We start from the raw sequence: 97,189 nt of genomic DNA, 5'->3' as shown, positions 1-97,189 counted from the left end.
GTCGCACCGCAGTTGTATGTCGCGGTCGGCATCTCGGGTGCGATCCAGCATCTGGCCGGGATGAAGGACTCGAAGGTGATCGTCGCGATCAACAAGGACGAAGAAGCGCCGATTTTCAGCGTCGCGGATTACGGCCTCGTCGGTGATCTGTTCACCGTCGTGCCGGAACTCGTGAAGGAACTCGGCTAAGCGCCGCGGCGCCGGCAAACCCGGGTAACCGGGCGGCGGCCGCTGACAGCAGCAAGCGAAGGGCGCGGGACCGAGCAGGTTCGGCGCCCTTTTTTCATCGGAAGGGAGGAGTACAAAATGAGCTATACGGCGCCCATCAAGGACATGTTGTTCGTGATGAAAGAACTGGCCGGACTCGAAGAGATTGCGAAGCTGCCCGGATTTGAAGACGCGAATCTCGACACCGCGCAAGCGGTGCTCGACGAATCGGCGAAGCTGTGCGGCGAGGTGCTCGCACCGCTGAACGTCGAAGGCGATCGCAATCCGAGCAGTTGGAAAGACGGCGTGGTTACCGCGACGCCGGGTTTTAGCAACGCGTTCCGCCAGTTCGCCGAGGGCGGCTGGCAAGGCGTGCAGCATCCGCTCGACTACGAAGGGCAAGGTCTGCCGAAGCTGATCGGCACGCCGTGTGTCGAGATGCTGAACGCGTCGAACCTGTCGTTCGCGCTGTGTCCGCTGTTGACCGACGGCGCGATCGAAGCGCTGCTGACCGCCGGCAGCGAAGCGCAGAAGCAGACCTTCGTGCCGAAGCTGATCTCCGGCGAGTGGACCGGCACGATGAACCTGACCGAGCCGCAGGCCGGCTCCGATCTCGCGCTCGTGCGCACGCGCGCGGAGCCGCAGGCCGATGGCACGTACCGGATCTTCGGCACGAAGATTTTCATCACGTGGGGCGAGCACGATATGGCGAAAAATATCGTGCACCTCGTGCTCGGCCGTACGCCGAACGCGCCCGAAGGCGTGAAGGGCATTTCGCTGTTTCTGGTGCCGAAGTTTCTCGTCAATGAAGACGGCTCGCTCGGCGAGCGCAACGACGTGCATTGCGTGTCGATCGAACACAAGCTCGGCATCAAGGCGAGCCCGACCGCGGTGCTGCAATTCGGCGACCACGGCGGCGCGCTCGGCCAGCTGATCGGTGAAGAAAATCGCGGCCTCGAATACATGTTCATCATGATGAACGCCGCGCGTTTCGCGGTGGGCATGCAGGGCGTCGCAATCTCGGATCGCGCGTATCAGAAGGCGGTCGCGTATGCGAAGGAGCGCGTGCAGAGCCGGCCGGTCGATGGCTCGGCGAAGCAGTCGGTCGCGATCATCCAGCATCCGGACGTGCGCCGCATGCTGTCGACGATGCGCGCGCTGACCGAAGCTTCGCGTGCGCTCGCATATGTCGCGGCTGCGCATTGCGACCTCGCGCATCGTCATCCGGACGACGCGACCCGCGCGCAACATCAGGCGATCTACGAATACCTGGTGCCGATCGTGAAGGGCTGGAGCACCGAGCTGTCGATCGATGTGACGAGCCTCGGCGTGCAGGTGCACGGCGGGATGGGCTTCATCGAGGAAACCGGCGCCGCGCAGTTCTATCGCGACGCGCGGATTCTGCCGATCTACGAAGGCACGACCGCGATTCAGGCGAACGATCTGATTGGCCGCAAGACGCTGCGCGACGGCGGCAAGGTCGCGCAGGCGCTGCTCGCCGGTATCGCACAGACGCTCGACGCACTCGGCGCGCAGCAGGGCGCGGCGTTCGCTTCGATGAAGGCGCAGCTCGCCGACGGTCAGCGCGCGCTCGGCGCCGCGGTCGAATTCGTGCTCGCGAATGCGAAGGGCGATCCGAATGCGGTGTTCGCCGGCAGCGTGCCGTATCTGAAGCTCGCGGGCATCGTGCTCGGCGGCTGGCAGATGGCGCGTGCACTGCTCGCCGCGAGCGCGAAGCGCGATGAAGATCCTGCGTTCTACGGCGCGAAGATCGCGACCGCGCAGTTCTACGCGGAGCACGTGCTGCCGCAGGCGCGTGCGCTCGAAGTGGCGATCGTCAGCGCGAAGGGCGGTGAGGGCGTGCTGGCTTTGTCGGCGGAGCAGTTCTGACCGCGCGTTTTTCGCGGTTCGGTTGAGCCTGAAATGCAAACGGCGCCTCGTGAGGCGCCGTTTGTTTTTGCTGCTGTGATTTTAGTGCTTGCGCGCGCGGCGCCGCCGCATGGCTTGCTGCCACCCGCGCGCTGATTCAAGCTCGCTAATCAAGCATAAGCCGGCCGATGCTCGCCCGCGGTCTCGCCGAGATAGCGATGCACCGACAGATCGTCCGCGCGGATCGCCGGCTGCTTGCCCGACATCAGATCGGCCAGCAGTTGCCCCGAGCCGCACGACATCGTCCAGCCGAGCGTGCCGTGGCCGGTGTTCAGGAACAGGTTCGGCACCGGAGTGCGGCCGACGATCGGCGTGCCGTCCGGCGTCATCGGCCGCAGACCGGTCCAGAAGGTCGCCTGCGAGGTGTCGCCGCCGCCCGGGAACAGATCGTTCACGCACAGCTCGAGCGTTTCGCGGCGCGCGCGGCGCAGCGATTTGTCGAAGCCGACGATCTCGGCCATCCCGCCGACGCGAATCCGGTCGTCGAAACGCGTGATCGCGATCTTGTAGGTCTCGTCGAGCACGGTCGACACCGGTGCGGCCGCCGCATCGACGATCGGTGCGGTGATCGAGTAGCCCTTCAGCGGATAGACCGGAATCCTGACGATGCCGTCGAGCAAACGCGTCGAGTACGAACCGAGCGCGACCACGAACGAATCCGCGCGTACCAGTTCGCCGCCGCACTGCACGCCGGCGATGCGGTCGCCGGCCATCGCGAGCGCGTCGATCGGCGTGTTGTAGCGGAATTTCACGCCGAGCTCAGCGGCGAGCGCGGCGAGACGCGTGGTGAACATCTGGCAGTCGCCGGTTTCGTCGCCGGGCAGGCGCAGGCCGCCGGTCAGCTTGTGCGACACCGCGGCGAGCGCCGGTTCGGCCTTCGCGAGTTCGGCCGCCGACAGCAGTTCGTACGGCACGTTGGCATCTCGCAGCACCGCGATGTCTTTCGCGGCGCCGTCGAACTGCTGCTGCGTGCGAAACACCTGCAGCGTGCCGCCGGTGCGGCCTTCGTAGCGGATGCCGGTGTCGGCGCGCAGCGCCTGCAGACAATCGCGGCTGTATTCGGCGAGGCGGACCATGCGGCCTTTGTTGACCGCATAACGCGACTCGGTGCAGTTCTGCAGCATCTGCCACATCCATTGCAGCTGGAATGTCGTGCCGTCCAGACGGATCGCGAGCGGCGCGTGCTTCTGGAACATCCACTTGAGCGCCTTCAGCGGCACGCCCGGCGCGGCCCACGGCGATGCGTAGCCCGGCGAGATCTGGCCCGCGTTGGCGAAACTGGTTTCGAGCGCCGGGCCGGCTTCGCGATCGATCACGGTGACTTCGTGACCGGCGCGGGCGAGGTAATACGCGCTCGTCACGCCTACGACGCCACTGCCCAAAACGACGACTCGCATAGCTGCTCCAGGGATTCAAAAGTAGAGTGAGGGCAATGCGCGTATCGCGGGACGCGGCGCCTGTCGACCCAGTTCGGTCTCGACAGGCGATAACGCAAGGTGAAATACGGTATGCCCAGTGTTAACCGCTATACTATTGAGAGTCAGGCAGTTTTTGTTATCGTATTTTTTCAGAATTCAGAAAAAAGACCATGCGTACACAACGCCAGCCCGTGCGGGCTCTCGACAAGCTGGATCACAAGATTCTCAGGCTGTTGCAGCAGGACGGCCGGATGGCGATGAAGGACCTCGCGGAACAGGTCGGGCTGTCGGTGACGCCGTGCATCGAGCGCGTGAAGCGGATGGAGCGCGACGGCGTGATCACCGGCTACTACGCGCGCGTGAACCCGGCCGAGTTGGGCGCGGCGCTGCTGGTGTTCGTCGAGATCACGCTCGATCATAAAAGCGGCAACATGTTCGACCAGTTCCGCCGCGAGGTGCAGAAGATTCCCGAGGTGCTCGAATGCCACCTGGTGTCGGGCGATTTCGACTATCTGATCAAGGCGCGCATCGGCGAGATGGCCGACTACCGCAAGCTGCTCGGCGATATCCTGTTGCAGCTGCCCGGCGCGGTGCAGTCGAAGAGCTATGTGGTGATGGAGGAAATCAAGGAGACGCTGACGATCGCGGTCGGCGAGTGAGTGGGGACTAACTGACTGATTGACGGGAATCGGCGGCGGCGCGGCAAAGCCCGCGCGAGCTAATTCGACACTCGACAAACGGCGTAAACACTGTATATTTATACAGGTGTTTGCGCCGTTTTCCTTTGTCGTTTCCTGTTTCGCATGGCCTCGCCGTGGACGATCCCGATACCCCTGATATTCCCGAATTCCCGATAGCGCCGCCCGCGCCGCGTAAAGGGCGCGGCGCGGTCACGAACCTGCAGGGCCGCTACGAAGTCGACCAGCGTGAAACCGTCGACGACGGCTGGCAGGCAGCGGACGAAGACGGCGAGCCGAAGGCGCTGCGCACGCAGGTGTTCGAAGAGCGCGCGAAGACGATCCTCACGCGCAACGCGTCGCCGGACATCCCTTTTAGCGTGTCGCTGAACCCGTATCGCGGCTGCGAGCATGGCTGCATCTATTGCTTCGCACGGCCTACGCATAGTTATCTCGGCTTGTCGCCGGGGCTCGATTTCGAGAGCCGTATCTACGCGAAGATCAATGCGCCGGAGCTGCTCGAGCGCGAGCTGTCGAAGAAGTCGTACGTACCGGAGCCGATCGCGCTCGGCGTTGCGACCGATGCGTGGCAGCCCGCCGAACGCGATCTGCGCCTCACGCGCCGCGTGATCGAGGTGCTCAGCGAGCGCAACCAGCCGTTCGCGGCGATCACCAAGTCGTCGCTGATCGAGCGCGACATCGACCTGCTCGCGCCGATGGCCGCGCGCGGGCAATTCATGGCGGCGATCACGATCACCACGTTGGATGCGGATATCGCGCGCACCCTCGAACCGCGCGCGGCCACGCCGTCGCGCCGGCTGCGCGCGATCCGTACGCTCAGCGAAGCGGGCATTCCGGTCGGCGTCAGCATCGCGCCGGTGATTCCGTTCGTCACCGAGCCCGATCTGGAGCGCGTGCTCGAAGCCTGCGCGGAAGCGGGCGCCAGCAACGCGAGCTATATCGTGCTGCGCTTGCCGTGGGAGGTCGCGCCGCTATTCAAGGATTGGCTCACCGCGCATTTCCCGGACCGGGCGGATAGGGTGATGAGCCGCGTGCGGGATATGCGCGGCGGCAAGGACTATGACGCGTCGTTCGCGGCGCGTATGAAGGGGGAGGGGCTGTGGGCGGACCTGCTCAGGCAGCGCTTTTACAACGCCGTGCGCCGGTTGGGATTGAACCGGCGCGACCACGGCATTCTCGATATGTCGCACTTTCGCCGGGTCGAGCCGGCGCGTACGGCGGAGACGGCAGCGGCGCCGGCACGCGACAATCCGCAACTGCGGCTGTTCTAAGCTCGGCAGCGGCCACCCGCGTCGCGTGGCGTGTGACGTCCGGTTACTGCGAAATCTCCTTGGCCGCTTCCACCTGACTTTCGAAGTAGGTCTGAAACCCGAGCGCGAGCCCGGTCATCAGCAGGAACGCGCCGATCAGCAGCGAAAAGATCACGACGAAAATGACGGTCCAGCCAGAGCGGCTTTTGCGCTGCGTGTGCGCGTTGAACTGGGCGTCCCACTTCTGATCGGGCCGCAGTCCATAAACGAGCGCGGCCAGAAATGCGGCGAACAGTGAAATCGCGCCGATGGTCGCCAGCACCCAGCCGAGTATCGACGCGCGCTCGGTGGCCACCAGCAGCATCACGCCCGGAATGCCGATCAGCGTGCCGAGCAGATGCGCCCAGCCGTAGATATCCCGCGTGCCGTACAGATAGAAGCGATGGGCGCCGAGGCTGCCGAACAGAAAGGCGAGCGCGGCGGTCAGTGTCTTGGATCTGAAACGCGGGGAAGTCGAGGCAACGGTGGACATAAACGCGGTGGGCAGAGTGACGGACGGTCGAAAGGAGCGGCGCGCGGCGGGGCGCGGAACGACGCGCATTCTACGCCCGCCGCGTGGCGATGGCCACGTGGCGGGGCAGCGGCGCGTGTGGGGTGAGCGCGTGGTGTCGGCTTACGGCGCCGAATACGTCACGCGATAAATCGCGCCCGCGTGATCGTCGCTGATCAGCAGCGAGCCGTCGGGCAGCGGCAGCACGTCGGCGGGACGGCCCCAGACCGCTTCGCCGGGCTGCAGCCAGCCTTCCGCGAACACCTGCTGGCGCGCGTGGCTGCCGTCCGGATCGGTAATCACGCGCACCACCCGGTAGCCGACCTTCCTGCTGCGATTCCACGAGCCGTGCTCGGCGATAAAAATATTGTTGCGGTAGTCGGCCGGAAACATCGGGCCGTCGTAAAAGCGCATGCCGAGCGCCGCGACGTGAGCGCCGAGCTTCACCACCGGCGGCGTGAACTGGTTGCACGGACGGTCCTTGCCGAATTCCGGGTCCGCGATGTCGCCGGCGTGGCAGTACGGAAAGCCGAAGTGCATCCCGGCGCGCGGCGCGCGATTGAGCTCGTCGCTGGGGATGTCGTCGCCGAGCAGGTCGCGGCCGTTGTCGGTGAACCACAGTTCGTGCGTGACCGGGTGCCACGCGAAGCCGACCGAATTGCGGATACCGCGCGCGAACGCTTCGTAGTGGCTGCCGTCGGGATCCATCCGGCCGATCAGTGCGTAGCGGTCCGGGTCTTTGTCGCAGATGTTGCACGGCGCGCCCTGCGGCACGTACAGCTTGCCGTCGGGGCCGAACGCGATGAATTTCAGGCCGTGATGGGTTTCGGCGGGCAGTTTGTCGGTAACGACGACGGGTTTCGGCGGATCGCTCAGATGGGTGTCGATCGCATCGAAACGGACGATCTTCGACACCGCGGACACGTACAGCGCGCCGTCGCGCCATGCGACGCCCGCCGGAATCTGCAGGCCGGACGCGATCACGTGGCGGGCGGTCGCGCGACCGTCGCGCAGTTCGAGCGCGTAGACGTGGCCGTCCAGGCTGCCTATATAGAGAATGCCTTTCGGCGATAGCGCCATCGCGCGCGCGCTGGGTACTTCGTCGGACAGCACTTCAATATGAAAGCCCGGCGGCAGCTTGATTTTTTCGACCGGCAAAGAGGCGGCGGCCGTCAATGCCTGAGCGGCGAGCCAACTCGCGGCCGCCACGCGTAGAATCCGGCTTCGCGTCCCACGGACAACGCGCGCGAAAAAGACAAAAAACGCTGGCAGAAACGAGGCGATCGACGGGCGTTGCACGGGCGCTCCCTCAGGAAATTCGGGCGTTTGAGCGGGTTCGCGGGCCTTTTGTGGATGGCCCGCGCGGTCCGGTCGCTCAGTTTATCCCGGTAAGTGTTTGTTATGGCGTCGGTTTCCCGCTATAATCGCGTGTTTCAGTCGTTCCGAACCCCGGTTTTCAAGGATTCTAGTATGGTCATCATCCGCTTGGCTCGTGGCGGCTCCAAGAAGCGCCCGTTCTACAACATCGTCGCCACCGATTCGCGTAGCCGTCGTGACGGCCGCTTCATCGAGCGCGTCGGCTTCTACAACCCGGTCGCTACGAAGGGCGAATCGCTCCGTATCGCTCAGGACCGCCTGACGTACTGGCAAGGCGTTGGCGCACAACTGTCGCCGACCGTCGAGCGTCTCGTGAAGGAAGCGCAAAAGGCGCAGCCGGCTGCTTAATATGGCGGCCCGCACGCGTATCGTCGTCGGCGTGGCCGGCGGCTCGCGCAACTCGCACGAGCAGTCCGATGCGCACATTGTTTTACTGAGGCAGACGCCGCAGCAGGCAGCGAAGTTGTCGTCGAGGGTATCTCATGTCCGAGCGTGATTCCGGCAGTTCTGATCGCGCCAAGGCAACTTCGCGCGCGAAAGCGTCTGGTCAGGCGTCGTTCGGCGCATTCGTCCGCAAGCCGGTCGAGCGTGCCGAAGGCGCGGCGAAAGCCACTGCCGCAAGCGCCGCTTCCGAAGCAGCAGAAATGCGCGCGGAAACGGCGGCAAGCTGGCCGGCCGATGCGGTCGAGGTCGGCGCAATCGTCGACGCGTATGGTCTCAAAGGCTGGGTCAAGGTGGCCGCGCATGCGGACGCCGGGCATGGCGGCGACGCCTTGCTGAGCGCGAAGCGCTGGTGGCTGCTCAGAGGCCAGGAGCGCAGATCGACGCCTTCCTTGCAGGCCAAAACGCATAGCGACAGCGTGGTTGCCCATCTGGGCGGCGTCGCTGACCGCGATGCGGCGCTGGCCTTGCGCGGTTCCCGCGTGTATATCAGCCGCAGCGAATTTCCGGCTCTCGAAGCCGACGAATTCTACTGGGTCGATCTGATCGGCCTGGATGTGGTGAACCTCGCCGGGGTCAATCTCGGCAAGGTCGCAGGCATGATCGACAACGGTGCGCAGTCGGTGCTGCGTATCGAATATCCGGCTACCGACAAAACCGGCAAGCCGGTCGCAGGCGAGCGCATGATCCCGTTCGTCGGCGTCTTTGTCAAAACGGTTGACCAGGCGGCAAAGCAGATCGTCGTCGATTGGGAAGCCGACTATTGAAATCTTTCGTTGAATGGAGAGAGCGATGCAGTTCGATGTCGTAACGCTCTTTCCGGAAATGTTCCGCGCGTTGACCGACTGGGGTATCACCAGCCGGGCCGCGAAGCAGCAGCGCTATGGGTTGCGTACGTGGAATCCGCGCGATTTCACCACCGACAACTACCGCACGATCGACGATCGCCCATACGGTGGCGGCCCCGGCATGGTGATGCTGGGCCGGCCGCTCGAAGACGCGATCAACGCCGCGAAAGCGGCGCAGACGGAGCAGGGCATCGGCGCGTCGCGCGTCGTGATGATGTCGCCGCAAGGCGCCACGTTGAATCACGAGCGCGTGATGAAGTTCGCGACCGAACCCGGCCTGATCCTGTTGTGCGGGCGTTACGAAGCGATCGACCAGCGTCTGCTCGACCGCGTCGTCGACGAGGAAGTCAGTCTCGGCGACTTCGTGCTGTCCGGCGGCGAGTTGCCCGCGATGGCGTTGATGGATGCGGTGGTGCGGCAGTTGCCCGGCGTGCTCAACGATTCGCAGTCGGCGGTGCAGGACAGCTTCGTCGACGTGCTGCTCGATTGTCCGCATTACACGCGCCCCGAGGAATACGAGGGTGTGCGCGTGCCCGATGTGCTGCTCGGCGGCCATCATGCGGAAATCGAAGCGTGGCGCCGTCGTGAGGCATTGCGCAACACGCTGAACAAACGGCCCGATCTGATCGTGAAGGCCAGGAAGAACAAGATGTTGAGCCGTGCCGACGAGGCATGGCTCGCAAGTCTCGCGAAGGAAGAGCCGAAGGCCTGAGGCCCCGGTCTTTCGAGCGGACACAAGGCGGTGCCGTACATGCGTGTGCGGCGCCAGATGTGAACCCATCCTCTATCGGGGCCGTAGCCGAACGCAGCGGGGCAACTCGCGCAATATCGCGTGACGCAGGTACGAACGCCGACAAGATGGATCTAGGAGTCAGAAATGAACCTGATTGCAAAACTCGAGCAGGAAGAAATCGCGCGCGTTCTCGGCGAAAAGACCATCCCCGACTTCGGTCCGGGCGACACGGTCATCGTCAGCGTGAACGTGGTTGAAGGCACGCGTAAGCGTGTGCAGGCTTACGAAGGCGTCGTGATCGCCAAGCGTAACCGTGGTCTGAATTCGTCGTTCATCGTCCGCAAGATTTCGTCGGGCGAAGGCGTCGAGCGTACGTTCCAGACGTATTCGCCGCTGCTGGCAAGCATCGTCGTCAAGCGTCGTGGCGATGTGCGTCGCGCAAAGCTGTACTACCTGCGCGAGCGTTCGGGCAAGTCGGCTCGAATCAAGGAAAAGCTGGTCTCGAAGGACCGCGCTGCTTCCCAGGCGTAAATGCTGTAAGAAAAAGCACCCCCAGCGGGTGCTTTTTTATTTGCCAGGTCAAAATAGCGAGATGTCCCCGCTCAGTAGAGAGACCCGTTGATCCGCCCCGTCTTTGAGCCCGAAACCCTGCCGGTCATCGCAACCGGCGCCGATCTGCCCCCGGTCGCCGGCGAACGTCTGACGCCCGACGCGCTGCGGGCCCGCTTCGAGCGACAGCTTGCCTGGACGCCCGAAAAAATCGCCGATGCGCCGTGGCGCAATTCCGAACTCGATCCCCGTGTGGCCGCGGTGCTGGTGCCGCTGGTGGTGCGCGACCACGGCCTGACCGTGTTGCTCACGCAGCGCGCGGATCATCTGAGCGATCACGCCGGCCAGGTGAGTTTTCCCGGCGGCCGCCAGGAACCGTTCGATGCCGACGCGATCGCGACCGCGCTGCGCGAGGCGCGCGAAGAAGTCGGCCTCGACGAGTCGCGGGTTGAAGTGCTCGGCGCGTTGCCCGACTATCTGACCGGCACCGGCTTTTGCGTGTCGCCGGTGATCGGTCTCGTGCATCCGCCGTTTTCGCTGCAGATCGATACGCTCGAAGTGGCCGAGGTATTCGAAGTGCCGCTCGCGTTCCTGATGAACCCGGCCAATCATGAAGAGCGTCTGTTCCGCTATGAAGGCGGCGAGCGCCGCTTCTTTGCGATGCCTTATCCGCGCGGTGAGATGACCGTGGCGCCCGAGCTCGCGCAGCAGCAACGCGCACCCCGCGCGCGCGCTGAGCGCACTGTTGAAACCGCCACCCCTGCAGCCGTGCAAAGCGGCCAGCATTTCATCTGGGGCGCGACGGCCGCGATGCTGCGCAACTTCTATCGCTTCCTCGCCGCATGAAGCGGGCGGACCCATACGACCAACCGAACGGTTAGAGTTGCGCGGACGACGCACTTGTCGGCCCTTTGTCAGCGTGCCTGCTCAGACTCATCCGACCCTGTGCTATCGTTATAAAACAATCGTAAAACTCGAAAAGCACGGCGCATCGCATGACTTTTTTCTCCGTATTGCTGGCTCTGATCATTGAACAGTTACGCGCGTTGTCGCCGAATAATCCGGTGTCCGCGTTGCTTCAATACCATGGGGAGTCGGCGGCGCACGGATTCGATGCCGGCAAGCCGCGCCACGGTCTGCTCGCGTGGCTCGTGGTGGTGGTGCCCTGGACGCTCGCGGTCGCGCTCGTCTACTACGTGCTGTATCACCTTCACTTCATGCTCGCGTTCCTGTGGAACGTGGTGGTGCTGTACTTCACGCTCGGCTTCCGGCAGTTCAGCCATTACTTCACCGACATCCACCTCGCGTTGAATAACGACGACGTGCCGCGTGCGCGCGAAATTCTCAGCGAATGGACCGGGCTCGACACCGTCGACATGCCGGTCAGCGAGATCGTCCGGCATACACTGATTCACGCGGTGGTCGCGTCGCATCGCCATGTGTTCGGCGTGTTCTTCTGGTTTCTGATTCCTGTGGGGCCGGCGGGAGCGGTGCTGTACCGCTGCGCGGAGTACCTGGCGCGCGCATGGGCACAGCCGGGGGACGAGCGGACCGCCGCATTCTCGAGTTTCGCGCAGCGCGCGTTCTTCGTGATCGACTGGGTGCCGGCGCGGCTGACGTCGCTGGGTTTTGCGATCGTCGGCAATTTCGAGGATGCGATTTACTCGTGGCGCAATCACGCGCGGCAGTGGCCCGACGCGAACGACGGCGTGCTGCTCGCCGCGGGCAGTGGGGCGCTGGGCGCGCGTCTGGCCGGCCCGCTCGCCGAGCCGTCGAGTCTCGATGCGCTCGCAACCGGCGACGGCGGCCCGTTGCAGGTCGGCGACGACTGCACGCCGCGCACGCTGCAATCGGCGGTGGGCCTCGTGTGGCGCGCGGTCGTGCTGTGGATGATTCTGTTGCTGATGCTGACGATCGCGGTGTGGCTCGCGTGACGCAATTCACCGCGTAACGCAGCAGCAGCAAACAAAAAAGCCGGGCAATCAATGCCCGGCTTTTTCAATTGCGCTCCAGAACGTCGCGACCCTTCAGTCACCATGATCGCAACGGACCGACCTCACTCCTGCAACGGATCGCGCGCGGTCCCGCATTGCCAGCACACGGTGAACTGCGCCTCGAGCAGCTCGCCGCATTGCCGGCACCGCCAGCCTGGCGCGTCCGGCGCCGGCCCTTGCGATGCCGCTTCGATCAGGCGTCGCGCGAGCGCCGCGTCGCGTTCGTCGACGAGCCACAGTTCCGGCGCGCACTGATCGGCCGGAATTTCGCCGAGCGCGCCGTTCAGATAGCGGTTGTGCAATTCGCACGCGATCCCCGCGCTCTGCAGCACGTTGACCCAATGCTGTCCGATGATCAGATTCGGCGCGCGCATCAGCTTCATGTCAGCGGACGATCTGACTTGCCTCATGCACGAGCTGCGCATACAGCGCATGCCGTTCGCGGCGGATCCGGCCATCGGCGACCGCTTCGAGAATCGCGCAGCCGGGCTCGTGCAGATGGTGGCAGTTGTAGAACCGGCAGTTCGGCAGCAGCGGCCGGAATTCCGGAAACGCGCGTTCGAGCCGGCCTTCGGTCAGATGGTGCAGGCCGAATTCCTGGAAGCCCGGCGAATCGATCAGTGCGCCGGCTGAGCCGATCACATGATTCACGCCGGTCGAGCCATCCGCGTCGCCCGCACTGTTCGTGTTCACCGGCAGCGGATAAAGCCGTGTAAACGTCGTGGTATGGCGGCCGCTATTCAGCGCGGTCGAAATCTCGCGCGTCGCGACTTCGGCGTCCGGAATCAGCAGGTTCACCAGCGTCGACTTGCCCATCCCGGACTGGCCGAGCAGCAGCGTCGCATGATCGCGCAGATGCTCGCTCAGCACCGCGCGCGCCTCCTCGGGCTGCATGCGGATTGACACTTCCAGCACCGGATAGCCAAGCGCGCGATACGGCTCGAGCCGGCGGCGCGCGCCGTCGAGCGCGGCGGTGACGTCGATCTTGTTCAGCACGATCAGCGGCTTCAGCTCGTTCGCTTCGGCGGCGACCAGCGCGCGGCCGAGCAGGTCTTCGCTGAAATGCGGCTCGGTCGCGAGCACGATCAGCAGTTGATCGAGATTCGCGGCGAACAGCTTCGACTTGTACTGATCCGAGCGATACAGCAGATTGCGCCGCTCGCCGATCTCGACGATCACGCCCTGATCCGCTGACGTCGGCTCGTAGATCACCCGGTCGCCGACCGCGACCTCGCTGCGCTTGCCGCGCGGGAAGCATTGCAGCATTGCGCCGCCATCCTCGGGCGCGACCAGATAGTGACGGCCATGCGCGGCCACCACCAGCCCGCCGACACGCGTGCCGTGCGCGCCGGCTTGCGCGCGCGGCGCTTTTTTCGGGGCGCGGGCGCTCATGCGTGACGCAGCAGTCGGTCGATCCGCTGCGATGCCGGCGGATGCGAGTAGTAGAACGCGGTGTAGAGCGGATCGGGCGTCAGCGTCGACGCGTTGTCCTCGTACAGCTTGACCAGCGCGTTGACGAGATCCTGCGCGTCGGTCTGGGTCGCCGCGAACGCGTCGGCTTCGAACTCGTGCTTGCGCGAGCTGAGGCTGCCGAGCGGCGTGACGAAGAACATGAACACCGGCAGCGCGAGGAAGAACAGCACCAGCGCGAGCCCGCTATTGCCGCCGATCAGCGACGGCCGCACGCCGAGCCCTTCGTAGAACCACACGCATTGCGACAGCCAGCCGAGCAGCGCGAGCATCACGAGGCTGATCGCGAAAGTGACGAGCATCCGTTTCATCACGTGACGGCGCTTGAAGTGGCCGAGCTCGTGCGCGAGCACCGCTTCGATCTCGCGGCCCGACAGGCGCGCAAGCAGCGTGTCGAAAAACACGATGCGCTTGCTGGCGCCGAAGCCGGTGAAATACGCGTTGCCGTGCGCGGAGCGGCGGCTGCCGTCCATCACGAACAGGCCCTTCGCGGCAAAGCCGCAGCGCTTCATCAGCGCCTCGATGCGATTGACCAGCGCCTCGTCCTTCAGCGGTTCGAACTTGTTGAACAGCGGTGCGATGAAGGTCGGGAAAATCAGCAGGCCGAACATCTGGAACGCGACCCACACGACCCACGCCCACAGCCACCACAGGTTGCCGGCGCGGCTCATCAGCCACAGCACCACGAACAGCAGCGGCAGGCCGAACGCGGCGCCGAGCAGCGTGCCTTTCAGACGGTCGAAGAAGAACAGCCCTTTACTCATCCGGTTGAAGCCGAAACGCTGTTCGACGACGAACTGCCGGTAGTAGTCGAACGGCAGGTCGATCGCGCTGGTGATCGCGATCACCGCCGCGACCAGCGCGATCTGCCCGAGGTAGCCGCGGCCGAGCCAGTCGGAGATCGCCAGATCGAGCATCTGCACGCCGCCGAGCAGCGTGAGCCAGATCAGCACGGCCGCGCCGACGACGATTTCGATCATCGCGAGCCGGGTGCGCTCGACCGTGTAGTCGGCTGCGCGCTGGTGCGCCGACAGGGCGATCGTGGTCGCGAACTGGCTGGGCACCTGCTCGCGATGGCCCGCGACGAAGCGGATCTGCCGCGACGCGAGCCAGAGTTTGGTGCCGACCATCGCGACGACCGCGATGACGAACAGAGTGGTGAAGTACAGGGTAGGCATCCGGGGATTCCGTGGTATCTATGCGAGAATTATATGTTTCTTCCCGCCTCGCGGCGGGGCGCTACGGTTTAGCGGCGATACGGGCGGTCATCGGGCGATGCTTCGGCGCAGTGCAGCGCCGTCGCCGGGCCGCCGCCAGCCGCGCGAAGCCATTTCAAACGAACACGCGCCGCGGCGCGCGGCTTCTGTGCGAAGCCCGCCACGCGGCCCTCAGGGTTGCCTTCATGACTGACATCCTCGCTTCCACCGACCCGCTGCCGCTCGTGCGCAGCGACATGAATCTGATCTGGCTGGACATGGAAATGACCGGGCTCGAGCCCGACACCGACCGCATCATCGAAATCGCGGTGGTGGTGACCAATTCGACGCTCGACCGGATGGTCGAAGGTCCGGTGCTGGCGATTCATCAGAGCGACGAAACGCTCGCGAAGATGGACGAGTGGAACCAGAACACCCATGGCCGTTCGGGGCTGATCGATCGCGTGAAGGCGTCGACGGTCAGCGAGGCCGACGCGGTCGAGCAGATTCGCGAGTTTCTCGGTGCTTACGTGCCGCCCGGCAAGTCGCCGATGTGCGGCAACTCGATCTGCCAGGACCGCCGCTTCATGGCGCGCTGGATGCCGGAGCTGGAAAAGTTTTTCCACTACCGCAACCTCGACGTCAGCACGTTGAAGGAACTGTGCCGCCGCTGGCAGCCGGCGATCTACAAGGGTTTCCAGAAGCGCGCGATGCACACCGCGCTGGCCGATATCCACGAGTCGATCGACGAACTGAAGTACTACCGCGAGCATTTCCTCGTGCCGTCGGCACCGGCGGCGGAAGCGGACGCGAGCGCTAAATAAAGCGCAAATCCCCAGCCCTGACTAAGCCTGCCGCGGAGCGCGCACCGCGTTCTTCGGCCGGAACGCCTTCACCACGTCGGCGTTGGTCTCCACATACGGCCCGCCGATCAGGTCGATGCAATAGGGCACCGCCGCGAAAATCCCCGGCACCTTCACCGCATTGCCCGCGTCCGCGTCGCGCAGACCTTCGAGCGTTTCCCTGATCGACTTCGGCTGACCCGGCAGGTTGATGATCAGCGCCGCGTGATCGGCGGTTTCGCGGATCACCGCGACCTGACGCGACAGGATCGCGGTCGGCACGAAATTCAGGCTGATCTGCCGCATCTGCTCGCCGAAACCCGGCATCTCTTTAGTGGCGACGGCGAGCGTCGCCTCGGGCGTCACGTCGCGGCGCGACGGGCCGGTGCCGCCGGTGGTCAACACCAGATCGCAGCCCACTTCATCGACCAGCTCGGTCAGCGTCGCCGAGATGGTCGGCGCGTCGTCGGCGATCAGGCGGGTGACCACCTGCCACGGCGACGTGAGCGCCGCGCCGAGCCATTCCTGCAGCGCCGGAATGCCCTTGTCCTCGTAGACGCCGGTCGATGCGCGGTCGCTGATCGACACGAGGCCGATCACGATTTCGTCGGGGTGGTTGCGCGGCTGGCGCCGCTCAGGCGTCGCGGTCGTCATCGTCGTGGTCTGCAGTGAGATCGGCGTCTTGCGCGTCGTCGGCTTCTTCGTCCGCGCCGGCCGCGTTCTTGATCCACTGGAACAGCTCGCGGAAGTAGCGCGGCGGCTTGCTCTGCTCGGCTTCCTTGCGCGCGTTGCGGATCAGCGTGCGGCCCTGCTGCGGATCGGCGGCAGGGTACTTGCGGATGAAGTCGGTCAGCGCGGCGTCGTCGGCGAGCAGCTTTTCGCGGGTGCGCTCGATCCAGTGCAGCTTCGCGGTTTCGCTCTTGTTGACGCCCTTGTAGGTGTCGAGCGCGGTGCGCAGCGCGGCGACTTCCGTGTCCAGCAGCGAGCGCATCACGCGGCCCACGTACTGGATCTGGCGGCGCTTGCCTTCGTGATCGGTGATGCGGCGTGCTTCGCGCACGGCTTCATCGAGCTTTTCGGTCATCGGCATGCGCTTGAGCGCGTCTTTCGGCAGCGCGACCAGCTCCGCGCCCAGATCCTGCAGCGCGGCCATGTCGCGCTTCATCTGGGACTTGCTCGGGCGGTCGTAGCCGTTTTCGTCGACTTCCGTGATGACGGATTCGATCGGTTGAATGCGGGTTTTGCGTGTCATGGCGATATTGTAGCGTGCCGCGCATGTCTGGCCGCCAGCCGGCGGGGCGGGACGCGAGCTGATTGCCCCGCGAATCACAGGTACGGCGCCGCGTAGCTTGCTATGATCGCGGGATGCATTTATCCCGCACCCGCGCGCCTGCGCCGCACACGGTGCGCACACTCCGGGCCGCGCGGCCCCAACAGGACGGCAATCACAATGGCAGCAGACATGGACGTCAAGCAGCGCTTTTTTCCGCATACCCAGGATGAACTGAAGGAAATCGCCTCGGACATCCTCCGTCACGCGAAGGCGCTCGGCGGCACCGACGCCGCGACCGAAATCTCCGAAGGCGACGGCCTGTCCGTCTCGGTGCGCCGCGGCGAGGTCGAGACGATCGAGCACAACCGCGACAAGATGGTCGGCGTGACGGTGTTCATCGGCAACAAGCGCGGCAATGCGAGCACCTCGGATTTCTCGTCGCAGGCGCTCAAGGACACGGTGGCGGCCGCGTACAACATCGCGCGCTTTACCGCCGAAGACGATTGCGCGGGCCTCGCCGAAGCCGAGCTGCTCGAAACCGCGCCGCGCGATCTCGATCTGTATCACCCGTGGAATCTGTCGGCCGATGAAGCGGTCGAAATCGCCCGCCGCGCCGAAGACGCCGCGTTCGCGACCGATCCGCAGATCAAGAATTCGGAAGGCGCGAGCGTGTCGGCGCAGCACTCGCAGTTCGTGCTGGCTACCTCGCGCGGTTTTCTGTCCGGCTATCCGTACTCGCGCCATTACATCGCGTGCGCGCCGATCGCTGGTAGCGGGCGCAACATGCAGCGCGACGACTGGTACACGTCGACCCGCAGCGCCGACCAGCTCGCCGATCCGGAAGCGGTCGGCCGCTATGCCGCGCAGCGCGCGCTCGCCCGCATCGGCGCGCGCGGGCTCGACACCCGCAAGGTGCCGGTGCTGTTCGAAGCGCCGCTCGCGGCGGGGCTGCTCGGCGCATTCGTGCAGGCGACCAGCGGCGGCGCGCTGTATCGCAAGACCTCGTTCCTCGTCGACAGCCTCGGCAAGCCGGTGTTCGCGCCGCACGTGCAAGTGGTCGAGGATCCGCACGTCGCGCGCGCAATGGGCAGCGCGCCGTTCGACGAAGAGGGCGTGCGCACCCGCCAGCGCTCGGTCGTGAAAGACGGCGTGGTCGAAGGCTATTTCCTGTCGACCTACTCGGCGCGCAAGCTCGGCATGCAGACCACCGGCAACGCGGGCGGCTCGCACAACCTGTCGCTGCTGAGCTCGAACACGCGCCCGGAAGACGACTTCGAGGCGATGCTGAAAAAGCTCGGCACCGGTCTGCTGCTGACCGAACTGATGGGCCAAGGCGTGAACTACGTGACCGGCGACTACTCGCGCGGCGCGTCGGGCTTCTGGGTCGAGAACGGCAAGATCCAGTATCCGGTCGAGGAGATCACGGTCGCGAGCACGCTGCAGGAGATGTTCCGCCATATCGTCGCGATCGGCGCGGACACGATCACGCGCGGCACCAAGCAGACCGGCTCGGTGCTGATCGAACGGATGACGATCGCCGGGCAGTGAGCGCCGCGTTAGCGGTGCGGTAAAAGAAAAACGCCACGCATTTGCGTGGCGTTTTTTATTGGGTGCGTGGCGCGGGCCCGGGCCTAAGCGCTGAGCCCCAGGCGCTTTGTTCAACCGTCCTTGCGCTGATAGGTAACGAACGCGTAGTCGAAGTCGTTCGGCGCGTTCGAGTGATGCGCTTCGCGCGCGACTTCTTCCCAGACGTCGCGATCGATCGCCGGAAAGGTCGCGTCGCCGTCGAAGTCGGCCGCGATCTCGGTGACGATCAGCTTGTCCGCGTGCAGCAGGCCCTCCTGATACAACTGCGCGCCGCCGATCAGAAACGCCTGCGGCGCCTGATCCTGGCCGGCCAGACGCAGCGCGTCGTCGAGATTGGTCGCGGTGTCGCAGCCCTGAAAGCGGCGTGCCCCGTCGCGCGTGACGACGATGTTGCGGCGCCCCGGCAGCGGCCGGCCGATCGATTCGTGCGTCTTGCGGCCCATGATGATGGGCGCGCCCATCGTGGTGCGCTTGAAGAACTTCAGGTCTTCGGGCAGTCGCCAGGGCAACTGGTTGTCGCGGCCGATCACGCCGTTGCTGGCGCGAGCGACGATCAGGGTGAGCGTCGTCATCGAGTGGAGAGAGGAGGGTAATCGAACGATTCTACCCGACGCGCCCGCGCGCGCCGGCGCGCGCGGTGCGTGCCGCTCACCGCTGCGCCGGCTCGTCCGCGCCGAATGGCCCTTTCTCGTCCACGCCAGCGAGTTCGCGCAGTCCATGCACGCCCATCAGCCGGTACAGCGTGACGCGCGAAATATTCAGGTCCGCGGCCGCCTCGGTCAGCCGGTGCCGGTGCCGCAGCAGCGCCGCCTCGATCGCGCGCTTCTCGGCCGCCTCGCGCGCCTGCGTGAGCGTGATGCTCTGCTGCTCGGTGTAGCCCGCGAGGTCGAGGTCCGCCGCGGAGATCATCTTGTTCTCGGCCATCACGATCGCGCGGCGCACCCGGTTGATCAGTTCGCGCACGTTGCCGGGCCAGCCGTAGTTGTAAAGCGCCTCGATCGCCGACGGCGTGAAGCCGCGAATCTTGCGCGCGTTGTCGGTCTTGAACTTGTGCAGGATGTGGTACGCGAGGATTTCGATGTCCTTGCCGCGTGTGCGCAGCGGCGGTTCGTCGACGCGCAGCACGCACAGCCGGTGAAACAGGTCCGCGCGGAACTGGCCGTCGCGCATCGCGCCTTCGAGATCGACGTGGGTCGCCGAGATGATCCGCACGTCGACCGGGATCGATTCGCGCCCGCCGAGCCGCTCGATCTTGCCCTCCTGCAAAAAGCGCAGCAGGCTCGCCTGGCTCTCCAGCGGCAGATCGCCGATTTCGTCGAGAAACAGCGTGCCGCCGTCGGCCGCTTCGACCCGGCCGATCTTGCGCTGGTTCGCGCCGGTGAACGCGCCGCGCTCGTAGCCGAACAGTTCGGATTGCAGAAGGTGATGCGGAATCGCGCCGCAGTTGATCGCCATGAACGGCGCCTTGCGGCGCGGCGAGCGTTCGTGAATCGCCAGCGCGGTGAGCTCCTTGCCGGTGCCCGACTCGCCGGAGATGAACACGCTCGCGTCGGTGTTGGCGACCTTGCGGATCGTGCGAAACAGCTGCTGCATCGCCTCGCAGGTGCCGACCATTTCTTCGTCGCCCGCTTCGCTCGCGGGCGGCGGCAGTTCCGGGTCGCACAGCGTGACCATGCCGAACGCGTGGCCGGCGAGGTAATCGATCGTCGCGTGCGCGGCCGGCAGCTTCACGAAGTCGAAGCAGAAGTGGCGCACCAGCCGGCGCACCAGCGGATCGTTCAGCCGCTCGTTGCTCGCCAGCGCGATCCAGCCGACCTGCTGTTGGCGCAGGCTCAGTTCGAGTCCGCCGATCTCGCGCGGCGCGAAACTCGCCAGATCGACGATGCCCGCGCACGCCTGATCGGGCTTCACGAGCCGCCCGAGCTCGTGCGCGGAGCGCGCGGCCGCGACCTGCCAGCCGCGGCTTTTCAGATGCGCGAGCAGGGTTTCGTCGGGCGTGCGCGCGACGTACAGCAGCAGACGTTCGACCCGGCGCTCCTGCGGCACCGCGAGCGACAGATGCGATCCCGCGGACGCCACCGCGGCCACACTGGTTAGATGAGGTGATTCACGCACGTTCGACCTCGCATCGTTGGCACGTCAGAAGGTGTACGGAAAGCGCACGCCGACCACGAAGTTCGGCGCGTCGGGGGTGAGCCCGATCGACACCGCGCCGTTGATCGTCAGGTGCTTGTTCACGACGTGGTTCAGGCCAAAATTCATCGCGGCGGCGGTGGTCTCGCTGCCCGGCACCTTCGTGTAGGAGCCGCCCGGCGCGCGCGTCTTCGACTCGGGTTCGAGCGCCATCGTGAACGAGATGCTGGCCGAATCCTTGTCGGAGAACGCCAGAGCGACGCCGCCGCCGAACTGTACGATGTCGCCGAGCTTGACCGTCGCCGGCTCGACTTGCCCCTGCACCGACGAGATATCGGCGAACGAGCGCGCGAGGTTGTAGGTGTACGAAACACTGCCGAACAGCACGACCGGGTCGTAGGTCTTCAGCACCGAGAGTCCCGCGGTGATGTTCCAGAAACCGGTGCCGGTCGGCAGCTTGGTCGGCGCGACGAGGTTGGTGTTGTCGGCGTCGACCTGCACGACCTTCTGGCCGAACGGCGAGGTGCCGGTCGGCGCCTTCACGCGCAGGCTGCCGACGATGTCCGGCATGCTGTTGGTCTCGCGCACGAACTGGTAGTACATGCCGAAGTTCACGTCGCCCAGATCGTGGCTCGATACCGTCGCGTCCGACAGCGAGCTCGCCGCGCCGCCCGCGCCGCCGACGATGAAATTGCTGCGCCGGTAGATGTACGGCACGTCGACGTCGACGCTGATGCGGTCGGTCAGGCCGTAGCGCGTGTCGAGGTCGGCCATCACCTGGTGCGACTTGGTCTGGCCGAGATTGATGTTGCCGAGAAAGATCGCGTCGAGCGCGAGGAAGCCGGACAGCTGCAACTGGCGACGGTCGTAATAGGTGTCGCTGATGCCGAAGTCCATCGTCAGCTTGTGGTCGAACAGCGGCGCGTGTTCGCGCTGCACGACCGCCTGCTCGGCCTGGGTGCGCACCGGCTCGGCCGCGCGCTGGGTCTGGCCGACCGCGCCGCTGCCGTCGGTGGCGGGCGGCAGGCCGCCGGCCGTGCTGCTGGTGTCGGGCGCGGGCGGATTGACCGGCACGCCGGTCGCGGTGCCGGTGCTGCCGGCCGGCGCGGGCGCCCCCGGGGTGATCTGCGCGAGCGGCGGCAGCGGCACCGGCAGCCCGTCGGCGCCGGGCTGCTCGGCGAGCGCGGCAGTCCCCGAGGCCCCCGCCGCCCCCGCGCCGGGCAGGCCGCGGCCGCGTTGCGACATCTCGAGTTGGGTAACCTGGCGTTCGAGCGAGTGAATCTGCCGCTGCTGCTCGTCCACCACGCGCATCAGCGTATTCAAACGGTCTTCCAGCGACTGGTTGGCGAGCGATTGCGCGCTCGCCGATTGCGAAAGGGCCCATAGCATCGCGGCGGCCGGAATGGCCGCCAACGCCAGCCTTGGCGCCTTTGTCAGTGACACGTTTTTCATCTTGTACTCCCCCGGTGTTCCGGCCGCGCGCTTCCCTCGCGCGGCCGTATCTTTACTGCTGGTGCTGCAGTACGCGGGTGGCGGCCCGCGGGGTTCACCTCCTGTTCTGCAATGCCTGTAGTACGCCGAGCTGACGGAGCATCGAAGCCGACATCTGCTGCGTTTGCAGATGCAGTTGCAGGGCGTTGGCGACTTGCTGGTTATTGCCTGCAATCTGCAGCAACTGGGCGATCTGCCCGTTGGCCGGCGCGATGGTCTGGGTGGCGAGCCCAGCCGGTGTTTGCAGCGTGACGTTCACGCCGTTGCTGCCGAACGAGATGCCGGCTTTCACCGAGCCGGTCGAATTGCTGGCCGCGGCCGCCGGCGCATTGGCCGAAGCCGCGAGCATTGCAGCGTTGTTGTTGAAATCGATCAGCGCCGAGTTGACGCCGCTGTTGCGGTCGCCCGCGACCTGGGTGACTTGCGATACGCCGTTCACGCTGATGCTCTGGCCGCCGTTCACGTACGCATTCGGATTGGCGCCCCAATCCGCCCCATAGCCGCCGCGGCCGTGCGTCTCGCCAGTCACGCTGGCGGACGTGCTGACCGAGCTGACGAGCTGCCCGCGCGCGTTCTGCGTCGCGCTGAGGGTGCCCTGCGCGAGCGCGCTCACGCCGTTGGGCAGGCGCCACTGCGAAATGACGTTCAGCACGAAGCCGGAGATCATCGTGGCGCCGGCGTACTTGCCGGTCTGGGCCGCGAGCACGTCGTCGCCGACGAGCTGCACGGTGAGCGGCGCGGCTCCGGCCGCGCGCGGTATCGACAGGTCGGGGGCCGCCGGCGCGGCGCCTCCTTCCGACGCCCGGGCGAGGCCGCCGGTGCCGCATGCAACGGCACAGAGCACCACCCCAAGCTGTTTCAGGTGTGACTTCATGACGGGATCAGAACATGTCTGCCTTGTTCAAGCCGTACTCGAAAAAGGGAGTCGCGGCGTTGCCGGCTGCCAGCGCAGCGGCGCGCAACTTCAGCGCGAGCGACTCGTTGTCCTGCAACAGCGGTGAATCCTCCCTGAACGGTTTGCCGAGGACCGCGAACACCAGACCGTTCCAGGTCTTCGCGAAGTCCTCCTCGAGCACGATGCGATTGCCGAGCGCCGGGTCCGCGATGAACACGCGGCCGTCCTGCGCATGCTTGACGATCACGAAATGCTCGTACCCGTCGATGTTCATCAGAACCATCACGGGAATCTGCAGGTGGTGGAGCGCGTCGAGGGTGACGCGAAAGCCGCGGCCGCGCAGGCCGATGGTCTCGACGAAGTTCTTCATGTCGAGCATCGAGAAGCCGTTTTTCTCGACTACTTCGGGCTTCGAGAACACCATCATCCGGCGAATCAGTTCGGTCTCCGGAATATCGATGCCATAGCCGTACTTGAGGAGGGTGGCGAGCGCCGCCGCGCCGCAGCTGTAGTCGAACTGCTGATTGACGATATGGCGGTAGCGCAGATCGCGCATCGAGCGGATCGGCTTGTGGAGCGGCACGCCGACGAGCGTGGACGTGTCGATGCTCGACTGTGCGGCGGCCTGGCCCGCGCACAGCATGCAGCCTGCCAGCGCTACGGCGAACGGTAGCGCCGGGAACCCCTTCAACCCGGTCATGCTGGTCTCCTGCCCGAAAACGCCGGCAGCTTCTGCGGCTGCCGGCGGGTCCTCCCGACTGCTTTTAAGGCTTCTTCTGCTGTGCTGCGGTTGTTGCTGCTCCGGCTTAGTGGCCGCTGTTCAGCGCGGCGATCGCCAGACCGTTGTGCTGCAGGTTGCCCGCGCCGCCGGCGATGTTCACGCCGATGTTGCCGGACGCGCCGTGCAGGCTGTCGGCGCCGAGCATCGCGGTGCCCTGGAATTGCCCGCGCACCGTCATGGTCGAGGTTTGCGAGTTGTCATCCGTGGCGACCATCGCGGTGGTCATCGCGCGGCCCGGCGAGGTCGTCGTCACCGCGCCGGCAAGGCTGTTGTTCTGCACGTTGCCGATACCGGCCGCGACGTTCACGCCGACGTTGCCCGTCACCCCCGACAGCGAGCCGTTGCCGACCGACGCGTTGAGGTTGAAGTTGTTGATGCGGGCATTGCCGCCGGACGACTGCACGTTGAAGTCCTGTGCATTGCCGAACACGTTGCCGATGTCGACCGACGCGAGCGACACGTCGTTGCTCTGCGCGTTGCTGATGCCTTCCGCGATGTTCACGCCGAGATTGCCCGACACGTTGTTGGCCGCGTTGGCGCCGGTGGTCGCGGTCAGTGTGGCGGCCTGCTGGGTATTGATGTGCTGGGTGACCGAGCCGCGAGTCGTCACGTCGGTGGTCGCCATGGTGGCGTCGACGCCCCACGCGGCGCCGTACGCATCGCTCGACGACGAGCGGCTGCGCGAATAGCTGGACGACTGCGCGCTGACCGCCGCGGAGCCCGAGCCTTCGCTTGCGGTGTAGCCCCACGCGCGGCCCCGGCCGGATGCTTCGCTGGCTTCGTAGCCGCCGGCGACGCCCGACGAGTTCGAGTAGCCCGACTCGCGATAGCCGGCCTGCAGGTTGCCGCTTTCGCGGAACGAGCCGTTGCCGTGCGAGTACGTGTTGTGGCCGTTGCTGTAGCTATAGCTGCCGCCGACCGAGCCGCCCGCCGAGATCTGCCCGCCCGAGTTCTGGCTGGTGTGCGAGAAGCCGCCTTCGATGCCGGCCGCCTGCTGGCTCGTCTGATAGCCGCCGCCCGTCACCGTGGCGCTCTGGCTGCCGTAGCGGTAGCTGCCCGACGCCTGCATGCCCTGCGAGTTCGAGCTCGAGCTCGAGTGGCTTTGCGTCGTGAACGCGTAGGCGGTGCCGCTGCCGCGCACCGAACTGCGGTTGTTGTTGATGGTGGTGGTCACGGTGCCGGTCGTGTAGGTCTGCGCCTGCGGATCGAGCGACGCGTTGACGTTGACCGACTGGGTGTTGTTGATCACCGCGCCGGCCGTGCTCGACACGTGCACGCAGCCATACAGCCCGACCAGTCCTTCCACGCCGACCATCTCACCGACCGCCGTGCCGTTGAACAGCCAGGCTTTCTGCGGTGCGGCAAACGCGCTGCCGGATGCGGCAACGAGAACGGCTGCTGCAATAAGAGTGCGCTTCATGATTCGCTCCGATACTTAAGTGTGATCAGTTAAAAAAAGTGCCCGCCGGGGGACGGAGCACAAAACTGTTTGCCGTGGCATTACCGGCGCCGGCTGCCTGGTTGATCTGCACGACTCCGCTCACGTTGCGAAAGGCCTCACTGGAAATGCTCGCCTCGCGCACGCCTTGAGAACCGTGGGACTGCCCCAGACTCCCGCTTCTCGCGGCCGTTGCGGATAGCTCCCCATCCGCGACGGTCTCGACTCCGAGCGCGGCAGTCCCGATGACGGTGCTGTTGCGCTGCAGATTTCCTGCTCCGGCCGACTGGTTCACGAGAACCGCGCCGGAGGTATTCGAAAACGCGTTGGCTTCGATCGAAACCTGGGCGCGCGGCACCTTCGCGGCGACCGGCGCGCTTTGCACGCTCGCGTTGGCGTTGCCGATCGGCGCGCCGTTGGTGATCGTGATCTGGTTGGCCTGGACGTTGTCGAGGCCGGCCGTTTCGTTGACCGTGAACGCGCCGGTCACGCCCGCGCCCGCGCCGGTGCCGATCGTCGCGGTCGCCGGGACGACGGGGAGCGACTGGGCGGCGACATCGCTCGCGGTGAGCGTCGCGGCGCCAAGGCAGAAGCCGATGCTTGCGCACAGGGCGGTGCGCAGCCAGCGGGCGGTGCGGACCTCGGCGGCGGGCCGCGGGCCGCCACGGAAACGAGCGGCGCGCGGCTTCATTTCAAACCTCCGAGCGTGCCGCCGAGCACGTTCGACAACGGCGCGAGCGCGCCCGTCACCGATGAGCTGATGGTGCCGCCGATACCCGTCGCCGGTCCGCCGATCGCGCCCGAGTTCAACGGCACCGTGCTGCCGGTCGCGCGGCCGCTGAGGATCTGCGCGACCGCCTGCATGCCGGTGCCGCCGAGCGCGCCGCCGCTCGCGACACCGCTGGACCCGTGCGCATTCGTCAGATCGGTGTCGCCCACGAGGGTGGCGATCGCCGGATTGAACGAGTTGGCCGGGAAAGTGGTGGCGCGTACCGCGACCGGGTCCTGGTCGCGCGGCACGGGGACGAAGGCATCGCGCGGCGTGATGCTGCGCTCGACGATGATGTCGCCCGGATTGACGACCTGTTCGGCGCGCGCATCGCTGGCGCAGCATGCGAGGAAGAGGGCGGTGACGAGCGCGGCGGCGGCGATGCTGCCCGCCGGGGCGATGGACGCGCGGGGCGGCGCGCCGCGAAGCGACGCCGTCGCGAGCCATGAGGCGAGCGGCGTCCGAAGGGTGGTAGTCATGTCCCGGTCCTTCCTCTTCTGTCTTGTATCCCGCCGGTCCGCGCGGGTTGCCTCTCCCGTGCGGCCGGTCCTGCATTGCCTGGTCTTGAATTACTTTTCGTGCTGCGGGTACTTGTCTGAAGCAGTTGCTGTGTTGCCGTGTTGCTTGCGCGCGACATGCGCATCGGCGATGAGCGGCCGGCTATTTGCGCTGGTAAGTCGCGACGTTGCCCTGGGCCGCGCGCGCGGCGTCGACCGGGACCGGCAGCGGCGACGGCGGCGCGATCTCGTCCCACAACGTCACCTGATTGCCGCCGACGTGCCGCAGCTGCGGCGTCGCGGCGACCATCAACATGCCGATCGCGCCGCCGCGTTGGCGCGACAGCACCTGGTCGTCGAGCGAAATATCGTTCACTGTTGCAGCATCGGCGGCCGGCGCCGGCGCCTGGGCGGCGAGCTGGCTCGTGTCGTCGGTGGCGGCGAGTGGAGTGGACTGTGAGTCGCTGGACGCGAGGCCGGCGCTCTCGCCGCTATCCGCCAGCGTGGCCGATTCGGCCTGTGGGGCCGTTGTGCTCTGCGCGCCGGCTGCGGCCGACCATGCGCTCGAGATGAGCGCCGCGCAGATCGCAACATATGAGGCTCGCCTGATCGTATCGATGCGGAATGCGAATCGCATGATGTGTCTCCCTTGTGCCGGGCATTTAGCGAAACATGTGCCATCGCTCGCAATCCTTTGATACGTCGAGAACGCGGATACATAACGCGACGTAATGGGTCGCAAATTGCGAAAAAACGTTTCAGCACTGAAACGGCGAGCAGAAAATACCTATAATCCGTTAATCGCCGAGGTACTAAGTACCTTCGCGGAAGGCGGTAAAAGCGCCTGATCTATTCTTTTATTTGTCGGCTGAATAAATGTAAATCGCCCGCTGCGCCTTGATGGGTAAGGGGTCCCCGATTAAATTCGCATAATTGTTTTCGAAGCGGCGCACGTATAGTAAGCTCTCGAAAACAGCATCAGATTTAAAAAAGCACCATAACAAGCCGTCTCAAACACACACGCCGCTTTCTGGGGATCAGCTGTCCGCACGGAATGGAATGGCCGTTCGGTTTGCGTGCATCGCGAAGCCGAATGGGTCAGCGTGTCTGAACCACAGTTTCAGGTGCATGCGTCGTCCTAAACGTTCGTTGACGAGAGGATCTGAATAATGGAACCCGCAACGCGGCAACTGATTTACGTTTCCCGCGATCCGAGCGCGGAGTTGAATACGCGTTTTTTGCAGCGCGGCTGGCATGTCGAAGTCGTCGGATCGGCGCGCGATGCACGCCGCGCGGTCCGTACCGGCATGGCGGCGGGCGGTCTGCTCGACCTTTCCAGCGATTTCCAGCCGCATGAAATCGCCGCTTTCGAATCCTGTCTGACCATGCCGAACGTCGGCTGGGTCGCGGCCACGGCACCCGGCCAGCTGCAGGACGCGGCGTTGCGCCGGCTGGTTCGCGACTACTGCTTCGATTACGTGACCGTGCCCTATGCGGGCGATCGCATCGTCGACTCCGTCGGCCACGCGTACGGGATGATCTCGCTCGGCGAGACCGCGTCGAACGACGGCTCGCAGGGTGCCGAGGGCGAGATGGTCGGCTCGTGCGACGCGATGCTCGCGCTGTTCCGCTCGATCCGCAAGGTCGCGATGACCGACGCGCCGGTGTTCATCTCCGGCGAATCGGGCACCGGCAAGGAGCTGACCGCGGTCGCGATTCATGAACGCTCGGCGCGTCGCAACGCGCCGTTCGTGCCGATCAACTGCGGCGCGATTCCGCCGCATCTTCTGCAATCCGAACTGTTCGGCTACGAGCGCGGCGCGTTCACCGGCGCGAATCAACGCAAGATCGGCCGGGTCGAAGCGGCCAACGGCGGCACGCTGTTTCTCGATGAAATCGGCGACCTGCCGCTCGAAAGCCAGGCGAGCCTGCTGCGCTTTTTGCAGGAGCGCAAGGTCGAGCGGCTCGGCGGCCATACGGCGATCGACGTCGACGTGCGGATCATTTCGGCAACTCACGTCGACATGACCGCGGCGATGATCGAAGGGCGTTTCCGTTCCGACCTGTATCACCGGCTGTGCGTGCTGCAGATCGACGAGCCGCCGCTGCGCGCGCGCGGCAAGGACATCGAGCTGCTCGCGCGGCACATGCTCGAACGCTTCAAGAAGGATGCGAGTCGCCGGCTGCGCGGCTTCGCGCCCGACGCGATCGCGGCACTGCATAACTACGGCTGGCCCGGCAACGTGCGCGAGCTGATCAACCGGGTGCGTCGCGCGATCGTGATGTCGGAGGGACGCGCGATCACCGCGCGCGATCTCGAACTCGCCGAATACGTCGAGATCGTGCCGGTGTCGCTCGCGCAGGCACGCGAGGCGGCCGAGCGGCAGGCGATCGAACTCGCGCTGCTGCGGCATCGCGGGCGTCTCGGCGACGCGGCGCAGGAACTCGGGATTTCGCGGGTCACGCTGTATCGGCTGCTGTGCTCGCATGGGATGCGGCATATGGAAGGCGAGCCGATGGCCGCGCCGCATGGCGATTTGCCGGCTTCGGTGCAGCATCTTTGATGCGCTTGTGATGCGCTTGTGATGCGCTCGACTTGCGGCGAGCCGCGGCGATGAGCGTCAGTGGGTGAGCGGGGCGGCTGACGGTGGTGGCTGGCCGTCGGGTCGTCGCCGGTGGTTGCTGTGCTCGTTTCGTCTGCCTGTTTCGCGCCGCTTCGTGCGGCGCTTGCCATCTCTCTCCCGATCTCGATTCCCCGCCTTTTCCAGCGCGCTACGCCATCCCCGGGCGTGCTCCGGTCGCGCTTGTTAGAATCCGGTTTTTGCCCAATCAGGCGGTGCATTTCGAATCCGGCTCGCGAGTCCGGTTTGCTAGCTGGATTCGCCAGCTCGATGCGCGCCGCGCCGAAGGAACCCCGCATGAAACAATACCTGGACCTCGTCCGCACGATTCTCGACACCGGCACGTGGCAGGAAAACCGTACCGGCATCCGCACCATCAGCATGCCCGGCGCGATGCTGCGCTTCGATCTGCAGCAGGGCTTTCCGGCGGTGACGACGAAGAAGCTCGCGTTCAAGTCGGCGATCGGCGAACTGGTCGGGTTTCTGCGCGCGTCGCGCAGCGCCGCGGATTTTCGGGCGCTCGGCTGCAAGGTGTGGGACGGCAACGCGAACCAGAACGAGAAGTGGCTCGCCAATCCGTATCGCGAAGGCCCCGACGATCTCGGCGATGTGTATGGCGTGCAATGGCGTCAATGGCCTGCGTACAAGGTGCTCGACGCCGGCGCGAGCGCGCAGCTCGCCGACGCGCAGGCGCGCGGTTTCCGCGTCATCACCCAATTCGACGAAGATGGCCGCTCGAAGGTGCTGCTTTACAAGGCGATCGATCAGCTGCGCCAGTGCCTCGACACCATCATGCAGAACCCGGCTGACCGACGGATTCTGTTTCACGCGTGGAATCCGGCGGTGCTCGATCAGATCGCGCTGCCGGCGTGTCATCTGCTGTATCAGTTCCTGCCGAACGTCGCGCGCCGCGAGATTTCGCTGTGCCTGTATATCCGCAGCAACGATGTCGGGCTGGGGACGCCGTTCAATCTGACCGAGGGCGCGGCGCTGCTGCATCTGGTTGGCCGGCTGACCGGCTATACGCCGCGCTGGTTCAGCTATTTCATCGGCGATGCGCATATCTACGAGAACCAGCTCGACATGTTGCAGCAGCAGCTCACGCGCGAGCCCTATGAGAGCCCGCAACTGGCGATTTCGGAGCGTGTGCCCGAGTACGCGAAGACCGGCGTGTACGAACCGGAGTGGCTGGAGAAGATCGAGCCGGCGGATTTCTCGCTGGTCGGCTACCGGCATCACGAGCCGTTGACGGCGCCGATGGCGATTTGATTGCGGTTGACGGTTGACCGCAGGCGCTTGTGCTTGCGTTGCTGAAGTGAAAACCCCCGTGAGGTTTGGGCCTCACGGGGGTTTTTTGTTGGTGGGGCGGGGTTGGGTTGGGGGGCGGCGGTCGCCGTTGCCGGTGCGCTACCGATGGCGATGGTCGCGGCGGCGTCGGCGTTAGCCGAGACGGGGTTGGACCGGCGACGGCGCCCAGCGCACTTACCCCCTGTGGCGTTCGTCGTGGTTACCGCCGCCTTGGTGCTGCTCGGCGCGTTGTGGTTGTTGCTGCGGTTGCGGGCGCGGCTGCTGGACCTGCTTAGGCCGCGGTTCGGGGCGTGGCTGCTGCATCTGCGGACGCGGTTCGGGGCGCGCCTGCTGTATCGGTTGCGGCCGCGGCTCGAAGCGCGGTTGCTGCGCTTGCTGGAACTGCGGCTGCGGCGCAGGTTGCGCATGGGGCACAAAGCGCGGCTGCTGAGCTTGCTGAACCTGTGGCTCCGGCCGAGGCTGCGGCGCCGGCTGCGCACGGGGCACAAAGCGCGGCTGCTGAGCTTGCTGAACCAGTGGCTCCGGCCGAGGTTGCGGCGCCGGCTGCGCACGCGGCTCGAAACGCGGCTGCTGAGCCTGCTGGTTTTGCGACTCCGACCGCAACTGCTGCGCCTGTTGCTGCGGCGGCTCCATGCGAGGCGGCTGTTGCGCAGACGGCATCGTCTGCGGGTGTCCATCCGGCTGTCGAGCCTGCTGCTGCGCGGCGGGATTTTGCGGCGGATGCGGGACGCCGGCCTGCTGCGCGAAGCCCGGTTGTCCCGCGCGCTGCGGACCGCCAGACTCCCCGCGCTGAGCCTGCTGTTCCATTGGCGCATGCGACTGCGTCCACGCCGGCTGCGAGCGGCCGACCGCGCCCCATACCTGTGGCGCACTATGCTGCTGCAGATACCCGCTTGCACCCGGATGCGCGCCGCTTGCCTGCGGCGGTCGCGGCACCCCGTTCGACGTGGGCGCGATCTGGCTGAACTGACCGGGTTGGCGGCCGGGCTGCCCGTTCGCACCCGCCATCCCCGGCGCACCCGCCGCCATCCCCGGCGGCCGTCCGGGCACATGCGACTGCACGACCCGCACGTTCGCAACCGGCAGCGCAGCACCACGCGCACCCGGCACACCCGGCATCCCCGGCGCACCGCCCATCTGCGCGGGCACCGCGGTCCTCACGACCGGCTGGCCGCCGCCCGGCACCCGTCCACCGCCTTGCGCGAAGCGCTGCGCGAGGTCGTCGTGATAGGCGGCCGGCAGCGCGGGATTGCGCGTCGCGACCACCGGTCGCGCGGCGAGGCTCGCCGGCGGCCGATAGTTCGCGCGTCGCAGATCCGCGCCGAAGCTTTCCCGCACCGGCGCGATCCCCGGCGCGCCCGGGTTGATCCGCGCGTTGTGCCACTGACGCGGATCGACCTTCTGCGCGAAGCGTCCGGCCGGCTGGCCGCGCACGAACGCGGTCGTCGGCATCGCGGTCAGGCCGCCCGGCGCCCGGTAGTTCACGTAAGTGTTGTTGTGGATGTGCACGTCGCGGCGATAGTCGTTGACGAGCGCCGGGCGGTTCACGCGATCGTAATAGCCGCGGCTCCAGCGCTCGCGTCCGCCGCCCCAGTGCGGGTGCCACGGCTCGCCGGGTCCGAGCGGGAACCACGCGACGCCGGCCGCGACCGCGCCGCCGAGCGCCAGATTCACGCCCCAGTCGACGCCGCCATCGTCCTCGCCGTCGCCGACGAACCCGACCAGCGCCGGCGCATAGACCGGCGGCGCGCCGGCCGCGAGCGGGCCCGGCACCCACGCCCAGCTTTCGTCGAACGACACCCAGCGGCCGTAGTGGTACGGCGCGAAGCCCCACGGCTGATCGTCGACCCAGGTCCAGCCCCACGGCGCCTGCCAGACCCAGTGGCCGTCGCGGTACGGCGCCCAGCCGGCCGGCGTCGCGCGCGGGGTCCATACCGCGCCGTACTGCGGGGTCTCGCGCCACGTGCCGTTGGCGTCGAGGTCCTGGTAGCCCGGGATCTCGCGCGACACGTAGCGGGCCGACACCGAGCGGTCTTCGCTCGCGTCGCGGGTGGCGGCCCACTGGTCGAGCTCGTCGGGGCCGGGCGCGCGGGCGTCGGACAGCTGTTGCAGGCCGGTGCCGGCGAAGCGGATCTGCTGACCCGCCGCGATCGGCGCCTGGCCGCCGTCGCCATAAGCGACCGCGCTGCCGCTGCGCACCGTCACGCTGGTGCTGCTGCCGTCGGGCGCGACGTCGACCCGGTAGTCGCCGGGGCCGTTCATGCCGAGCGCGAGGTTCGGCGTGTCGATTTCATACGACGAGCCCGGCGCGAGTTCGCGCACGCGGGTCGACAGCGTGCCTTGCGCGACCTTGAGCTGCGCGCTGGTGTCGTCGAGGTTCAGCACGTCGAGGCTGGTGTTTTCGCCCAGACGCACCGCGGTCGAGCCGATGTGCAGTTCGGAGCGCGCGTTCTGGTCGTTCCAGAGCTGGTCGCCGGTCGTCAGCGGCCGGTTGATCTGCGCGTACGACCAGTCGCTCGCGCCGGCCGGCTCGGTGGTCACGGTGCCGGCCATGTAGTTCAGGCGCGCGATCCGTCCCGGCGGATCGCCGTCCGGTGCGGCGGCGAGCGCGGCCGTGGACGACGGGGCGGGCGGTGCTTCCTGCGCGAAGCCGGGCTGCGCGGCGAGCGCGACGACGGCGGCGGCGATCAGCGAATAGCCGGCCACCTGGTGCGAAATTCGAGGCTTGTTGGGGGGCGGGGCGAGCGGTTTCATGGCGGGGGTCTCCGGCGGATGCGGCGAGCCGCCGAATCCTCGCTTCACTGTAGCCGCCGCCTATGTTTCAAGGGGTCCACTTTTGTAAGGTGGCTTCGCACGCGGTAACAAAAGGTCTCGGGCAGCGCAACGCTGTAGCCGGCCGTCATCCGCGCGAGCAGCGGGAGCGGTCGCGGCTCGACATTTGCGCATCCGATCATGGTCAGCGGGTCCGCGCGCCGGCACCCCTAGCCCGCCAGAAACGCATCGAATTGCTGCTGCCCCGCCGGCGTGACGCGCAGCACCCGCGGCCGCTGGGTCCGCTCGACCCAGCCATGCGCCGACCACGCCTCGAGCAGCGCGGCGCCGAGCGCGCCGCCCAGGTGCGGGCGACGCACGCTCCAATCGGGGCACGTGCACGCGAAGCGGCGCCGGCGGCTGTGCTGCGTGGACAGATCGATGCCCCACGCGGCGAAGCGTTCGGCGCCTTGCGCGGTCGCATCGAGCGATGCGCCGTGCAGCGTCAGCAGCCCTTGTTCGAGCATCCGCTCGTAGAGCCGCACCGACAGCTCGCCGGCCATATGGTCGTAGCAGGTGCGCGCGTAGCGCATTTCCAGCGGCACCGTGCGCGCGGGACGCGGCGCGGCCCGCTGCGGCGCGCTGACCTGCGCGACGTTGGCGAGCGCCTCGATCGACGCGGCGATCTCCGCCGACGCAATGCGGAAATAGCGATGCCGTCCGCGCACTTCGAGCGCGAGCAGGCCGCCGTCGGTGAGCCGCGCGAGGTGCGCGCTCGCCGCCGACGGCGACAGTCCCGCGATCATCGTCAGTTCGCCGGCGGGGCGGGCGCTGCCGTCCATCAGCGCCCACAGCATCGCGGCACGGCCGGGGTCGGCGAGCAGCGCGCCGATGCGGCTCAGGCCGGGGAAGTGGTTGTGGTCGTCCGCGAGTGGGGTGGTCATCGGGGTCTCCTGAAGCGGTGAGGGCGTGTTTCCACTGTACCCGCGCGGCGGATTCGACGTTTCAGGCTCGCATGAACAATCGAATCCGGCGGATTCGGGTCACCGCCCGCGTTCCGGCGTCGCCGCATCCCGCCAGGCTAGAATCGAAATCTGTCTTTGCAGGAATATGCCGTGATGAAAACGCTACTGATCGCCGCCGCGGCGGTTCTGCTGTTCAGCGCCTGCGCTCAGGGCGGGGCCGGTTCGGGCTCGGCCGGCAGCGGCCACATCGAGATGTACGGCACGATCGACCAGGGCATCAGCTTCCGCAACTAGCGCCGAAGCTCGAGGCCACGCAGCCGCCCGCAATATTGCGCTCGTATAATCGCCTCCTTTCAACGCATCCGCTTGACCGGAGCCAAGATGAGCACTCTTTCCACAGCACCGCTGGACCGTTCGGAAACCACCTTCCGCTTTCTCGCCGAGCCGACCTCGGTCAACTTCGGCGGCAAGGTGCACGGCGGCGCGCTGATGAAGTGGATCGACGAAACCGCCTACGCGTGCGCGGCGGTGTGGTCGGGGCGTTATTGCGTGACGGTCAGCGTCGGCAACATCCGCTTCCGCCGGCCGATCCTCGTCGGCAATCTGGTCGAATTGCGCGCGCGGGTCGTCGCGACCGGGCGCACCAGCATGCATATCCACGTGTCGGTGCAGGCGGGCGATCCGAAGGGCGGCGAGCTGCTGCAGACCACCGACTGCCTCGTCGTGATGGTCGCCGTCAATGAGAACGGCCATCCGGTTCCGGTGCCCGCGTTCGTGCCGCAAACCGATGAACAGAAGCGCCTTGCCAAGTACGCGATGGACGTGAAGGAAGCGCTCGACGCGATCGTCGAGCTGAAGCCGGAAGAAGTGGCGCAGGGGAAGATCTGAAGCGCGGTGGGCGGCGCGCTAACCGCCACGCCGCCCACCCGGCTAACCCACCGCTAGCTACAGCGCCAGCGCCGCTTCCTCACCCAGCGCCGCCTCCCACCATATCCTTCGGCCGCACCCACTCCTCGAACTGCTGCTCGGTCACGTAACCGAGCGCGAGCGCGGCCGCCTTCAGCGTCGTGCCTTCCTTGTGCGCCTTCTTCGCGATCTGCGCGGCCTTGTCGTAGCCGATGTGCGGATTGAGCGCGGTCACCAGCATCAGCGATTCGTTCAGCAGCGTATCGATGCGCTCGCGATTCGGCTCGATCCCGACCGCGCAGTTATCGTTGAAGCTCTGCGCGCCGTCGGCCAGCAGCCGCACCGACTGCAGTACGTTGTGCGCGATCATCGGACGAAACACGTTCAGCTCGAAGTTGCCGCTCGCGCCGCCGATGTTCACCGCGACGTCGTTGCCGAACACCTGCGCGCACAGCATCGTCAGCGCTTCGGACTGGGTCGGATTGACCTTGCCCGGCATGATCGAGCTGCCCGGTTCGTTCTCCGGAATCGACAGCTCGCCCAGCCCGCAGCGCGGCCCGCTGGCGAGCCAGCGCACGTCGTTGGCGATCTTGTTCAGGCTCGCGGCGACCGTCTTCAGCGCGCCGTGCGCGAACACCAGTGCATCGGCGGCCGCCATCACCTCGAACTTGTTCGGCGCCGACACGAACGGCAGGCCGGTCAGCTTGCCGATCGCGGCCGCCACCGCGTCGGCGAACTTCGGATGCGCGTTGAGCCCGGTGCCGACCGCGGTGCCGCCCTGCGCGAGTTCGTACAGATGCGGCAGCGCCGATTCGACGTGGCGGATCCCGTGCTCGAGCTGAGCGACGTAGCCGGAAAACTCCTGGCCGAGCGTCAGTGGGGTCGCGTCCTGCAGGTGCGTGCGGCCGATCTTGACGACCTCGGCGAACGCCCTGGCCTTGCCGTCGAGCGTATCGCGCAGCGTCTTCAGCGCGGGCAGCAGATGCTTGACGATCGCGTCGGCGGCGGCCACGTGCATCGCGGTCGGAAACACGTCGTTCGACGACTGGCCGCGGTTCACGTCGTCGTTCGGATGGACCTTGCGGGCCTCGCCGCGCTCGCCGCCGAGCAGCTCGCTCGCGCGGTTCGCGATCACCTCGTTCAGGTTCATGTTGGTCTGGGTGCCGGAGCCGGTCTGCCAGACCGCGAGCGGGAATTCGCCCGGATGCTTACCGGCGATGATCTCGTCGGCCGCCTGCATGATCGCGCGGGCCTTCTGCTCGTCGAGCACGCCGAGGCCCAGGTTGACCTCCGCGGCCGCGCGCTTGACCACGGCCAGCGCGGTGACCAGTTCGGGCGACTGCTTCTCGGTCGAAATCTTGAAGTTCTGCAGCGAGCGCTGGGTTTGCGCGCCCCACAGGCGGGCGTTCGGCACCGCGATTTCGCCGAACGTGTCGCGTTCCATCCGTACGTCTTCAGTCATGTTTCGCTCCGCTTCTCATAGTTCCGCTCATGGTTTTGCTCATAGTTCCGCTCATAGTTCTGAGTTGACAGGCAATAACGAGAATAGACCCGTTAGCGCGTTCCGGTAGAAACCCGCCTGCGGATCGAAGATATAGGTGCGCTTCTGGCCGTTTTCGACGTCCGTCCACACCAGCGGCGACAGCGGCGCGCCGATCGAGCGCAGATACGCGAGCTGGTTCGCATCGGCGAGCGTCACGCGATAGCTCTGCCCGGGCTCGATCGCGCGGCCGAAAATCTGCGCGACCTGTTGCGCGAGTTCGGGGCTATGGATCACCAGCGCGAGTTCGGTGTTCAGATTCGCCGAGCGCGGGTCGAGATTCATCGAGCCGATCACCAGAATCTGCTGGTCGATCACGTAGGTCTTCGCATGCAGGCTCGCGCGCGAGTGCGAGCCCATCACACCCGCGCGCGGCGACTCCTGGTTCGGTTTGAACTCGTACAGTTCGACGCCGGCTTTCAGCAGCGGCACCCGGAACGGGCTGTAGCCGGCCTGCACGGCGACCGCGTCGGTGGCGGCCAGCGAATTGGTCAGGACTGCGATCCGGACACCGCGTTGCGTGAGCTCGCTGGCCGCCTGCACGCCCGCGTCGTGCGGCACGAAGTACGGCGACACGATCAGGAAGTCGTGGCGCGCGTCGCGCAGCAGCTCGCGCAGCCGCTGCATCGGCGGACTCACGTAATCGGGCGACGGCTGTTCGATCTTCTCCGGCCGGTCCACCTTGAACTCGGCGCTCGCCCACGTGAGGCCGAGCTGTTCATTCGTGATCTGCGCGGCGAGCGGGGTCGCGTTCAACGGCTTCGCGTTGTACGGATCGGCATTGGTGCGCCAGTGCTGACGCAGATCGTCGCGGGTCTGATCGAGTTCGTGCGGATCGAACTTCTGCTTGTTCAGCACGCTCAGCGGATAGGCGAGGCCGCTGTTCCAGTAGTCGTCGAAACTGGCCGACACGTCGGCGACGATCGGGCCCGCCGCCAGCACGTCGAGATCGCGAAACTGCAGCGTTTCGCTCGCGCTGAAATATTCGTCGCCGAGATTACGGCCGCCGACGATCGCCAGCTGGTTGTCCGCGATCATCGCCTTGTTGTGCATGCGCCGCGTGAAGTGGCCGATCTGCGTGAACAGGTTGGTGGTGCGCTCGAACATCCCCTCCTGCGCGCTGCCGAACGGATTGAACACGCGGATTTCGATCTTGTCGTGCGTGTTCAGGCCGGCCATCAGGCGGTCGATGTCCTTGAAGTTCAGATCGTCGACCAGCATCCGCACCCGCACGCCGTGATCGGCCGCGTATAACGCCGCGCCGAGCAGCAGCTTGCCGGTGGTGTCCTCGTTGGCGATGTAGTACTGCATATCGAGGGTTCTAGTCGCCGCGCGGGCAAGCGCGATGCGCATCTGCAGCGCGTCGGTGCCGCTCGCCAGCACGCGAAAGCCCGACTGTTGCGGATGCTTCGCTTCGAGCGGCGCGAGCGCGGCGCGCAGCGGCGTGTCGGTGGTGGCGGGCAGCGCGTGGCTGACGGGGCGCTCGTATGCGGTGGCGGGCGGCCGCGTTGCGCAGGCGGTCAAAAATGCCGCCGTGCAGAGCAGCAGGAAAAACTGTCTCGTTGTGCTGATTATCGGCTGGCGGCGCAGCGCGCGCCGTTGCTGTTCGAATTGCCCCTGCACGCTGTTTTCCCCTTGTTTTGCAAGCTTTTCGTGGCGGCGCGACGGCTCGCTCACGCGGTCGAGAAAGCCATTCTAAGGGGAATTGGGGCGCGTGTTGGGCGTTGTTCGGTGGCGCGGGGAAGGGTGGGGAGCGCGGCTTGCCCGGCGGGTGGTCATGCTGTGTCGGATGTCGCGCGGAGTGCGGATTCAGACGCCGTCTCCCCCAAGTTATGCGGTGGAGGAGACGGCCTGTGTTGCCGGTTGCTGCTGGCCGGAGCGAACGTTGCTGCGTTCGTAGCCGAGGCCACGGATATTGCGGAGAGGCATGGCGTGGACCCGGGTGCGACAGGCGCCGTCAGATGCGGTCGCGTTCGTCACGCGTGTTCGAGAGCCGCCTGCATGAGCCGCGCTGGTGCGCCGCCTTCGCGAGTCCTGTCCGTCGGCCAGTTCGATCAGCCGCGTTCCGCGCCGAACAGACGCTTGCCGTCCGCGTGCGTCGAACCCTTCGCCGGACGACCCGCCCAGAAGCCCGCCAGCAGCGAGCCCGACAGGTTGTGCCAGACCGAGAACAGCGCGCCCGGCAGCGCCGCGAGCGGCGTGAAGTACAGCTTGCCGAGGGTCGCCGCGAGGCCGGAGTTCTGCATCCCGACTTCGATCGCGAGGGTGCGGCAGATCGCTTCGTCGAAGCCGAGCAGACGCCCGCCCCAGTAGCCGCCGAGCAGGCCGATGCCGTTGTGCAGCACCACCCCGAGCATCACCACGAGGCCGACCGACGCAATGCTCTTCTGCGTGCCGCCGACCACCGCGCCGATGATCAGGATGATCGCGACCATCGACACCAGCGGCAGGATCGGTTCGATCTTGCGCACCAGCTTGCCGAACAGATGATTGACGACGAGGCCGACCACGATCGGCAGCGCGACGATCTGCAGGATGCTCATCAGCATCCCGTGCACGTCGACGACGATCGACGCGTCGACATACAGACGCGTGAGCAGCGGCGTCGCGAACACGCCGACCAGCGTCGACAGCGCGCTGATCGTCACCGACAGCGCGACGTCGCCGCGCGCCAGATAGATCATCACGTTCGACGCGGTGCCGCTCGCGACGCTGCCGACCAGCACCATGCCGGCGGTCAGATCGGGCGGCATGCGCAGCGCCTTGGCGATCACCCACGCGGCGAGCGGCATCACGAGGTAGTGCAGCACGATGCCGGCGATCACCGGCGCCGGGCGCGTGAACACGCGCAGGAAGTCGGACGCGGACAGCGTGACGCCCATCGCCAGCATGATGATCGTCAGCAGCGTGGTGACGTGCGGCGCGATGCCGGAGAACGAGGCCGGCGAGAAATACGCGGCGACTGAAACGAGCACGGCCCAGAGCGGGAACAGGCGGGTGACGCGGGCAAGCATGGGGGGTGGTCCTTGGTTATGTTTTATTGCGAGAAAAAGGCATGACGGTGGCCCGACGCGGCATTTTGCCGGGCGCGGATCGGCGCCCGCATGCCGAGGCGGGATTTTACCTTTTGCAGGGAATGCTTCAGGAGTAGGGCTTTACCTGCCCACGTGCGTGCGTGCCTGCCTGCCGCTCAGGCGGAGTGAGCCGGCGGCGCATCGGCCGCGGGCGGTGTCTGGCGCAGGCTCAGCTTGTGAAAGCGCAGCGTCATCAACACCGCGACGCTCGCGAGGCCGGCCGCGAGACCCCACCACAAGCCGCGCGCGCCGAGCCCGAAGTGAAACGCGAGCGTATAGCCGGTCGGAAAGCCGATCACCCAGTAGCCGAACGCGGCGGCGATCATCGGCACCCGCACGTCCTTCAGTCCGCGCAGACAGCCCGAACCGACCGTCTGCATCCCGTCGACGATCTGGAAAATCGCCGCGACGCCGAGCAGCGAACTGGCGAGCGCGACCGTCGACGCGTTGGCCGGATCGTCCAGATGCAGATACAGCCCGACGATCCAGTGCGGCGCGGCGATCAGCACGATCCCCGACAGCGTCATGAAGCCGACCCCGAGCGCGAGCGCGACGAAGCCCGCGTGACGCGCGGCGAGCGGCTGGCCGGCGCCGGCCCAGTAGCCGACCCGCACGTTGGCGGCCTGGCCGATCGACAGCGGCACCATGAACGCGACCGACGCGACGTTCAGCGCGATCTGGTGCGCGGCCAGTTGCGACTCGCCGAGCAGGCCGACCATCAGACCGGTGGCGAGAAACAGCGTCGACTCGACGCCATAGGTGATCGCGACCGGCCAGCCGATGCCGAACAGCTCGCCCATCAGCGGCAGCTTCGGCCGCGTCGCGACGACGAAGTGCTTGAAGCGCGGCCGCAGATGCAGCAGCGCCATCAGCACCAGCGCGGTCAGCCACACGGTGATCGTGGTCGCCGCCGCCGAGCCGAGAAAGCCGAGCCGCGGCAGCCCCCACGCGCCGTGGATCAGCCCGTAGTTCAGGAAGCCGTTCACGCCGACGCTCGCGATCGACACCCACAGCAGCCGCCGCGCCGCGCCGATCGCCGGCAGGAACGAGCGCATCAGGCCGACCCCGATCAGGCTCGCGGGCGCGCCCCAGCGCAGCACCTCAGCGTATTTGCCGACGTTGTGCGAGAGCAGGCCCGGTTCGCCGAACGCGAGCATGATCTGCGACGCGAACGACAGCAGCGCGAACGCCGGCACCGACAGCAGCACCGACAGCACGAAGCCGGTCCAGTAGATATGCGGGACGCGGCCGTCGTCCTGCGCACCGCGCGCGTGCGCGACGGTCACGCTGACCGAGGTCAGCACGCCCTGCAACAGCGTGACGACGACGAAAAACAGGTTCGCGCCGAGGCCGCCGGCCGCGAGTGCGTCGGGGCCGAGCGAGCCGAGCAGGATCGTGTCGGTGACGCTCATCGCCATCTGCGACAGCTGCGCGATCGCAAGCGGACCGGCGAGCCGCGCGGTATCGGCGGCGTGGCGGGAAAGGGTCGGCGGCCGGGTGGCCACCCGGGCAAAGCCAGATTGGGTCATGAAACGCCTGGGCGCGGAAAGTGGCGACAGCGCGGGACGAATGCGGCGGGGAGGCGGCGCCGGGCGGTGAGCTAGCGCTCGCGTAGCTTTGGCTGCGGTGCGGCGTGCTCCGGCGAGCGTGGCGGGCGCGGCTCGCGCCGTAGGCGGCGCGGCATGCTTCGCGGCGTGGTGGCGCGCTGCCCGGTCAGGTCGCCGGTTTTGCGCGCCGCTGGCGTAATCCGTCGTTCGACTGTCGAAACCGACAGCTTATTGTGTCGCCCGGCCGCTGTCGATGGACAACGCACATTGCTGGTGCGTGCGCGTGGCTCGCCGCCCACGCGCCACCCCCGCGCCGCCCGCGCGCCGTTCAGCCCTCGTGTACCGCGATCCGCGTATCGCCTAGCAACACGACCTGGCCCGCGCGAATCTTGCAGGTTTTACGCGTCTCGACGCGGCCGTCGACCGTCACCGCGCCGTCCGCGACCATCATCTTCGCGGAGCCGCCGCTGTCCGCGAGGCCGGTGATCTTCAGCAGGTTGTGCAGCTCGACGTAGTCGCCGGTCAGCGTGAAATTGAGGTTGGGCATGGGGTTTGCACCTTCGGGCAGGGTCGCGGTCGGGGTTCGCATCATAAAGCAAGCGACGCGCAGGGTGACGGGCTCCGAGCTTGTCGCAAGCAATTGAAAGAAGATGTTATGCAGCTGTCGGAAAGTGAAACGTTCCGTAACGCTGGTCGCCTCGACGCGATTTCACTCCTAAAGTCAGTTCTGCAAGCAAAGCCCGCTGCATTTCCGGGATCGCCCCCCGGCAACCATCCAGCGATGCGTAGACCGGACGAGACGCGCGGGACAGCCCGTCATCGCGACGCCGGACAGTTCGTCCGTGTCAGCACAATTCTAGAGAGGATAAAGCCATGACCCAGATTCGTTCGCTCCTGATCGGTACCGCCCTGACTGCTTTTGCCGCGACCGCCGCCGTCGCGCAGACCGCGCAGCCTGCGGCAGGCCTCGGCGGCCAGGCGCAACTGCAGACGCAGGGCGCAGTGAGCGCCGCGCCGGCGGCGGCTCCGGGCAGCCAGGGGATGCCGGGCACGCCGCCGGCCGCCGCCCAGGGGATGCAGGCCGGCGCGCAAGCGGGGCTTCAGGCGCCCGCCGCGCAAGGCATCCAGCCGCCGCCGCCGCCGACCCGTCTGACCGCGTCGGGCTCGGCCGACCCGCTGGTGCAGAAGCGTGAGGCCGATGCGAAGGCCAACGCCGAGTATCGCGCGTCGAAGAAGGCGTCGAAGACCGAAATGAAGGCGCAGCAGAAGGCCGCGAAGGATCAGTACAAGGAGCAGGTGCGCGGCGCGAAGCTGAACCAGAAGGCGGACAAGCAGAGTGCCAACAACGAAATGAAGATGGACATGCAAGGGCAGGCGAATGCGCAGGCCGATGGTGTGGACGTCAAGCATTAAGTCGACGGGAGGTTGGCGGCGCGTGAGGTCCCGGTCCCCGGGCTCGCGCGCCGCGGATGGCGTCAGGTACTGTTTCAGGGAGGTTTCAAAATGAAGATCACTCGATCCACGAAGAATCGTGTTTATGCCGCGTTGATCGCGACCTGTCTGTCGTCGGCGGTGTTTGCGCAGACGTCCGAGCCGGCCGCGGCGCCTGCCACTCACGCGGACAAGAAGGCCGTGAAGGAGCAGTCGAAGGCCGACAAGAAGGCCGCCGTCGCGCAGGCCAAGGCCGACAAGACCAAGACCGATGCACAGGCCGATGCCGACAAGGCAAACGCCGAAGCCAATCTGAAGGACGCGAAGAAGCAGTAATGCGCGCGAGGCGAACCGGCGGCCGTAAGTTGACTGCCGCCGGTTTTGCGGCAGCAATCGCGTCGCTTTCTCGCCGCTAAATCAACCCGGAAAAAAGGGTCGCTTGTCGGCGAGAGTTGTATGGATATACAGTGTGCGCCACATCCTGAATTAATCCCGCGCATACCGATCCGTGTCCACCGTCGCCGAATCCGCCCCGTCGTTCGATACCGCCGCCTGGCTCGCCAAGCTCAACGACGCGCAACGCGAAGCCGTCGAACACGGCGCCGACACGCCGCACGCGCCGGCCGGCGCGCTGCTGGTGATCGCGGGCGCCGGCTCCGGCAAGACCAATACGCTCGCGCACCGCGTCGCCAATCTGGTGGTGAACGGCGTCGATCCGCAGCGGATCCTGCTGCTGACCTTTTCGCGCCGCGCGGCGCTCGAAATGATCCGTCGCGTGACCCGTATCACCGCGGCCGCGACGGCCACCGCCGGCGGCCCTGCCGCACGCGCGGCGCTCGCGCAGGGACTCACGTGGTCGGGCACCTTCCATAGCGTCGGCGCGCGCCTGTTGCGCGAATACGCGGACCTGATCGGCCTCGCGCCGACGTTCACGATCAACGACCGCGAAGACTCCGCCGACCTGATGAACCTCGTGCGCCACGAGCTCGGGTTGTCCGCGAAAGAGCGGCGCTTCCCGGCCAGGAGCACCTGTTTCGCGATCTACTCGCGGGTCGTCAACACCGGCGCGTCGCTCGGCCAGGTGCTCGATAGCGCGTTCCCGTGGTGTCGCGAGTGGGAGGACGATCTGCGCCGGCTGTTCGCCGCGTACGTCGACGCGAAGCAGAAGCAGAGCGTGCTCGATTACGACGATCTGCTGCTGTACTGGTCGCATATGGCCGCCGAGCCCGCGCTTGCGGCCGATCTGTCGGCGCGCTTCGATCACGTGCTGGTCGACGAGTATCAGGACACCAACCGGCTGCAGGCGTCGATCCTGCTCGCGCTGAAGCCCGATGGCCGCGGCCTGACCGTGGTCGGCGACGACGCGCAGTCGATCTACTCGTTTCGCGGCGCGACCGTGCGCAACATCCTCGATTTCCCTGCGCAGTTCGATCCGCCCGCGCGCCAGGTCACGCTGGAGCGCAACTACCGCTCGACCCAGCCGATTCTGGCGGCATCGAACGCGGTGATCGAACAGGCGAGCGAGCGCTACACGAAGAACCTGTGGACCGACAAGGCGTCCGCGCAGCGCCCGCGCCTCGTCACCGTCGCCGACGATGCCGCGCAGGCCCGCTACGTGGTCGAACAGGTGCTGGAGGCGCGCGAGCAGGGGATGAAGCTGAAGGCGCAGGCGGTGCTGTTTCGTGCCGCGCATCACAGCGCCGCGCTCGAGGTCGAGCTGACCCGCCGCAACATTCCGTTCGTCAAATTCGGCGGCCTGAAATTTCTCGATTCGGTGCACGTGAAGGACGTGCTCGCGGTGCTGCGCTGGGCCGAGAATCCGCGCGACCGGGTGGCCGGCTTCCGGGTCGTGCAGCTGCTGCCCGGCGTCGGGCCGGCGACCGCCGCGAAGCTGCTCGACGAGATCGTCGAGCGCGCGGGCGGGGCCGATCCGGTCGCGAGCGCCGGCGGCGTGCTGGCTGCGTTCGCCGCGCCGGCGCGCGCGCAGGAGGACTGGCATCCGTTCGTGAAGCTGATGTCGAGCGTGTACGGCCGGCAGAGCCCGTGGCCCGCCGAGTTCGAGATGGTGCGGCGCTGGTATGAGCCGCATCTGGAGCGCAATCATGAGGACGCCGTGGTGCGGCACGCGGACCTGCTGCAGATGGAAAGCATCGCGGGCACCTATGCGTCGCGCGAGCGCTTCCTGACCGAATTGACGCTCGATCCGCCCGACGCGACCAGCGACGAATCCGGCGTGCCGCTGATCGACGAGGACTACCTGATCCTGTCGACGATCCACTCCGCGAAGGGGCAGGAGTGGCGCAACGTATTCGTGTTAAACGGCGTCGACGGCTGCATTCCGTCAGATCTGGGCACCGGCAGCGACGAGGAAATCGACGAAGAGCGCCGCCTGCTGTATGTGGCGATGACGCGCGCGAAGGAGGACCTGCATATCGTCGTGCCGCAGCGTTTTTACGTGCACAACCAGACCCATCTCGGCGACCGGCACGTATGGGCGTCGCGTACGCGCTTTATCTCGACGCCGCTGCTGCCGTTGTTCGATGCGTATGCGTGGCCGCGCGTGCCGGTTGCGAGCGCGCCGAGCGCGACCGGGCTGGCCGCCGCCGCGCGGGCGAAGCTCGAGATCGGCGCGAAGCTCAGGAAGATGTGGGACTGAGGCGGTGACGGGCCGCCGCTATCACCGTGCCTGTTGCGAGGATTGCCGCTGCTGCGGCTGCGCGACCGGGCGCGGCGGCACGAAGAAATTGCGCAGCCACGCGGCGAGCCGCGAGAACACGTCGTAGGGTTCCTCGACGAAGATCTCCGGCTTCAGCAGCCGCAAATACTCCATGATCTGTTGCGCTTCCTGCTTCTGGAAAGTGCCGTGCGAAATGCCGAGGCGCAGCAGCCCGCGCAGTTCGCCGAGCTTTTCGCGCGCGGTGCTGCCGACGCTCGTCTCGCACGCGACCTTCGCCTCGTAGACGCGCTGGCGCAGCGATTCGACCAGCCGCCACGCGGGGGTCTGCATCAGTTCCTCGAGCGCCTGGATGTCCTGCACCGAACCCTTGATCTGCGACGCGAGCGGATCGACCAGCGTCGCGTCGCCTTCCGCTTCCTTGACGATCGCCGCGGCCCAGTCGTGACACTGTTTCGCGAGTTCTTCGGGGGTCCATTCCGAGCGCGCGGCGAAGCCGAAGCCGAATTCGCTCGCCTGACGCATCAGGATCGACACGACGTCCGGAAACTCCTTGTCGAGCGTGCGCTTGGCCCACGCGTACTGGCCGCCTTGCAGCATCCGCTGCACCGCGTGCTCGGTCAGCGGCACCATGTTGTCGAGCAGCTTCGCGCGCAGGAAGTCCTCAAACGACGGCGTCGCGAACTGCGGATCGAGCTTCAGCGAGACCCGCAGAAAAGCCTCGAAATCCTTGCGCAACGACGCGACGGTCTCGTCCTTGAGCTTGAGGGTGATTTGACCCATGTGTTATCCCGTTTAATGCTGCCGCGCCCGGCGCCGTCGCGATTGGCGGCCCCTGTCTGTGGACCGGGGCGGCGCGACGCCCGCTGCCGACGCGGTGTGTTCCAGCCTGTTGCCGCGTCACCAGCGGGACGAATCCCGATGAGCGGACCTCGACTGCATATCGGCGGAGGGACGGGAAACTTGAGGGTGGGGGTGTCGGCGTTCCGCGAGGAACGCCGCGGCGCGCGGCGCTGGGCGCTTACTTCAGCACCAGCCACTGCCAGCCGAAGAACACGATCAGGCCGACCGCGATGGTCAGCAGCGGCCGGCGCGTCACCGCGCTCACCACAACGGCGGCCAGCGCGCCGACCAGCTGCGGATTGCGCCACGTGAGTTCGGCATCGGCGCCGTGCGGCGATACGGCCATCGGCACGATGATCGCGGTTAGCACGGTGACCGGCACGAAGCCGAGCGCGGTGCGCACGAGCGGCGGGAACACCAGCCGGTCGCCGAGCACGAACACGGCCGCGCGGATCAACCAGGTTATCGCGGCCATGCCGACGATCAGAACGACGTAGTTCATCGCGTGGCCTCCACGGTGCGGCGCGCGCCGCGCAGATTCAGCCGCGACACCGACAGCAGCACGCCGACCGCGACGCCGACGAACACCGCGCCGAGCAGCCCGAGCTTGTACGGCCACGCCTGCCAGAAAAATGCCAGCGTGCCGGCGGTCGCGGCCGCCGCGATAAAGCGCAGCGCGACCAGTTGCGGGACGACGATCGCGATGAAGGTCGCGACCATCGCGAAGTCGAGCCCGAGCGATTGCAGGCCGGGGAAGGCCGCGCCGAACAGCAGGCCGGCGACGGTCCACAGCTGCCAGTTCAGATACATCGCGACGCCGGCGCCGAAGAAGTAGTGCGGGCCGACCGTGCCCGGCTCGCGATGCCGGTAGTGTTCCCACGCGACCGCGAACACTTCGTCGGTGAGCAGCGCGCCGAGCGCCCAGCGCCAGCGCGCCGGCAGATGCGCGACGTGCGGCGCGAGCGTCGCGCTGTACAGCACGTGACGCAGATTGACGACGAGGGTGGTCGCCCAGATCACCGCGAAGCTCGCGTGTCCGGCGATCAGGCCGAGCGCGATGAATTGCGCGGAGCCGGCGAACACGATTAGCGACATCAGCTGACCGTGCCACAGATGCAGCGGGCCGGACGCGACCAGCGTGCCGAAAATGACGCCGAACGGCGCCGCGCCGACCATCATCGGGATGATGTCGCGCGCGCCGGCGGTGAATTCCTTGAGATGGCCCGGGCGTGTGGCCTGGGCTTGGGTTGAATTGCTCAATCTTGCCTCCTTGATGGACGCAAGCTTAGCGGGCCGGGGGCGATTGGGCTTGTACGTTCTTGCGGCGGGAGGGAGCGATGGGAGGGCGCGGTGGGCGAGCGCCCTTTACGAACCCCGGTTATTGCCCTGCCATTGTCCGGGCGGCACGCCGAACATGCGGCGGAAATGCCGGGTGAAATGGCTCTGGTCGGTGAAGCCGCTGGCGGCGGCGACGTCTGTCACCGAAACACCCGCGCGCAGCGGTGCGAGCGCGCGCTGCAAGCGCACCTGATTGCGCCACGCGTGCGGCGGCAAACCGGTCGACTGGGTGAACAGCCGCGCCGCGTGAAACGGCGACAGACCAGCGGTGCGCGCGACCTCGGCCAGCGTGACCGGCTCGATCAGATCGCCGGCCAGACGCTCCTGCATCAATGCGATACGGCGGTCGTCGGCGGCGAGCCGCGCGTCCGCCGGGCGCGTCTGCGCGTAACGGACCAGCAGCGTCGACAGCGCATCGAGCATTGCGGCTTCGGCGGCGAGCGGGTCGGCGCCGGCTTCGAGCAGCTGATGCGCATGCGCGAGGCGCGTCGCCAGATCGGGGTCGCGGATCACGCCCGGCTCGAACCACGGCAACGCTTGCGGCTTGCCGGCAATTTCGTCGGCGAGTTCGCGAATGAAATCGACCGGCGCATACATCACGCGATACCGCCAGCCCGCGTCGACCGCCTTCGAGCCCGTGTGCAGTTCGCCCGGATGGATGATCGGGATGCCGCCCGCCTCGGCGACGTAGTTCTCGCCGCGATACCGGTAGCCCTCCGCGCCCGCGACGATCACCGGAATCGTGTACGCGTCGTGCCAATGCGGCGCGAACTCGTGGTCGTGATATTCGGCGGTGAGCAGATCCGCGCCGGGCAGCAGCGGCGTGCGCCAGTAGCGGGCGGAATCGCGGAAACGGGAAATGGCGGTCATGACGAAAGTCCGGCTGGACCGGTCAGTGTAGCGCGTCGCGGGGGCGGGCGGCGTGGCCCGCGAACCGCGTGACGCAGGCCGGGTTACTTGACGGGAATCGTCGTGCCGGCCGGCATCGGCACCGCACTGACGCTGTTTTTCGCGCTGCCGCTGACGACCCGGTCGCTGTAGGTCAGATAGACGAGCGTGTTGCGCTTCGCGTCGACCACGCGCACCACGTGCAGCGACTTGAAGATCAGCGACATGCTGACGGAGAACACGTCGTCCTTCTGTTTGACGGGGCCGGCGAAATGCAGCGGCCCGACCTGGCGGCACGCGATCGACGACTCGGTCGGATCTTCGGCGATGCCGAGCGTGCCTTTGACGCCGCCGGTCCGCGCGCGCGACACATAGCAGGTGACGCCTTGCACGAGCGGATCGTCATAGGCCTCGACGACCACCCGGTCCGAGCCGGTGATGCGGAAATTCGTGTTGACGCTGGCGACTTCTTCGCCGTGCGCGGTCGACAGCAGCAGGGCGCCGACGGCGGCGAACGCGAGGCGTAGCGAAGTGGATTTCATGGGTGTGCCGGGTGAACGTTGAGTGGGGCGGCGGGACGTTTTGCGAACGTGTCGCGCGTGTGCCGCGAAGCTGCCATCGTATAACGGCGCACGGGCAACGCGATGCGAACCGGCATGTTCGACGTTCGGCGCAGCGCACCGGCGCGCTGCCGCAAAACCGCCGCGCAAAACAAAAAGGCCCGCACGGATGCGGGCCTTTCAAAATTTTGGCTCCTCGACCTGGGCTCGAACCAGGGACCTACGGATTAACAGTCCGGCGCTCTACCGACTGAGCTATCGAGGAACAGCAGTACAACTTGATCTACATAAAAAAACCCGTCTTGGTTAACGGGCTTTTGAAATTCTTGGCTCCTCGACCTGGGCTCGAACCAGGGACCTACGGATTAACAGTCCGGCGCTCTACCGACTGAGCTATCGAGGAACAGCAGTACAACTTGATCTACATAAAAAAACCCGTCTTGGTTAACGGGCTTTTGAAATTCTTGGCTCCTCGACCTGGGCTCGAACCAGGGACCTACGGATTAACAGTCCGGCGCTCTACCGACTGAGCTATCGAGGAACAGAACAACAACAGCAGAGAAGCGAAATTGTAGAAGCAGCTTAAACGGCTGTCAATACCTCTCCGCTAAATCCGAACAAATTTCTGTCCGGCGCGACGACAGGCGAGTGCGCCGGCGAACCGCGCACTCGTAGCGCATCGCTTAGCGGGCGAGCAGCGCGAGCTTCTCTTTCACGTCCTTGAATTCGTCGGCTTCCGGCAGCGGCGCCTTGGTCTTCGTGATGCTCGGCCAGTTCTTCGCCAGGTCGGCGTTCAGCTCGATGAAGTTCTGCTGGTCGCCCGGCACGTCTTCTTCGGCATAGATGGCATTCACCGGGCACTCGGCCACGCACACGGCGCAGTCGATGCATTCATCGGGGTCGATCGCGAGGAAGTTGGGACCTTCGCGAAAGCAGTCCACCGGGCACACATCGACACAGTCGGTATAGCGGCACTTGATGCAGCTTTCGGTCACAACGTGAGTCATTCAGGCAGCTCCTGCATACGGAATCAGGGAAGGCGCGGACGCCAAAAGCGGTATTGTAACTTAACGTCAAGAGCCGCATGAAGCATCGGACAGCGGCTCTTATACGTTTTCGTGATTAGTTTATGGGGTGTTGCGGGCATGCGCTGACGTGCCCGGCGGCACGCTGAATACGGGCGCATTCGGGTAACATGCGTCACAGGTCGGCGCGCGGCTAACAATACGCGTGCCCGTTGCAAGGGCGATGTGAGCCCTTGTGTTTTCCGGCGGTCCTGTTCGTACCATCATGATTATTACTTCGCTGCTCGATACCGATCTGTACAAGTTCACGATGATGCAGGTGGTATTGCATCACTTCCCCGCCGCGAATGTGGAATATCGTTTCCGCTGCCGTACGCCGAACGTCGATCTGGTGCCCTACATCAACGAGATTCGTGACGAAGTGCGCAAGCTCTGTGACCTGCGCTTCACCGACGACGAACTCGACTACCTGCGCCGCATGCGCTTCATCAAGGGCGACTTCATCGAGTTTCTCGCGCTGTTCCATCTGAATGAGAAGTACATTTCGATCACGCCGTCGCCGAAGGGCAACGGCGAAATCGACATCGATATCAAGGGGCCGTGGCTGCACACGATCCTGTTCGAGATCCCGATGCTCGCGATCGTCAACGAAGTCTATTTCCGCAACACCCAGCAGACCCCCGCTTACAGCGAAGGGCGCGGCCGCCTGCTCGACAAGATCCAGCTGCTCGGCGCGCGGCCGGAATTCGGCGACTGCAAGATCGCCGATTACGGCACGCGCCGGCGCTTCTCGAAGCAATGGCACGAGGAAGTGATCCTCACGCTGAAAGACGGTCTGGGCGAACAGTTCGCTGGCACCAGCAACGTGTTCTACGCGATGAAGCACAACCTCACGCCGCTCGGCACGATGGCGCACGAGTATCTGCAGGCGTGTCAGGCGCTCGGGCCGCGGCTGCGCGACTCGCAGATCTTCGGCTTCGAGATGTGGGCGAAGGAGTATCGCGGCGACCTCGGCATCGCGCTGTCGGACGTGTATGGGATGCAGGCGTTTCTGCGCGACTTCGACATGTACTTCTGCAAGCTGTTCGACGGCGCGCGCCACGACTCCGGCGATCCGTTCGACTGGGGCGAGCGCCTGCTCGAGCACTACGAGGCGAACCGCTGCGATCCGCGCACCAAGGTGCTGGTGTTCTCCGACGCGCTCGATATCCCGAAGGTGCTGCAGCTGTACGAGCGCTTCCGCGGCCGCTGCAAACTCGCGTTCGGGGTCGGCACGAATCTGACCAACGATCTCGGCTACAACCCGCTGCAGATCGTGATCAAGATGGTTCGCTGCAACGGTCAGCCGGTCGCGAAGCTGTCGGATTCGCCGGGCAAGAACATGTGCGACGACAAGGCGTATCTCGCGTATCTGCGCCAGGTGTTCGGCATCGCGCAGCCGGAAGAAGAAGCGGCGAAGTAAGCGCGCCTCGCGTCGCTTGCTGCGCAATAGGCGGTCCGGCCAGGGTGTTTTGGGCCCTGGGCCGCCGGTATAATCCTCGCCATATCGCCGCCCGGCCGTCGACACGAGGATTTCGCCCATGGACACATCGATTGCCCGCCGCAACATTCTGGCGCGCATCCGCGCCGCGCAAGGGCGCGAGCCCGAGCCGAGCGCCGCCGAGCGCGACGCCGCGGCGGACTACCTCGCGCGCCATCCGGCCGGTCCGCGCCCGGAGCTTCCCACCGATCTGTGCGCGCGCTTCATCGACGAAGCGCGCAAGATGGCGACCACCGTCGACACCGTTCAAACCCTCGCCGATGTACCGGCCGCCGCGCATCGCTATCTGAGCGAACACGGCCTGCCGTTGCAGGCAATCGCGTGGCAGACGCTGCTCGATCTGCAATGGGCCGACGCGGGCCTTACCGTCGAATTTCGCAAACCCAAAGACAACGACGTGGTCGGTCTCACCGGCTGCTTTTGCGCGACCGCGGAGACCGGCACGCTGGTGTTGCTGTCCGGACCCGAGACCTATGCGTCGGCCGGACTGCTGCCGGAAACGCATATCGCGATCGTGCCGGCGTCGCGCATCGTCGCCGGTCATGAGGACGCATTCGCGCTGATCCGCCAGGAGCGCGGCGAGCTGCCGCGCGCGGTCAACTTCGTGTCGGGACCGTCGCGTACCGGCGATATCGAGCAGACCATCGTGCTGGGCGCGCACGGTCCTTACCGGGTGCATGCGATCGTCGTGCAGGGTGCCTGAGGGGCCGGGCGGGGTGTCCGGGCGGCTGGCGCGGCGGCGTCGTCATTACGCGGGCGAGCCTGGCTGTGTACCGGTCACACGCATTACGGCGGGTGACCCGCAGCAGCGCGGCGGCGGCGTGAATACACACGTCGGGCGAATCAGCCAATCGTTAGCCGTGGCAACGCTGCTGGCGCTGTGGTCGCAACCGACATGGGCCGCGATGCCCGACGGCGCGTTGCTGTCTGCGCTGTGGGGGCTGCCGTTCGCGGGCATGCTGCTGTCGATTGCAATCTTCCCGCTCGTCGCGCCACATTTCTGGCATCACCATTTCGGCAAGATCGCGGCCGCGTGGGCGCTCGCTTTTCTGTTGCCGTTCGCGTCGAGCTTCGGCGCCGGCGAGGCGTTCGCCGCGCTCGTGCACGCGATGTTCGACGAGTACATCCCGTTCATCATTCTGCTGACCGCGCTTTATACGGTCGCCGGCGGCATCTGCGTGCGCGGCGAGCTGCGCGGCACCCCGGCACGCAATACCGCGCTGCTTGCGCTCGGCACCGCGCTCGCGAGCGTGATGGGCACGACCGGCGCAGCGATGCTGCTGATCCGCCCGCTCTTGCGCGCGAACCAGCACCGTCGTCATGTCACGCATATGGTGGTGTTTTTTATCTTTCTGGTCGCGAACGTCGGCGGCTCGTTGTCGCCGCTCGGCGACCCGCCGTTGTTCCTCGGTTTTCTCGAAGGCGTGAGTTTCTTCTGGACCACTACGCATCTCGCCGCGCCGATGCTGTTCGTCAGCGGCGTGCTGCTCGCCGGCTTTTACGCACTCGATTCGTACTATTTTCACCGCCGCGAGGACGCGCTTTCGCGTCCGACTGAAGCGACGCCGCGCGGCGCGGCCGTCAGCCTCGAAGGCAAGCTCAACTTCGTGCTGCTCGCCGCGGTGGTCGCGTTAGTTTTGATGAGCGGCCTATGGCGCCCGCAGGTCACGCTCGAGTTGTTCGGCACGCACGTCGAGTTGCAGAACGTCGTGCGCGATCTCGCGTTGATCGGCGTCACGCTGGTCTCGCTCGCGGCGACCCCGCGCGCCGCTCGCGCGGGCAACGACTTCAACTGGGCGCCGATCGAGGAGGTCGCCAAGCTGTTCGCCGGCATCTTCGTGACGATCGTGCCGGTCATCGCGATGCTGCAGGCGGGCAAGGACGGCGCGTTCGCCGGTCTCGTCGAGCTGGTCCACGAGCCGGGCGGCGAGCCGCGCGACCTGATGTACTTCTGGGCGACCGGGTTGCTATCGTCGTTTCTGGACAACGCGCCGACCTATCTCGTGTTCTTCAACCTCGCCGGCGGCGACGCGCAGACCCTGATGACCACGGGCGCGTCCACGCTCGCCGCGATGTCGGCCGGCGCGGTGTTCATGGGCGCGAACACCTATATCGGCAATGCGCCGAACTTCATGGTGAAGTCGATCGCGCAGTCGCGCGGCGTGCGCATGCCGAGCTTTTTCGCTTATCTGGGCTGGTCCGGCGCAGTGCTCCTGCCGCTGTTCGCGCTGACCGGCTGGCTGTTTTTTCGACACTGATCGCGCCGCCGGGGCGGCTCCGCCCGGCGCGCGATACCGCCAATACGGAGACTTGCCATGCAGAAAATCCTCGTTGCCCGTTCAATCTTTCCCGACGTGATCGAGCGGCTCAAACAGCATTTCGAGGTCGACTGGAACGACGGCGACGTGCTGCCCGCCGACGAACTGAAGCGCCGCCTTGCCGACAAGGACGGCGCGCTGACCGCCGGCGACATGATCGGCGCCGACGTGCTCGCCGCGGCGCCGCGCCTGCGGGTGGTGGCGAACATGGCGGTCGGCTACAACAACTTCGACATGGCCGCGTTCAACGCGGCGAACGTGCTCGGCACCAATACGCCGGACGTGCTCAACGAATCGACCGCCGATTTCGGCTGGGCGCTGATGATGGCGGCGGCGCGCCGCATCGCCGAATCCGAGCACTGGCTGCGCGCCGGGCATTGGAACAAGTGGAGCTACGACGGCTTTCTCGGCGGCGACCTGTACGGCTCGACGCTCGGTGTGATCGGCATGGGCCGGATCGGTCAGGCACTCGCGCGGCGTGCGCGGGGCTTCGACATGCGGGTCGTCTATCACAACCGCTCGCGGGTCGCGCCGCAGATCGAGAGCGAACTGAATGCCGAGTACGTATCGAAAGAGGACCTGCTGCGGCGCGCCGATCACGTCGTGCTGGTCCTGCCGTACACGAAGGACAACCATCACACGATCGGCGCGGCCGAACTCGCGCTGATGAAGCCGACCGCCACGCTGACCAATATCGCGCGCGGCGGCATCGTCGACGATGCGGCGCTCGCCGAAGCGTTGCGCGACAAGCGCATCGCCGCGGCCGGTCTCGACGTGTTCGAAGGTGAGCCGAAGCTGAATCCGGCGCTGCTGACCGTGCCGAACGTCGTGCTGACGCCGCATATCGCGAGCGCGACCGAAACGACTCGCCGCGCGATGGCGAATCTCGCCGCCGACAATCTGATCGCCGGCCTCGGCGCGGGGCCGCGCGCCGGTCAGCCGCCGAATCCGATCAACCCCGATGTGATCGGCAAGGCGCGTACATGACGATGATTCTGGTAGCGGCCGTCGCGGTGCTGGCGGTCGCGTTGGTGATCGCGCTCGCGCTGCTGCTGCGCGCGCACGCTCGCGCGGGGCAGGACGAGCAGTTCGAACAGTTCGAGCTGCTCAATCAGCGTCTCGATGTAGTAACCGACACCCAGGTGCACGCGTACGAACGGCTCGAACGGCAGTTGCGTAACGACATCGCCGAGACCGCGCGCGCGTCGCGCGCCGAGCAAAGCGGCGGCTTCGCGCATTTCCAGCAGACGCTGGCCGCGCAGTTCGGCAGCATGACGACGGTGCAGGGCGGCAAGATCGACGGCTTCGCGCAGCAGCTCGACGCGGTGCGTCACAGCCTGCAGGTGCAGGCGCAACAGGCGCGCGACGAACAGGCCCGCTCGCTCAAGCAGTTCGGCGACACGCAGAGCCTGCAACTGGGCCAGTTGACCGAGGCGAACGACCGGCGCTTCGCCGAAGTGCGCGCGACGATCGAGCAACGCCTGAAGGACATCGAGGCGAACAACGCGACGCGGCTCGAGGAAATGCGCCGCACCGTCGACGAAAAACTGCACGCGACGCTCGAACAGCGTCTGGGCGAGTCGTTCAAGCTGGTGTCCGACCGGCTCGAACAGGTGCATCGCGGGCTCGGCGAAATGCAGACGCTGGCGGCCGGCGTCGGCGATCTGAAGCGCGTGCTGACCAATGTGAAGACGCGCGGCACGTGGGGCGAAGTGCAGCTCGAAGCGCTGCTCGAACAGTTGCTGACCGCCGACCAATACGCGAAGAACGTCGCGACGGTGCCGAAGAGCACGGAGCGCGTCGAGTTCGCGATCCGCCTGCCGGGGCGTCCGGAACCGGGTGGCGCGAATACGCCGGTATGGCTGCCGATCGACGCGAAATTCCCGCGCGAAGACTACGAGCGGCTGATCGAAGCGCAGGAGAGGGCCGATCCGGTGGCGGTGGAGGATGCGTCGCGCGCGCTCGAAGCGCGGATTCGCGCGGAGGCCCGCACGATCGCCGAAAAGTACGTGGCGCCGCCTCATACCACCGACTTCGCGCTGCTGTTCCTGCCGACCGAAGGCCTGTATGCGGAGGTGCTGCGCCGGCCGGGGCTCACGGACCTGCTGCAGCGCGACTATCGGGTGACGATCGCGGGGCCGACCACGCTGACCGCGCTGCTCAACAGTTTGCAGATGGGTTTTCGCACGCTCGCGATCGAACAGCGCTCGAGCGAGGTGTGGCAGGTGCTCGGCGCGGTGAAGACGGAGTTCGGCAAATTCGGCGACGTGCTGGCTAAAACCAAGGCGCAGCTCGAAACGGTCACGCGGTCGATCGAGGCCGCGGAAACGCGCACTCGCGTGATGAACCGCAAGCTGCGTGATGTCGAGGCGTTGCCGGGAGAGGCGGCGAGCGGGTTGCTCGGCGATGCGCTATCCGGGCTGGAGCCGGAGCTGGGGCCGGACGAGCAGTAAGCGGTGAAGCGTGGGAGCGGGTTACGTGGGGCGGGCCTGCCAAACCACGCACCGCGGCCCCGCGACGAGCGCGCCGCGATGCGCGGACGTTGCGCGGACGTTGTGCGGCGGCGCGGATCGTCGCTGGCGTTACGCTTCTTCCGGCGCGTCGGTCAGGTGGATTTCGATGCCGCCGAAGCGCGAGGCGACCCAGTTGTACGCGTGACACGCAATCCACAGCAGCACGAAACCGAGAATCGCGTTCAGCAGCAGCGCGCTGAACACCGTGCTCAGCTCGACCGAGCCGTAGCGCACGAACGCGACCAGCACGCCGAGCAGCACGATCGGCACCGAGAACGTCAGATACACGAGGATCAGCGCCTTGGCCGTCTGTCCTGGAGCGATGAACGAGATCTGTTTTTTCATGTAAAGCCCGTGAGTCGTATTAGTAGTAGTTGAAATGCCGCGTCGTGCCGATCCGGTGCCGGCCTCGCGCGTGGTCCGCTAGATCAGGCCGTCGAACAGCATGATCGACACACGTTCTCCGGCGTCGATGTTGCCTTCGTCGTGGCCGAGCGCGATGAAGCAGTTCGCTTCGCTCATCGAGCTCAGCACGCCCGAGCTTTGCGAGCCGGTCGGCGTGACGTGCCAGTGGCCATGCGCGTCCTGTTCGGCGATGCCGCGCTGGAATTCCGTGCGGCCCGCGCGCTTTTTCAGCGCAACGCGGCTCGCCGCGTGGATCACCGGCAGCGGCCGCGGCGTCGCGCCGGCCATCAGCAGCAGCGCTTCGCGCACGATCTGGTAGAAGGTCACCATCACCGCCACCGGATTGCCGGGCAGGCCGAAGAATAGCGCAGGTTTGCCCTGACCCGGCTGCGAGCCGGACCACAGGCGGCCGAACGCGAGCGGCCGGCCGGGGCGCATCGCGAGACTCCAGAACGCGACGTCGCCGAAGGTCTGCAGCAGCTGCTTGGTGAAATCGGCTTCGCCGACCGACACGCCGCCCGAGGTCAGCACCACGTCGGCATCGGCCGCGGCGCTGCGCAGCGCCGCTTCGAGCACGGCCGGCTCGTCGCGCACGACGCCGAGGTCGAGCACGTCGAGGTTCAGGCGGCGCAGCATCGCAAACAGCGTGTAGCGGTTGCTGTCGTAGACCGAGCCGGCGTCGAGCGGCTCGCCGAGCGAGCGCAGTTCGTCGCCGGTCGAAATGAACGCGACGCGCAATCGGCGTCGCACGCTGACTTCGCCGATCCCGAGCGACGCGAGCAGGCCCAGATCGGACGCGCGCACGATGCGCCCCGCGCGCAACGCGACATGGCCGCGCGCGAGATCTTCGCCGGCGCAGCGCCGGTTCGCGCCCGGCGCGACCGCATCGGCCCCGAAGCGGATCGAAGCCGCGGCGGCGCTCTCGCGCTCCACCAGTTCTTGCGGCACCACGGTGTCGCAGTCGGCCGGCATGCAGGCGCCGGTCATCACGCGCACGCACTGGTTCGTCGCGACGCGGCCCGCAAACGGATGGCCGGCCAGTGCCTTGCCGGCGACGCTCAGCTCGATGTGTCCGGTATCGTTCGCCACGAGTGCCGCGCGGTTGAACGCGTAGCCGTCCATCGCCGAGTTGTCGTGCGCGGGGACGTCGATCGGCGACACGATGTCGGCGGCGAGCACGCGGTCGAGCGCATCGCGTAATGCGACCCGCTCGACGGCCGCGAGCGGCGTCGCCCATTGGCGAACGATCGCCTGAGCGGCCGCAACAGGTAGCGCGTGAGGATCGTACTGCGCGACGCAGCGGGAAAAGTCGTTGAGCGTGGTCATGAAGGGCTGGGCGTCGCGCCCGGAGTGGGGCGCCGCGAATGCCGGGCGGACGGAGCGGATGTCAGCCGGGGCCTCGAGCACGTTCGAGGTCGGCGAGTTCTTGTAACGAGTTGGCATTGTAGAACGGTCGCTCGTCGCTAAAGACGACTTCGACCGTCGTGTGGCGCGCGTACCACGCACGGACCTTGCGTTCGCCGGCGGCCAGAAACGCGGCGAGGTCGTCCGCGAGCGCGGTGCGCAGCAGCGCGAACACCGGGTGCAGCGACGCGTTGCCGCGCGCGTCGAGCGTGGTGACGGTGGCGATGTCGGCGTGGTTCGCGTCGAGCGCTTGCGCGAGCCGGACGGCGAGGTCCGTGGGCAACCACGGGGAATCGCAGGGCGCGCTCAGCAGATATTCGCTGCCGGCCGCGCGCATGCCGGCCAGCAGACCGGCGAGCGGGCCGGGGAAGTCGGCGAGGGTATCGGCGACAACCGTCGCTCGATACGGCGCGCCGAGCGCGGCATAGATGTCGGAATGGCGATTCGCGCTGATCAGCAGCGCGCCGGTTTGCGGCGCGAGACGCCGCAGCACGTGCGCGGCGAGCGGTTCGCCGTGAAGCGGCTGCAGCCCCTTGTCGACGCCGCCCATGCGCGTGCCGCGGCCGCCCGCGAGCACGAGGCCGGTGATCTGTTCACGGGTGACTTGCATGGGCCGGCCGCTCAGCCGCCGATGTAGGACATTTCGACGCGACGCCGCGCCGGCTCGGTATCGGCCGGCTGGCTGCCGCGCAGCTGCGAATAGCGGTCGCTGCGGCCCTGCCAGATTTCGGCGATCGCGGTGGCGATTTCCGCATCGCTCGCGCCGCCGCGCAGCAACGCGCGCAGATCGTGCCCGGTCGAGGCGAACAGGCACAGGTACAGCTTGCCTTCGGTGGACAGACGCGCGCGCGTGCAACTGCCGCAAAACGCGCGCGTGACGCTCGAGATCACGCCGATTTCACCCGAGCCGTCGACGTAGCCCCAGCGCTGCGCGGTCTCGGCGGCGCTGTGCGCTTCGAGCGGCACCAGCGGGAAGTGTTCGGCGATGCGCGACACGACATCGGCCGACGGCAGCACTTCGGTCATGTTCCAGCCGTTCGACGTGCCGACGTCCATGTATTCGATAAAGCGCAGCACCGCGCCGGTGCCTTTGAAATGGCGCGCCATCGGCACGATTTCGCCGTCGTTGGTGCCGTGCTTGACGACCATGTTTACCTTCAGCGGCGCGAGCCCGACCGCGTGCGCGGCGGCGATGCCGTCGAGCACGTCGGCGACCGCGAAGTCGGCGTCGTTCATGCGGCGAAACAGGGTGTCGTCGAGCGCGTCGAGGCTGACCGTCACGCGGCTGAGGCCGGCGTCCTTCAGGCTGCGCGCCTTGCGCGCGAGCAGCGAGCCGTTGGTGGTCAGCGTGAGATCGAGCGGACGGCCCGCCGGCGTGGTGAGGCTCGCCAGACGTTCGATCAGGAATTCGAGGTTCTTGCGCAGCAGTGGCTCGCCGCCGGTCAGGCGAATCTTCTCGACGCCATGCGCGACGAACAGCTTCGCGAGCCGTTCGATCTCCTCGAAGCTCAAGAGCGCGCTGTGCGGCAGGAACGCGTAGTCCTTGTCGAACACCGCGCGCGGCATGCAGTAGACGCAGCGGAAGTTGCAGCGGTCCGTCACCGAGATGCGCAGATCGCGCAGCTCGCGCGCGAGCGTGTCGTGCAGCACGCCGCTAGGCGTTTGCGCCGGACCGGTGACGACCGGCGCCGCGCTGAGATCGGCAACGGGGATGATGCGTCGGGACATGGGGTGCTTCGTCGGATGTCTGCTTTGCTGGAACGAACCGCGGATATCTCATTTTATCGGAAATGCCCGTGGTGGCTGGGGGCCTGCGACGCGGGTGGGGGTATACGGGGAGGCGGTCCGCCAAAAAGAAAAAGCCCGCCGGGAGGGGCGGGCTTTTTCGTGGTCAGCGACCGGCAGGCAGCTTAATGCGGCTGCTTGACCGTTTCGACCTGCTGCATCGGCGTGCTGTCGGCCGGCGGCAGTGCCTTGCGCTCACGGATCACGCGCGCCGGCTTGACGGTCTGCGCCGCCACTTCCTGCGCGGCGCGCAGCTTGTCGGCGTCGGTGTTGACCCAGATCAGGCCAGCCTGCTCGAGGATCGGCTGCAGTGCCTCGGCCGATGCGGCGCGGGCCGGAGCCTGCGGCGCCGGCTGTGCTACGGGCTGTGCCGCGGCGACCGGGGCCGGCTCGACGACAGCCGGCTCTGCTGCCACGACCGGTTGCGCTTCGACGATCTCGGCTTGCGGCGCCGGTTCGGCGGCAGGGGCCGCGACGACCGTGGCCGGAGCCGCGGTGTCGAGTGCGGCCGGCGCTTCGGCTTGCACCTCGGCCGCGGGCGCAGCTTGCGCCGGCTGTGCTTCGACAGCCGGTGCGGCTGCCGGAGCTTCGACAGGCGCAGCCTCGACACGCGCGACCGGCTCGACCGGCGTTGCCGTCTCGCTGACGGTCGGCGCAGCTTCAACTGCCACCGGCGCTTGCGCTGCCGGTTCAACTGCCACCGGAGCCTGTTCGACCGGCACGACCTTTTCGGTCTTCGCCGCGCTTTCCGCAGCCAGCGCCGGCGTTTCGGCGGCAGCGTGCAGCTCGGTGACGACCGCGGTTTCCGTCGCGACAGCGGCGACCACCACTTCGACCGGCGTCACGTCTTTCGCTTCGGCAGCTTCCGCCTTGCGCTCGACCGGCTCGGCCGCACGCAGCGGAGCTTCGTCGTTCGCGCCGACGTTATCGCCTTCGGCTTCCGCGACATCCGCGGCGAGGTTGCCGTTGACGTCCTCTTCGCGCTCACGACGACCGCCACGACGGCCACGACGGCGACGACGACGCTCTTCGCCATCACGTGCCGCCGCTTCCTGATCGACCGGTGCGCCGTCTTCGCCGATAGCGACGGCCGCGCGGTTGCGGGCCAGTTCATCGTCGGCCTGCGCGGCGTCGGATTGCGTCAGTGCTGCGGCTGCTTCGACTTGCGGCTTGCGACGCTCGCCACGTTCGGCGCGTTCGCCACGCTCACGGCGCTCGCCGCGTTCCTGGCGTTCGGCGCGCGCGGCGCCTTCGACTGCATCCGCACGCTCGGCGCCACGGTTGTCGCGCTCGCGACCGTCACGGCCTTCGCGCGCTTCACGCGGCTCGCGGGCCTCGCGCGGCTCACGGCCTTCACGGATCTCACGCGGTTCGCGCGGCTCACGTGCTTCACGGGGCGCACGCGGTTCGCGGCCTTCGCGCGCCTCACGCGGTTCGCGACCTTCACGTTCCTCGCGACGCTGCGACGGTTGCTGACCTTGTCCCTGACGGCCGCCGCTCACGCCTTCGCCGCGCGCTGCCGCGTCGCGGCCGCCTGCGCCGCCACGGCGGTTGCGGTTGCGATCGCCGCCGCGTTCGCCGGTGCGCTCACCGCGCTCCGTGCGTTCGCCGCGTTGCGGACGGGTCTGCTTGTCGGCCGTAGCCGGCACAACGGGTTCCGGAGCCGCCGGCTGCACGCCGAACAGCTTCTTCAACCAGCCGATAAAGCCGCCGCTCGCCGGCGTCACCGCGACCGGAGCGGGCGTAGCCGCCGGGCGAACCGGCGCGCTCGGCGCCGGCTTCTCGGGCGTGATGCCCTTGACCGCCGCTTCCTGCTTCGGCTTCACTTCCTCGGTGCGCTTGCTGTAACCGGTTTCCGACTCGAGTTCGCGGGCCGCTTCCTCGGCCATCTTCCACGACGCGCGCGGGTCGTCGAGGCGCGCATCGTCGTGACGCAGACGCTCGAGCTTGTAGTGCGGGGTGTCGAGGTGCTTGTTCGGGATCAGCACGACGTTGACCTTGAAACGCGATTCGATCTTGTTGATCTCGGCACGCTTCTCGTTCAACAGGAAGGCGGTCACTTCGACCGGCACCTGGCAGTGGATCGCCGCGGTGTTTTCCTTCATCGCTTCTTCCTGAATGATCCGCAGCACTTGCAGCGCGGACGATTCGGTATCGCGGATGTGGCCCGTGCCGTTGCAGCGCGGGCAGGTCACGTGGCTGCCTTCCGACAGCGCCGGACGCAGACGCTGGCGCGACAGTTCCATCAGGCCGAAGCGCGAGATCTTGCCCATCTGCACGCGGGCGCGGTCGTGCTTGAGCGCGTCTTTCAGGCGCTGCTCGACTTCGCGCTGGCTCTTGGCCGACTCCATGTCGATGAAGTCGATCACGATCAGGCCGCCCAGGTCGCGCAGACGCAACTGGCGGGCGACTTCGTCGGCCGCTTCGAGGTTCGTGCGCGCGGCCGTTTCCTCGATGTCCGCACCCTTGGTGGCGCGCGCCGAGTTCACGTCGATCGCGACCAGTGCTTCGGTGTGGTCGATCACGATCGCGCCGCCCGACGGCAGCGGCACCGTGCGCGAGTACGCGGTTTCGATCTGGTGTTCGATCTGGAAACGCGAGAACAGCGGCACATCGTCGTGATACCGCTTCACCTTGCTGACATTATCGGGCATCACGATATCCATGAAGGCGCGGGCCTGGTCATGGATTTCGGTGGTGTCGATCAGAATTTCGCCGATGTCGGGCTGGAAGTAATCGCGGATCGCGCGAATCACGAGGCTCGATTCGAGATAGATCAGCATCGGCTGACCGCTGGTGCCGCTTTGCGACGCGGCTTCGATCGCGCGCCACAGCTGCATCAGGTAGTTCAGGTCCCACTGCAGCTCTTCGGCGCTGCGACCGATGCCGGCCGTGCGCGCGATGATGCTCATGCCTTCCGGCAGTTGCAGCTGGGCCATCGTTTCGCGCAGTTCCTGGCGGTCATCGCCTTCGATCCGGCGCGATACGCCGCCGCCGCGCGGGTTGTTCGGCATCAGCACGAGGTAACGGCCGGCGAGCGAGATGAAGGTGGTCAGGGCCGCGCCCTTGTTGCCACGTTCTTCTTTTTCGACCTGGACGATCAGCTCCTGGCCTTCCTTGAGCGCGTCCTGGATGCGTGCGGAACGCATATCGACGCCTTCGCGGAAGTACTGGCGCGCGACTTCCTTGAACGGCAGGAAGCCGTGGCGGTCTTCGCCGTAATTGACGAAGCACGCCTCGAGCGACGGCTCGATGCGGGTGATGATGCCTTTGTAAATATTGCCTTTGCGCTGTTCGCGGCCGGTGGTTTCGATGTCGATGTCGATGAGTTTTTGCCCATCGACGATGGCGACGCGCAGTTCTTCCTGCTGCGTCGCGTTGAACAACATTCGTTTCATTGAACGGCTCCAGAGCGGCCTCGCCGGCCCAGGCTGCGCGGTTGTCAGTCGCGAGAGCAAGGGAGGGCAGCGGCGTGCCGCGTCTTATTGTGTTTTCACAAGCACGCTGGAGCGGGAATGATGGCGGGAGAATTGCCTGGGAGGGCCCGGCCCGGCTAAAAATGGGCGCGGTGCCGCAGGGCACATGCGAACACGGCTTCAAATCATGACCTGACACGCCCCGTGCTGCCAGCAGACCATCACAAGCCTTCGTCATGTCGAGCCGGCGCGCCAACTGGGCGCACGAGCGGACGGCAAAGCCGGGTCATGCCGCAACGGGAAGTTCGCGCAGGCGGCGCGTCTTTTCCTGCTGGGGGTGTCTCGCTTCATTTTTTGACGTCGCCATGTCTTGTACTTTCTACAAGACGCCACGGGCGCACGCCGTATTTTCGCTACTTGCAGCTTCGGGCAGGGCGCTATACCACCCGGATCGCGAAGCTGAAAGCCAAATTCTTTTTTACCAAAATTCCGTTACCGTCGAAGCCGACCTTTGACCGAACGCGCCTGTGGGCGCCGTCCCTGCCGGGTACCGACTTCGTGCGTGCAACTTGGTGCATCTCATTTTCAGGGTGAGCAACCAGACCCCGGCGCAAGTAAAATAACGGTTTATCGCTTGCGCTCGCGCAATCCACCCACATTCCGAACGCTGTGAGGACACTGCGCCGGCCGTCGCGGACTGCTGGGCAAATTATATTCAGAATGAAAGAGTTAGGCAAAACATCCCAGAGATCGGTTGCAGGCGCGGTTGCGAGCGACCAGGTCTCGCTGATCGAAATCGACGACAGCTCGGCCGGACAGCGCATCGACAACTTCCTGTTGCGCGTCTGCAAGGGCGTGCCGAAAAGCCATATCTACCGGATCTTGCGCAGCGGCGAGGTGCGTGTGAACAAGGGCCGGATTGATGCGCAGTACCGGCTCGAACTCGGCGATCTCGTGCGCGTGCCGCCGATCCGCGTCGCGCAGCAGAATGAAGCCGCTGCCCCCGTGCCGGTGCCGGCCGCCGGTTTTCCGATCCTGTTCGAAGACGAGCATCTGCTGGTGATCGACAAGCCCGCGGGTGTCGCCGTGCACGGCGGCAGCGGCGTGGCGTTCGGCGTGATCGAGCAGATGCGTGCGGCGCGCCCGCAGGCGAAATTTCTCGAACTGGTGCACCGGCTGGACCGCGAAACCTCCGGCGTGCTGATGCTGGCGAAAAAGCGCGCGGCGCTCGTCAATCTGCACGAACAGATCCGCGACAACCGGATGGACAAGCGCTATTACGCATGCGTGCACGGCGAGTGGGCAAGCGACTGGGGCCGCCGCCGCGCGGTCAAGGAGCCGCTGCACAAGTATTCGACCGCCGACGGCGAGCGCCGCGTGCGGGTGCAGGCGGACGGGCTCGCATCGCATACGATCTTCAATCTGGTCGACCGCTGGCCGGACTACGCGCTGCTGGAGGCGGAGTTGAAGACCGGGCGGACTCACCAGATTCGCGTGCACTTGCAGCATCTGGAACTGCCGATCGTCGGCGATGCCAAATACGGCGATTTCGCGCTGAACAAGGCGCTCGCCCGCGCCAATGCGAAGCCGGGCATCAAGCGCATGTTCCTGCATGCTTACCGGCTCAAGCTCACGCATCCGGCCACCGGCGCGCCGCTGCAGCTCGACGCGCCGCTGCCGCCGGAGTGCCGCGGCTTTATCCAGCAACTCAACGAACTACGCACGGGGTCCAACCCGGAGGCGACCTTGCATGGCTAGAGAGCAATTTGATCTGATCGTGTTCGACTGGGATGGCACGTTGATGGATTCGACCGTGCACATCACGCGCAGCATTCAGGCGGCGTGCCGCGACCTCGGCCTGCCGGTTCCCGCCGACGAGGCGGCGAGCTACGTGATCGGTCTCGGGCTGCGCGACGCGCTGCAGCTGGCCGCGCCCACGCTCGATCCGGCCGACTATCCGCGTCTTTCGGAGCGCTACCGCTTCCATTATCTGGTGAAGGATCAGACCACCGAACTGTTCCCGGGTGTGCGCGACATGCTGCAGGAGTTGCGCGATCTGGGCTATCTGCTCGCGGTGGCGACCGGCAAGAGCCGCGTCGGGCTGAACCGCGCGCTCGACCAGGCGCGCCTGACCAGCCTGTTCGACGGCACCCGCTGTGCGGACGAGACCTTCTCGAAACCGCATCCGGCCATGCTGCACGAGCTGACCCGTGAATTGGGGCAGGATAATGCGCGCACCGTGATGATCGGCGACACGACGCATGATCTGCAGATGGCGATCAATGCCGGCGTGGCGGGCATCGGCGTGACGTATGGCGCGCATCCGGCCAATTCGCTGACCGCGTTGGAGCCGAAGTTCGTCGCGTCGAGCGTCGGTGATCTGTCCGGCTGGCTGCGGGAGCACGCATGAGCGACGGCGGCGGGGTGGACGGGGCCGCCGGCACGGCCGCGGCGGCGGTGCGGATCTGCGCGGCGGACGAGTTGCGCGACGGCGGTGACGGGATCCGGCGCGACGCGCGGCTCGGCGGCGACGACGTGGTGGTTTTTTTCGTCCGCTACGACGGTCACGCCTACGGCTACCTGAACCGCTGCGCGCATGTGCCGATGGAGCTCGACTGGTCGGAAGGGCAGTTCTTCGAATCGTCAGGCTTATACTTGATGTGCGCGACACATGGCGCGATTTACGCGCCTGATACCGGCAAATGCGTCGGTGGACCGTGTCGCGGCGGCAAGTTGCGGCCGCTGCAGGTCGAGGAGCGCGATACGCCCGAAGGCCGTGCGGTATTCTGGTTGCCGGACGGTGAGTTGCTGCCGGCCACGTCCTGATTTTCCTTTCCCCCTCATCTCATTGCCCGCATGTCCGACAATTTGACCCCTGAGAAGGACCCCGCACCGGCTGGCCGTTCCTCGTCGACGGCTGGCGAGCCCACCTGGGAGCGGGCTGCGCTGGAGCGCATCGCGTTGGCCGCGATCACCGAACAGCGGTCGGCGCGCCGTTGGAAAATTTTCTTCCGTTTCCTGTTTCTGGCGGTCCTGTTGCTGATCGTCTGGAGCTTGTTCAGCTTGACCGGCGAGCGCGTCGCCACGACCGGGAGGCATACCGCGATGGTGTCGATTGAGGGCGAAATCGCGTCGGATTCGCGCGCGAATGCGGAAGATATCAACACTGCACTTGGTAGTGCTTTCGAGGATGCTGATACAGCCGGCGTGATCCTGTACTGCAACAGCCCGGGTGGGAGTCCGGTGCAGGCGGGCATCATCAATAGCGAAGTTCGGCGATTGCGCGCCAAATATCCGTCAATTCCGCTTTACGTGGTGGTGGGCGATATGTGTGCGTCGGGAGGCTACTACGCCGCGGCCGCGGCCGACAAAATCTATGTCGACAAGGCGAGCATCGTCGGTTCGATCGGTGTGTTGATGGAAGGCTTCGGCTTTACCGGGCTGATGGACAAGCTCGGGGTGCAGCGTCGTTTGCATACGTCGGGTGAGAACAAGGGCTTTTTCGACCCGTTCTCGCCGGAAACGCCGAAGATGGACGAACATGCGCAGGACATGCTGGATCAAATCCATGCCCAGTTCATCGATGCAGTGCGCCAGGGCCGGGGCAAGCGGCTGCACGAGACGCCGGACATGTTCTCGGGTCTGTTCTGGACTGGCCAGAAAAGCGTCGATCTGGGCCTTGCCGATGGCTTCGGCGATCCGGACTACGTGGCGCGGGAAATTTTCAAGGCACCGGATATCGTCGACTACACGGTCAAAGAAAGCATTTCGGACCGCGTTGCGCGCAAGTTCGGCGCTGCGGTCGGCGCAGGCGCGGTGCGCGCGATGGCCTTGGGCTCGGAGCTAAACCTGCATTGACTTCGCTGTTATAAAAAAAGCCCGCGCGATCGTGGTTCGGATCGCGCGGGCTTTTCTTTGCTGGCGCGGTTTTGCGCTTTATGTGCGCTCGGCAGACGTCAGCCGGGCGGCATCGCTCAGATCAGTTAGCCAGAATCAGAAAGATCGCCGGCCGCTTGTGCAGATCGATTTCCGGCTTCTTCTTCCAGTCGCTGACCGTGCGGCTGGCGATCGTCTCCGAGGGCAGGGTGAGATCGACCGCGACGCAGACGAGAGTCGACGGCGCGCAGCTCGCAAGCAGCGTGTCGAGCAGCGCACGATTGCGGTACGGCGTTTCGATGAAAATCTGCGTCTGCTTCGCCTTGCGCGACTGCTGCTCGAGATCGCGCAGACGTTTCGCGCGCTCGGTGGCGTCGACCGGAAGGTAACCGTGGAACGCGAAGCTCTGGCCGTTCAGGCCCGACGCCATCAAGGCCAGCAGAATGGAGCTCGGCCCCACCAGCGGCACGACCTTGACGCCGCGCTCGTGCGCGCGCCGCACCAGCAGCGCGCCCGGATCCGCGACGGCCGGGCAGCCGGCTTCCGAAACCAGTCCCGCGTCGGTGCCGGCGAGCAGCGGCGCGAGCAGCCGGTCGATCTCGCCGGCCGGCGTATTCACGTTCAGTTCGCGAATCTCGATTTCCTGGATCGGCCTCTCGGTGCCGACCTTCTTCAGGAACGCGCGAGTGGTTTTCGCGTTTTCGCCAATGTAATAGTGCAGCGACGCCGCGCGGGCGCGCACCGGCGCCGGCAGGACGAGTTCGAGCGCGCTCGCGTCGCCTTCGCCGAGCGTATTGGGAATCAGGTACAGGGTGCCGCTCATTGAGTCTCCAGAAGTGGGTAGCCGGCCGCGAGCAGCATGCTCGTCAGCGCGATCAGCGGCAGGCCGACCAGCGCGGTCGGGTCGTCCGAATGGATTGCTTCTAGCAGCGCGATTCCGAGACCCTCGGATTTGGCGCTGCCCGCGACGTCGTACGGGGTTTCGGCGCGCAGATAGGCGTCGAGCGCGGCGTCCGGCAGGTTGCGGAAACGTACGCGAGTGATGACGTCGATGGTCTGCGCGTGATCCGTGGCGCGGTCGAACAGGCACAGCGCACTATGGAACAGCACTTCGCGGCCGCGCATCGCCTGTAATTGCGCGAGCGCCTTCTCGTGCGTGCCCGGCTTGCCGATCTGCAGGCCGTCGTAGGTGGCGACCTGGTCGGAGCCGATCACGAGCGCGGGCTCGCCGGCAGGCAGCCCGGCGGCGACCGCGCGCGCTTTGGCTTCGGCGAGGCGCAGTGCGGTCGCTTCGGGCGTTTCGCCGGCGAGCGGGGTTTCGTCGAGCGCGGGCACGACGACGTCGAACGGCACGCGCAGGCGTTCGAGCAGCTCGCGGCGATAGCGCGAACTCGACGCCAGAATCAGGCGTGGCGGGCGTTTGGAGGAATCGGACATGGATAACCGGCGGCTAGGGAGGCGGGTCGTACGGGGTCGCGCGGAGCTTGCGCGCGTACGGGCTTAAGTGTTTGACTCGAAAAGACAAAACGGATATGATTTCGGGCTTTTCACGGTATGCTTGCGCTAGATGGGCTTGCCGCGTTCGCTGATTCCACTGGCCTGAAAGCCGCAGTAGCATTGAGCGAAGGCCTGATCCATCATGTCTTGCACACCGGTTTATCTCCGCGCCGGTCTTACCGTCGCGGATCACCCCGGCAACATGTTTGTCGACGCAGGAGCGCACATGACTCAACATCCTGGCAAACCTGCAGGTCTGTCCGACCCGCATGAACTCGATCTGTTCGAATTTGCGCGGAGTGGGCGTCAGGCCGCGGGTGTCGTGCGCGTCTCGCAACTGCCGCGCATGTTAAACGAAGTCCCGGCGGAAGCGCCAGATCGCGACACCGCGTTCACGTGGCAAGCCGAAGGGGCGAACCAGCCGGAATTGCAGGACGACGGCACCGAAGGTCCCCAGCCTTATCTGAGGCTGGCGGTTCACGGTTCCGCGTGGCTCGAATGTCAGCGCTGCTTGACGCCGTATTCGCAGGCATTCAACGTCGATGCAACTTACCGGATCGTCAATACGGAGGCGGAAGCCGAAGAGTTTCCGCTCGACGAGGATGAAGTCGAAGTGATCGTGGGCTCGCGCCAGTTCGATCTCATCGACTTGATCGAAGAAGAGTTGCTGCTTTCCTTGCCGCTCGTGCCCAAGCACGAGGTCTGTCCGAAAGTGCACGAGAGTCTTGTCTCGGGTGTGGACGGCAGCGAAGGCGAGGGCGACGAAGCCGCGCAGGACGAAGCTGGCGATGCCGGCGAGCCCGAGCGGCGCAATCCGTTTGCGGCGCTCGAAAGTCTGAAGCGCGACGAGCCGGGCGGCAGTAAGCACTAAACAGTTGCAGGGTGCGCGATGCGGGCGTATTGGCCATCTGGCCAGTGGCGGACACCGTATCGGGCTGTGTTAGAATTCGGAAAATTTTTAGGAGTTATAGTCATGGCAGTTCAACAAAATAAGAAGTCGCCGTCGAAGCGCGGCATGCACCGTTCGCACGATTTCCTGACGACCGCGCCGCTGGCCGTCGAGCCGAGCACGGGCGAAGTGCATCTGCGTCACCACATTAGCCCGAACGGCTACTATCGCGGCAAGAAAGTCGTCAAGACGAAGAACGACTAATCGTTCACTGCGTTGCGCCCTTTGGCGTTTCGCGTGGCGATCGGCTCGCTTGACATTTTCCCGGTTCGGCAAAAGGGCGGCATTCAACTGCCGCTTTTTTGTGTCTGAAATTCGTCGCACTCCATGACAGTAAAGCTCACGATCGATTGCATGGGAGGCGACCACGGCCCGTCCGTGACCGTTCCCGCTGCCGTCAACTTCGCTCGTTCGCATCCTGACGTGCAGCTACTGCTCGTCGGCATTGAAAGTGCGATTCGTGCGCAGCTGAAGAAGCTCAAGGCTCAGGATCTGCCGGCGTTGACCGTCGTGCCTGCGTCCGAGGTCGTCGCAATGGACGACCCGGTCGAGGTCGCGCTGCGCAAGAAAAAAGATTCGTCGATGCGCGTGGCGCTCAATCGCGTCAAGGAAGGCGAGGCGCAAGCCTGCATTTCCGCCGGCAACACCGGCGCGCTGATGGCGGTCTCCCGCTATGTGCTGAAAACGCTGTCGGGCATCGAACGCCCGGCCATCGCGTCCGCATTGCCCAATCCCACCGGCTACACGATGATGCTCGACCTGGGCGCCAACGTCGACTGCGAGCCGCAGCATCTGCTGCAGTTCGCGGAGATGGGGCACGCGCTCGTGTCGGCGCTCGAGGGTAAGGAGCGGCCCACCATCGGCCTGCTCAATATCGGCGAAGAGGTCATCAAGGGCAACGACATCATCAAACGCGCCGGCGAACTGCTGCGTGCGAGTACACTGAACTTTCACGGCAACGTAGAAGGCGACGATATCTACAAAGGCACCGTGGACGTGATCGTCTGCGATGGCTTTGTCGGTAACGTCGCGTTGAAGACGTCGGAAGGTCTCGCGCAGATGCTCTCCAATATCATCAAGGAAGAGTTCGGCCGTTCGTGGCTCACCAAGGTGATGGCGGTGCTCGCGCTGCCGGTATTGATGCGTTTCAAGAAACGCGTCGACCATCGGCAATACAATGGCGCCGCGCTGCTCGGCTTGCGCGGCCTCGTGATCAAAAGCCACGGTTCCGCCGATGCCTACGCGTTTGAGTGGGCCATCAAACGCGGGTATGATGCCGTCAAAAACGGCGTGCTGGAGCGCCTTGCGCGAGCAATGGAGGAGAACGCGGGTTCCCTCGAACAGGCGGCGCGCGACGCAAGCGGTGCGGGCAACGCAAGCCCCATTGCAGGCCAGCCGGCCGAGCCCTACGCTGCGCAATCCTCGAAGGCATAATGGCTCAATCCACAATCTATTCCCGCGTGCTGGGCACCGGCAGCTATCTGCCGCCGCAGCGCGTCACCAATCAGGATCTCGCCGAGCGTCTCGCGAAGCAGGGTGTCGAGACGAGTGACGAATGGATCGTCGCGCGCACCGGCATTCATGCGCGTCATTTCGCCGAGCCGGACATGACGACCAGCGACCTCGCGCTGATCGCCGCGCAGCGCGCGATCGAAGCGGCGGACATCGATCCGCAGTCGATCGACCTGATCGTCGTCGCCACCTCCACGCCCGACTTCGTGTTTCCGAGCACCGCCTGCCTGCTGCAGAACAAGCTCGGCATCAAGAATCACGGCGCCGCATTCGACGTGCAGGCGGTCTGCTCCGGCTTCGCGTACGCGGTCGCGACGGTGGACGCGCTGATCCGCAGCGGCCAGCATCGCACCGCGCTGGTGATCGGCGCGGAGACGTTCTCGCGCATTCTCGATTTCAACGATCGCACCACCTGCGTGCTGTTCGGCGACGGCGCCGGCGCAGTGATCCTGCAGGCGGCCGACGAACCGGGCGTGCTGGCAAGCGCGCTGCATGCTGACGGCAGCCACTCGAACATTCTGTGCACGCCGGGCAATGTGAACGGCGGTGTGGTCGCCGGCAGCGCATTCCTGCACATGGACGGCCAGGCGGTGTTCAAGCTGGCGGTCAACGTGCTCGAAAAGGTCGCGATCGAAGCGCTCGAAAAAGCTAATCTGACGCCGGACCAGATCGACTGGCTGATCCCGCACCAGGCCAACATCCGCATCATGCAAAGCACCTGCCGCAAGCTCGGCTTGCCGCAGGAGCGCATGGTCGTCACGGTGGGCGAGCACGGCAATACGTCGGCGGCGTCCATTCCGCTCGCATTCGACGTCGCGGTGCGCGACGGCCGCATCAAGCGCGGCCAGAACGTGCTGATCGAAGGCGTGGGCGGCGGCTTCACGTGGGGCGCGTCGGTTATCCGCTACTGAGCGTAGCCACGCTTCGCAACGCACCGCTCACGGTGCCTGAGCGACCGGTGTGACGCGCCCATCCGTGGCAGCGGCTGCCGGTCGTCCGATCCGATTAAACAGATTTTGGGGACGATATGAAATTCGCGTTCGTTTTTCCTGGCCAGGGCTCGCAGACGGTGGGCATGCTCAACGCATTCGCCGATCACGCAATCGTGCGCGAGACGGTTCAGGAAGCCTCCGACGCCCTCAATCAGGACCTCGGCAAGCTGATCGCCGAAGGCCCTGCCGAAGATCTCAATCTCACCACCAACACCCAGCCGGTCATGCTGACCGCGGCCTACGCGATTTATCGCGCGTGGCAGCAGGCAGGTGGCCCGGCGCCGGCGCTCGTCGCCGGTCATAGCCTGGGCGAATACACGGCGCTGGTCGCGGCCGGCGCGCTCGCGTTTCGCGACGCGGTGCCGCTCGTGCGTTTCCGCGCGGAGGCGATGCAGACCGCCGTGCCGGTCGGCGAAGGCGGGATGGCTGCGATTCTCGGTCTCGACGACGACACGGTTCGCGCGGTGTGCGCGGAGGCGTCGGCGGCGGGCGTGGTCGAGGCGGTCAACTTCAACGCGCCGGCGCAAGTCGTGATTGCCGGCCACAAGGCCGCGGTCGAGAAGGCCTGCGAAGTCGCGAAGGCGAAGGGCGCGAAGCGCGCGCTGCCGCTGCCGGTGTCGGCGCCGTTCCATTCGTCGCTGCTCAAGCCCGCGTCGGATCAACTGCGCGAGTACCTCGCCAGCATCGAAGTGAAGGTGCCGTCGATTCCCGTGATCAATAACGTCGACGTCGCGATGGTCAACGAGCCCGCCGCGATCAAGGACGCGCTGGTGCGCCAGGCGGCCGGTCCGGTGCGCTGGGTCGAATGCGTGCAGGCGATGGCCGCGCAAGGCGTCACGCACGTGATCGAATGCGGTCCGGGCAAGGTCCTTGCGGGCCTGACCAAGCGGATCGACGGCAATCTGACCGGTGCGTCGGTGTTCGATCCGGCGTCGCTCGAAGAAACGCTGAAGCTGGTGACGGCAGGCTGAGCGAGCCGTCTCGCAGGCGTCGCTCGGGCCCGTGCCGCGACGAAATTCCGTTGCGGCATTGCGCGGCATCCAGAACCAACAAGAATCAACGAGCCCTTTGAAGGGCATCCGGACTGACAGATGGAAAAGACTCTCGACAAGCAGATCGCAATCGTGACCGGCGCGTCGCGCGGTATCGGCCGTGCGATCGCGATGGAACTCGCGCGCCAGGGCGCGACCGTGATCGGTACCGCGACCAGCGAAAGCGGCGCGGCGGCGATTAGCGAAGCATTCAAGGCGGCCGGCGTGAACGGCCGCGGCGCGGTGCTCGACGTCAACGACGCGGCTGCGGCGGAAGCGCTGATCGACGGCACGGTCAAGGAATTCGGCGTGCTGAACGTACTGGTGAACAACGCCGGCATCACCCAGGACCAACTGGCGATGCGCATGAAGGACGACGACTGGGATTCGGTGATCGACACCAACCTGAAGTCGGTGTTCCGTCTGTCGCGCGCGGTGCTGCGCCCGATGATGAAGGCCAAGGGCGGCCGCATCATCAACATCACCTCGGTGGTCGGTTCGGCCGGCAACCCGGGGCAGATCAATTACGCGGCCGCTAAGGCCGGCGTCGCCGGTATGACCCGTGCGCTCGCGCGCGAGATCGGCAGCCGCGGCATCACGGTCAACTGCGTCGCGCCGGGTTTCATCGACACTGACATGACGAAGGCGCTGCCCGAAGAGCAGCAGACCGCGCTGAAGACGCAGATTCCGCTCGGCCGTCTCGGCAGCCCGGAAGACATCGCACACGCGGTCGCGTTTCTGGCGTCGCCGCAAGCCGGCTACATCACCGGAACGACGCTGCACGTGAACGGCGGCATGTACATGCAGTAACCGGATTCGGTTACTATCCGCGCCTTGATGCGTTAGTAAAAGCACGAGGCGCAAGCGTCGACAGGAACCCGATGCGCAGCTTTTTTGCCGGGTCAAACCTGATAAAATGCGCGCACCTGTATTTTTGAACTTCTTTTCCCTTGGAGGGGTAATGGACAATATCGAACAGCGCGTCAAGAAGATCGTCGCGGAACAACTGGGCGTTGCGGAAGCGGAAATCAAGAACGAAGCGTCGTTCGTGAACGATCTCGGCGCCGACTCGCTCGACACCGTTGAGCTCGTGATGGCCCTCGAAGACGAATTCGGCATGGAAATTCCGGATGAAGAAGCCGAGAAGATCACCACCGTTCAGCAAGCGATCGACTACGCTCGCGCGAACGTCAAGGCCTAAGGTCATTCGCGCCTGCGCTTCTGCACTGGCCGCGCATGACACCCTGCCGGGCCGCCTCGCGGTATCAGCAGGGATGACGCTTTTGGGCGTGTCCGTTGGATTACCATTCGCCACGCCGCTTGCGATGCAGGAGCCAGCGATGCTGACAGCGCAACTTTCCGCGCGATTGCCGACTTAAACAGCCACAGGGCACACAGGGCAGATTCCTGTGGCCGCTGTGGCTTTTGCTTTTGTCATCTATGAAAAAGGGGTTACCGTGAGCCGCCGTCGTGTTGTTGTTACAGGCCTGGGGCTGATTTCGCCTGTTGGCAATAATGTTGCCGATGGCTGGGCCAATCTGGTCGCCGGCAAGTCTGGGATTGCCAATATCACGAAGTTCGATGCGTCGAACTTCTCGACTCGTTTCGCCGGCGAGGTGAAGGGCTTCAATATCGAGGACTACATCCCCGGTAAGGAAGCGCGCCACATGGATACGTTCATCCATTACGGCGTGGCCGCGGGCATCCAGGCGATGCAGGACAGCGGTCTCGAAGTCACCGACGAGAATTCCGAGCGCATCGGCGTGGTGGTCGGTTCGGGCATCGGCGGTCTGCCGATGATCGAAATCACCCAGACCGAGCTGCTCAATCGTGGCCCGCGTCGGATTTCGCCGTTCTTCGTGCCGGCATCGATCATCAACATGATCTCCGGCCATCTGTCGATCAAGTTCGGCATCAAGGGTCCGAATCTGTCGATCGTCACCGCGTGTACGACCGGTCTGCACTGTATCGGCGAGGCTTCGCGCCTGATCGAATACGGCGACGCCGACGTGATGATCGCGGGCGGCGCGGAATCGACCGTGTCGCCGCTCGGCATCGGCGGCTTTGCGGCGGCGCGCGCGCTGTCGCAACGCAATGACGATCCGGCCACCGCGAGCCGTCCGTGGGACAAGGACCGCGACGGCTTCGTGCTGGGCGAGGGCGCCGGCGTGATGGTGCTCGAAGAGTACGAACACGCGAAGGCGCGCGGCGCGAAGATTTACGCGGAAGTCGGCGGCTACGGGATGAGCGGCGACGCGTATCACATGACCGCCCCGCTCGAAGACGGCGACGGCGCACGCCGCTGCATGCTGGCCGCAATGAAGAACGCGGGCATCAACGGCGACCAGGTGAACTACCTGAACGCGCACGGTACCTCGACGCCGCTCGGCGACCTCGCGGAAACCACCGGCATCAAGCGCGCGTTCGGCGATCACGCAAAGAACATGGTCGTGAACTCGACCAAGTCGATGACGGGTCACCTGCTGGGCGGCGCCGGCGGTCTGGAGTCGGTGTTCACGGTGCTCGCCGTGCATCACCAGGTCTCGCCTCCGACCATCAACATCTTCAACCAGGACCCGGCCTGCGATCTCGACTACTGCGCGAACACCGCGCGGGAGATGAAGATCGATGTCGCGCTGAAGAACTCGTTCGGGTTCGGCGGCACGAACGGCACGCTGGTGTTCAAGCGCGCCTGATCGCCTGAGCACGGGTGACGCGTCAGTCCACGACGCCGGCTACGCCGGCGGATTCCCCCGGGCCGGCAACGTTGGGCGGAACGACGCAGCGCATTGCGCTGCGTCGTTCGTTCTCGCTGCGCGTCGCGCTGGGAATGTTCGTGCTGATTGCTACCCTGGCTGTTTATACCTGCCTCGCGCCTGAACTCGGCGCGTGGCAGACCATTCCGTTGACGTTCGCGATCGCTATGCTGCTTGCGCTGTGCGCGGCGCGCTATGACGCGGCGCAGCCTGCCGCGCTGCGGATCGGCTCCGGGGAGCTGTCCGCGTGGAATCGGGCAGGTGGGCTGCTCGCGCAAGGCCGCGTGGTCGGCTGTGCGCAGTGGAGCGGCCGTTTGCTGGTACTCGCGCTGGAGCCTGCGGATCGCTCGCCGCGTAGTCGCGCGGCCTGGCCGCGGCGGCCCACACCCGGGCGCTCCCGCACCGTGCTGCTCACCGCCGATGCGCTGCCGGCCGCTGTCTTTCGGGAGCTTTCCGTGCTGGGCCGGCATGCGGCCGGCGCCTGACTGTAACGACTGTAACCGCTGTTACCGTAGTAACGTGCCCTCACGAGGGGAACGCTACAATGGTCCCCCGCCATGCGCCCTATAGTTAACGGATTTATCAGGTGAGCGAAAAAGAAATTGATCAGGTGCTGGTCGAGCGCGTCCAGAAGGGCGACAAGGCCGCCTTCGAGCTTCTGGTCTCCAAATACCACCGCAAGATTCTTCGCTTGATCTCGCGACTCGTGCGGGACCCCGCCGAAGTCGAGGACGTTGCCCAGGACGCCTTTATCAAGGCGTATCGCGCGTTGCCGCAGTTTCGCGGGGAGTCTGCGTTCTATACGTGGTTGTACCGGATTGCGGTAAATACCGCGAAGAACTACCTTGCCACCCAGGGCCGGCGCGCGCCGACCTCGACCGAAGCAGATGCTGAAGAAGCTGAAACTTTCTCGGACGCCGACCAACTAAGGGATATCAACACGCCCGAGTCGATGTTGATGAGCAAGCAGATCGCCGAAACGGTCAATGCTGCGATGGCGGTTTTGCCGGAAGAACTGCGCACCGCCATTACTCTTCGAGAAATTGAGGGTTTGAGCTACGAGGAAATCGCCGAGATGATGGATTGCCCGATTGGCACCGTCAGATCACGAATTTTCCGCGCTCGCGAAGCCATTGCGGCAAAATTGCGTCCGTTGCTTGACACACCCGAAGGCAAACGCTGGTAAACGCGTATCGAGCGTTCAGCTAATCCCGCGGGGCAGCGGTGCAATATCTGGATTAGTGGTGTCACTACGGGGTATTCGTAAGATGGGGAGCATCATGGGGTCGGTCTCGATGCAATCGCAAGCGGGCTCGCACGGCGAGCGTCTGTCCGCTTTTGTCGACGGTGAGCTGTTCGACGAAGAGCATCTGAATCTGGACAAGTTTCTCGCGGAATTCAAAGGCGACGATCGCGCTGCGTGGTCGAGCTATCACCTGATCGGCGACGCGCTGCGTTCCGACGATCTGGCGGTCAGCCCGGCGAAAAGCAGCGCCTTTCTGAGCGGTTTCGCCGCGCGTCTCGAAAGTGAGCCGCATCTGCTGGCACCGGCCGCCGCGCCTGTCGCGCGCCGTTTGCTGGGTTTGCGCCGCCGCGTGGTGCCGGCCTTCGCGGTAGCTGCCGCGGCCGCCACCCTGACCTGGATCGTGGTGCCGCAATTGCAGGGTGTGCCGGGCGGCCCGGGCGCGCAGCTCGCGTCGGTTCAGTCGCGTGGCGACACGGTGCAACGCGTGGCGATGGCGTCGGTGCCGTCGTCGCAAGACTCCAACATCATTCGCGACGCCAGCCTCGATCAATACCTCGAAGCCCACCAGCAGTTCGCGCAACAACCGGCAATGGCCGGCGCGATGCCGGTGATCCGCGCTGCGTCAGTCTCCACGCAAGGCCAATAGTTTGATGCAGACTTCGCGGTTGAATAAAACGACTATCTGGGGGCGGTTGCCGGCATTTCTGTTCTGCGCAGCCGTATTGTTGTCCGCCACACCGCGGGTCTTCGCACAAACAGCCGATCCGGCTGCCGTACGGCGTACGGCGGCGGAACTGCTCGATCGCATCCATCAGGCCGCCCAGCAGCAGAACTACGAGGGCGCGTTCGTCTATCAGCGCGGCGATTTCGTGCAGACGTCGCGTATCGCGCATTACTCCACCCACACGGACGGCCAGTTCGAGCAGCTGGAAAGTCTCGACGGCAAGCCGCGCAAGATGTTGCGGCATAACGACGACATGTATACGTTCGTGCCGGAGCGCCGTCTGGTGGTCGTCGAAAAACGGCAGAACAAGGACTCGTTCCCCGCGCTGCTGGCCGTCGATGGCGAACAGGTGCTGTCCGTCTACGAGCCGAAAATGCTCGGCGGCGACCGCGTCGCGGGCGTCGACAGCGTCGTGATGGAGCTTGATCCGAAAGACGGCTATCGTTTCGCGCACAAGCTCTGGGCCGACAGCAAGACCGGCCTGCTGCTGCGTGCGCAAACGCTCGACCCGAGCGGTCAGGTGCTTGAACAGCTTTCGTTCACGCAAGTGCGGATCGGTGTGCCGGTGGATAAAGCCGGCATCGTCAACGGTATTCGCAATCTGGCGGGCTGGACAGTCGTGCGTCCCCCGGTCGAGCCCGTCGATCTGGCCGCGCAAGGCTGGCAAATCGCACCGTCGGTGCCGGGCTTTCGTATGATTCGCCAACTGCGCCGTCCGATGGCGTCGCGCGAAGCGGGGCAACCGCCCATTCCGGTCGATCAGGCTGTGTTCTCCGACGGTCTCGCGGCCATCTCGGTGTTCGTCGAGCCGGTGGAAAACAACACCCGCAAGGAAGGCACGGGCAACAGCGGCGCAACGCACGTTCTCGTCAAGCGCCAGGGGAACTTCTGGATAACCCTGCTGGGTGAAGTGCCCCAAACCACATTGCAGCAGTTCGCGTCTGCCATAGAATACAAAGCTCCGAAGTAACCCTTCCGAATCCTGAAATCCCTCGGTTTGTGACGATATGACGACTTTTTCGGTGCGCAAATTCCTCGCGGCCGTACTGGTAGCGGCTTGTTTGCCGCTCGTACCGCATATGGCGTCGGCGGCTCCCGCCGCCAATCTGCCTGACTTCACGGACCTCGTCGACAAGGTCGGCCCGGCGGTCGTCAACATTCGCACGACCACCCGTGTGTCGAGCGGCAGTTCCCGCGGCGGCCTGCCGCCCGGCATGGACGACGGCGATATGTCGGAGTTCTTCCGCCGTTTCTTCGGCATTCCTTTGCCGCAGTCGCCGCAATCGCCGGGCTCCCCGGGTACGCCGCGGGGCGGCGATAACGGTGGCGGTGGTGGCAGCGGCGGCCAGGATACGCCGGACAGCAACGATCCCGAACAGAACAGCGGGGTCGGCTCGGGCTTCATCCTGTCCGCGGACGGCTACGTGATGACCAACGCGCACGTCGTCGACGACGCGGACACCATTTACGTGACGCTGACCGACAAACGCGAATTCAAGGCGAAGCTGATCGGCGTCGATGACCGCACGGACGTCGCGGTCGTGAAGATCAACGCATCGAACCTGCCGACCATCACGATCGGCGATTCGAACAAGGTGCGCGTCGGCGAATGGGTCGTCGCGATCGGTTCGCCGTTCGGGCTCGAAAATACGGTGACGGCCGGCATCGTCAGTGCAAAGGGACGCGATACCGGCGACTACCTGCCGTTCATCCAGACCGACGTCGCGGTGAACCCGGGTAATTCGGGCGGTCCGCTGATCAACATGCAGGGCGAGGTGATCGGTATCAACTCGCAGATCTACAGCCGTACCGGCGGCTTCATGGGCATTTCGTTCGCGATTCCGATCGACGAAGCGATGCGCGTCGCCGATCAGCTGAAGAGCTCGGGCAAGGTGGTGCGGGGCCGAATCGCGGTGGCGATCGGCGAAGTGACGAAGGACGTCGCCGACTCGCTCGGTCTGCCGAAGGCGCAGGGCGCGCTGGTCAGCAGCGTCGAGCCGGGCGGCCCGGCCGACAAGGCCGGCGTGCAGCCGGGCGACATCATCCTGAAGTTCAACGGCCATTCGGTCGACACCGCGACGGATCTGCCGCGCATGGTCGGCGATACGAAGCCGGGCACGAAGACGACGCTGACCATCTGGCGCAAGGGTCAGACGCACGAGTTGCCGGTCACGATCGCTGAGATGCAAGCCGACAAGGTCGCGAAGGCCGATCAGAAGAAGCCGCAGGCGCCGAAGCAACGCGCGACCAACGCGCTCGGCATCGCGGTTAGCGACATTCCGGCCGATCAGCAGAAAGCGCTGAAGATTCACAACGGCGTGCAGATCGACGCGGTCGACGGACCGGCTGTGCGGGTCGGGCTGCAGAAGGGCGACATCATTCTGCGGGTCGGCGACACGGACGTCACGGGCGCGAAACAGTTCGACGAACTGACCTCGCATCTGGATCCGCAGAAGATGGTCGCGCTGCTGGTCCGCCGCGGCGAGAACACGCAGTTCGTGCCGATCCGCCCGCGCGCGCAAAAATGACGAACACGGCATCGCTCACGCTCTATGGGCGCGCGTGGTGCCATCTATGCGAGGACATGCGTGCCGCGCTCGAGCCGTTGCTGGCCGAGTTCGGTGCGCAGGTAACTGTCATCGACGTCGATACCGATCCGCTGCTTGAAGCGCGTTATAACGAGCTAGTACCGGTTCTGGTGTGCGACGGCGTCGAACTGTGCCACTACCATCTCGACGAAGCGCGCGTGCGTGCCGCATTGAGCGCGTATGCGCTGCGCGCGGCGGCGCCATCTTGATGCGCTTTGTCCCCGGCGGCTCGCTGGTTCTGTCTGGTTTGGCCTCATCATCCGCGAGGGCACGCGTCGCGCGCATTGATTTACGCGCGAATTTGCCGCTGCTTCCGCTGAGTTTCTCGCATCTTCCGTGCCGTCTTTCGGTCCGGCCTTCGCAAGATACGCCGGCCGATAGCCTTTTCGGCTAAAATAGATAGGTTTTTCACCTACTTACAAGGCGTGCTCCGCTATTGTCCGGGCGCGCCTTTTCGCTTGATCGGCACTGAATGGATCATATTCGTAACTTCTCGATCATTGCGCACATCGACCATGGCAAGTCGACGCTCGCCGATCGCATCATCCAGATTTGCGGCGGTCTGTCCGACCGCGAGATGGAAGCACAGGTGCTCGACTCGATGGATCTCGAGCGCGAGCGCGGCATTACCATCAAGGCGCAAACCGCCGCGTTGACCTATCGCGCGCGCGATGGCCGCGTCTACAACCTGAACATGATCGACACGCCGGGCCACGTCGACTTCTCGTACGAAGTCAGCCGCTCGCTGTCCGCGTGCGAAGGCGCGCTGCTGGTCGTCGACGCGAGTCAGGGCGTGGAAGCGCAAACCGTCGCCAACTGCTACACGGCGATCGAACTCGGCGTCGAAGTGGTGCCGGTGCTCAACAAGATCGACCTGCCGGCGGCGAACCCGGAAAACGCGATCGCCGAAATCGAGGACGTGATCGGCATCGACGCGACCGACGCGACGCATTGCAGCGCGAAAACCGGTCTCGGGGTCGAGGATGTGCTCGAAGCGCTGATCGCCAAGGTGCCGCCGCCGAAGGGTGATCCGAACGCGCCGCTGCAGGCGCTGATCATCGATTCGTGGTTCGACAACTACGTCGGCGTCGTGATGCTGGTGCGTATCGTCAACGGCACGCTGCGTCCGAAGGACAAGATCCGCCTGATGGCGACCGGCGCGCAGTATCCGGTCGAACACATCGGCGTGTTCACGCCGAAGTCGAAGAATCTCGAATCGCTGTCGGCCGGGCAGGTGGGCTTCATCATCGCCGGCATCAAGGAACTCGCGGCCGCGAAGGTCGGCGACACGGTGACCCTCGTCGGTCAGCCGGCGTCGGAGCCGCTGCCCGGTTTCAAGGAAGTGAAGCCGCAGGTGTTCGCGGGTCTCTATCCGGTCGAAGCGAACCAGTACGACGCGCTGCGCGACTCGCTCGAAAAGCTCAAGCTCAACGACGCGTCGCTGCAGTACGAGCCGGAAGTGTCGCAGGCGCTCGGTTTCGGTTTCCGTTGCGGCTTCCTCGGGCTGCTGCACATGGAGATCGTGCAGGAACGTCTCGAGCGCGAATTCGATATGGACCTGATCACCACGGCGCCGACCGTGGTCTACGAGGTCGTCCAGCGCGACGGCACCACGCTGATGGTCGAGAACCCGGCCAAGATGCCGGAGCCGTCGAAGATCGAAGAAGTGCGTGAGCCGATCGTCACCGTGAATCTGTACATGCCGCAAGACTACGTCGGCGCGGTGATCACGCTGTGTACGCAAAAGCGCGGCACGCAGATCAACATGCAGTATCACGGCCGCCAGGTTCAGCTCACGTATGAAATTCCGATGGGCGAAGTGGTGCTCGACTTCTTCGACCGCCTGAAGTCGATCTCGCGTGGCTATGCGTCGATGGACTACGAGTTCAAGGAATACCGTGCGTCAGACGTCGTGAAGGTCGATATGCTGATCAACGGTGACAAGGTCGACGCGCTGTCGGTCATCGTGCACCGTTCGCAAAGCCAGTATCGCGGCCGCGAAGTGGCGGCGAAAATGCGCGAACTGATTCCGCGTCAGATGTACGACGTGGCGGTGCAGGCGACCATCGGCTCGAACATTATTGCGCGCGAAAACATTAAAGCGTTGCGTAAGAACGTGCTGGCAAAATGCTACGGCGGCGATATTACGCGTAAGAAGAAACTGCTCGAAAAGCAGAAGGCAGGCAAGAAGCGAATGAAGCAGGTGGGCTCGGTCGAGATTCCGCAAGAGGCTTTCCTCGCGATTCTGCGTGTCGAAGACAAATAAGTTGAATAACGGAACCCTATGAATTTTGCGCTGATTCTTTTTGTGCTCGTCGTTTTGACGGGCGTCGCATGGGTCGCGGACAAACTGGTTTTCCTACCGGCACGACGCCGCGCGGCGGAAGCCGCAGTCGCCGAATTCGATCGTCAACAGGCTCGCGTCGGTGAGCGTTTCGCCGATGAAAACGCCGCGCAAACGCGCTCGCGTCTGCGCGACGACAAGCTGCGTCAACCGTGGTGGCTCGAATATACGGCGAGCTTTTTCCCGGTGATTCTGGTGGTGTTCGTGGTGCGCTCGTTCGTGGTCGAGCCGTTCAAGATTCCGTCGGGTTCGATGGTGCCGACGCTGCTGGTGGGCGACTTCATCCTCGTCAACAAGTTCGAATACGGGCTGCGTCTGCCGATCACCAATACCAAGATCACCGAGGGCAGTCCGGTTCGACGTGGCGACGTGGTGGTGTTCCGTTATCCGAAGGACGAATCGGTCGACTACATCAAGCGCGTGATCGGCCTGCCGGGCGACGTGGTCGAGTATCAGGACAAGCGGCTCACGATCAACGGTAAGCCGGTGCCGCAAACGCCGCTGCCCGACTATCTCGACGAAGAACGGCTCGGCTATGCGAAGCAGTTTATGGAAGAGCTCGACGGCCGCAAGAACGCGATTCTGAATAATCCGGCGGTGCCGCCGTTTATCGTCGGCGCGGAAGATTTTCCGTATCGCGATAACTGCACGTACAACGCGCGCGGTGTGATCTGCAAAGTGCCGCCGGGCAATTACTTCATGATGGGCGACAACCGCGACAACAGTGCGGACAGCCGTTACTGGGGTTTCGCGCCGGATCGCAATATCGTTGGACGGGCATTTTTCATCTGGATGAACTTCAGCGATCTGAAACGGATTGGCACATTCCAGTGAGTCGCGTGATTGATCGCATGACGATCATCTCGTGATTGCCTCAGACACGCCGCGCGAATAACCGGCATCCGGTTATCTCGATCGCGGCGTGTTGCTACGCTACTTTAAGAACTCGCGGTAACGTCGCTTCGCGACGCTTTTTCCGCCGGCGCCCCGCGTTTCCGCCGGGTCAGGCGCCCGCGTTATACTCTGCCCATGCCTCTATCTCCGTTGGAAAGCCGTTTGCGCTACGAATTTCGCAATGCGGAATTGTTGCGTCAGGCTTTAACACACCGCAGTCATAGCGCCACGCATAACGAACGGCTCGAATTTCTCGGCGACTCCGTTCTGAATTGCGCGGTGGCTGCGCTTTTGTTCCAACGTTTCGGCAAACTCGACGAAGGCGACCTGTCGCGGGTGCGCGCGAACCTGGTCAAACAGCAGTCGCTTTACGAAATCGCTCAGGCGCTTAATATCTCCGAGGGCCTGCGGCTAGGCGAGGGCGAACTGCGCAGCGGCGGCTTCCGCCGGCCGTCGATCCTCGCCGATACGCTCGAGGCGGTACTCGGCGCCATCTTCCTCGACGGCGGCTTCGACGCTGCCCAGACGGTCATCAAGCGGCTCTACATCCCGATTCTCGACCATATCGATCCGCGCACGCTCGGCAAGGACGCAAAGACGCTGCTGCAGGAGTATCTGCAAGGCCACAAGATTGCGCTGCCGACCTACACCGTCGTCGCGACTCATGGTGCGGCGCACAATCAACAGTTCGAAGTCGAATGCACGGTGCCGAAGCTGGACGTCAAGGTGTCCGGCTCGGGCGCGAGCCGTCGCGCAGCGGAGCAGGCGGCCGCGAAGAAGGCGCTCGACGAAGTGATGGCCGCCGCACCCGCCGTGGTCGCGAAGCCGAAGCGTTCGAAAGGCGCGCGTGCCGCGAAAAACGCCGAACAGGAGATCGTGCCGGGCGTGACCGGCGTGCAGGCCGCGCTGGATCTGCGCACGCCTGATCGGAAGAACGAGCGCGGCGCGGTGCGCAGCGAAGGGCGCGCGAGCGGTGCCGCGGAAGCGCACGCCGACAAGCCGGTCACCGAAAAACCTGCTGCTGACAAGCCCGCCGCCGAGCGCGTCGCGCCGGGCGCCAGTGGCGCGCCGCTCGCGGTGATCCGCGCCGCGCACGTCGAATACAGCGGGCACGACAAGGCGGAGCGCAGCGACAAGTTCGAACGTAGCGCCGCACATCCCGCTGAAAAGCCCGCGGACAAAGCCCACGATTTCAAATCCGAAGCCGTCTCCGCACCCCGCGGCACCGACCGTCAGCGCGGCCGCGAAGCCACGTCGGACGCAGCCGCTCCGGGCGTAACCGCCGCAGCCGCGCCGGTCGCCGCGGTAGCCCCGGCACCCGCCGAACACGAACCCGGCGTTGCCGACGCGGTGCAAACGCGCGTCGCCGACGCGGGCCATTGATTTTCCGCGGCGCCCATCTCCGGCGCGCCGAACTGAACCTGCCGTAGTCCGAATATGAACGCTCCCACTCCCACTGGTTTTCGCTGCGGCATGGTCGCGATCGTCGGCCGCCCGAACGTCGGCAAGTCGACGCTGATGAATGCGCTGGTCGGCCAGAAAGTCAGTATCACGTCGCGCAAGGCGCAGACCACCCGCCATCGCATCACCGGCATCAACACGATCGACGACGCGCAGTACGTGTTCGTCGATACGCCCGGTTTCCAGACCAAGCACAGCGGCGCGCTGAACCGTTCGCTGAACCGCGCGGTCACCTCGACGCTGACCTCGGTCGACGCGATCCTGTTCGTGATCGAAGCCGGCCGCTTCGGCGCCGACGATCAGAAGGTGCTCGACCTGATCCCGCCGAACGTACCGACGCTGCTGATCGCGAACAAGCTCGACCGGGTGAACGACAAAGCGTCGCTGTACCCGTTCATGCAGCAGATGAGCGCGCTGCGCGACTTCAACGAGATCGTGCCGCTGTCGGCGAAGAATATCGACGACATCAAGCGTCTGATGGCGACCATCAAGCCGTTCCTGCCGGAAGGCGAGCCGATCTACGGCGAGGACGACCTGACCGATCGCAGCGAGCGCTTCCTCGCCGCTGAAATCCTGCGCGAAAAAGTGTTCCGCTGGACCGGCGACGAACTGCCGTACACGAGCACCGTGCTGATCGACAAGTTCGAAACCGAAGGCCGGCTGCGCCGTATCTTCGCGACGATCCTCGTCGATCGCGATACCCACAAGGCGATGATCATCGGCCAGAAGGGCGCGAAGCTCAAACAGATCAGCACCGAGGCGCGTCTCGACATGGCCAAGCTGTTCGACGGTCCGGTGTACCTGGAAACCTTCGTCAAGGTGAAGAGCGGCTGGGCCGACAACGAAGCCGGGCTTCGTGCGTATGGGTACGAATGACGCGTGGATGACGCTCAATTCCGACGCTGCTCCGGACGACCCGGAGCAGGAACCGTCGCGGCCCGCGCGTAGCGCGAAAAAATCCGCCGCAAAAGGCGCCCGCAGCACCACGTCGTCTGCCGACACCGGCAGCGGCGAGCCGCGCAGGGCCGCACCGCGCCGCGCGCCGCGCACTTCCGCATCCGACTACCGGATCACCGAGCAGCCCGCTTTCGTGCTGCACAGCTACCCGTATCGCGAGACCAGCCTGATCATCGACGTGCTGTCGCGCGATCACGGCCGTCTCGCGCTGGTCGCGAAGGGTGCGAAGCGACCGCACTCAGCGCTGCGCGGCGTACTGCAAACTTTCCAGCCGCTGGCGCTCGCATGGTCCGGCAAATCCGAAGTGCGTACGCTGACCGGCGCCGAATGGGTCGGCGGGATGCTGCCGCTGACCGGCGACGCGCTGCTGTGCGGCTTCTACGTGAACGAGCTGCTGGTCAAGTTCTGCGCGCGCGAAGACCCGCATCCGCAACTGTTCCATCACTACCTGGTCACACTCACCCGTCTTGCCCACGACGAGCCGCCCGTGCAGGTGCTGCGCTCGTTCGAACGCGTGCTGCTGCGCGAGACCGGCTACGCGATGGCGCTCGATCGCACGGTCGCGCGTAAAGCGGTGGTCGCGGAAGGGCGCTACGTGTTCGATCCCGAGCGCGGCGTGCGCGAGGCCTCCGACGAGTGGCCCGCGCAATGGCCGGTCATCTCCGGGCAAACCTTGCTCGATATGGAACAGGACGATTACCATCGAGCGCAGACCGTCGCGCAAAGCAAAACGCTGATGCGCTTTCTGCTCAACACCTATCTCGGCGGCACGCCGCTTGCGACCCGCCAGATCCTGATCGACCTGCAGAATCTATGAGCTTCTTTCTTACCTCGCCGACCGTGATCGACCTCGGCGTCAACATCGATCACGTCGCCACGCTGCGCAATGCGCGCGGCACCGCCTATCCCGATCCGATCCGCGCCGCGCTGATGGCCGAAGAGGCCGGCGCCGACGCGATCACGTTGCACCTGCGCGAAGACCGCCGCCATATCGTCGATGCCGATGTGCGCAAGCTGCGTCCGCTGCTGAAAACGCGCATGAATCTCGAATGCGCGGTGACCCAGGAAATGCTCGATATCGCCTGCGAAGTGCAGCCGCACGACGTCTGCCTCGTGCCGGAAAAGCGTGCGGAACTGACGACCGAAGGCGGGCTGGATGTCGCCGGCCAGTTCGAAGCGGTGCGGGCCGCGTGCCGCCAGCTCGCCGATGCGAACTCGCGCGTGTCGCTGTTCATCGACCCGGACGAAACGCAGATTCGCGCCGCGCACGAAGCGGGCGCGCCGGTGGTCGAGCTGCACACCGGTCGCTACGCGGAAGCGCACGATCCGGCCGAGCAGCAGCGCGAATACGAGCGCATCGTGCGCGCGGTCGAATTCGGCGCGACGCTCGGCCTGAAGGTCAACGCGGGCCATGGTCTGCACTACACGAATGTGCAGCAGATCGCAGCGATCGACGGCATCGTCGAACTGAACATCGGTCACGCGATCGTCGCGCACGCGATCTTCGCGGGCTGGGACAACGCGGTGCGCGAGATGAAGGCGATCATGGTCGCCGCGCGTCTCGGCGCGCGCGGCTGATCCAGCCGTAACGCGAGGGCGCAGGCATGGCGATCTACGGCATCGGTACCGACATCGTGCAGGTCAGCCGAGTGGCCGCGGTGATGACCCGCACCAACGGCCGCTTCGCGGAAAAGGTGCTCGGCCCCGACGAGTTGCGGGTCTACCACGCGCGCCATGCGCGTTCGGCGGCGCGCGGCCTCGCGTTTCTGGCCACGCGTTTCTCCGCGAAGGAAGCGTTCTCGAAGGCGATCGGTCTCGGCATGCATTGGCCGATGACGTGGCGCGCGCTGCAAACGCTGAACAAACCGAGCGGCGAGCCGATGGTGGTCGCATCGGGCGAACTGGCCGACTGGCTCGACGCGCGCGGCATCACCGCGCGTGTGACGATCAGCGACGAGCGCGATTACGCGGTGTCGTTCGTGATCGCGGAGACCGGCGTGGCGTCTGACTCCGGGCCGGGGACGCAGGCGACTACCCGGCATACTTCGTCCGCACAATCCGCGACTGAATAAAACATTGAACCCGCCGTTGGCGGCGCGGGTTCGTCCTTGCTTCACACTCCCTTGCAGCGGAATTCGATGAAAACCAGAACCGGACCGGTGATGTTCGACGTGGTCGGCAAAACGCTCGATCGCGACGACAAACGACGCCTCGCTCACCCGATGACCGGTGGCGTGATCCTGTTTGCGCGCCACTACGAGAGCCGCGCGCAGCTGATCGCGCTGACCGGGGCGATCCGCGCGATCCGACCGGATCTGCTGATCGCCGTCGATCACGAGGGCGGCCGCGTGCAGCGCTTTCGCACCGACGGCTTCACGGTGCTGCCGTCGATGGGCAAGCTCGGCGCGCTGTGGGATCGCGACGTACTGCTCGCGACCAAGGTCGCGACGGCGGTCGGTTATATCCTCGCCGCGGAGCTGCGCGCGTGCGGTATCGACATGAGTTTCACACCGGTGCTCGATCTCGATTACGGGCATTCGCAGGTGATCGGCGATCGCTCGTTCCATCGCGATCCGCGCGTGGTCGCGTTGCTCGCGAAGAGCCTGAACCACGGCCTCGCGCTCGCCGGCATGAGCAACTGCGGCAAGCACTTTCCGGGGCACGGCTTCGCGCAGGCGGACTCGCACGTCGCGATGCCGGTCGATGAACGCCCGCTCGACGAGATTCTCGGCAACGACGCCGCGCCGTACGACTGGCTCGGTCTGTCGCTCGGCGCGGTGCTGCCGGCGCACGTCGTTTATCCGCAGGTCGACACGAAACCGGCCGGCTTTTCGCGCGTCTGGCTGCAGGACATCCTGCGCGGCAGGCTCGGCTTCGACGGCCCGATCTTCACCGACGATATGTCGATGGAAGCCGCGCGCCAGGGCGGCACGCTGACCGAAGGCGCAACCGCCGCGTTGGAGGCCGGCTGCGACATGGTGGTGATCTGCAACCAGCCGCACGAAGCGGAGAAGGTGCTCGACGCGTTGCGCTTTACGCCGTCGGAGGAATCGCGACAGCGTCTGGAGCGCATGCGGCCGCGCGGCGAAGCGCTCACGTGGGACAAGCTGATGACCGAGCCGCGCTACGTGCAGGCGCAGGCGCTGCTGCGCGGTGCGTTGGGTTGAAGAGCGGCTACTGAGAAAGAAAATGGCGCCTTGAAGTGATTCAAGGCGCCATTTTTCATCGTCATCCGCGGCAGGCAGTTTGCCCGCTGCCCACGCAGCAGGCAGCGCGGTGCGGACTCAGTTCAAGCGCATCCGCTGCAGCTTGTTGTACAGCGTCTTCGGACTGATCCCCAGCAACGATGCCGCGCGATGCCGCGTGCCGCCGACCGCATCGAGCGTCGCGCGAATCAGCATTTCCTCGACGTCCGCGAGCGGCGTGCCGACCGTCACCTGCACGCGGCTGCCGTTCAGATCGCGGCCGTTCGCGGTGCCCGCTTCGTCGGCCCGCAACGATTCGATCACGTCGCCCGAGGCGAGATACGCGCGCCGCACCCGCTCCTGCAATTCGCGCACGTTGCCCGGCCAGTCGTACGCGAGACATTCGCGCAGGAAGTTCGGCCCCGCCTGTTTCGCGGCCTCGGCGGTGCCGCGCGCGCTCGCTTCCTGATTCATTTCATCGACGACCGCCTGAGCGATCAGCACCGGATCCTCGCCGCGCTCGCGCAGCGGCGGCAGCGTTACCGCGGCGGCTTCGAGGCGCGTCGCGAGATCGCGATGCAGACTGCCGTCCTCGACCGCTGCCCGCGGCGATTTGCGGGTCGATGCGACCAGCCGGAAGTCGGTGACGACCTGGTTGGTGCCGCCGACCCGCATGAAGGTCTGCGAATCGAGCGCACGCAGCAGCGCTTCCTGCTGCGCGCGCGGCAGCTCACAGATCTCGTTGATGAACAGCGTGCCGCCGCTCGCCTGTTCGAACAGCCCCGGCTCGCGCTGCTCGGCGCCGCCGAACGCGCCGCGTTCGTGGCCGAACATCACGCTGTCGAGCGAGCGGTTCAGTGCGGCGACGGCCGCGCTGCGGCAATCGAACGTGACGAACGGACCCTTGCGGCGACGGCTCATCTCGTGGAGGGTGCGCGCGGCGACCTGCTTGCCGGTGCCGGCGTCGCCCCAGATCAGCACGGCGGCCTCGGTCGGCGCGAGATGCTCGATCGTGTCGTACACGTGCTGGATCGTGCTGCTGCGGCCGAGCATCGAGCCGAAGCGGCCCAACTGACGCAGCGACGCGCGCAGCGTCTGCACTTCCTCGGTCAGTTCGTACGGGCGCGGGATCCGAGCGAGCAGGCTGCGCAGGCGCGGAATATTGACCGGCTTCAGCAGATAGTCCCAGATGCCGTGCCGCAAGCCCTCGATCGCGCTCTCGACCGTCGCGTTGCCGGTCATCACGATCACCGGCAATGCGCCGCCTGGCGGATGGGCGGGCAGATGCTGCAGCAGATCGAGGCCGCTGCCGTCCGGCAGGTTCAAGTCGACCAGCACGACGTCCGGAATGAAGCGGGTCAGCGCCGTGCGGGCTTCGGCGAGCGTGGTCGCGGTATCGACGGAAAAGCCGTCGGCCGCCAGTATCGCGGACAGGCCGGACAGGCTATTGGGATCGTCTTCAACAATCAGTGCGTGTGGCATGGCGAGCGCAATTTTATGAATGAATGAAATACCCGGTGCGCCGCTCGGTCAGCGGCGCGGCGCAGGCTCTGGGGCTCGACGACAGGGCAGTACAGCGGGCCCGGAACGGCGGAGCGACAGGCCACCGTCCGGCCGCGCCCGTGGCGGTCGCGGCGACGATGCCTGTAGTTCCTGCACCGGCTCTGTCAGAAATCCCGGTTGCTATCGAAAAACCGCCGCACTTCCAACTCGGCCTGCTCACGGGTCTTGCCATAACGCTCCTGAATCAGACCGGCGAGCCGGTCGGCGCGGCCTTCGGCCTTGGTCAGTTCGTCGTCGGTCAGTTCGCCCCATGCGGCCTTCGCTTTACCGACCATCTGTTTCCACTTGCCTTCTGCGATGTCGTGGTTCACGGTGCCTCCCGAATTTGGAAATAAACGGTGCTAGCTTCTTCTGAGGCAAGCAGAGACCGTGCCAAAAACATTTGTTGATGTGGATCAACGACTTGCTCATCGCGAAGTGCGAAATCCACCGCTCGACGATAGTAATTTTGAGACAGTCGCCGGTAAAGTTTTCCTGAACCACACCGACAGAGACAGAAAAGAAAAAGCGCCCAAAATTGGGCGCTTTTTTTATGCAGGCCGGCGGAGTACCGGCGCTGGCGGGGTGTTGCGCTGTTGCGCGCAGGCGCTTACGCGCGGCTGCGGTACTCGTGCGTACGGGTATCGATTTCGATCTTGTCGCCGATGTTGCAGAACAGCGGCACCTGCAGTTCGAAGCCGGTGTTCAGCTTGGCGTTCTTCAGCACCTTGCCCGACGACGTATCGCCCTTGACAGCCGGTTCCGTATAGATGATTTCGCGGACCAGCGTGGTCGGCAGTTCGACCGAGATCGCCTTCTCGTTGTAGAACACGACTTCGCAAGCCATGCCGTCTTCGAGGTAGTGCAGTGCGTCGCCCATCATTTCGGCTTCGACTTCGTACTGGTTGTAGTCGGCGTCCATGAACACGTACATCGGGTCGGCGAAGTACGAGTAGGTCACTTCCTTGCGCTCGAGCACGACGACGTCGAACTTGTCGTCTGCCTTGTACACGGTTTCCATGCCTGCGCCGGTCAGCAGGTTCTTGAACTTCATCTTGACGACGGCGGAGTTGCGGCCCGACTTGTTGTATTCGGCCTTCTGCACGACCATGGCGTCAGCGCCGATCATCACGACGTTGCCGGTGCGGAGTTCCTGTGCGGTCTTCATAAAACTGTCCTGTACGAGATAAATAGCTAACTGTTGCTCAACGGCATACGGCGCAAGCGGCTTCGGCGTTTCGCTCACCGCCTGCCGCGCGCCGTGACGAAACGGCGATGCTGGCTGGGATGCGTGAAACGGGGCCGGCTCGCGGCGGAAATCCGGGTGGGGGCCGCCTTTTGCAGCCCGCCGGTGCCCGGCCAGTCCACCTGTCCGTTACCTGATTTTTACCCTGTGCGGGCGTGTACACGAGTGGCGCCGATCCGTGAAGCCATCACCCTACGTCCCTTTTTTGACATTCGCGTGCCGGCCCGAAGGTTGGGGCACGCATACGTCTTTCCACTGGGGGACTGGCCAGCGTGGCTGACCATGAGGGTGCTGCGGAAATCGGGCCGCGCTTGCGTCGTCGGCCGTTGGATAACCGCTTATTTTAACTGAGTTTTTGCGAACAAGGTCAGATTTCCGGCGAGATCGCCGACTTGCGCGAGTTCGGCCGCCCAACCGGCGGCGCGCTGCTTCAGTGCCGGGTAATGGCGCTGGAATTGCGCCCAGTCCGGTTGACCATTGCCGTTCCACGCGTGCCAGAAGCGCTCGAGCGCGCCGCGCGCGGCGGCCGGCAGCGTGCGGGTGTAGTGGGCGAGGGCGGCGTCGAGTTTCGGCAGATGGGCATCGTCCGCCTGCGGATAGATGTGCCAGACGAACGGTTTCGCGGCCCATTGCGCGCGCACGAACGAATCTTCGCCGCGCACGAAATTGACGTCGCTGGCCCACAGCAGCGCGTCGTAGCCGGGCTGTTCGGTGAACGCGAGTGCGTGCGCGGTCAGGTTGCCGCGCGTCGCGTGGCTGCCCGCCGCGAACGACGGCAGCCCGAAAAAGCGCGCGAGTGCGCCGGAAATGCGGCCTTCGGGGACCAGCAGCACGATCGGGTTCGCGCTGTCGCGCCATTGTTCGAGCAGGCTGTCGACGGCCGGATTCTCGTATGCGAACAGCGAGATGACCGTGGCGTCGGCGGGCGGCGGCGGGTGGCCGGTGCTCGCGCGCCACCATTGGGAACGGGCCTCGGCCGACGCTTCGAACGCGGCGCGCGCCGCGTCGAGATGCCGTTCTTTCAGCACGCCGCCGGTGCCGGGGCCGAGGCCCGGGAAAAAGAACGTCTTGCTGAGCGGATAGCGCGGATGCGGCGACGGCCGCAGATGGAAGTCGGCGATCCAGTCCTCGGCGCTCAGATACTCCAGGTTCAGCCACAGCGGCGCGCGCGGGCGTTCGGCCATCGCGGCGATGTAGACCGGCGGCAGCTCGCACGCGAATGCTTCGATCACGACGTCGGCGACTTCGAGCGTGTCGCCGGCGTGCGCCGGTTCGTGCCAGTGTTCGATGACGATGCCGTCGAGCGTCTGACGCGCGCGAGTGGTGTCGAGCGACGGGCACAGCTTCCTGAACGCATGCAGATCGTCGACGAACACCCGCACCTGCCAGCCGTGCTCGCCGGCGAGCTGGCGCGCCAGACGCCAGCACACGCCGATGTCGCCGAAATTGTCGATGACCGCGCAGAAGATATCGCAGGCGATCGGGGTGGTGAGAGCGGCCGGGCTGGTGGGCGCGGCGGAGGTTCCGGAAGCGGGCGGGACGGCGGACATGGCGGTTCGGGCAGCGGCCGGCTCCGGCGACGCGAAGCGGGTTCGAAGCCACGCGGAATGATCTAAACTGGCGATTCTAAAGCCTCGCTCGCGATCGCGCGCGACCATTCCGAGCGCTTCGAGCACGACTCTGGCACGACGAGCGGCCCGCCGGGTGCGTTGCCCGATGCGCGACCGTGATGCCACGCCCGGCGCCTCTACGAGACAACGGACGAGACAACGACGAAATTAAGCGACACCGAGCCACATCGAGCGCGACACCGTCCCACCCAAACGACCCCGCATGACCGAATCCGCAGCAACCGACGCTTTCGAGCCGAAAAAAGTGCTCGCCCAACTGCCGCATCTGCCCGGCGTCTACCGCTACTACGACACGGGCGGCGCGGTGCTCTACGTGGGCAAGGCGCGCGATCTGAAAAAGCGTGTATCGAGCTACTTCACGAAGACCCAGCTGTCGCCGCGCATCGCGATGATGGTCACGCGCATCGCGCGCATCGAGACGACCGTTACGCGCTCCGAGGCGGAGGCGCTGCTGCTCGAAAACAATCTGATCAAGGCGCTTGCGCCGCGCTACAACATTCTGTTTCGCGACGACAAGTCGTATCCGTATCTGAAGCTGACCGGCCACAAGTTTCCGCGCATGGCGTATTACCGCGGTTCGGTCGATCGCAAGAACCAGTACTTCGGGCCGTTCCCGAGCGCGTGGGCGGTGCGCGAGAGCATCCAGATCCTGCAGCGCGTATTCCAGTTGCGCACCTGCGAGGACTCGGTGTTCAACAACCGCACGCGGCCGTGTCTGCTGCATCAGATCGGCCGCTGCACCGCGCCGTGCGTCGCCAATATCAGCGAAGAGGATTACGCGCGCGACGTCGGCAACGCCGCGCGCTTCCTGCTCGGCCGCCAGGGCGAGGTGATGAAGGAGCTCGAGCAGAAGATGCACGCGTTCGCGAGCGAGCTGAAGTTCGAGCAGGCGGCGGCGGTGCGCAACCAGATGAGTTCGCTGTCGACGGTGTTGCATCAGCAGGCGATCGAAGTCGGCAGCGATAGCGATGTCGACATTCTCGCGGTGGTCGCGCTGGGCGGCCGCGTGTGCGTGAATCTGGCGATGGTGCGCGGCGGCCGGCATCTCGGTGACAAGGCGTATTTCCCGACTCACGTGGAGAGCGCATTGACCGCCGACGAAGGCGGGCTGGAAGACGGTGACGCAGACGCGGGAGCGGCCGACTGGCCGGTGCCGATTGTGCAGGCCGAAGCGCGCGTGAACGACGCGGCGCACGCGGCGGCGGCCGTGGATGCACTCGCGATCGCGCGGGACATGCCCGCGGAAGACGAAGACGCCGACCTCGACGACACTGACGCAGACGCAGACGCAGACGCAGACGCAGACGCAGACGCAGACGCAGACGCAGACGCAGACGCAGACGCAGACGCAACCACCCCCGACGCATCCGCCCCAGCCACAAAACGCCGCAAAGGCCGCGCGCCGGGCGGCATCGAAGCCGAGGTGCTCGAAGCGTTCATCGCGCAGCACTACTTGGGCAATCGCGTGCCGCCGGTGCTGGTCGTCAGCCACGCGCCGGGACGTGAACTGGTCGACGTACTGATCGAACAGGCGGGCCACAAGGTGACCGTGCTGCGCCAGCCGCAAGGCCAACGCCGCGCATGGCTCGCGATGGCCGAGCAGAACGCCCGGCTCGCGCTCGCGCGACTGCTGTCGGAGCAGGGCTCGCAGCAGGCCCGCACGCGCGCGCTGACCGACACGCTCGGGATGGAGTGCGACGACCTCGCGCATCTGCGCATCGAATGTTTCGACATCAGTCACACGATGGGCGAGGCGACCCAAGCCTCGTGCGTGGTCTATCACCATCACAAGATGCAGTCGTCCGAGTACCGCCGCTACAACATCACCGGCATCACGCCCGGCGACGACTACGCGGCGATGCGCCAGGTGCTGACGCGCCGCTACGAGAAGATGGTCGAGCAGGCCGCCGCCAATGCCGCCGATGCGGCGGCCGAATCGCAAAGCGACGCGGCCGCCGAGCCGTCGCTCGCCGCCGATGCCGCCGAACCGGCCGCGGCCGGCGGCACGCTGCCGACCATCGTGCTGATCGACGGCGGCAAGGGGCAGGTGGAAATCGCGCGCCAGGTGTTCACCGAACTCGGGCTCGATACCGGCATGCTGGTCGGGGTCGCGAAGGGCGAGGGCCGCAAGGTCGGCCTCGAAACGCTGATTTTCGCCGACGGCCGCACGCCGCTCGAACTCGGCAAGGAAAGCGCCGCGCTGATGCTGGTCGCGCAGATTCGCGACGAAGCGCACCGCTTCGCGATCACCGGTATGCGCGCGAAGCGCGGCAAGACCCGCCAGACCTCGCGGCTCGAGGAACTCGAAGGGGTCGGCGCGAAGCGGCGTCAGCGGCTGCTCGCGCGCTTCGGCGGACTGCGCGGGGTGGTGGCCGCGAGCGTCGAGGATCTCGCGAGCGTCGAAGGCATTTCGCAGGCGCTCGCCGAGCAGATCTACCGGCAACTGCATTGAGCTTCGCTTCGCGGTGAGTCGCCGCGCGCCGCGCGCGGCTTGGTCCGGCGGCGCGTGAGCGGGCCGGCGCATCCATCGCCGCCCGACCGCCGCCGCGCGCGGCAAGCGCCGGGCCCGAGCCGGCCGCGTGCACAGCCGCGCCGGCTTGCTTGTGGCAGGCACGGCGACACGGCACAATTGCAACTCACTCGTCCGACGCTGCGCCTGCCCACATGCCGTTTAATTTCCCGATCTTCCTGACCTGGCTGCGAATCGTGCTGATTCCGCTGGTCGTCGGTGTGTTCTATCTGCCCGACATGATGATGAGCCCCGCGCACCGCAACCTCGCGGCCGCGACGATCTTCATACTGGCCGCGCTCACCGACTGGTTCGACGGCTTTCTCGCCCGCAAATGGAATCAGACTTCCGCGTTCGGCGCGTTTCTCGATCCGGTCGCCGACAAGCTGATGGTGACGGCCGCGCTGCTCGTGCTCGTGCAACTGTCGCGGATCGATTCGGCGATTGCGCTGGTGATCGTCGGACGCGAAATCGCGATCTCGGCGCTGCGCGAATGGATGGCGCAGATCGGCGCGTCGAAGAGCGTTGCGGTCAACTCGCTCGGCAAGTTCAAGACCGCGTGCCAGATGATCGCGATTCCGATGCTGCTGTTCTACGGTCCGCTGCGGCTCGGCGCGGGCATCGCGGTCGATACGCGCGTGTGGGGCCTGTGGCTGATCTATCTCGCCGCGTTCCTGACGATCTGGTCGATGCTCTACTACATGAAGCTCGCATGGCCGCAGATTCGCGAGCGCGGTGGCATCGCCTGAGGTCGGAAACGTCGTCGTGAACATAGCGGCGAGGGGGAGCAAAAGTGTGCTCGAACCTCGTGCAACGATGAGGGAAATAATTTCTTTAAAAGAGTTGTACAAAGGGGGTTGACACGTTTCAGTCGGTTCTCCATAATCTCGTTTCTCCGATGCACGCAACGCGAAACACCGGAGACGCAGTAAAGAAGTAGCAGTAAATGCAGTGCAATGCGGGAGTAGCTCAGTTGGTAGAGCGCAACCTTGCCAAGGTTGAGGTCGCGAGTTCGAGCCTCGTCTCCCGCT

General features: G+C 65.7%; 93 protein-coding genes and 4 tRNA genes. 53 read left to right on the top strand and 44 right to left on the bottom strand.

The annotated features are described in order from the left end of the window. Both BTH42_RS18440 and BTH42_RS18435 read left to right on the top strand, forming a co-directional pair. On the top strand, positions 1-189 hold a 189-nt coding region (locus BTH42_RS18440; protein ID WP_218642013.1), incomplete at its 5' end, for an electron transfer flavoprotein subunit alpha/FixB family protein. 117 nt (positions 190-306) lie between these two features. After that, entirely contained in the window at positions 307-2,097 is a 1,791-nt protein-coding gene (locus tag BTH42_RS18435) for an acyl-CoA dehydrogenase (RefSeq protein WP_075301984.1), read from the top strand. 149 nt (positions 2,098-2,246) lie between these two features. On the opposite strand, the gene BTH42_RS18430 is transcribed toward BTH42_RS18435, so the two are convergent. Next, complete coding sequence (locus BTH42_RS18430) at positions 2,247-3,533, bottom strand: D-amino acid dehydrogenase (RefSeq protein WP_075301982.1); 1,287 nt, start codon at positions 3,531-3,533, stop codon at positions 2,247-2,249. Positions 3,534-3,724: 191 nt separating this feature from the next. On the opposite strand from BTH42_RS18430, the gene BTH42_RS18425 reads away from it, so the two are divergent. Further along, positions 3,725-4,213 (top strand): Lrp/AsnC ligand binding domain-containing protein, encoded by a 489-nt coding sequence (locus tag BTH42_RS18425; protein WP_062127950.1) that lies wholly within the window; start codon positions 3,725-3,727, stop codon positions 4,211-4,213. Between the two features lie 155 nt (positions 4,214-4,368). Next, the gene (locus BTH42_RS18420) at positions 4,369-5,523 is read left to right on the top strand and encodes a PA0069 family radical SAM protein (protein ID WP_075301980.1); all 1,155 of its coding nucleotides are present in this window, start codon (positions 4,369-4,371) and stop codon (positions 5,521-5,523) included. 43 nt (positions 5,524-5,566) lie between these two features. Here BTH42_RS18420 and BTH42_RS18415 read toward each other — a convergent pair whose 3' ends face one another. Then, positions 5,567-6,034 carry an NINE protein gene (locus BTH42_RS18415; RefSeq protein ID WP_075301978.1) on the bottom strand — a complete coding sequence of 156 codons (468 nt, stop codon included), beginning with the start codon at positions 6,032-6,034 and terminating at the stop codon, positions 5,567-5,569. Between the two features lie 141 nt (positions 6,035-6,175). Continuing rightward, positions 6,176-7,324, bottom strand: coding sequence for a sorbosone dehydrogenase family protein (locus BTH42_RS18410; RefSeq protein ID WP_256702091.1), 1,149 nt, complete (start codon positions 7,322-7,324; stop codon positions 6,176-6,178). 198 nt (positions 7,325-7,522) lie between these two features. Here BTH42_RS18410 and rpsP point away from each other — a divergent pair, with 198 nt between their 5' ends. The 6 genes from rpsP (at position 7,523) to BTH42_RS18380 (ending at position 11,934) form a co-directional block, all read left to right on the top strand. Next, entirely contained in the window at positions 7,523-7,777 is a 255-nt protein-coding gene (rpsP, locus tag BTH42_RS18405; RefSeq protein WP_013090118.1) for a 30S ribosomal protein S16, read from the top strand. Between the two features lie 134 nt (positions 7,778-7,911). Continuing rightward, complete coding sequence (rimM, locus tag BTH42_RS18400) at positions 7,912-8,637, top strand: ribosome maturation factor RimM (protein ID WP_075301976.1); 726 nt, start codon at positions 7,912-7,914, stop codon at positions 8,635-8,637. A 25-nt stretch (positions 8,638-8,662) separates the two neighbouring features. Next, positions 8,663-9,430 (top strand): tRNA (guanosine(37)-N1)-methyltransferase TrmD, encoded by a 768-nt coding sequence (gene trmD / locus BTH42_RS18395; RefSeq protein WP_075301974.1) that lies wholly within the window; start codon positions 8,663-8,665, stop codon positions 9,428-9,430. 165 nt (positions 9,431-9,595) lie between these two features. Further along, a complete protein-coding gene (gene rplS / locus BTH42_RS18390) occupies positions 9,596-9,982 on the top strand; it encodes a 50S ribosomal protein L19 (protein WP_013090115.1) in 387 nt (128 codons plus the stop codon). Between the two features lie 87 nt (positions 9,983-10,069). Beyond that, positions 10,070-10,846 carry a CoA pyrophosphatase gene (locus tag BTH42_RS18385; RefSeq protein WP_075301972.1) on the top strand — a complete coding sequence of 259 codons (777 nt, stop codon included), beginning with the start codon at positions 10,070-10,072 and terminating at the stop codon, positions 10,844-10,846. 149 nt (positions 10,847-10,995) lie between these two features. Beyond that, the gene (locus BTH42_RS18380) at positions 10,996-11,934 is read left to right on the top strand and encodes a CobD/CbiB family protein (protein WP_075301970.1); all 939 of its coding nucleotides are present in this window, start codon (positions 10,996-10,998) and stop codon (positions 11,932-11,934) included. A 122-nt stretch (positions 11,935-12,056) separates the two neighbouring features. On the opposite strand, the gene BTH42_RS18375 is transcribed toward BTH42_RS18380, so the two are convergent. From BTH42_RS18375 to BTH42_RS18365, 3 genes are read right to left on the bottom strand one after another with little or no spacing between them, the layout of a single operon-like run. After that, positions 12,057-12,377 (bottom strand): DUF2007 domain-containing protein, encoded by a 321-nt coding sequence (locus tag BTH42_RS18375; RefSeq protein ID WP_075301968.1) that lies wholly within the window; start codon positions 12,375-12,377, stop codon positions 12,057-12,059. 1 nt (position 12,378) lies between these two features. Further along, positions 12,379-13,386, bottom strand: coding sequence for a ribosome small subunit-dependent GTPase A (gene rsgA / locus BTH42_RS18370; protein ID WP_075301966.1), 1,008 nt, complete (start codon positions 13,384-13,386; stop codon positions 12,379-12,381). Beyond that, positions 13,383-14,642: a M48 family metallopeptidase gene (locus BTH42_RS18365; RefSeq protein ID WP_075301964.1), complete on the bottom strand. Its 1,260-nt coding sequence runs from the start codon at positions 14,640-14,642 to the stop codon at positions 13,383-13,385. Before BTH42_RS18365 ends, rsgA begins: the two co-directional genes overlap by 4 nt. A gap of 224 nt (positions 14,643-14,866) precedes the next feature. Here BTH42_RS18365 and orn point away from each other — a divergent pair, with 224 nt between their 5' ends. After that, positions 14,867-15,484 carry an oligoribonuclease gene (orn, locus tag BTH42_RS18360; RefSeq protein ID WP_075301962.1) on the top strand — a complete coding sequence of 206 codons (618 nt, stop codon included), beginning with the start codon at positions 14,867-14,869 and terminating at the stop codon, positions 15,482-15,484. A 21-nt stretch (positions 15,485-15,505) separates the two neighbouring features. On the opposite strand, the gene mog is transcribed toward orn, so the two are convergent. Further along, positions 15,506-16,156, bottom strand: a complete 651-nt coding sequence (gene mog, locus BTH42_RS18355; RefSeq protein WP_075301950.1) for a molybdopterin adenylyltransferase — start codon at positions 16,154-16,156, stop codon at positions 15,506-15,508. Continuing rightward, positions 16,137-16,754 (bottom strand): ribosome biogenesis factor YjgA, encoded by a 618-nt coding sequence (gene yjgA / locus BTH42_RS18350; protein WP_075301948.1) that lies wholly within the window; start codon positions 16,752-16,754, stop codon positions 16,137-16,139. Before yjgA ends, mog begins: the two co-directional genes overlap by 20 nt. A gap of 198 nt (positions 16,755-16,952) precedes the next feature. On the opposite strand from yjgA, the gene pmbA reads away from it, so the two are divergent. After that, entirely contained in the window at positions 16,953-18,323 is a 1,371-nt protein-coding gene (gene pmbA / locus BTH42_RS18345; protein WP_075301946.1) for a metalloprotease PmbA, read from the top strand. Positions 18,324-18,433: 110 nt separating this feature from the next. Here the strand turns inward: pmbA and BTH42_RS18340 are convergent, their stop codons facing one another. The 9 genes from BTH42_RS18340 to BTH42_RS18300 form a co-directional block, all read right to left on the bottom strand. Continuing rightward, positions 18,434-18,934, bottom strand: a complete 501-nt coding sequence (locus BTH42_RS18340) for a dihydrofolate reductase (RefSeq protein WP_075301944.1) — start codon at positions 18,932-18,934, stop codon at positions 18,434-18,436. A gap of 76 nt (positions 18,935-19,010) precedes the next feature. After that, positions 19,011-20,477: a sigma-54 dependent transcriptional regulator gene (locus tag BTH42_RS18335; protein ID WP_143752108.1), complete on the bottom strand. Its 1,467-nt coding sequence runs from the start codon at positions 20,475-20,477 to the stop codon at positions 19,011-19,013. 24 nt (positions 20,478-20,501) lie between these two features. Further along, positions 20,502-21,947 (bottom strand): hypothetical protein, encoded by a 1,446-nt coding sequence (locus BTH42_RS18330; protein ID WP_075301942.1) that lies wholly within the window; start codon positions 21,945-21,947, stop codon positions 20,502-20,504. A 94-nt stretch (positions 21,948-22,041) separates the two neighbouring features. Next, entirely contained in the window at positions 22,042-22,860 is an 819-nt protein-coding gene (locus tag BTH42_RS18325; RefSeq protein WP_075301940.1) for a peptidase C39, read from the bottom strand. A gap of 7 nt (positions 22,861-22,867) precedes the next feature. Next, entirely contained in the window at positions 22,868-23,581 is a 714-nt protein-coding gene (locus BTH42_RS18320; RefSeq protein WP_075301938.1) for a C39 family peptidase, read from the bottom strand. Positions 23,582-23,687: 106 nt separating this feature from the next. Further along, complete coding sequence (locus tag BTH42_RS18315; protein ID WP_075301936.1) at positions 23,688-25,082, bottom strand: hypothetical protein; 1,395 nt, start codon at positions 25,080-25,082, stop codon at positions 23,688-23,690. 25 nt (positions 25,083-25,107) lie between these two features. Then, a complete protein-coding gene (locus BTH42_RS18310; protein ID WP_256702090.1) occupies positions 25,108-25,791 on the bottom strand; it encodes a hypothetical protein in 684 nt (227 codons plus the stop codon). Continuing rightward, positions 25,788-26,348 carry a hypothetical protein gene (locus tag BTH42_RS18305; protein ID WP_075301934.1) on the bottom strand — a complete coding sequence of 187 codons (561 nt, stop codon included), beginning with the start codon at positions 26,346-26,348 and terminating at the stop codon, positions 25,788-25,790. The genes BTH42_RS18310 and BTH42_RS18305 overlap by 4 nt, the downstream gene beginning before the upstream one ends. Before the next feature lie 181 nt (positions 26,349-26,529). Beyond that, on the bottom strand, positions 26,530-27,003 hold the full coding sequence (locus BTH42_RS18300; RefSeq protein WP_075301932.1) for a hypothetical protein: 474 nt from the start codon (positions 27,001-27,003) through the stop codon (positions 26,530-26,532). Positions 27,004-27,535: 532 nt separating this feature from the next. Between BTH42_RS18300 and BTH42_RS18295 the strand changes: the two genes are divergently transcribed. Both BTH42_RS18295 and BTH42_RS18290 read left to right on the top strand, forming a co-directional pair. Then, positions 27,536-28,930 (top strand): sigma-54 dependent transcriptional regulator, encoded by a 1,395-nt coding sequence (locus BTH42_RS18295; RefSeq protein WP_075301930.1) that lies wholly within the window; start codon positions 27,536-27,538, stop codon positions 28,928-28,930. A 354-nt stretch (positions 28,931-29,284) separates the two neighbouring features. Beyond that, a complete protein-coding gene (locus tag BTH42_RS18290) occupies positions 29,285-30,256 on the top strand; it encodes a thymidylate synthase (protein ID WP_075301928.1) in 972 nt (323 codons plus the stop codon). 213 nt (positions 30,257-30,469) lie between these two features. On the opposite strand, the gene BTH42_RS18285 is transcribed toward BTH42_RS18290, so the two are convergent. Then, positions 30,470-33,049 (bottom strand): DUF6600 domain-containing protein, encoded by a 2,580-nt coding sequence (locus tag BTH42_RS18285; protein ID WP_075301926.1) that lies wholly within the window; start codon positions 33,047-33,049, stop codon positions 30,470-30,472. Positions 33,050-33,276: 227 nt separating this feature from the next. Further along, positions 33,277-33,990, bottom strand: coding sequence for a helix-turn-helix transcriptional regulator (locus BTH42_RS18280; protein ID WP_075301924.1), 714 nt, complete (start codon positions 33,988-33,990; stop codon positions 33,277-33,279). Between the two features lie 174 nt (positions 33,991-34,164). On the opposite strand from BTH42_RS18280, the gene BTH42_RS35515 reads away from it, so the two are divergent. Next, positions 34,165-34,305 carry a hypothetical protein gene (locus BTH42_RS35515; RefSeq protein WP_178392195.1) on the top strand — a complete coding sequence of 47 codons (141 nt, stop codon included), beginning with the start codon at positions 34,165-34,167 and terminating at the stop codon, positions 34,303-34,305. Positions 34,306-34,392: 87 nt separating this feature from the next. After that, entirely contained in the window at positions 34,393-34,899 is a 507-nt protein-coding gene (locus tag BTH42_RS18275; protein ID WP_075301922.1) for an acyl-CoA thioesterase, read from the top strand. 79 nt (positions 34,900-34,978) lie between these two features. Here BTH42_RS18275 and fumC read toward each other — a convergent pair whose 3' ends face one another. From fumC to BTH42_RS18250, 5 genes are all read right to left on the bottom strand, one after another. Then, positions 34,979-36,379, bottom strand: a complete 1,401-nt coding sequence (gene fumC, locus BTH42_RS18270; protein WP_075301920.1) for a class II fumarate hydratase — start codon at positions 36,377-36,379, stop codon at positions 34,979-34,981. 51 nt (positions 36,380-36,430) lie between these two features. Next, positions 36,431-38,032: a phospholipase D family protein gene (locus BTH42_RS18265; RefSeq protein ID WP_372237270.1), complete on the bottom strand. Its 1,602-nt coding sequence runs from the start codon at positions 38,030-38,032 to the stop codon at positions 36,431-36,433. A 479-nt stretch (positions 38,033-38,511) separates the two neighbouring features. Beyond that, the gene (locus BTH42_RS18260) at positions 38,512-39,471 is read right to left on the bottom strand and encodes a bile acid:sodium symporter family protein (RefSeq protein WP_075301919.1); all 960 of its coding nucleotides are present in this window, start codon (positions 39,469-39,471) and stop codon (positions 38,512-38,514) included. Positions 39,472-39,647: 176 nt separating this feature from the next. Further along, complete coding sequence (locus BTH42_RS18255; protein WP_075301917.1) at positions 39,648-41,060, bottom strand: MATE family efflux transporter; 1,413 nt, start codon at positions 41,058-41,060, stop codon at positions 39,648-39,650. Between the two features lie 346 nt (positions 41,061-41,406). Continuing rightward, a complete protein-coding gene (locus tag BTH42_RS18250) occupies positions 41,407-41,625 on the bottom strand; it encodes an RNA-binding S4 domain-containing protein (protein ID WP_075301915.1) in 219 nt (72 codons plus the stop codon). A gap of 326 nt (positions 41,626-41,951) precedes the next feature. Between BTH42_RS18250 and BTH42_RS18245 the strand changes: the two genes are divergently transcribed. From BTH42_RS18245 to BTH42_RS18235, 3 genes are all read left to right on the top strand, one after another. Continuing rightward, positions 41,952-42,491 carry a hypothetical protein gene (locus BTH42_RS18245; protein ID WP_075301913.1) on the top strand — a complete coding sequence of 180 codons (540 nt, stop codon included), beginning with the start codon at positions 41,952-41,954 and terminating at the stop codon, positions 42,489-42,491. A gap of 90 nt (positions 42,492-42,581) precedes the next feature. Next, complete coding sequence (locus tag BTH42_RS18240) at positions 42,582-42,845, top strand: hypothetical protein (RefSeq protein WP_075301911.1); 264 nt, start codon at positions 42,582-42,584, stop codon at positions 42,843-42,845. Positions 42,846-43,017: 172 nt separating this feature from the next. Beyond that, positions 43,018-45,165, top strand: coding sequence for an ATP-dependent helicase (locus BTH42_RS18235; RefSeq protein ID WP_075301909.1), 2,148 nt, complete (start codon positions 43,018-43,020; stop codon positions 45,163-45,165). Positions 45,166-45,186: 21 nt separating this feature from the next. Here the strand turns inward: BTH42_RS18235 and BTH42_RS18230 are convergent, their stop codons facing one another. From BTH42_RS18230 to fdxA, 9 genes are all read right to left on the bottom strand, one after another. Then, the gene (locus tag BTH42_RS18230; protein WP_075301907.1) at positions 45,187-45,966 is read right to left on the bottom strand and encodes a DUF4088 family protein; all 780 of its coding nucleotides are present in this window, start codon (positions 45,964-45,966) and stop codon (positions 45,187-45,189) included. Positions 45,967-46,204: 238 nt separating this feature from the next. Then, positions 46,205-46,528: an AzlD domain-containing protein gene (locus tag BTH42_RS18225; RefSeq protein ID WP_075301905.1), complete on the bottom strand. Its 324-nt coding sequence runs from the start codon at positions 46,526-46,528 to the stop codon at positions 46,205-46,207. Beyond that, positions 46,525-47,286, bottom strand: coding sequence for an AzlC family ABC transporter permease (locus BTH42_RS18220; RefSeq protein ID WP_075301903.1), 762 nt, complete (start codon positions 47,284-47,286; stop codon positions 46,525-46,527). Before BTH42_RS18220 ends, BTH42_RS18225 begins: the two co-directional genes overlap by 4 nt. Positions 47,287-47,391: 105 nt before the next feature. Next, positions 47,392-48,234 carry an AraC family transcriptional regulator gene (locus BTH42_RS18215; protein WP_075301901.1) on the bottom strand — a complete coding sequence of 281 codons (843 nt, stop codon included), beginning with the start codon at positions 48,232-48,234 and terminating at the stop codon, positions 47,392-47,394. An 83-nt stretch (positions 48,235-48,317) separates the two neighbouring features. Next, on the bottom strand, positions 48,318-48,794 hold the full coding sequence (locus BTH42_RS18210) for a CreA family protein (RefSeq protein WP_075301899.1): 477 nt from the start codon (positions 48,792-48,794) through the stop codon (positions 48,318-48,320). Positions 48,795-49,001: 207 nt separating this feature from the next. Beyond that, positions 49,002-49,077: transfer RNA gene (locus BTH42_RS18205), tRNA-Asn, on the bottom strand. A gap of 62 nt (positions 49,078-49,139) precedes the next feature. Beyond that, a tRNA-Asn gene (locus BTH42_RS18200) sits at positions 49,140-49,215 on the bottom strand. 62 nt (positions 49,216-49,277) lie between these two features. Then, positions 49,278-49,353: transfer RNA gene (locus tag BTH42_RS18195), tRNA-Asn, on the bottom strand. Between the two features lie 142 nt (positions 49,354-49,495). Then, positions 49,496-49,819, bottom strand: coding sequence for a ferredoxin FdxA (gene fdxA, locus BTH42_RS18190; RefSeq protein ID WP_020069367.1), 324 nt, complete (start codon positions 49,817-49,819; stop codon positions 49,496-49,498). A 283-nt stretch (positions 49,820-50,102) separates the two neighbouring features. Between fdxA and pncB the strand changes: the two genes are divergently transcribed. The 5 genes from pncB (at position 50,103) to BTH42_RS18160 (ending at position 56,148) form a co-directional block, all read left to right on the top strand. Then, positions 50,103-51,299, top strand: coding sequence for a nicotinate phosphoribosyltransferase (pncB, locus tag BTH42_RS18180; RefSeq protein ID WP_075301897.1), 1,197 nt, complete (start codon positions 50,103-50,105; stop codon positions 51,297-51,299). Positions 51,300-51,417: 118 nt separating this feature from the next. Continuing rightward, positions 51,418-52,080, top strand: a complete 663-nt coding sequence (locus BTH42_RS18175; RefSeq protein WP_075301895.1) for a lactate utilization protein C — start codon at positions 51,418-51,420, stop codon at positions 52,078-52,080. Positions 52,081-52,282: 202 nt separating this feature from the next. Then, positions 52,283-53,635: a sodium:proton antiporter gene (locus BTH42_RS18170; RefSeq protein WP_143752110.1), complete on the top strand. Its 1,353-nt coding sequence runs from the start codon at positions 52,283-52,285 to the stop codon at positions 53,633-53,635. A 57-nt stretch (positions 53,636-53,692) separates the two neighbouring features. Then, a complete protein-coding gene (locus BTH42_RS18165; RefSeq protein ID WP_075301891.1) occupies positions 53,693-54,682 on the top strand; it encodes a D-glycerate dehydrogenase in 990 nt (329 codons plus the stop codon). After that, a complete protein-coding gene (locus BTH42_RS18160; protein WP_075301889.1) occupies positions 54,679-56,148 on the top strand; it encodes a DNA recombination protein RmuC in 1,470 nt (489 codons plus the stop codon). The genes BTH42_RS18165 and BTH42_RS18160 overlap by 4 nt, the downstream gene beginning before the upstream one ends. 129 nt (positions 56,149-56,277) lie before the next feature. Here the strand turns inward: BTH42_RS18160 and BTH42_RS18155 are convergent, their stop codons facing one another. From BTH42_RS18155 to BTH42_RS18135, 5 genes are all read right to left on the bottom strand, one after another. Continuing rightward, a complete protein-coding gene (locus tag BTH42_RS18155; protein ID WP_075301887.1) occupies positions 56,278-56,553 on the bottom strand; it encodes a hypothetical protein in 276 nt (91 codons plus the stop codon). Positions 56,554-56,631: 78 nt separating this feature from the next. Beyond that, the gene (glp, locus tag BTH42_RS18150; RefSeq protein WP_075301885.1) at positions 56,632-57,939 is read right to left on the bottom strand and encodes a gephyrin-like molybdotransferase Glp; all 1,308 of its coding nucleotides are present in this window, start codon (positions 57,937-57,939) and stop codon (positions 56,632-56,634) included. A gap of 61 nt (positions 57,940-58,000) precedes the next feature. Further along, positions 58,001-58,627 (bottom strand): molybdenum cofactor guanylyltransferase MobA, encoded by a 627-nt coding sequence (gene mobA / locus BTH42_RS18145; RefSeq protein WP_075301883.1) that lies wholly within the window; start codon positions 58,625-58,627, stop codon positions 58,001-58,003. 11 nt (positions 58,628-58,638) lie between these two features. Then, complete coding sequence (moaA, locus tag BTH42_RS18140; protein ID WP_075301881.1) at positions 58,639-59,745, bottom strand: GTP 3',8-cyclase MoaA; 1,107 nt, start codon at positions 59,743-59,745, stop codon at positions 58,639-58,641. 182 nt (positions 59,746-59,927) lie between these two features. Then, on the bottom strand, positions 59,928-63,200 hold the full coding sequence (locus BTH42_RS18135; RefSeq protein WP_075301879.1) for an Rne/Rng family ribonuclease: 3,273 nt from the start codon (positions 63,198-63,200) through the stop codon (positions 59,928-59,930). A gap of 738 nt (positions 63,201-63,938) precedes the next feature. Between BTH42_RS18135 and BTH42_RS18130 the strand changes: the two genes are divergently transcribed. The 4 genes from BTH42_RS18130 to BTH42_RS18115 are packed head-to-tail and all read left to right on the top strand — an operon-like array spanning position 63,939 to position 67,076. Beyond that, positions 63,939-64,976 (top strand): RluA family pseudouridine synthase, encoded by a 1,038-nt coding sequence (locus BTH42_RS18130; protein ID WP_075301877.1) that lies wholly within the window; start codon positions 63,939-63,941, stop codon positions 64,974-64,976. Further along, on the top strand, positions 64,969-65,628 hold the full coding sequence (locus tag BTH42_RS18125; RefSeq protein ID WP_075301875.1) for an HAD-IA family hydrolase: 660 nt from the start codon (positions 64,969-64,971) through the stop codon (positions 65,626-65,628). The genes BTH42_RS18130 and BTH42_RS18125 overlap by 8 nt, the downstream gene beginning before the upstream one ends. Then, positions 65,625-66,044: a Rieske 2Fe-2S domain-containing protein gene (locus BTH42_RS18120; RefSeq protein ID WP_075301873.1), complete on the top strand. Its 420-nt coding sequence runs from the start codon at positions 65,625-65,627 to the stop codon at positions 66,042-66,044. The genes BTH42_RS18125 and BTH42_RS18120 overlap by 4 nt, the downstream gene beginning before the upstream one ends. A 30-nt stretch (positions 66,045-66,074) precedes the next feature. After that, positions 66,075-67,076: a S49 family peptidase gene (locus BTH42_RS18115; protein WP_075301871.1), complete on the top strand. Its 1,002-nt coding sequence runs from the start codon at positions 66,075-66,077 to the stop codon at positions 67,074-67,076. A 121-nt stretch (positions 67,077-67,197) separates the two neighbouring features. Here BTH42_RS18115 and BTH42_RS18110 read toward each other — a convergent pair whose 3' ends face one another. Further along, complete coding sequence (locus BTH42_RS18110; RefSeq protein WP_075301869.1) at positions 67,198-67,917, bottom strand: SAM-dependent methyltransferase; 720 nt, start codon at positions 67,915-67,917, stop codon at positions 67,198-67,200. Beyond that, positions 67,914-68,531 carry a Maf-like protein gene (locus BTH42_RS18105; protein ID WP_075301867.1) on the bottom strand — a complete coding sequence of 206 codons (618 nt, stop codon included), beginning with the start codon at positions 68,529-68,531 and terminating at the stop codon, positions 67,914-67,916. Before BTH42_RS18105 ends, BTH42_RS18110 begins: the two co-directional genes overlap by 4 nt. A gap of 286 nt (positions 68,532-68,817) precedes the next feature. Between BTH42_RS18105 and BTH42_RS18100 the strand changes: the two genes are divergently transcribed. From BTH42_RS18100 to nagZ, 22 genes are all read left to right on the top strand, one after another. After that, a complete protein-coding gene (locus BTH42_RS18100; protein ID WP_075301865.1) occupies positions 68,818-69,462 on the top strand; it encodes a DUF177 domain-containing protein in 645 nt (214 codons plus the stop codon). A gap of 102 nt (positions 69,463-69,564) precedes the next feature. Continuing rightward, positions 69,565-69,744 carry a 50S ribosomal protein L32 gene (gene rpmF, locus BTH42_RS18095; protein WP_018421288.1) on the top strand — a complete coding sequence of 60 codons (180 nt, stop codon included), beginning with the start codon at positions 69,565-69,567 and terminating at the stop codon, positions 69,742-69,744. A gap of 123 nt (positions 69,745-69,867) precedes the next feature. Continuing rightward, entirely contained in the window at positions 69,868-70,974 is a 1,107-nt protein-coding gene (plsX, locus tag BTH42_RS18090) for a phosphate acyltransferase PlsX (protein WP_075301863.1), read from the top strand. Further along, a complete protein-coding gene (locus BTH42_RS18085) occupies positions 70,974-71,963 on the top strand; it encodes a beta-ketoacyl-ACP synthase III (protein ID WP_075301861.1) in 990 nt (329 codons plus the stop codon). The genes plsX and BTH42_RS18085 overlap by 1 nt, the downstream gene beginning before the upstream one ends. A gap of 116 nt (positions 71,964-72,079) precedes the next feature. Beyond that, a complete protein-coding gene (fabD, locus tag BTH42_RS18080; protein ID WP_075301859.1) occupies positions 72,080-73,015 on the top strand; it encodes an ACP S-malonyltransferase in 936 nt (311 codons plus the stop codon). A 120-nt stretch (positions 73,016-73,135) separates the two neighbouring features. Beyond that, the gene (gene fabG, locus BTH42_RS18075; RefSeq protein WP_075301857.1) at positions 73,136-73,885 is read left to right on the top strand and encodes a 3-oxoacyl-ACP reductase FabG; all 750 of its coding nucleotides are present in this window, start codon (positions 73,136-73,138) and stop codon (positions 73,883-73,885) included. Positions 73,886-74,036: 151 nt separating this feature from the next. Continuing rightward, the gene (acpP, locus tag BTH42_RS18070; protein ID WP_004197638.1) at positions 74,037-74,276 is read left to right on the top strand and encodes an acyl carrier protein; all 240 of its coding nucleotides are present in this window, start codon (positions 74,037-74,039) and stop codon (positions 74,274-74,276) included. 256 nt (positions 74,277-74,532) lie between these two features. After that, positions 74,533-75,771, top strand: coding sequence for a beta-ketoacyl-ACP synthase II (fabF, locus tag BTH42_RS18065; RefSeq protein WP_075301855.1), 1,239 nt, complete (start codon positions 74,533-74,535; stop codon positions 75,769-75,771). A 134-nt stretch (positions 75,772-75,905) separates the two neighbouring features. Then, positions 75,906-76,316 (top strand): hypothetical protein, encoded by a 411-nt coding sequence (locus BTH42_RS18060; RefSeq protein ID WP_075301990.1) that lies wholly within the window; start codon positions 75,906-75,908, stop codon positions 76,314-76,316. Positions 76,317-76,417: 101 nt separating this feature from the next. Then, positions 76,418-77,017 (top strand): RNA polymerase sigma factor RpoE, encoded by a 600-nt coding sequence (gene rpoE / locus BTH42_RS18055; protein ID WP_062127831.1) that lies wholly within the window; start codon positions 76,418-76,420, stop codon positions 77,015-77,017. Between the two features lie 94 nt (positions 77,018-77,111). Continuing rightward, positions 77,112-77,723: a sigma-E factor negative regulatory protein gene (locus BTH42_RS18050; protein ID WP_075301988.1), complete on the top strand. Its 612-nt coding sequence runs from the start codon at positions 77,112-77,114 to the stop codon at positions 77,721-77,723. Between the two features lie 4 nt (positions 77,724-77,727). Continuing rightward, positions 77,728-78,771, top strand: a complete 1,044-nt coding sequence (locus BTH42_RS18045) for a MucB/RseB C-terminal domain-containing protein (RefSeq protein ID WP_075301986.1) — start codon at positions 77,728-77,730, stop codon at positions 78,769-78,771. A gap of 37 nt (positions 78,772-78,808) precedes the next feature. Beyond that, positions 78,809-80,329, top strand: coding sequence for a DegQ family serine endoprotease (locus tag BTH42_RS18040; RefSeq protein WP_075301853.1), 1,521 nt, complete (start codon positions 78,809-78,811; stop codon positions 80,327-80,329). Next, positions 80,326-80,598, top strand: a complete 273-nt coding sequence (locus BTH42_RS18035; protein WP_075301842.1) for a glutaredoxin family protein — start codon at positions 80,326-80,328, stop codon at positions 80,596-80,598. The genes BTH42_RS18040 and BTH42_RS18035 overlap by 4 nt, the downstream gene beginning before the upstream one ends. A 263-nt stretch (positions 80,599-80,861) precedes the next feature. Next, positions 80,862-82,655 carry a translation elongation factor 4 gene (gene lepA, locus BTH42_RS18030; RefSeq protein WP_075301840.1) on the top strand — a complete coding sequence of 598 codons (1,794 nt, stop codon included), beginning with the start codon at positions 80,862-80,864 and terminating at the stop codon, positions 82,653-82,655. A gap of 18 nt (positions 82,656-82,673) precedes the next feature. Next, on the top strand, positions 82,674-83,567 hold the full coding sequence (gene lepB / locus BTH42_RS18025) for a signal peptidase I (protein ID WP_075301838.1): 894 nt from the start codon (positions 82,674-82,676) through the stop codon (positions 83,565-83,567). A 195-nt stretch (positions 83,568-83,762) separates the two neighbouring features. Beyond that, positions 83,763-85,010: a ribonuclease III gene (rnc, locus tag BTH42_RS18020; RefSeq protein WP_075301836.1), complete on the top strand. Its 1,248-nt coding sequence runs from the start codon at positions 83,763-83,765 to the stop codon at positions 85,008-85,010. A gap of 54 nt (positions 85,011-85,064) precedes the next feature. Further along, a complete protein-coding gene (era, locus tag BTH42_RS18015) occupies positions 85,065-85,964 on the top strand; it encodes a GTPase Era (protein WP_075301834.1) in 900 nt (299 codons plus the stop codon). Then, on the top strand, positions 85,951-86,862 hold the full coding sequence (gene recO, locus BTH42_RS18010) for a DNA repair protein RecO (protein ID WP_075301832.1): 912 nt from the start codon (positions 85,951-85,953) through the stop codon (positions 86,860-86,862). Before era ends, recO begins: the two co-directional genes overlap by 14 nt. Further along, positions 86,859-87,623 (top strand): pyridoxine 5'-phosphate synthase, encoded by a 765-nt coding sequence (gene pdxJ, locus BTH42_RS18005; protein WP_075301830.1) that lies wholly within the window; start codon positions 86,859-86,861, stop codon positions 87,621-87,623. The genes recO and pdxJ overlap by 4 nt, the downstream gene beginning before the upstream one ends. 26 nt (positions 87,624-87,649) lie before the next feature. Further along, a complete protein-coding gene (gene acpS / locus BTH42_RS18000) occupies positions 87,650-88,117 on the top strand; it encodes a holo-ACP synthase (protein ID WP_075301828.1) in 468 nt (155 codons plus the stop codon). A gap of 66 nt (positions 88,118-88,183) precedes the next feature. Further along, entirely contained in the window at positions 88,184-89,212 is a 1,029-nt protein-coding gene (gene nagZ, locus BTH42_RS17995) for a beta-N-acetylhexosaminidase (protein WP_075301826.1), read from the top strand. 117 nt (positions 89,213-89,329) lie between these two features. Here nagZ and BTH42_RS17990 read toward each other — a convergent pair whose 3' ends face one another. The 4 genes from BTH42_RS17990 to earP all read right to left on the bottom strand — a co-directional run bounded on the left by BTH42_RS17990 (position 89,330) and on the right by earP (position 93,568). Then, a complete protein-coding gene (locus BTH42_RS17990) occupies positions 89,330-90,712 on the bottom strand; it encodes a sigma-54 dependent transcriptional regulator (protein ID WP_075301824.1) in 1,383 nt (460 codons plus the stop codon). A 185-nt stretch (positions 90,713-90,897) separates the two neighbouring features. After that, positions 90,898-91,104 (bottom strand): CsbD family protein, encoded by a 207-nt coding sequence (locus tag BTH42_RS17985; protein WP_075301822.1) that lies wholly within the window; start codon positions 91,102-91,104, stop codon positions 90,898-90,900. Positions 91,105-91,382: 278 nt separating this feature from the next. Then, complete coding sequence (gene efp / locus BTH42_RS17980) at positions 91,383-91,940, bottom strand: elongation factor P (protein WP_062127804.1); 558 nt, start codon at positions 91,938-91,940, stop codon at positions 91,383-91,385. A gap of 416 nt (positions 91,941-92,356) precedes the next feature. Further along, positions 92,357-93,568 (bottom strand): elongation factor P maturation arginine rhamnosyltransferase EarP, encoded by a 1,212-nt coding sequence (gene earP, locus BTH42_RS17975; RefSeq protein ID WP_075301820.1) that lies wholly within the window; start codon positions 93,566-93,568, stop codon positions 92,357-92,359. Between the two features lie 283 nt (positions 93,569-93,851). On the opposite strand from earP, the gene uvrC reads away from it, so the two are divergent. The 3 genes from uvrC (at position 93,852) to BTH42_RS17960 (ending at position 97,189) form a co-directional block, all read left to right on the top strand. Further along, positions 93,852-96,101, top strand: coding sequence for an excinuclease ABC subunit UvrC (gene uvrC / locus BTH42_RS17970; protein ID WP_075301818.1), 2,250 nt, complete (start codon positions 93,852-93,854; stop codon positions 96,099-96,101). 212 nt (positions 96,102-96,313) lie between these two features. Further along, positions 96,314-96,907: a CDP-diacylglycerol--glycerol-3-phosphate 3-phosphatidyltransferase gene (gene pgsA, locus BTH42_RS17965; protein WP_075301816.1), complete on the top strand. Its 594-nt coding sequence runs from the start codon at positions 96,314-96,316 to the stop codon at positions 96,905-96,907. A 209-nt stretch (positions 96,908-97,116) separates the two neighbouring features. Further along, a tRNA-Gly gene (locus BTH42_RS17960) sits at positions 97,117-97,189 on the top strand.

The organism is Burkholderia sp. SRS-W-2-2016 (genome assembly GCF_001931485.1).
Classification (GTDB): Bacteria; Pseudomonadota; Gammaproteobacteria; order Burkholderiales; family Burkholderiaceae; genus Paraburkholderia.
The sequence above is the reverse complement of the archived record's forward strand: the minus strand, read 5'-3'. Positions and strand labels throughout refer to the sequence as shown.

What these genes read in the sequence shown, in the direction of transcription:
- BTH42_RS18435 (WP_075301984.1), top strand. Translation starts at nt 307, where the DNA reads ATGAGCTATACGGCGCCCATCAAGGACATGTTGTTCGTGATGAAAGAA.
- BTH42_RS18430 (WP_075301982.1), bottom strand. Translation starts at nt 3,533, where the DNA reads ATGCGAGTCGTCGTTTTGGGCAGTGGCGTCGTAGGCGTGACGAGCGCG.
- BTH42_RS18425 (WP_062127950.1), top strand. Translation starts at nt 3,725, where the DNA reads ATGCGTACACAACGCCAGCCCGTGCGGGCTCTCGACAAGCTGGATCAC.
- BTH42_RS18415 (WP_075301978.1), bottom strand. Translation starts at nt 6,034, where the DNA reads ATGTCCACCGTTGCCTCGACTTCCCCGCGTTTCAGATCCAAGACACTG.
- rpsP (WP_013090118.1), top strand. Translation starts at nt 7,523, where the DNA reads ATGGTCATCATCCGCTTGGCTCGTGGCGGCTCCAAGAAGCGCCCGTTC.
- rimM (WP_075301976.1), top strand. Translation starts at nt 7,912, where the DNA reads ATGTCCGAGCGTGATTCCGGCAGTTCTGATCGCGCCAAGGCAACTTCG.
- trmD (WP_075301974.1), top strand. Translation starts at nt 8,663, where the DNA reads ATGCAGTTCGATGTCGTAACGCTCTTTCCGGAAATGTTCCGCGCGTTG.
- rplS (WP_013090115.1), top strand. Translation starts at nt 9,596, where the DNA reads ATGAACCTGATTGCAAAACTCGAGCAGGAAGAAATCGCGCGCGTTCTC.
- BTH42_RS18380 (WP_075301970.1), top strand. Translation starts at nt 10,996, where the DNA reads ATGACTTTTTTCTCCGTATTGCTGGCTCTGATCATTGAACAGTTACGC.
- BTH42_RS18375 (WP_075301968.1), bottom strand. Translation starts at nt 12,377, where the DNA reads ATGAAGCTGATGCGCGCGCCGAATCTGATCATCGGACAGCATTGGGTC.
- rsgA (WP_075301966.1), bottom strand. Translation starts at nt 13,386, where the DNA reads ATGAGCGCCCGCGCCCCGAAAAAAGCGCCGCGCGCGCAAGCCGGCGCG.
- BTH42_RS18365 (WP_075301964.1), bottom strand. Translation starts at nt 14,642, where the DNA reads ATGCCTACCCTGTACTTCACCACTCTGTTCGTCATCGCGGTCGTCGCG.
- orn (WP_075301962.1), top strand. Translation starts at nt 14,867, where the DNA reads ATGACTGACATCCTCGCTTCCACCGACCCGCTGCCGCTCGTGCGCAGC.
- mog (WP_075301950.1), bottom strand. Translation starts at nt 16,156, where the DNA reads ATGACGACCGCGACGCCTGAGCGGCGCCAGCCGCGCAACCACCCCGAC.
- yjgA (WP_075301948.1), bottom strand. Translation starts at nt 16,754, where the DNA reads ATGACACGCAAAACCCGCATTCAACCGATCGAATCCGTCATCACGGAA.
- pmbA (WP_075301946.1), top strand. Translation starts at nt 16,953, where the DNA reads ATGGCAGCAGACATGGACGTCAAGCAGCGCTTTTTTCCGCATACCCAG.
- BTH42_RS18340 (WP_075301944.1), bottom strand. Translation starts at nt 18,934, where the DNA reads ATGACGACGCTCACCCTGATCGTCGCTCGCGCCAGCAACGGCGTGATC.
- BTH42_RS18330 (WP_075301942.1), bottom strand. Translation starts at nt 21,947, where the DNA reads ATGAAAAACGTGTCACTGACAAAGGCGCCAAGGCTGGCGTTGGCGGCC.
- BTH42_RS18325 (WP_075301940.1), bottom strand. Translation starts at nt 22,860, where the DNA reads ATGAAGTCACACCTGAAACAGCTTGGGGTGGTGCTCTGTGCCGTTGCA.
- BTH42_RS18320 (WP_075301938.1), bottom strand. Translation starts at nt 23,581, where the DNA reads ATGACCGGGTTGAAGGGGTTCCCGGCGCTACCGTTCGCCGTAGCGCTG.
- BTH42_RS18315 (WP_075301936.1), bottom strand. Translation starts at nt 25,082, where the DNA reads ATGAAGCGCACTCTTATTGCAGCAGCCGTTCTCGTTGCCGCATCCGGC.
- BTH42_RS18310 (WP_256702090.1), bottom strand. Translation starts at nt 25,791, where the DNA reads ATGAAGCCGCGCGCCGCTCGTTTCCGTGGCGGCCCGCGGCCCGCCGCC.
- BTH42_RS18305 (WP_075301934.1), bottom strand. Translation starts at nt 26,348, where the DNA reads ATGACTACCACCCTTCGGACGCCGCTCGCCTCATGGCTCGCGACGGCG.
- BTH42_RS18300 (WP_075301932.1), bottom strand. Translation starts at nt 27,003, where the DNA reads ATGCGATTCGCATTCCGCATCGATACGATCAGGCGAGCCTCATATGTT.
- BTH42_RS18295 (WP_075301930.1), top strand. Translation starts at nt 27,536, where the DNA reads ATGGAACCCGCAACGCGGCAACTGATTTACGTTTCCCGCGATCCGAGC.
- BTH42_RS18290 (WP_075301928.1), top strand. Translation starts at nt 29,285, where the DNA reads ATGAAACAATACCTGGACCTCGTCCGCACGATTCTCGACACCGGCACG.
- BTH42_RS18285 (WP_075301926.1), bottom strand. Translation starts at nt 33,049, where the DNA reads ATGAAACCGCTCGCCCCGCCCCCCAACAAGCCTCGAATTTCGCACCAG.
- BTH42_RS18280 (WP_075301924.1), bottom strand. Translation starts at nt 33,990, where the DNA reads ATGACCACCCCACTCGCGGACGACCACAACCACTTCCCCGGCCTGAGC.
- BTH42_RS35515 (WP_178392195.1), top strand. Translation starts at nt 34,165, where the DNA reads ATGAAAACGCTACTGATCGCCGCCGCGGCGGTTCTGCTGTTCAGCGCC.
- BTH42_RS18275 (WP_075301922.1), top strand. Translation starts at nt 34,393, where the DNA reads ATGAGCACTCTTTCCACAGCACCGCTGGACCGTTCGGAAACCACCTTC.
- fumC (WP_075301920.1), bottom strand. Translation starts at nt 36,379, where the DNA reads ATGACTGAAGACGTACGGATGGAACGCGACACGTTCGGCGAAATCGCG.
- BTH42_RS18260 (WP_075301919.1), bottom strand. Translation starts at nt 39,471, where the DNA reads ATGCTTGCCCGCGTCACCCGCCTGTTCCCGCTCTGGGCCGTGCTCGTT.
- BTH42_RS18255 (WP_075301917.1), bottom strand. Translation starts at nt 41,060, where the DNA reads ATGACCCAATCTGGCTTTGCCCGGGTGGCCACCCGGCCGCCGACCCTT.
- BTH42_RS18250 (WP_075301915.1), bottom strand. Translation starts at nt 41,625, where the DNA reads ATGCCCAACCTCAATTTCACGCTGACCGGCGACTACGTCGAGCTGCAC.
- BTH42_RS18245 (WP_075301913.1), top strand. Translation starts at nt 41,952, where the DNA reads ATGACCCAGATTCGTTCGCTCCTGATCGGTACCGCCCTGACTGCTTTT.
- BTH42_RS18240 (WP_075301911.1), top strand. Translation starts at nt 42,582, where the DNA reads ATGAAGATCACTCGATCCACGAAGAATCGTGTTTATGCCGCGTTGATC.
- BTH42_RS18230 (WP_075301907.1), bottom strand. Translation starts at nt 45,966, where the DNA reads ATGGGTCAAATCACCCTCAAGCTCAAGGACGAGACCGTCGCGTCGTTG.
- BTH42_RS18225 (WP_075301905.1), bottom strand. Translation starts at nt 46,528, where the DNA reads ATGAACTACGTCGTTCTGATCGTCGGCATGGCCGCGATAACCTGGTTG.
- BTH42_RS18215 (WP_075301901.1), bottom strand. Translation starts at nt 48,234, where the DNA reads ATGACCGCCATTTCCCGTTTCCGCGATTCCGCCCGCTACTGGCGCACG.
- BTH42_RS18210 (WP_075301899.1), bottom strand. Translation starts at nt 48,794, where the DNA reads ATGAAATCCACTTCGCTACGCCTCGCGTTCGCCGCCGTCGGCGCCCTG.
- fdxA (WP_020069367.1), bottom strand. Translation starts at nt 49,819, where the DNA reads ATGACTCACGTTGTGACCGAAAGCTGCATCAAGTGCCGCTATACCGAC.
- pncB (WP_075301897.1), top strand. Translation starts at nt 50,103, where the DNA reads ATGATTATTACTTCGCTGCTCGATACCGATCTGTACAAGTTCACGATG.
- BTH42_RS18175 (WP_075301895.1), top strand. Translation starts at nt 51,418, where the DNA reads ATGGACACATCGATTGCCCGCCGCAACATTCTGGCGCGCATCCGCGCC.
- BTH42_RS18170 (WP_143752110.1), top strand. Translation starts at nt 52,283, where the DNA reads ATGCCCGACGGCGCGTTGCTGTCTGCGCTGTGGGGGCTGCCGTTCGCG.
- BTH42_RS18165 (WP_075301891.1), top strand. Translation starts at nt 53,693, where the DNA reads ATGCAGAAAATCCTCGTTGCCCGTTCAATCTTTCCCGACGTGATCGAG.
- BTH42_RS18160 (WP_075301889.1), top strand. Translation starts at nt 54,679, where the DNA reads ATGACGATGATTCTGGTAGCGGCCGTCGCGGTGCTGGCGGTCGCGTTG.
- BTH42_RS18155 (WP_075301887.1), bottom strand. Translation starts at nt 56,553, where the DNA reads ATGAAAAAACAGATCTCGTTCATCGCTCCAGGACAGACGGCCAAGGCG.
- glp (WP_075301885.1), bottom strand. Translation starts at nt 57,939, where the DNA reads ATGACCACGCTCAACGACTTTTCCCGCTGCGTCGCGCAGTACGATCCT.
- mobA (WP_075301883.1), bottom strand. Translation starts at nt 58,627, where the DNA reads ATGCAAGTCACCCGTGAACAGATCACCGGCCTCGTGCTCGCGGGCGGC.
- moaA (WP_075301881.1), bottom strand. Translation starts at nt 59,745, where the DNA reads ATGTCCCGACGCATCATCCCCGTTGCCGATCTCAGCGCGGCGCCGGTC.
- BTH42_RS18135 (WP_075301879.1), bottom strand. Translation starts at nt 63,200, where the DNA reads ATGAAACGAATGTTGTTCAACGCGACGCAGCAGGAAGAACTGCGCGTC.
- BTH42_RS18130 (WP_075301877.1), top strand. Translation starts at nt 63,939, where the DNA reads ATGAAAGAGTTAGGCAAAACATCCCAGAGATCGGTTGCAGGCGCGGTT.
- BTH42_RS18125 (WP_075301875.1), top strand. Translation starts at nt 64,969, where the DNA reads ATGGCTAGAGAGCAATTTGATCTGATCGTGTTCGACTGGGATGGCACG.
- BTH42_RS18120 (WP_075301873.1), top strand. Translation starts at nt 65,625, where the DNA reads ATGAGCGACGGCGGCGGGGTGGACGGGGCCGCCGGCACGGCCGCGGCG.
- BTH42_RS18115 (WP_075301871.1), top strand. Translation starts at nt 66,075, where the DNA reads ATGTCCGACAATTTGACCCCTGAGAAGGACCCCGCACCGGCTGGCCGT.
- BTH42_RS18110 (WP_075301869.1), bottom strand. Translation starts at nt 67,917, where the DNA reads ATGAGCGGCACCCTGTACCTGATTCCCAATACGCTCGGCGAAGGCGAC.
- BTH42_RS18105 (WP_075301867.1), bottom strand. Translation starts at nt 68,531, where the DNA reads ATGTCCGATTCCTCCAAACGCCCGCCACGCCTGATTCTGGCGTCGAGT.
- BTH42_RS18100 (WP_075301865.1), top strand. Translation starts at nt 68,818, where the DNA reads ATGACTCAACATCCTGGCAAACCTGCAGGTCTGTCCGACCCGCATGAA.
- rpmF (WP_018421288.1), top strand. Translation starts at nt 69,565, where the DNA reads ATGGCAGTTCAACAAAATAAGAAGTCGCCGTCGAAGCGCGGCATGCAC.
- plsX (WP_075301863.1), top strand. Translation starts at nt 69,868, where the DNA reads ATGACAGTAAAGCTCACGATCGATTGCATGGGAGGCGACCACGGCCCG.
- BTH42_RS18085 (WP_075301861.1), top strand. Translation starts at nt 70,974, where the DNA reads ATGGCTCAATCCACAATCTATTCCCGCGTGCTGGGCACCGGCAGCTAT.
- fabD (WP_075301859.1), top strand. Translation starts at nt 72,080, where the DNA reads ATGAAATTCGCGTTCGTTTTTCCTGGCCAGGGCTCGCAGACGGTGGGC.
- fabG (WP_075301857.1), top strand. Translation starts at nt 73,136, where the DNA reads ATGGAAAAGACTCTCGACAAGCAGATCGCAATCGTGACCGGCGCGTCG.
- acpP (WP_004197638.1), top strand. Translation starts at nt 74,037, where the DNA reads ATGGACAATATCGAACAGCGCGTCAAGAAGATCGTCGCGGAACAACTG.
- BTH42_RS18060 (WP_075301990.1), top strand. Translation starts at nt 75,906, where the DNA reads ATGTTCGTGCTGATTGCTACCCTGGCTGTTTATACCTGCCTCGCGCCT.
- BTH42_RS18050 (WP_075301988.1), top strand. Translation starts at nt 77,112, where the DNA reads ATGGGGTCGGTCTCGATGCAATCGCAAGCGGGCTCGCACGGCGAGCGT.
- BTH42_RS18045 (WP_075301986.1), top strand. Translation starts at nt 77,728, where the DNA reads ATGCAGACTTCGCGGTTGAATAAAACGACTATCTGGGGGCGGTTGCCG.
- BTH42_RS18040 (WP_075301853.1), top strand. Translation starts at nt 78,809, where the DNA reads ATGACGACTTTTTCGGTGCGCAAATTCCTCGCGGCCGTACTGGTAGCG.
- BTH42_RS18035 (WP_075301842.1), top strand. Translation starts at nt 80,326, where the DNA reads ATGACGAACACGGCATCGCTCACGCTCTATGGGCGCGCGTGGTGCCAT.
- lepA (WP_075301840.1), top strand. Translation starts at nt 80,862, where the DNA reads ATGGATCATATTCGTAACTTCTCGATCATTGCGCACATCGACCATGGC.
- lepB (WP_075301838.1), top strand. Translation starts at nt 82,674, where the DNA reads ATGAATTTTGCGCTGATTCTTTTTGTGCTCGTCGTTTTGACGGGCGTC.
- rnc (WP_075301836.1), top strand. Translation starts at nt 83,763, where the DNA reads ATGCCTCTATCTCCGTTGGAAAGCCGTTTGCGCTACGAATTTCGCAAT.
- era (WP_075301834.1), top strand. Translation starts at nt 85,065, where the DNA reads ATGAACGCTCCCACTCCCACTGGTTTTCGCTGCGGCATGGTCGCGATC.
- recO (WP_075301832.1), top strand. Translation starts at nt 85,951, where the DNA reads ATGGGTACGAATGACGCGTGGATGACGCTCAATTCCGACGCTGCTCCG.
- pdxJ (WP_075301830.1), top strand. Translation starts at nt 86,859, where the DNA reads ATGAGCTTCTTTCTTACCTCGCCGACCGTGATCGACCTCGGCGTCAAC.
- acpS (WP_075301828.1), top strand. Translation starts at nt 87,650, where the DNA reads ATGGCGATCTACGGCATCGGTACCGACATCGTGCAGGTCAGCCGAGTG.
- nagZ (WP_075301826.1), top strand. Translation starts at nt 88,184, where the DNA reads ATGAAAACCAGAACCGGACCGGTGATGTTCGACGTGGTCGGCAAAACG.
- BTH42_RS17990 (WP_075301824.1), bottom strand. Translation starts at nt 90,712, where the DNA reads ATGCCACACGCACTGATTGTTGAAGACGATCCCAATAGCCTGTCCGGC.
- efp (WP_062127804.1), bottom strand. Translation starts at nt 91,940, where the DNA reads ATGAAGACCGCACAGGAACTCCGCACCGGCAACGTCGTGATGATCGGC.
- earP (WP_075301820.1), bottom strand. Translation starts at nt 93,568, where the DNA reads ATGTCCGCCGTCCCGCCCGCTTCCGGAACCTCCGCCGCGCCCACCAGC.
- uvrC (WP_075301818.1), top strand. Translation starts at nt 93,852, where the DNA reads ATGACCGAATCCGCAGCAACCGACGCTTTCGAGCCGAAAAAAGTGCTC.
- pgsA (WP_075301816.1), top strand. Translation starts at nt 96,314, where the DNA reads ATGCCGTTTAATTTCCCGATCTTCCTGACCTGGCTGCGAATCGTGCTG.